This is a genomic window from Pedobacter sp. BAL39, from assembly GCF_000170795.1.
Lineage (GTDB): Bacteria > Bacteroidota > Bacteroidia > Sphingobacteriales > Sphingobacteriaceae > Pedobacter.
This window is the reverse complement of sequence record NZ_ABCM01000014.1, coordinates 57,672-147,735: the sequence shown is the minus strand read 5'-3', so window position 1 is coordinate 147,735 and position 90,064 is coordinate 57,672. Positions and strand designations below refer to the sequence as shown.

Sequence of the window (90,064 nt, the reverse complement as noted above, 5' to 3'; positions counted from 1 at the left end):
TGGCAAAGACGGGTTCCGGTCGGAGATGTTAAAATCATTCCCTTGTCCGCCAGGAGTTGCGTGAAGGTCGAGGATCAGGTACAGCTGGTTAGCTTTACACCAGGCAAGCAAGCTATCTGTCATTGCGAAACCCTGCTCCAGCCAGGTATCCTTGCCCTTTACAGGTTCCTGCTCTATCGAAAGCGTGTAAAGGTTGAAATGCATCGGCAGACGAACAGAGTTGAACCCCCAGCTCCTCATGGCTTCAACATCCGCTTTGGTAGTATGGTTACTCAGCCATTTCTGATAAAAATGGTTGGTTTCCTTTTCGCCAATCAGGGCCTGGATGCGCTCGCGGATTTTATACTGCTGCCCCTCCTCATTGATGCCCAGCATATACCCTTCCTGGAGCATCCATCCACCGAGGCCCATGCCACGGAGCAGCACGTTCTCTCCCTGCTCATTGACAATGCGTTTCCCCTCAGCCTTCAGAAAACCTTGTGCATTGCTAAAGAAACTATAGAAGATGCCAATGGTAAAAGAACAGTAAAAAACAGCGCTCCTCTGATTCTTAAACCAGGTAGGGAACATCTCTATAATTCCTTTTAACATAGTGTTTGTAGTTGGGTCGCCGCAGTTAAATCAGACAATCCCTTATAAATACCTTTAATTAATTTATGAGTTACTCAATGATAATTGTCGAAATCGAGTGTGGCTTGCTGGTGGTCTCTGACGCCTTCCCTCCGATCCAAAGATGATAAGGAATCGCTTCCGAAGATTTGTTCATTACCACTACCGCCACCTTACCATCAGGATTGATGAACGCCGTGCTCAGCAGCTTGTCTCTGTTCGAGGAGCTCGCAATACGTTTCGCACCAGGCATGATGAACTTCGAGAAGTGTCCCAGGTAATAATACGAATTGGTATACATCAGCTTACCTGTTTTCAGGTCCGCATGGATCGGTGCAAAGCAAAAGTTACCCACATGATTCGGCCCTCCTTTTTCGTCCAGCAACATGTTCCAGTCCGTCCAGGAAGAAACACCGCTATTGAAGTCGTTGATCATGGAATAACCATAACGCTCTCCCAGCGACCAGTTCTGGATGCTGTCCAGGTTAAATTTCTCCACACAGCCTTCTGTAAAAATCAGGTTCTTATCAGGGAAAGTTTCGTGTACCAGCTTCAGGTTGTCAAACAGCATACTACTGCCTGTCCAGGTCTCATACCAGTGAAAACCAATGCCCCAGATGTACTTGGCCGCTTCAGGATCAGAAAGCAGCGTGTTTGCGCGCTGGAAGATCTGATCACGGTTGTGGTCCCAGGCGATCAGCTTTTTATCACCCAGTCCATTTTTCTCCAACGTTGGCCCTAAGAAGTTCTTGATAAAATCGCGCTCTTCTTCGGCAGTATATACACAGGATTCCCAGATCTGCGTAGCCATAGGCTCATTCTGAGCCGTCAGCCCCCATATCGGCATCCCTTTTTCTTCATACGCTTTAATGAACTTCACATAGTAGTTCGCCCAGTTTTGTCTGAATTCCGCTTTAAGCTTGCCACCTTTCAGCATATCGTTGTTCGTCTTCATGAATGCCGGAGGGCTCCATGGACTCACATACAACTGTAATTTTCCACCGGCTGCAGCAATAGACTGTTTGATCAGGGGGATGCGGTACTGCTCATCATGTGCTACACTAAATGTCTTCAGCTCGGGATCATTGTCGGACACATACGTATAGCTACCGCTGGAGAAATCGCTGCTGTGGATGGTAGTCCTTCCCAGTGTGTATCCAATTCCCTTATCGCGACTATAATAAGCCTGCAGGTATTCCTCTTGTGAAGCTTTGGGCAGTTTGGCATAGGTCTCCGCTACGGCATCAGTGATGGCACCACCGATGCCTCCCAGCGACTGAAACGTTTTTGCAGGATCGACAAAAATGCAGACCTCCGTTTCCAATGGCTGCGGCATGTCCTTGACAAAAAGCTCTCCGGTGTTGCTCAACCGGAGGTCTGTGCCTTCGGCCGTCGTGTACTGGATGATCTTCTTGTTGTTCAGCGAGAAGGATTGCCCTGCTGCTGACAGTGCACTCTGATCAGTTTGTTTCTGTGGCTTACATGAAAATAAAAAGGGCGTTAATAAAAGTAAAGGAACTACTTTCTTGATGTTCATTTGCTGTGTATTTTGATAAATAAATCTCTAAATATAGGCAATGATGCCACTCAAGCTGGGAGTATCTCCAATTTATAGAAAAGAAATACTCCCACCTGACAATCCCTAGTTGTAAAAAGGATTTTGTGACAGACCACCAGTGATCTCATCATTATAAGGGATAGGGAGCAATTCATGCTTGCCCTTCACAAATCCTAAAGGTCCAAGTTCCTGTTCTGCAAGGTCCCAGCGTACCAGGTCCAGCCAACGGAAGCCCTCGAAGGCCAGCTCCAGCTGACGCTCACGCACAAGGGCGTTGAACAGTGCAGGGCCCGACAACCCTACCAGGGGAGTCATGTTCCTTTTCGCGCGGACACTGTTGATGTAACCCAATGCGGTTCCTTCTGCAGCATTGCGGAAATGTGCTTCCGCAGCCATCAATACCACGTCCGCATAGCGGATGAACCGCCAGTTGGTGCCATAGTTCAGCTCTATGACTGCATTTGGCGTGCCGGCCGACTGGCTAATGAATGATCCATATTTACGCTGAAAGCAACCGTCAAACTCATACACACCAGTTGCAGGGAAAGCACCTCCTCCGGCAATCAGCTCGTCACGCGACATCACCGTCTGCCTTCTTCTGGTCACATCACCAGCAGCAACATAGGCATCGTAAAGTTTTCTTTTGGCAAGGTTCATGCCCCATCCGCCAACAAGGGAATCGGCAGTAGCTTTAACGTAACCGACATCGGCACGTGGTCCCCACAGCTGCACGTGGATGTTACTTTCCGGAGTATCACCCCAGGGAAAGTTTCCGTAGTCATAAGCCGCAGCGTTGGAATAGGAAATCTCAAAAACTGACTCCTTACCAAACTCTCCGGCTTTCGAGAAGGCCTCACCTATGGATTCTGCCAGCTGATAGGCGCCAGAATTGATGACAAGGTCAAACTGTGTAGCTGCATCTGCCCATTTCTTCTGATACAGATAAGCCTTTCCAAGAAGCGACTGTGCCGCGCCTTTTGAAGCGCGAAACCTGTCGGCACTGGAATAGGCGGATTTCAAAGGCAACACCGCAATGGCCTCTGTCAGGTCTTTCTCAATCTGCGCATAAACTGATGCCTTTGCGGTACGTCCCACAGCAGCGTACTGTGTCGGCTCAATCACGTCCAGTACCAATGGAACATCGCCCCACATGCTCACCAGGTCAAAATAATTGTAGGCCCTCAAAAATTTAGCTTCCGCAATGATCCTCGTGCGTACAGGCGACTCCGGCTGCACCTTATTGATGATCTGATTGGCGCGGTAAATTGCCGTATAACACTTCTGCCATGCCGCACCAACCTTATCATTCTGAGAGGTCGCCGTAAACTTGTCCAGCTCCTGGTAACCTGGCTGATCACCAGCATTGGCACCACCAGCATTACTTTCGTCAGAAGGCATGATCTTCAGCATCAGCATGCTGTTCCAGCCTCCCTTCCAATAGTCAGACTGCATGATGTCATACGTACCTACAATGGCCAGGTTGGCATCGGCATCGGTCTTGTAAAATTCTTCCTGAGTTAGCTTTCCCGGAACTTCCTGGTCCAGAAAGCTCTTTTTACAGCTGGAGGCGGTCAATACCACTGCCATTCCCACCACTGCATATTTTATGATAAATGTTTTCATCTTGATTCTATTTAAATACTTAAACCCCTAATGATTAGAAAGTAAAGGATACGCCAAACAAGGCTTTTCGCGGCGTCGGATAAGCACCTCTGTCGATACCCACACTGTTTCCGCCGTTATTTCCACCTTCAGGATCCAATCCTTTGTAGTCGGTAAACACGAAGTAATCATCCAGAGAAACATATAACCTCACATTCTGAACACTGATTTTATTGGTGATGGCATTCGGCAACGTATAGCCCAATTGCAGCTGACGGATTTTTGCAAATGATCCATCAAAAATCATCATGTCACTATTGTAAGACCTGGAGTCCGGATTTGCAGAGAAAAACGTGTTGGTGGTACCCTCACCACTCCACCTGTCGGTAAAGAAGAAGTCAGGTTTATTCGCCGTACGTCTGTCGTTGCGTACAAAACCCATCAGTACGTCATTGCCCTGCGAGCCTTGTAAGAAAGCCAAAAGGTCAAAACCTTTATAGCTCAGGTTGATCCTTGCGCCATAAGTAAAGTCAGGGAAAGCATCACCGATATTGGTCTGGTCGGTAGGGCTGATCGCTCCATCGCCATTCACATCCACAAAACGCGGGTCGCCAGGTTTCGGCGCATATCCAGTCAGCCCATTATCTGAAATGTACTGGTTGATTTCTGCCTGGTTCTGGAAGATGCCATCGGTTTTATATCCGTAGAAATACCATACCGGAAGGTCGCGTTCAAACCTGGTGGCATTCCATCCTGTACCTACACCAGCGCCCTGGATGATCGGATATAATGGGTTGGTTTTGGTTACCTTGTTGTTGATGGCACTCAGGTTCAGGGCAACTTCATATTTAAAAGCACGCTCTCCACCATTGTTGTAGGAAAGCTCAAACTCCCAGCCTTTATTGACTACATTTCCACTGTTCACATCATTGAGGATGTTCCCCGCAAAGAAAGGGGCGGCCCCTGCAGTGATCAGGTCTTTCGTCGTTTTCTTGAAGTAGTCTGTGGTAAACCCTAACCTGTTGTTAAACAAACGAAGGTCCAGTCCGAAGTCCAGCTGCTCACTGGTCTCCCACCTCAGGTCATTGTTGGCCAGGTTGGTTGGTGCTGCACCGAGGATAAAGTTGCCATCACCATCGGTATAACGCTGACCTTGTCCGATGAAGGGCTGCCATGAGCCAATGCCCACATTGGAGAGGCTACCATTCTGGCCCCAGCTGGCCCGCAGCTTGGCGTAACTAACCGTTTTGGCAATGCCGGAGTTGTTGTAAAAATCTTCATTGGAAATGTTCCATCCTGCAGAAAGTGATGGGAAGGTAGCCCAGCGTCCATCAGAAGGAAACATGGACGAACCGTCCCAGCGTACGGTAGCCGCAAAAAGGTATTTGTCTTTGTAGTCGTATAGTAACCTGCCATAATAAGATTGCAGTGTGGTCACGTTGTACTGGCCATTGATTTTAGCCAGTTTATCTTCAGTGTCCTGCACAAAATCAGGATAAGCCCATTTGTCTTCTTCCTTGAAGATATTGGAATAACTTCCTTCGATGTTGTTGTACATCCGCTTGATTGCAGAAGTACCCGCCAGCACGGTGAAGTTATGCTCGGCTACCTTTTTGTTATAGGTAACGAAATTCTCCCACTGCCAGTTGAAGTAGTTGCGCTGATAGTCTTTACCATTGGTGATGGAGTTGGACTTTTCACTGGAGTACCAGTTTTTAGGGAACCACTCATGGTTTCTCACAAATGCTGCATCGATACCAAAGCGGGTGGTGAACTTCAGACCTGCAATGGGCTCTACCTCCGCAAAAACGTTACCGACAAGTTTGTTCTGGTTTGTCCTGCCATTGGCCTGTGAGATCATCGCCAGTGGGTTGCCATATTCTCCCTGCACATATGGGGAGATGCCATAGTAATTGCCGTTGCCATCTTTTACCAATGGGTTATTGATGGCTGCCTGAACATGCGCAGGTAGTGCGCCTGTATAAACGACAGGGGTTAAGGGGTCGTAAGCCAGCATGCTGCCTACTACAGAGCCATACTCTGTATTTTCGGAAAGCCCTCTGCTGGTAAAATTGGAATAAGAAAGGCGTTCCCCAATATTCAGCCAGGACTTCATCTTATGGTCGGAGTTGATCCTGACGGTGATCCTGTCAAATTTAGACTTGTCGCCGCCAATGATTCCTTCCTGTGTAAAATAATTCATCCCGATGAGGTAGGTCGACTTCTCCGAGCCTCCGCTGAAGTTCAACGTATGGTGTTGTAAAGGGGCCGTCTGAAAAACCTCCTTCGCCCAGTCGGTACCTGCACCTGCTGCTTCTGCCTGTGCTACTGTCGGACCAACAAGGCCGGCTTCAGCCAGGTATTGCTGATACTGGAGGGGGTTCATGCCATTGACGACATCACGTGCAGTCTGACTGCCATACTGATAGCTATAATTGATCACTGCAGTATTAGACTTACCTGTTTTAGTGGTAATGATGACAACACCATTCGCACCTTCAGATCCATAGATGGCCGCGGATGCCGCATCTTTCAGGATCTCGATGTTACTAATCTCCGAAGGGTCCAGGTATTCAATACCTCCGGCCCGCACTCCATCCACAATATACAGTGGCTCAGAGCTCCTGCTGGACCCTGCGCCCCTGATGCGGATGCTCATCCCTGCCCCTGGTGCACCAGAATTGGGCAAGACGGTCACCCCGGCAGTCCTGCCCTGCAGGGCCTGGTCGATCCTACCTGAGGAAACCGTTTTTAAGTCATCTGCCTTAATGGACGAGATGGCGCCGGTGTTCAGGCTTTTCTTCTGTGTACCGTAACCAATGACCAGCACCTCTCCCAGCGCAGTGACATCTCCTTCCATAGACACGTTGATGGGTTGTGTGCCGCTGACGGTTACCGTCTGCGTGGTCATTCCCAGAATACTAATGGTTAATTTTGCTCCGGAGGGAGCGACAATCCTAAAGCTACCGGAGGCATCAGTTACTGTCGCCTTTGTGGTGCCCTGTACTTTTACGGTAGCGCCGGGAAGGGGTTTGCCCTCAGCCTTATCCGTTACCTTACCCGTTACTGTAATGTCCTGCGCCATGATGGCAAATGGCGAGACAAGTAAACAGCAAACGAAGAAAATCAGAGTAATACTTCTTTTCATACGATGAAATTTATATTTGGTTAATATTTGGTTTGTTCGCTTCGGTATGGCTACCGCGGCTAAATCAAAGCTACAGCGATGATCAGAGATCCGTATGAAATACCGGCCCTACACCGCCACTACAAGGGCTTAAAAAAACTTAACAACGGTGAATTACAGCCCCTACAACAACACTACAAAAGAATCATAAAACACTAACAATCAACTTATTCACAAAACACATCACCCCTCATTCCTCGATATCGAAATAAGAAAATCATAAAGATTGATTTCGGAATGTAAATGCAGTTTTTTCCTGAGCCGGTAGCGGCCTACTTCGACTGCTTTAGTAGTAATGTTCATCATCTGGGCAATTTCTTTAGTGCTCAGGTTCATTTTGAGGTAAGCGGCCAGCTTCAGCTCATTTGGGGTGAGGTCAGGAAACCGGTCTCTGATTTTATTGAAAAAGTCGGCATTCAATGTGTTAAAGTGCATAGAAAAGTTGTCCCAGTCTTCGTCGCTCTTCTCCACATCGCGGATCAGCCGGATCAGGTGGCGGAAACTGGAGGAGCTATCGCTGATGTCATTGTTCTTGATTACCGTGGAGATCACCTCCTTGATCCTCGCCAGTACCTTTCCACGCTGCACAAGGTGCATCGTCATGGTCGACAGCTCCCTGTTTTTGTAATTGACATCGGCCTCAAGCTTCTCATACTCCAGACGCACAATTTCCTTTTCCGAGCGGTCCAGCTCCAGCTGATGGAGGTAGCTGAGCTTCTGCTGCGCCTCCAGGTGTTTCTTCCGCTGCCATTTAAAGAAAAGATAAATGACTACCCCCACGATAATAAAATACAGCAGGTTCATCCAGATGCTGACATACCATGCCGGAAAGACCTCGAAGGTATAAGATACCACGTCAGATTCGTTGCCGACACTGTTCCTGGCCTTCACCATGAACGTATATTTGCCTGCAGGAAGGTTGGTATAGTCCTTTTCGCTTTTTCCTGCCCAGGGCGACCAGTCTCTGTCAAATCCTTTCAGCTGGTACGTATATTCAATGTTCTTCTGATGCTCAAACAAAGTTGAGGAGTATTCAAAATGAAGGGAATTATACCTGTTTGGCAAGCGCAATACCGAATCGGTATACTGGTGGTCAACTACCTGGTTGTTTTTCATGAAGTAGCCGCCAAAGATGACGCTATCGGTTTCCCCGGAGATGCTCACCTTCCCAATCAGCACCTTTGGTCGCGATGCGTTCTGGAGGTACTTCGCATAGTTGAGGTGGTAAGCCCCCTTATTGGCTCCAATAAACACATTTTCACTGTTCATGAAATAGATGCTCTCAAAGCCTCCCACCACCTTGCCATCCAGCTGCGGAAAATAATGTATGGTATAAGGGTGTCCATCAGCAGCATTACTGAAATCCATGATCCCTACCTTCTTATTGGATACAAACCAAACGTTGCCTTTCACGTCTTCCTTGAGGTATTGAATGGGCATGCCTTTCAAAGCACTGTTCAACAGTGCAAAAGGTTGAAAAACATTCTTTGCGGCGTTAAATTCATATACGCCGTTCTCTGCGGCAATGACGATCTTATTCCTGATTTTAAAAACGTAGTTGTACAATAAGGAAGGCAAACCTTGTTTATGGGTGTAAACAGATAGTTTCTGAATGGTTTTAAAGTCCGGTGAAAGCAGCATGCGGTACACCCCATGGTAAGGATGTGATGCCCAAAGGACGTTGTTGTCGTCAAAGGCAATGAAGCGCAGTGACTCTGTAATCCCCTGAACCTTACCTCCATTGCTGAATGTCCCATCCCGGTAGCCTATTTTCTGAAGGCCCAGGTAAGTTCCTGCGATGACATCCGCCGACGGAGAGATGCTGGATGCGGGCTCGAAAAGCCATGTTCCCGGAACCTGGTAAATCTGGTGTCCCTGCTCCTTGTCAATCCTGAAAAAACCATCTTCATGCCCCATCACCAGCTGATGGTTCAGCTCCATCAGGCTCCAGACCTGCCCCTTGGTATTGCTCACTTCCTTAAACACCCCCCTGGAAAAGCTGAAGTCTGACGCACCGGGCTCCAACGAGGTTACATAAAGGCCGTTCGAGGTGCCAATATATAAACGTTCATTGAAGTTGCAGATCGCGTAACTGGTAATCTGTTTATTGCGGTCAGGGAAGATGTTCTTCACCGCGCTATTGATGGCCACATAATCGATCCCATCATCCAGGGCAAGCCAGAGGTTCATGTTCGCATCCGTGATGCAGCCACGTACATTGTTATTCTGCAGGCCATCACGATAGGTATAACGCTGGATCAGGCGGCCATCTTTGTGCATCATCATTACTCCTCCCGAGGTGGTGCCGATCAGATAACGTTCCGCATCAATACGGCTGGCATAATAAATCCGGTCGCTGTAGAACACCGGATCCAGACTGGTCTTCTTCGGGACCAGCTTACGGTCGTACATCAGGAACAGCCCATTCTTCAGCGTGGACACCAGTAGCGTATCTTTATGGTACTCCATGATGGCGGTAATTGCCGACTTGTTCAATACGGGATCCGTGCAGTAGGGCTTCCAGGCATTTCTGTCGTAAACCATCAGGCCTTTACCTTTTGAATGTGCGAACAGCTGGTTATTGGCCTGTCCTGCAAACTCCCAGGAAACCTCCGGCTGATAGACACGCACGCCATTGTCCTTATAGTGAATGATGGCATTGGTGGTCCTGAAAATCACCTCATCATTCAGGATGCATACATTCCAGATATCGGCAAACTTCCTGTATTTTTTTGGGATCAGTGGAATGATGGAATGGTATTTTAATATTCCCCGCTGATCGGGAAAGAAATAACCCGCCTCATCTTGTCCGCCTACAAAGATTCTATTTTTATCATCGATCTCTACAGACCTCACCGCAGTAAAATTGGGCAGACGGTCCAGGTTCCAGAAGGTGCCGTTAAAGGTCAGCAGCCCTTCGTTATTCCCGAAGTAAAGGATGCCATTTTTGCCCTGCGCAACATCCCAGTTCTGGATGCCGGCTTTATACTGTTCATTGGTATAGTTTAATATCTGCGGACTGGCAATCTGATCCTGTCCATATCCAAAATATCCAACGCACAAAAATGCGATCACAAGTAAAGCCCGGTTCATAAATGGTTAGTTAATAAAAAAAATTCCGTATCGCGTCTGGTGACAGGATACGGAATTTACCATTTATTATCAGATCTGCCAAATGTTACATAAAGCTGCCGTCTCCTCTTCTGTTGATTCCCCTGCCGCCGCGACCTGTTGCACCGGTCCATTTCTGTAACCTCATGCTAAGTCTGAGCATAAAATAGCGGCTCAGGGCATTGGATTTCGTATCAATGATGGCATTATCTGAAATCTCCCTGTTTACAAAATTATTTTGATTCAAAAGGTCAAATGCCTGGAAAGTAACTTTACCACGGCGCTCCATAAATTCCTTTTCTATATATGCGTTGATGACGAAAGGATTGCTGGTGATGTTGGCATTGATCCCATTGACATAATTTTTACTGGCGCTGTAGCCGAAAAGAAATGTGTCCCAGAAATAAATGCGTCCATCAAGGTTCAGCGCTACTGTATTGGTCTTATTATTCGCCTGAGTAAGCACACTGTTTGTAGACGTTGTATGATTGTAAGAGACATATGGATTAATTTCAAACCACTCATTCGGGTTGATCCTTGGTCCGAATCTTTCGATAAATGTGGAGACGTTTGTTACGTTTTCCACATTGTTGGTCATGGATAAACGATGGTCGAAATTATAGGAACCACTAAATGCAAGGTTATATTTCCTGTCATTCAACTGTTTGCTTACTGAATAGTTTGTGTTGATTCGATATACTCCATCCATATTCAGGTAACGGGTTTCGTTAATGTAATTATTGGTAATTCCCTCAATCGGATTTTCAATCTGTACCACATTTCTAATGACTGAATTATTGGTTCTGCTGGCATCCACATTGACAGAGTAGTTTAACTTGGAATTGGCGATGTAGTTGTCATAGTTAGCCCTGAGACGATGTGTAAAGGTCGCCGCCAGGTCAGGATTACCAACGATAGGATTCTGCGGGTTGGAAACGTCCCGAACCGGCTGGATCTGATCAAACGTTGGCTCTGCAGCATTCCCGGAATAATTAAAAGACAATTTGTGTTGCCTCGACCAAAGATATTCAAAACGTGCAATCGGTACCATATTGAAGCTGGTCCTGTTTAGTGAAGTACCCAGGCTTGCTTTACTTCCTTTCAAAACCGCAGGTATTGCAGTTACCCCAACTGAAAAACGCACCTTCGACATGTTACTCAGACCATAACGATAATTTAAAGCAATGCGCCCCTGTGTAAAGGAATAATCGTAAATATTGCTGAGTGAATCTATGATGGCTGAATTACCATCGGCACCAATGTTACGTGTAGTGGCATTGTTGTCATACCCATTATAGTTAACCTGAGCATTTAGCTCAAACTGTGTATTCACAGTAAGTGGTTCTACAAAAGTCAGACTTCCCCTATAATTCTTCTGCAGGTTCTTACGGGCGATGATCCTGTTAACCAGGGAATCTTTCACAATTGTTTCTGCTTCATCCTGGTAAAACAAAAATCTTGAATCCTGAATCTGTTCCTGCTCCTGATCGTTGTTGTTCAGGTCGACCTGAATAGAGAAATTCCTCCTTGGTTTTTGAAAAATATGCTGATAAAATATAGAAGCACCAATTTGAGGACGTGTATTCGTACTCACGTTGTTCCCGAACTCATCCTGGTGGTTAAAGCCATCCTGAAACGTAGAATCAATCCTCGAATTGCTTGTAGAGCTATACTTGAAAGTAGGAATAATCCTTAAGAAGTTGCTAGTGTCTAAATTAGCTTCGAGCTCAAATTTAAAATCATGATTTTTAGTAGTGTTGTTCGTGTAGCCCATTCGCTGTTCAAACGTCACATTGTTGGCAGTATCAAGCCCCGGAATATTGGCGGCAAAACGCTGTGCAGTACTATTGGTATAAGATTTTACTTTGCTCGTGTTGTAGCCGTAATTCATATTGATCTGCACTTTTTTACTAAGCATATCCCGGTAGCTGAAAGAGCCATTTCCTGTAGTAGTCGTTCCCCCGGAGCCACTCGCAGAGTTGTTATTCCCTCCGCCACCGCCACCACGGCCACCACGACCACCGCTGTCTCCTCCATTATCTCCTGACGAGGCGACCCCATTTACGGTATTGTTCAAACGTGCATTCAGACCAATCTGCTGGTTCTGGTTGATGCGTGTACCAAACAGTCCGGCATCATAGCGCTCATCATTACCCACGCCACCGTTCACGTTGAGCATGTTTCCAACAGATTTATCCGTTCTTGTAGTGATGTTCAGTATTTTCTCCGGATCTCCGTCTTTTACTCCGGTACGGGCGGCCTGGTCGCCATAATCGTCCACCACCTGAATCTTATCCACAATCTCGGCAGGCAGGTTTTTAATGGCATTCGCCAGATCTCCCCCCAGGTATTCCTTTCCGTTCAGCTTAGCCCGGGTAACGGACTGCCCCTGGTGTACGAGTGAACCATCTGTCCCGACTTCCATCCCTTCCATCTTCTTCAGCAATTCGTCCACTGTAGCATTCTTACGTACCACATAGTCACTGGCCTTATACTCTACGGTATCTGTTTTATAGGTGATGGAGGGTGTTCCATTGATGACAACCTCATTCAGCACGTTCTTCTCCTCTTTGAGCACGATCGGATCCATGACAATCCTTGGGATGAGGTCATTCTGTTTGTACCGGGTAGGTTTCATCGCCGTATAACCAATGCTTTGCACGGTTAAGGTGTAGGTGGCCGACTTCACACCTTTGAATACAAAAATACCATCGCTGTTGGTGCTGGTTTTCAGGGTGTCCTTATCTGAGGTCAGGCTTACCGTAGCGCCGATTACGCCGAGGTCGGTGCTATCTTTGACAATACCGCTGATTTCACGCGTAGGCAAAGGAGGTGGTGGATTTTGTTCTTTGGACCTGTCCTGTGCCAGAGCGCTCAGTGAACAGAAGAGCAACAGCCAGAAGGCCGTAACCTTGTAAAAGTAATTCATTAGTCTGTATGTGGTTTATTTGTGTGTGTCTTCGCGAAGGTTCCCAGGAGGCTATTTCGAATTGGTGTTATTTTTTTTTCAATGTATAGGTACCCCAGAAATCTGTCGGACTCATCAAGGCCTGGAAGTCTATGCCAGAACCGCCACCACGCGGACCAGCGCCGCCGCCGAACCCACCGCGTCCACCGCCAAAACCACCACCATCAAGTCCCTGCATCTGGATGCCGTTTAACTTAATCTGATACGCGAAGGGCGCTGCGGTGCCTTGATCAAGCCCCAATGCCGCAAGAGGGATCGCCATTTCATAGAAATAAGCATTGTCTTTATCAATTGATCCAACCGCTTTAATGCCGTATTCATTGTATATGGAAACCACAGAATCGGCAGTGGTCTTAAATCCCCTGATCTGGATCTCTTTTACCGCTGCGAGCTGCGTTTTTTGCCTTGCGGCCATCATAGAATCACGTTGTTTAGGATTATCGGCACCACGGCTACCCATCGTCATGGCCATCTCCCTGCGCATGTTGCCGCCGCCACCGCCGGGTCCGCGGCCACCACCCATACGCATCGCATCGCGACTGATGACGGGATAGGTCAGCGTCATGCTCTCCTTATCTTTCTTCTTACCATCAGGGTTCACACCAAAGGTGATGCCGCCTGCAAAAATTTTTGCACTTGTGGTAGGATCAGTAGTCCTCACCGTGAGGTATAAATTCTTATCGTCGTTAGCAAGCGTATAATACAGACTTGTTCTTTTATTCAGTGCTTTAAAGCCATCTCCCCACTCCGTATTCTTTCCATCTACTTTTATCCCCGCAGGTGCAGGAACAGCAGCATCCTGAACATCAGGCAATTTTTGTGCATAACCATAAGCGGCAATGCCAGTCACTAAAAAAGTTGATAAGGTGTATTTGAAGAATGTCGTTTTCATAAAAGATCTTTTAATGAGGCTATTTCTTTGCGTGTATGTGGTTAAGACTTTTTAAAACCATTTAGGTTTAATCCTGAATGACAAAAATTTCTTCACACTAAACATCGAAAAGTAAATCAAAAAAAGTTCCAATTACCGATCCGCTAATAATTTGTTACACAGCTATTTCACTATACGATATCGGAAACCTCCCCTGACGTACAGAAACGGCGTAAATGTGGTATCAAGAAAAGATCGGATTTCGCCCAGTATCTACAGAGGTGTATTGGTTTCACAGGTTTTGAGTTCCACTTTGTTGACGTCAAGCCAGTTCTCATCTTCTGAAACATTGGTACTCAGCATCATGGGACTTGACTTGAGCAGGTGGTCTTTAATCTCCCCGATGGTCTCATTGGTAATCACTTTATTCATGATCCGGATGGGTTCATCCAGTACTTCCGTACAGATCTCCAGGTCATACATGCCGGTCTGAACAGTATTACAGATCACCAATGAAACTTCATGACCCTGCGTCATTGATTTGAGCACTTCAAAAGCATGAATGATCTGCTCGGTATTTTTCGCCTTGAAGCCCAGAACGATATTTGTCCGCTGACCAGGAATACTGTGGTCTTTAGCTAAAAAAATCTCGTTTACGTCGGCTAAAATCGTTTCAATGATCAATCTGTCCATAACTGCAGTTTTAATAATAGATAAACATTAAAGAACAGAAGGGTAACAATTGTTTCAGGAAATATTAAAAACAAAGGAAACAATCTTGAATAGCAATGTAATCAATGAGTTGCGCCTTCCGGTTTTTTACGCTGAAACACATAGATAAGGTAAACCAAGGCCGGCAGTATAAAAAGGCTGCCAATCAGCAGTGCATAACCAAGGGAGGCAATGGTCTTTGCCTGGCCCTGGTGGGTAAGCAACGAGAGGTTGACACCGTTCTTCAGCAGCACAATATCCGGAAAATGGCTGTAGGTCGCGGCAAACAAGATCATGGCCACCTGAAAACCCGCCAGCAGACGTAAAATGATGGGCTTTTCCCTGCGCAGCATCAGGAACATAATCCCCAAAGAGATGCTGGCAGCAATGATGGCCAGTAATCCGGGAGTTCCGCCAAAGATCCAGTGCACCAGCGGAATGCCGTCTGCATAAGCCGCCAGGAAAACCAGTGCGCCGCTAAACATAACGGCGAAGATCGTCTTGTTGGCCTTACGTATAAAGTATTTCCTGTCCGCATCGTTATCGGTCTGCCCGATGATGAAAATCGTCGCCAGGTATCCGCAGATGGATACGGTGAACAGGCCGACCGCAACAGAGAACCAGTTCAACCAGCTAAAGACATAAGCCGAGAGAAAGTCGGTAGCCTTCACATCGATCTGGCCAGACACAGCGCTCCCCGCAATGATCCCCAGGAAAAAGGGTGTAATCAGACTCGAATAGATAAATATGGGCGTATACACTTTCTGCATATCATCCTCCACGGCGTCGTAGTTGCGAAATACAAAAGCCGTTCCACGGGCAATGATCCCCATCAGCATGCAGACCAGCGGGATGTGCAGGTAAACAGATACGGTAGTGTATATTTTTGGAAAACCTACAAAAAGGATCACGATGGCAATGATCAGCCACATGTGATTCGCTTCCCATATCGGCCCAATGGCCTCATACATGGTGCTGCGTGTTTTCTCGCGGTTCTTTTTCGAGGTAAAGAGCTCCATGATGCCCGCGCCAAAATCGGCCCCGCCCAGCAGGATATACAATAAAATGGAAGTCCAGAGAAATACAATAACGACGTAGATCATAATATCAGGTTATAACTGTTGAGCAGAAGAATCGTACAATTTGCCAACCATTGTAATCTGCCTGTACAGCAGCCAGCAGACGATGATGGACAAGGAAATATAAACACCGGTAAACAGGTAAAAAGAATAGGCAATTCCAGGCATGGGTGTGACCGCATCGGCCGTCCGCATCACACCGTTGATGATCCATGGTTGCCTTCCGACTTCAGTAACCGTCCATCCTGCCTCCAGCGCGAGGAAGCCCATCGGTGTGGCCAACACAAAAACCTTGAGCAACCAGTTGCTGCTCAGCCAGCTTTTCTTTTTCCACAACGCCAAAAAGTAAATCAAGGCTACTAAAACCATCGCCATCCCCAGTCCGACCATGATCTGGAAGGCGTAATGGGTAACCGCTACCGGGGGCTGGTCTTCCGCTGGAATCTGATCCAGCCCCTTCACCTCTCCGTTGAAATCACCCGTGGCCATGAAGCTCAGCAGTCCCGGTATTTTTAAAGCGTAGTCGACCTTTTTCGCAGCGGTATCGGGAATACCCCCGATGATCAGTGAAGCTTGTTTTTCGGTATGAAAGTGGGCCTCCATTGCGGCCAGCTTTGCCGGCTGACGTTGTGCGACATCCTTGGCAGAAAGGTCGCCGCTAAGTGGTTGCAGACAGGCCGCCACAGTACCAAAAATGGCAGCAATCTGAAAAGCCTTATGATGAAAAGCCACATTCTTCCCTTTGAGGATCATCAATGCATGTACTCCTGCAACGGCAAACCCCGTGGATACAAACGCTGCAACAGTCATGTGTAAGGACTGCGTAAACCAGGCTTCGTTAAACATGGCTTTGATGGGATCGATATTCAGGTATTGTCCGTCAATGAAGTCGAAGCCCGCAGGGCTGTTCATCCAGGCATTTGCTGCGACGACCAGAATACCCGAAAGTAAACCGCTGATGCCCACCACCACGCCCGTGAACCAATGGAACCAGGCATTGACCCTTCCCCAGCCATACAGGTAGAAACCCAGGGCAATCGCTTCAATAAAAAATGCCGTTCCCTCCAGCGAAAAGGGCATGCCGAAGATAGGCCCTGCATGTTCCATGAATTTTGGCCATAACAGGCCCAGCTCAAAGGACAATACGGTACCGGAAACAGCTCCTGTGGCAAAGAAAATAGCCACCCCTTTACTCCAGGCTTTGGTGACATCCAGATACACCTTCTTCCTGGTCTTTAACCAGTAAAAATGAGCAAGGGACATAAAAAAAGGCATGACCATTCCGATACAGGCAAATACAATGTGAAAGCCAAGGGAAAAGGCCATCTGAAGGCGGGCAGCTAAAAAATCATCCATAATTCAGGCTTGATTAAACGGTGATGGAGTATTGAAATGTTGCTGCCAAAGTTAATGGTTAATGATTTTAGTACCTACTTTTTCCCGGATTAATAAACATCGTAAAGTCAAGATTCCATAGATTCAACATTCACCAAAATTAGATAGATTATGTTTTCTGTTCATTCACAACACCGCAGCTTATGGCGGCAGATCACCGCCGCTGTTATTGTCCTCAGCAGCATCGTTTACTACGGCTGCAGCAAACATTCCGGCAGCCCTCAGGGCCAGTTGGCCGAAAACGAAAAACCGCAGCAGTTGCTCCCCGCAAAAATTGAGGTCGCGGGTACCAGCACTTCCCTGAGTTATCAGGGCAACTCGCCACGCATCGAGGAAATCAAACGTTCTGATGGTTACCGGCAAAAGATCAGCTATTCCGCGGAAGGCATCATGCTGATGCTGGAAAAGCTGAGGTCGGATGTACTATACGAGTACCTGGAGTATTACCCTGATCAAAAGGGTGTGATCGAGGGCGCACAAAAATTTGTCCTGGATACCCGCACAAATAGCTTTATCGCCGACAACAGCTATGCGTTTAGCTATGACGACCAGCACAGGCTTCATACCATTGCAACTTACAACAGGCTCAACACCCTGATCAACAACGAGGAACGGGGGTACTCGGAGTCGGGAAACCTGGTAGAAATCAGCCAAAAACCAAGCTCAGGGCCGGCGCTTAAAAAGACCTATACTTTCGATGAAAAGCAGGGCTGTTTCAAAAATGTAAGTTATGCCGACCTCCTTGCCATGGAAACGGACCTGGACCTGATGACCAGCAGGTTCAACAACAGGCTCAGCAGCGTAACCATCAACACCTCCACAAGCACCGTCAGCTATAGCTATCAGTACAACAATGCTGGATACCCAATTGCCATCACGGAGAAAGGTGCAAGCACGAAGTCCTTCAAAATCAGTTACGGTTAATCCGCTGTGCCCGGTAAAGGTTGTCCACAGCCTGAAGGATTTTGGCCCTCAGCTTTGGATTGTAGTCCGGATGGCTTTTAAGGAATTCATCCACCACCTTCACTGCCTCGGCCTGCTGGTAATAGCCGAATGTGGCCTGCAGCCAGTTCTGGGGAAAGAAGATGTCACCCGTGGTCTGGATCTCCGTCAGGAGGTCCAGGCTTTTCGCCAGGTAGTTTATGGAACGCTCCTGCCGCAGCGGGTGGTGCAGGTAAGCCAATGCAGCAACGACATTCGCTTCTTTTGCTCTGTTGGCCTTCAGCTCCAATCCTTTGAAAAAGCGGTCTCTTTCTGTGCCATCTGAGGATACCGCAGGAATGATGAATTCAAACCGGCTCTTCCTGTCCGCATTGCTGATCCGCCCAAGCTGTTCTTTTAACAAACCTACATCAACACCCCTCAGTGCCAGGGAAAAGGCCAGGCTGGTATAGTCGTCTTCAGAAAGTTTCAGTCCGGCTGGTGCCTGCTGATTTTTCCATATCTTAAAAAGCTGGTCCTTTGCAGCCCCGCTCAGGAAGATGTCCTGATATGCCTTAAATAGTAGTTTCTTTTGGTTCGCCGACTGGTTCTGCATCATGGCGGTCCACAGGGCATTTTCCAGTTCCGGTGCCGTTGTTTCCCTCAGCTCTGGTTTCATGAACTCCCAGAAGATGGTGCCTGCGTACCCGCTGATGAGCTTCAGGTTCAGCTCCTCTTTCTCCCTGGATAACCCTGCTATAAAAATCTTCAGCAACGCTTCAGGTTTCAGGTACCGGCCGTTCAGCATATTTTCATACAATGAGATGTAGGCAGAAGCACGCTCCAGGGGCTGCTCAATATCGTATAACTTTGCAGGCAATGCCGGGTCTATCGGCCAGACGCCATAACCATATCCCGAAGAGTTGAACAATACAAATGATGGCACATCCATTCCTTGTGCAGCGGCTACCTCAGACTTTGCAGCGTTTAGGTTAACGGTCAGCTCTTTGCTGTATCCCGGATAATAAAGCGTCACCTCCACGATCTGTGGCCATACTTTTCCGGACCCATACTCCGGACGCTGAAGGATCTCAAAGCTGCTGATCTTACCCTCCTTGCTCTTCAACTCGTAATCCAGCACCGGGCGACCAGTATCGTTCACCCAGACCTTGTTCCACTGCTCCAGATCCGCATCAGCATGTTTATCCAGAATGCGAATGAGCTCCGGCCAGGAAGCATTCCCATTTGCAAATTGTTTGAGGTACTCACGCACGCCGGTCTGAAACTTGTCCTTGCCCATCAGCCGCTCCAGTTGGCGCATCATGATGGGTGCCTTATGATAAATGATGTTGCCGTACATACTACCTGCATCTTTCAGGTTGTCAAGGTCTTGTCGGATGGGATTAGAGCCTATCGTACGGTCAATTCCGTAGGCTGCAGGTACGTGGTCGATCAGAAACTTATGGTCAAACACAGCCTTGCCGGTCAGCGCTTCCGTACTCTTGTCGGCCATAAAATTGGCAAATACCTCTTTCATCCAGACGTCCGTAAACCAGTTCATGGTCACCAGATCTCCAAACCACATGTGCGCAGTCTCGTGCGCAATCAGGTTGCTTCGGGAATTGTACTGGTCTTTGGTGGCACCGCCATCCAGAAATAAGGCCGCCGCCTTATATTGTATGGCACCTACATGCTCCATGCCTCCAAACTGAAAGTCAGGAATACCGGCGAAGTCAAATTTCTGAAAAGGATAAGGAATCGCCGTCCAGTCCGTCAGGTAACTGAGTGCATCTTTATGGAGTTTAAAAATTTCGGACATGCTGTGACGGAGCTTTGCAGTATCCGTCTCCCGGTATAAAAAGCGCGCATCCAGTCCTTCACCCACATTGCCGGTAGCCGCAGCAAATTTGCCGGCTACAAACGAGAACAAATAGGTACTGATGGTATCTGACGTGTTGAAACGAAAAGTCTTACGCCCTGCAGCAACCGTAGAGTCGGCAAGTGCCGCATTGGCAATCGCATTCCAGTCCTCGGGAATTTTCAGTGTCAGGGTATATACAGCCTTTAAATCAGGCTGGTCAAAACATGGAAATACCGTGCGGGCGCGGTCGGGTACAAATAAAGTATACAAATAATCTGCATTTCTGTTGAGCGCAGCCTCACCTGCCTGAAACAAAACGGAGACTTCATTCTTCCCTTTTTTCAGGTGTTGCGGCTCAATGATCAGGTGTTCTGCCTCATGGCGAGTAGCAACCTGCTGACCGTTAACGGTCACCTGCTTGATTTTTGAAGGATCTTCCCTGAAATCCAGCTGTAGCGCCGCAGTATTGTTTTTCAGCTGAAAGCTGAGCCTTTCATCTGCGCGTATTGCCTCCCCTCTTGCGCGGGGAATGTCCAGCTCCAGCTGGTAGTGGATCTGACTGATATTGCTTTTTCTGTATTTCGCAAGCGTTAAGGAAACGCCGTTTTCAATTTTTGGCTCAGCAAGCGGTTTGGTGGCAGAACAAGACCATAGAACCAGGGAAACAGCGGGAATGAGGTGACGGATGTGCAGCATGTCGCTAATTTATATAATGATTTTCTAATTCAGTAGTCATTTTCGGCATCGTTCCTGATTTATATGCATAATCATATTTCTTTACTGTAATTTAGGAGCAACAAAACTCAAGCGATTTGAAACAGCTATCCTGCTCATCACCAAACAGATGAACGCATCGACTGCGGTTTCGCAACAATTAAAATGACAAATAAAATGAAAAAGACATTGAAAATGATGGTGCTGCTGGCTCTGGCAGTATCGTTAAACACTGATCTGCAGGCACAGGGACTTAAATTGCCGCAAGCGAGCTCAGCGCAGACCATCACACAAAACTTCGGTCTTGGAAAGATTACCGTTGCCTACTCCCGTCCAAATGTAAAAGGACGTAAGGTGTTTGGCGCGATGGAACCTTATGGCACAGTATGGCGCACAGGAGCCAACTCTGCTACGGTCATTACTTTTACAGAGGATGTAAAAATCGCCGGACAAGACCTTGCTGCTGGAGAATATGGATTATTTACCATTCCTGGTAAAGACGAATGGACCATCATCTTCAACAAAGGCGCAAAACAATGGGGTGCTTACGAATATAAAGATGCTGAAGATGTACTGCGTGTGAAGGTTAAAGCCAGCAAGCTGAAAGAAAAAGTGGAAACTTTTACCATTCAGTTTGCCAATGTATATCCTACGAAAGGCCAATTGCAATTGATGTGGGAAAATACAGCTGTTACCATCGACCTGTCTACAGACATCGACGCTAAAGTTATGGCCAGCATTGATGAAGCGATGAAAGGCGACAAAAAGCCTTACTTCGCTGCGGCTCAGTATTATTTTGAAAATGGTAAAGACCTGAACAAAGCCCTGGAATGGATGAATGCAGCGGAAGCGGCAGATGCTAAAGCACCATGGGTAAGGTTATGGAAAGGCCGTTTACAGCTTAAAATGGGCGACAAAGCGGGGGCTGCTGCTTCGGCAGAAGCGGGAGTAAAACTGGCTACGGAAGCGAAAAATGACGAATATGTGCGGTTAAATAGCGCGCTGCTGGCGGAAGCTAAGAAATAAACGAGAATTCATTTAAAGAGAAAAACGGCCTGACAGCCTGCGTATTTAATGCGGTGCTGTCAGGCCGTTTTTTTATGGGCTTAGTCCAACAATATTTTTATCTATCCCTTTCATAATGCTGATTTATACTTGACTAACTACAGCCTTTCCTTTTTTGTCCTTTCCAATAAAAAACTGGATGACCACCGACAGCAGCACGACCAGTACGCAACCAATCACATTGAGCCAAAGGTAAGCTACCCAGTCGTTCCGTCCAATCAGGATGATGATCCCCTCCGTCAGCAATGCCGCAAAGAATACAGCCCGCCCATTGACATGTTTCACATAAAAGGCAACCAGGAATACGCCAAGTATCGTTCCGTAGATATAAGAACCCAGGATATTTACCGCTTCCAGCAGGTTGCCGATCTGGCTGGCCACGAGTGCCATCCCAATGCAAACCAAGCCCCAAAATACCGTGGCTAGCCTTGACGCCTGCAGGTATTCATGGTCTGTTCCATTCTTTCGGATCAGCCGTTTGTAGATGTCGATTACAGTAGTCGATGCCAGTGAATTCAGCGCACTCGCTGTAGAGCCCATTGAAGCGAGGAAGATGATCGCAATCAGCAATCCGATCAGGCCCTGAGGCAAATACTTCGTCACGAAACTCAGAAAGATATAATTGTTGTCTTTTACATTGGCATTTTTATCATTTTTTAACATCAGGTCTGTCGCCTGCTGACGAATGGATTTCTCCTTTTCGTCTGCCTGCTGCAGTGCCTTACGCTGCTGCCCTATTGCCTGCTGATCATCCCGGTCCAGCGCCTTGTTCATCTGCATTACCGTTTGCTGTTTCTGCGCAAAGGCCAGGTCATAATCTGCTTGAATCTCCTTCAGCTCCCCTGCATAGCTGCTTTTCTCCAGTTTGTTCAGCTCAAAGCTGTTAAAGAAAATAGGTGGTTTGTTGTACTGGTAAAAGGTAAACACCAGCACCCCGATCAGCAGGATCAGAAACTGCATCGGGATCTTCACCATGCCATTCATGAGTAATCCCAGGCGGCTCTGGCTGACAGAAGCCCCGGAAAGGTACCTGCCAACCTGGCTTTGGTCTGTACCGAAGTAGGAAAGCTGCAAAAAGAAACCTCCAATCAGGCCCGACCATACCGTATACTGGTTGTTCAGGTCAAACGTAAAATCTATGGCATTCGTCCGCCCCATCTTCCCGGCGATGCTGATGGCTTTTGTGAAGCCGATCTCCGCCGGAAGCAGGTGCACCACCATGATCCCCGCCGCAAAAAGGCCGCAGAAGATGATGCTCATCTGCAGCATCTGTGTGTAGGAAACGGCTTTTGTACCACCATAAACGGTGTAAAAGATCACCAGGCTTCCCATAAAAAGGGTGGTGTAAGTAGTATTGATGTTCAGTATGGTCGACAAGATAATTGATGGTGCGTAGATGGTGATCCCTGTAGACAAACCACGTTGCACGAGAAACAAAAAGGCCGTCAGCGCCCTCGTGTTGAGGTCAAAACGCTGTTCCAGGTATTCATAGGCAGTATACACCTTCAGCCGGTGGAAGATCGGCACAAAGGTGATACACAGGACGATCATCGCCAGGGGCAGGCCAAAGTAAAACTGGACAAAGCTCATCCCCGAGGAATAGGCCAGTCCGGGGGCCGACAAAAAAGTAATGGCGCTGGCTTGTGTGGCCATCACCGACAAACATACGTGGTACCAGGGCAGACTCTGGTTCCCCAGCAGGTAACCCTGAATATTCTGTGCACCACGGCTCTTATAGATGCCATATACCACAATCACCACCAAGGTGAGCACCAGTACTGCCCAGTCGATATTACTCATTCAAAATATTTTGTAAATGCATAAAAAATGACGATCAGGAAAATCAGCCAGCCCACCAGTACTTTATAAAATGTCTGATATTCTTTCATCAGCGTCCCTTAGGTTTGGAGATCAGGTTCACAAATAAACGATAGGCACCCGGTACCCCTGCAGGCAACTGCCTGAAGAAAGAAAGACCAGTATACACAAACCTGCCCTTCCCATAATTGGTGGTGATCAATGCGCCGTTTTTCTGAGACTCGCCCTGATCGTGCATGCCCAATACAGCGGTATAGTGGCTGTCCAACTCGGTTGTAAAATAAAGGCCACGTTCCTGTACCCATCCTTCGAAATCCTTTGCCGTAATTTTATTCGGATAGTTCAATGCCGGATCTGAAGGAGAAAGAAAATCGACAACCGCATCTTCCTCGGTCACCCGGTCGCGGGTCAGCCGGAAAGGATATGGGCCGAGGTCATTGATTTTTAAAGGCGAGTTGACATTGTACTGCAGGAGCAATACGCCTCCGTTTTCCACATATTTCATCAGCTTGGGCTGGATCACATTGCTTTGCTCATTGATGTTGTACAAGCGAACACCCGTAATGATGGCGTCAAAAGCAGACAGATCGTTGTCCGTCACCTGTTTCGGCGTCAGCATGACCACCTCATAACCGATCTGTTTTAAAGATTCAGGGATCAGGTCGCCAGCGCCGTTAATATAACCAATGCGCTTTCCTGTAAACTTCAGGTCTACTTTTTCTACTTTTGCTTCTGCAAAAGGGAAAAGCGTCTGCACCGGGATATGGTCATAATCAACCACCCTTAGCCCCTGATGATAGGTTTTGCCAGCTACAATCACATCCACAGACAGTGTGCCTCCAGATGCTGTTCCCGGTTTGACCGTGAACACAGCCAGTTGCTGGTCTCCACTGTCTTTAAAGCTGAAATCAATCTCCTCAGGGGTAACTTTCCAACCTTCAGGAACGTGCGGCTGCAATTTTCCGGACACCTGATTTCCAAAGCTGTTCAGCTGAACGGTAACCGTCTTGGGCTCATCGCCATTGAATACAAAAGCCTTCTCCGCCAGAGTTGCGGTCACCGGAGGTGCAATCACCACCGGCTGATACACTTCACCTCTTACGGGGTCTGTCGATTTATATACAACAGGGTATTTCCTGACGATGGTCTGGTCGCCGATCTTTATGCTGATGTCAGTTGCACCTACAGCAGCATTTTCGGGCAGGCCGATGAGCAAAGGATCATCAACTGTAAATGTTCCCAATTGATGTCTTTTCTCCAGCCAATAAGGCTGCGTAAGTCCAAGTCCTTCGCTGCTCACCGTCCTGTCGATGCTTACAAACTGATTCGGGGCAAGTTTAATCTGCTCTGTGCTTCCGGCTTCCTGTATGTTGATGGGTAACGAAAAACCGGCACCCACCCTGGCAATGGCCTGCAGCTTAAGCTGTATGGGATCATTGAGGGCATAAGCGGGCTGTACTGCTCCACGCTCAATCCAGATTCCCGCCGCGGCCAGGATGAGCTCATCCAGCAGTTCATGTTTGAAAGGAACGCCTTTCACTAATGTTCTCAATGTTAATAATTTGGCAATGGACTTTGAGGGGTTGGACACCTCATATTCTCTATTGATTTCGTTGAGTAGTTTCTGGACGCCTGCAGCTCCCGGGATCTTGTTCAGGCTGAAGTCTACCCCTTCAAACAAATCTGCTTTTGCAGCTACGCCAGCAATGGGACTGAAATACTCAATGGAAGATCCGCGCTGCCGCGCAGAGCCGAAGCCCTGGCTCTTGTGGTTGGAGCGGCTTTCCGCGGCGATCTCGCCATAACTTTTTCCCAGCAAGGGATTGTAAAGACCTACATCCAGCTTGATCTGGTCTTCAGCTGTGGTATTGTTGCCACCAAAGTTGAAGGTATTCCAGACGATGCGCCTGGCCTGCCATGGCTTCACATATTTAAGTTGCTCCGGAAACTGCCCGGGGTCTGCAGCAGCAGTAAAGGCTTCACGGGCAAGGATCGCAGAACCGGAATGGTGACCGTGTCCGGCCCTTGAATCTTCAGGAAAACGGGTGATGATCACATCGGGTTGAAACTTACGGATTACCCATACCACATCGGCGAGTATCTTTGCCTTATCCCATATCTTAAAACTTTCTTCCGGATTTTTGGAGAAGCCGAAATCGTTGGCCCTGGTAAAAAACTGCTCCGCGCCATCGGTGCGCCTTGCCGCAAGCAGTTCCTGCGTGCGGATCAGGCCGAGCAGCTCCGCCTGCTCTGTACCGATGAGGTTCTGACCGCCATCACCCCTGGTAAGCGACAAATAACCTGTCCTCACCTTCTTCTCCCTCGCGAGATAGGCCAGCAGGCGGGTATTCTCGTCGTCAGGATGCGCAGCAATGTAAAGCACGCTACCGCTGGTATTCAAGGTTTCAAGGCCTTGTTTGATCTCTGCGGCATTCAGCTGCAACGATGATTGCGCAACAAGCGGGAAGGGACTGAGGAAAACAAATAGAAAAAGGTATTGACGGAGTTTCATAAACAATTCTTAATCCTCGAAAGTAAAAAAAATTGACTAGTAAACAGTTTTTTATCCGTCAATACCCGGTAACATTCCTGCAAAATTACGACGTATTTTGTAGGCAATGCCGCCTAAGAAAGGCCTCTGTGTTACAATAAAATTTTGCTGCTCACCTCTTTATCAATGGTGATGAACCCAGGGTACTTCACCAGTCCCCCGGCCACCTTGATGCTCGGGCGGATCTTCAGCGTCAGGATGCCCTTCTTTTCAGGGCCTCCTTTGGCACCTTTCATAAATTCAGTGATTTCTCCCATCACCTTGCTATTGGTCACAAAGGGATAGAGGTTCGCAATCATGTCCACCGGAACTACAGTAGTACCTCCCGGCGCGACGTTGACTTCCTGGTTCACAAAACCATTGGCAAGCTCCTGCCTGTTGATCAGGATCTTATACTCAAACTCATTGATTGCAGCCACGTTGGACGATGGATTTTTAATCTCCAGGTTTAACCTTGCTTTCAGGGGTACATCCTGTCTCAGCAGGCCCAATGCCAGCGCCGGCAAACTGGCCAGGTTCAGGTCCTGCCCGTCAAACAACTTTTTGACGTCCGCTCCACCAAGCGTCACCTGGTCGGCAGAAGTAATGCGGTAGGTACACTTCTCCAGTGCCTTGATCTGCTGCGCCTGTTTATTGACGCCACAGCTTGAAATAACAATTGCCGTCAGGCAAAATAAAACGATCTTTTTCATTTGTGTGTGTGTGTAAAGAGAAGCCGGTGCAGCAGCAAGCATAAGCGCTGCTGCATCGCCATCATCAAAGCAATAACGCCTGATTTGTAAAAATGATATGTAATGAAAAAGACTTATCTCCTGCGTCTGCCGGAACCGCCACCAATCAGGTGATCGATGCTGTATTTCCCAGGGCCAGCAATAAAGATGAAAAGATAGACCACAAGGTAATGCAGCCCCATTTCTTTCTTTCCGAAATCATCTCCTCCGTGGGCGATAAATACAGCTACCAGCATCGTGATGATCAAAGGAATCACCGCAAGCCTGGTCGCCAGACCCAGAATGAGCAATATAGAACAGAAGAACTCCGCAAAGACCGCCAGGGCAAGGGAAGCAGGAGCTCCGATACCAATAGGATCCCCGAATTGGATTTCTCCTCCCGCGGTAAGTGACTGCAGTTTGCCATAGCCATGTACCATCATAAATGCGGAAAAAGCAACGCGTAACACCAGCAGTGCAAAGTTGAGCCCGCCGTGATTAATGTTCGTATTGAAAAGTCTTTTCATTAGAATGATTTAGTTTTAAAATAATTGACAGCCTTCCAGATGAATCATCAGAAGCTCCTAATTTAAAACTAATAATTTATTTACTGGTTAAAGTAATGATAAATCCTGAAATCGCATCCTGAAGGATCATCCTTTTGGAAAGATCAGACTTCGCATCTTTCTGGATCATCTGTATGGATACCAGCCCATGAAGAATGGATAAATAGGTATGGTACTTCAGGTAACCGTCTGCATCCGGGTTTCCGCTCTCAGCGATTGCCGTTTTGATGGTGCTGATCATCACGCTGGTCATCTCCTTAACTTCCGGGATCTGCCTGGCTTGCTCACATGCCGGAATCCCCAGGCCGAACATCAGCTGGTAATATTCTGTATTCTCAAATGCAAAATCCCAGTACGCATTCGCTATGGCCTCCAGTTGCGCTGCCGGGCGCTGATGCTGCTCTTTCACCTCCTGAAGTGCAAGGCCCAGTTTCTGAAATCCTTCTTTGGTAAATTCCATCAGGATGGCTTCCTTGTTTTCAAAATGGTTATAGATCACAGGAATGCTGTATTCAATGGCGTCAGCAATCTTACGGATAGACAATGACTGCCAGCCATCCGTCAGCACCTGCAGCCATGCCGCCTCCAGAATACTTGCCCTGAACTCTTCCTTTTGCCTGATTTTACGTTCTGCAATGCCCATCGCTCTATAGTTTAATTAACAGTGTTAACAAAAGTAATAGGTAACAAGCAAAATTAAGCACCTGAAATTTCATTCTGACTTAAATACAACAAACAGGAATTCCGCCGATCCTTATTCGAGCGCCAGCCAACATACCTCAGCAAAAATAGGATGGCAAATTCTGATGGGAGAAATGGCATGCCAAAGGAAAGTTTACTGATCCGGTTTTGACATCTTTAAGGATGGATTAACCGGAAGGTAAGGTTGATCCTCGGTCCAATGGGCATCGTCGTCTTTGGCAGACGGTGTTCCCAAAGGTGCTGTGTTTCACCTTTCATCAGCAACAAACTTCCTGAAGTCAGGTCAAGAGATACCACAGGCAGCTTTTCTACATAACGGCGAAACTGAAAAGTGCGATGGGCGCCGAAGCTGACGGAGGCAATGGTAGGATAAGGCCCGAGGTTCCGTTCATTATCCCGGTGCCAGCCCATGCTGTCACTGCCATCACGATAGAAATTCAGCAGACAGGCATTAAACTGATGCGCCGTCTTTTGCTGGATGGCACTGCGGATTTCCGCCAACTCGGGAGTCCAGGGCAAGGCGTTCATCGTAATGCCCGAATAACTGTAGCTGACGCCCTCCTCACCATAAAAGGCAGTAAACCGTGGCTGTAAGACGGTCTTCCCAAAGATCTTTATGGGCTCCTGCTTCCAGGGAACATTTGCAGATAGCTGCTCGAAGTACTGTGCAGAAAGCTCCTCCCCGAAAAAACCGTCAAAGAAAAATGCCTGCGAAGGCACAGGCAGCAAATTCAGATGATCGTGATCCATAACTTTCCGTTTTTTCGGCTGTAAAGATAAGGGATCCAAATAGAAAATTGTGGAGCGTGACTTTCCCGCAGGGCACAAAAAAATAATGCAGATGGAAAACACCTGAGTGTCTTGCCACCTGCACATCCCTCTCTCTCCCCCTATTTAATGCCTTTTGCGTTTCCTGTGCTTAGCGCGACAATACGTCATCGCTTCTGACTGCCCAGGATCCAAATGCTTTTTTTACCAGCATTTTAGCGTCTGCTACAGTGATGTCGCCGGCAATCGTAATGTACGTATGCTCAGGGACTACCTGCCTGCTATAATAGTTTTTCAACGTTTCCAACGTGATATCTGCAACCTCAGCCGATTTCGGTGCCACATCGAGCAAATCCTGACTGGCATCAAATGACTGCCATACGTCCGACATTGCCATAAAAGCGGCTTCAAAATCTGCGGCCTTCGCAGATACATTCCCATCGCCATGCGCTACGCTCAGCTTGGGCATCCCCGCACGCTCTCCCTCTTCAAAAACAGCTCTGTATCCCGCAAGGGTACTCCTGCTCCAAATCTCTCCCACCAGCGCCGAGAAGTTTTCGTTGAGTATGCCACCTTCTGTTTTGAAGCTGGCATACACTTTTCCCATCCCACTATTCTCCGCAATGATCACATTCAACCCGTTTTTCAATTTAAAACTCACAGGGTCTTTCATCCGCTGTGCCTGCGCAAATTGTACCATCATGATACCCGCAGCCACCATCACCAACATCCTCTTTTTCAATCCCATCATTTCTTTAATCAATCCCATCATTCCCTTAACCTGTCCCATCCGGTAGTTTTAGTTACTCATTGTGAAACAAAGATATACAGGTGGCATTGATGTTGAAACACCTAATAGACGGAAAGGCAAAATCTGTCGGTGAAAAAGCATTTACACAGGATAGTTTCTTTTTCTAATCAATAATATATAATTTAGTATTAGGTTAATCCCTCCCTATGAACTGTCTGATTGTTGATGATAATAAAATCGCTCGCATTACCCTGAGAAAAATGGTATCGCTAGACCCTTCACTGGTACTTGTCGGGGAGTGTCCTGATGCGACCGACGCTTACCAGAAAATCCTGCAGCAGCCCATAGACCTCATCTTCCTGGATGTGGAAATGCCCGGAATGAGCGGCATAGAGCTGGTAAAAAGCCTCGGACAACACCAGCCGCTCATCATCTTCACCACCTCCAAAAAGGAATACGCGGCGGAAGCCTTCGACCTGCAGGTGGCAGATTACATCACCAAACCGGTTACGCCCGTTCGTTTTCTTCAGGCAGTGGAGAAAGCAAAAGCCAGCTTTAAAAAGAAACCCACAACAGCTAGTGCCACTGCCAGCAACGAATTCATCTTCATCAGGGACTCCAACGTCGTCAGACGCCTCAAGGCAAAGGACATCCTCTTCCTGGAAGCTAAAGGCGATTATGTCCAGATTTTCACTGAGGAGAAACAATACCATATCCATGCGACCCTGAAATCTGTTGAAGAAAAGCTTTCTGCAGATTTATTTCTCAGAATCCACCGTTCATTTATCATCAATGTCGGCAAAATTGATACCTTAGAAGGAAAAACGATAATTATCCATAAACATGTCATTCCTGTTTCGGATGCTTACCGTTCCCTTTTGAATAACCGCATGCAGATTCTTTAGATACCATGTCCACCTCTTATGATTTTATAGACCTGAGTTACATCGAGCAAGTAAGCAATGGCGACAAGGCTTATGAGAAGGAAGTGCTGGAGTTGTTCGTAGAATGCATGCTGACCGATCTGGAAACTGTCAAAGTTCATTTTGACGCCGGCGACTACCATCAGCTGAGGAAAACTCTGCATTACATGCTGCCCAATATGTCCATTGTCGGACTGGACCTGCGCCTGCGTGAAGAGCTGGATGCGCTGGATCATGAGCAGCCCAATACCGCCAGGCATATTGACCACATCGACAGGATCTGCTTCCTTTGTACCAAGGCTAGGCTCGAGGCCATCATCCTGCTGCGTAGCAGCTTTTAAAAAAGGCCTTAAAATAAACAAGGCCGGCATCCACCGACCTTTGTTTATATGATTAACTATCTAAATTTATTACTTTTTAAAAGCATCCAACCCGCTTTGCAGGTAGGCTGCATATTCTTTTGCGTCAAAAACGGCACCCTGAGGTTTCACCAGAGGGTTCAGGTCCTGACCCACCATCACATAAAAAGGCTGGGAGTTGGACACGTATTTTGTAGCCTGGAAGTCGCCATTCCAACGTCCAAGGTCATCGGTGTTGGTACGCAGCACTTCTGAATAATGAACTTTCTCTTTCGGCATCTTGATGTTGCGCTCATCTACATACAGCTGGATCAGCACAAACTCCTCACGGATCAGACGGCCGACTTCAGGATCAATCCAGACCTTATCTTCCATCTTTCTGCAGTTCACGCAGGCATGCCCTGTAAAATCGATCAATATCGGTTTATTTACCTTTTTGGCATAAGCCATTCCCTCATCAAGATCAAAGAAGGCACTAAATCCTACAGGTGGTTTTAATGTCTCACTATACTTCACTTTTGAAGGAAATCCATCCGCAGATCCCGAAGGAGCAGCAGATCCACCGGCCGTCAGGATGAAGTCCTGCGTATTCATCGGCGGTGCAATACCACTTAAAATATTCACCGGAGCTCCCCATAAACCTGGTACCAGGTATACGGCAAAGGCAAGTGAGAACATCGCAAAAAATAAACGCGGCACAGACACAAAAGGCAGGTCGCTGTCGTGGGAGAATTTAAGCTTGCCCAGGATGTACAATCCCATCAGCACAAAAATCACGATCCACAATACCAGGAAAATCTCCCTGTCGAACCACTCCCAGTGCCATACCAGGTCGGCAGCCGACAAAAACTTCAACGCTAAAGCCAGCTCCAGGAAACCCAGACATACCTTCACACTGTTCAACCAGCCGCCGGATTTAGGCATGCTGCTCAGGAATCCAGGGAAGATGGCCGACAAAGTAAAGGGCAGTGCCAATGCCAGCGCGAAGCCAAACATACCGATCGCGGGGGCCAGAATCTCGCCCTTGGAACTCGCCTGCACCAAAAGGGTACCGATGATGGGTCCTGTACAAGAAAAGGAAACTAAGGCCAGCGAAGCGGCCATAAAGAAAATGCCACCCAGACCTTTGCTATCATCAGCTTTCTGATCAATTTTATTTACAAATGCACTTGGCAACGTGATTTCAAAAGCACCAAAGAAGGAGATGGCAAAAACTACTAGCAAAATGAAAAATGCAAAGTTAAACCAGCCGCTCGCGCTTAGCTCATTCAACATAGCTGATCCAAATACGAGGGTGATCACCAATCCAAAAGCCACATAAATGACGATGATGGATAGTCCGTAGATGAGCGCCGTCCCAATCCCCTTCTGTTTACTTCCTGCGCGCTTGGTAAAATAACTTACTGTAAGTGGCACCATAGGGAAGATACAAGGCATCAGAAAGGCAAGGAAGCCGCCCACAAGGCCGGCGATGAACGTCTGCCATAAGGTTTTTTCCTGCTCCGACTGGTCGGTTTGTTTGCCTGCAGCAACAACAGCGGCTTTGCTCACCGTGTCTGCCACGGCAGCTTTTACAGCTGTATCTGCTTTCATTGTGCTGTCTGCCGCAGGCGGCGCAGCTTCAATATCCGTAAACTCAATATCTGCCATGGAGGTATCTGCATCCTGCGCAAAGACAGGCACCAGACTTCCCAAAACCAGAAATAACCCCAACACAAACACCTTCAGGTGCATGGTATATCTATTCATGTTCATCAAGTTGTTATTTTACCGGAATTGAAAATTCAATCGTCTCAGGCGGAAGGCACTGCTGATCATCACAAACCATATATTCCACTGTTCCTTTTACCACTGCTGTTGCTCCGGTCAGTTTCACCTTTTGCTGAAATACTACTGAATTTGCAAAGTAGCTGACGTTCATGTCAAAGGTTTTCTCAAATTTCGTGATCGGCTTAGGCTCAACCGTCTTTCCATTTACGGCATATCCTTTTCCTGGTGCAAATGTGAACGTAGTTTTCACAGGTCCACCGTCAGCCATGTACTGGGAATACAGGTGCCATCCCTGGTCAATTGTTGCTTTCAGGTACAAAACAGCCTCAGTCTTAGAAGTTTTCTTCGCTGCGTAGCTCCATTTTACGGGTTTTAAAATCTGGCTGCTCGCAGAGAAACTCAGAAAAAGACCCGCAACGAGTAAAAATAGATTTTTCATGTTGTGTGGTTAAGTTGATTAATTGGTCGAATAACGTTATTTCAGTCTACAAATTGGTTGATATCCTGTAAAAATTGTGTCAGTAGAAAGAAATGACGGTTTAATGGCTTCTTCTTTTACCAGATCGGTACTTAAATATTTCTTGTTGCTATCGCAAAGTAAGGTCACCACCACGGCCTCGTCACCCAGCTGTTCTTTCAGCTTGATGGCACCAATGACGTTTGCTCCCGATGAAATCCCTACCGCCAGTCCCAGCTCCTTTGCCAGTTTCTGCGCCATGATGATGGCATCACCATCATTCGCCTGGATGATGCTGTCCAGCTGGTCAAGCTTGACAATCTCCGGGATAAACTCATCGGAAATCCCCTGGATGCGGTGACTGCCCACCTTATATCCTGTAGTCAGCGTTGGGCTCTCTGCAGGCTCCAATGGATGGATGGACACCGCAGGGTTCAATGCCTTCAGACATTTCCCTACGCCCATTACCGTACCACCAGTACCTACTCCTGCAACAAACGCATCGGGTGTAAGCCCATTATTTTTCAATTGCTCCCAGATCTCCATTCCTGTGGTTTTCTCGTGAGCTTCTTCATTGTAACGGTTTTCAAATTGACGCGGAAGAAATACACCCCCTTTGGCAGCCATCTCTTCACACATTTTGATGCTGCCCAGGAAACCGCCTTCTTCTTTGCTGACAAGGATTACCTCTGCACCCATGCTCCTGATGATGTCAATGCGCTCCTTGCTCAGCCAGTTCGGCATGATGATCTTTACGGGATGTCCAAGGGCACGGCCGATGGCCGCAAATGCAATCCCGGTATTTCCGCTGGTAGCTTCGACAATCGTATCTCCTGGTTTGATGGCGCAGTTGTTATAGGCTTCGTACATGATGTTTAGTGCCATCCTGTCCTTGATGCTGCCTGTCAGGTTATAATGCTCGCATTTCACATATACCTTCCCAGGTTTACCCTTGTAGGTGTAGTGTAGTTCCAGCATCGGAGTGTTTCCTACCAGATGCCATAAATGCTCAAATTTATCCGCAAGAGCTCCTGTTAAACAGACTGCTTCTTTACCTTCAGCTACCATTGATTATCGATTTAGTTGTGTGATCAATTATTCGATAAAACTCCATATTTCAATTTATAATAGCAATAGAAACCAATTATTCCATAAATTATTCGGAATCGTTTGTTAAAATTGTTATTTTTTCTATTTTTGAGTTATAATAAAGGTTGATAATTGATATTTTTTCATCGGCGAAATTCCCCCCTTTTTATTGAATCCATACCATGCAGACAGATCTGGACCCCGTTGACGTTGAAATCCTGAAACTCCTTCAGAAGGATGCCACTTATACCAATAAGGAACTGGCCTACACTTTAAACAAATCCATTGCTACCGTACACGAACGCATCAGGCGTTTGAAGGAACAAGGTTATATCAAACGTGTAGTCGCGATACTCGACCGCAAGAAGATCAACAGGAACCTGATTGCGTTCTCACAGGTGTTGCTGAAAGAACATACCGCCACTACCCTGGTGGAGTTCGAGAACGATGTCGCGAAATTCCCGGAGGTCATGGAATGCTTTCAGATGACCGGGGCCTTCGACTTTATCCTGCGCATTGCCACCAGCGACATGGATACCTATCATATTTTCCTGAGGAACAAGCTGGCCACCCTGCCGAACATCAGTACCGTCCAGAGCTTTTTTGTGCTGTCGGAAACTAAAAGTGATACGGCCTATCCTTTATAACCATCATGAGTTTATACCGTAACTACCGGGTTTAGGTCATGTCTACCCCCAGGTAATCTTAAACCGTCGCGGAGCCGTCTCACTGGATTGACAAGGCAACATCAAACAAAGGCCTGCCCAGCGTTGTTCTTTTGATGATTCCTAACCTATGGAGTAACAAAAGACAACCATTATGAAAAATAACCAGCTATTTATTGCATTAATTGCCATCGCCTGCAGCGTTGGTGCCTGTCGCAGCCCAGAGGCTAACGATAAAACCAGGTCGACCACCGGAGATTCCACAAAGGCCGATTCGCTGAACAACGATTCCTTGCAGCAGGCGGGTAAAAACCCAAAAGACGAAACCAATAAAACCACGGCCGACGAAGATGAGTCGACCTTCCTGAAGACCGCAGCATTAGGAGGAATGATGGAAGTGGACCTGGCAACAATTGCAGAGACCAATGCTGCTGATGCTAATGTAAAATCTTTCGCTGCGAAGATGGTAGAAGACCATACCAAAGCAAATATGGAAATCAAGGCTTTGGCGACTAAAATGGGTGTGCTCCTGCCGGATGCTTATCCTGCCAGCGACCAGGCGCATATGGACATGATGAAGAAAATGAAAGGAAAAGATTTTGACCGCCATTATATGAACATGATGGTCAAAGATCATGTCAAGACCCTTGATCTTTTTAAAAATGCAGCCAGTCTGAGGACAAATGCACTGAAGGACTTTGCATCGACCACTTTGCCTACATTACAGCAGCACCACCAGATGGCTGTTGACATCAGCAAAAAACTTAACCTTTAGGTACCAGGTGGACATTGCCGGCCTGCGATTCGAAGTCGCGGGCCTGCTCCCTGATGCCGGCCATCGCCCGGTAAATCAGCTTATAGGTACCACCAACCTTGATCTGCAGCAAATCAGCGATCTCCTTATAACTCATCTCCTCCACATAGAAAAGATACACCGCTTCCTTCTGACGATCGGTAAGGTTCCCCATAAATTTATGGCTAAGCACATTCCAGTCTTCATGCGGCCCCTCCGCATCTGCCAGGTCTGCAGACAGGTCAAATGCAATCATATCCGCTTCGTCGCCCACATAAACCTCCAGGGCTGAAGATTTCAGCTTATTGTAAATGGTATTCCTTAAGGCTTTAAACAAGTAATATTTGAGAGACTCGGGTCTCTTCAGATTGGCACGGTTTTGCCAGAGTTTTACAAACAGGTCCTGCACCGCTTCTTCAATGAAAGGCACATCACTACTGAATTTTCCGGCGTAACCGACCAGCGCGTCGAAATGTATATTGTACAGCATTTCAAAGGCTTTCTGATCTCCATTAACGAACGAATTCCAATAAGTTTTTTCCATGCCTACCCCTTAATACTTATCTAGACTGATTATAGATAAGTACAATTATAGGGCTTTATTCTAACTATAAGGGCGGTCAGAAATTGAAGTTGCATTTCTGTGACAATAAAAATTTAAAGCAAAGCGCTGAAGTTGCGCTAATTAATTGCACCGATAGCGCTTTGCTTTAAACATTACTTTTTAGCCACAGTCTGATATTTTTCGGCAGAAAAATGAAGGAGATAAGTTTTGGTGCGCATGGCCTCTTCCCTCAACTGGGCAGTACTGTTTTTGTCAGCAATCAGCTGATCGCAAAGGGCCACGATTTTATCTTTCTGATAAGAATAAGGGAACCAGCCCAGAGCCTCCACAGCAGCGAGCCTCAGTTTGTGATCTTCAGCAGCATCTGCAGCAATTGCAATTGCCTGAGGCACCAGTTCGTGATAGGTATAGGTACGTAGCATATTGACATCAAAAGCGCGTTCCTTGGCAACAGCCTTTTTATCCTCCATCACTTTACCTTCCTTCAGCACTTTTTCCCTCGTGCCTTCCTGCCTTTTAATCAGGCGCTGAATGTCGGTATTCCCTGCAAATTCAGGCTTTTTAAGGTACTCCTGCAACTGAGCAATCACCAGGTCAGCATTCATGAAAGACATCGAGTTTCCGGAGTTGTAGGCTACCCTTTTCGAGGCCCAGTCTTCGATTCCAGAAGCCACCAATGCGGGCACCAGGTCATCGGTACCAAAATCACCGGCCATATTTGCCGAGCGTCTCCTCAGGTATTCATATGGATCTGTGAGCGCATCTTTCAATACCGCCTTAAAATCTGCATTGTTCAGTGTGCTCAACAGTTTCCATGCCTGCATCCTCGTGCTTGCATCAGCAGCACTGTAGTAAACATCCTTCAATAAGGAGCTGGAGGCAGCGCCCTGTGCATAGAAGATCTTTGTGAGCGCCAGGGCCTGCAGGTCTGCATCACCGGTTTTCAGCAACTGCTTCCATACCGGATCACTGCCATCCTTGTTCACGATCAGCTCGTTGTAGTCCGTGTTGCCTTCAGCAGTAAAGGCAAAGGTAGGATCACCAATCAGGTGTGTTTCCAGGTAGGCTTGTTCCTTGAACCAGTTTCCTGCCCGCACACCATGCTGCAGCAGACCAATCAGCTCGGTAGTCCACACATCCTGAAGTACATTGATCGAGTTGGCCATGGCGACGATGGTTTTTCCACTGCCAAAGACATAGTGACCACTCATATAATCGTCTTTATGAAAAGATCCGTTGTAACAGTTATCAAGGATCAGCATGCGCACATTGGACCTGATTTTATCCACATCTTCCATCATAATGTTTCCATTGGCCTCAAACAGAGAATCGGCAAGCACCACAGAGTCGGTCAGGGCATCATCCATCCAGGCCATAGGTACGCCCAGCGTAGCCTGAAATCTCTTTTTTGTTTCCGCTACATCCTGTTTCTTGCGGTTGGCTGCCTGGATCTTGTTGCGCAGGTAACGTCGCACATTTTCGATGGAAGGCTGCGGGAAAGAAACATTCGGATAACCACTGATCACCTGCACATCCGACTCGCCATGTTGATGAAAAATTGCCAGGTCAAGATCCTCACGCTGCACTTCCGTCAGCAGGCGTTGTTTAAGATCACCCTGCATTCTGGAGTTGACGAACTTCGCCGACGACCCAGCCCTGAACAGCTGTGGCAGCTGTTCCCTGAGGGCCACCTGCTCGCTCGCCCAGGCAGTCTGCGACTCCGAAGCGTAGCCCATACCACTATATACCATCAGGTGGTTCAGGCGGTTCTGCTGTTCTTTTTCTGCCACCACTTTGCTGAGGTAGGTACGGATCAGCTCGTATTTATCCTTGCCTTTAATTGCTGGCGCCTTGATCCTCGCCGTATAAATATCAGGGTGAATCTCCGGTGCGGATTCAGGAGCCAGGCTATAGTAGAAATTACCTGCCTTCAGGGAATCCTGTTTGATGAAGTTCAGCTTCAGGTTGAAATCGTCATAGAAACGGTCAGAAGGTACTGCCGCCCTGAAGCCAAACCTGGCCTGATCAAACTTGTAAGCGGAAGTTAACCGCTGGGCATCCATCACCATCGGAATCGGGATGTCGCCGATGAGCACGGCACCTTCCAGCCTGTTTTTATCGGAATACAACTTCTGAAGGACGACCTTGATTTCTTCAGGTTTTGTCCATTGGTGACTAACGATATAGGTGCCGAGGCCTTGTTTCTCCAGCGCCGACTTGTACGCATTGATTTCCTGTTTCGCCTTGTTGTAGGTCTCCTGGTCGACCACAATGGCGAAGGTCGTAGCCGTATTTTTCTTCAGTGGCTTTTCGATTTGCTGTGCTGCGGCTCCCGTATAGAGTCCGAGCATGACCGTGGCGGCCGACAAAACTAAGGCTGATTTTTTCTTGATATTCATGATGTTATCTTTTTTATGCTGTTCATAATAAGCGCCATGTTTAATAATAAGCGCCAAGGCTCAGGTTAAACATGGTCCTGTTTCCTCTTGCTGAAGGATAGCGTGCCGCGGAACTAAGGTTGCCCAGCACCTGGGCCACAGCTTTTGCATAGAAGCTGGTACGCGGAACCGACGGTATGCAGAAATTATATTGCAGGTCGCAGCTGCCCCCTATGCGGTCTGCCGCGCCATAATCATAGTCGGGCAACAGTACCTCCCTGGCGATCAAGGTCCTGTCGCCGGTAATCGGGACGTACGACAAAGCCTGGTCGAGTGCCATTTCATAGTTCAGCTTAAGGTTCAGCTGCAAGCTTCTGCCATGGGACATCATCCAGTTCCGGCCTCCTTTAATGGCCGCATGGAGCTGTGTTACCCTTTGCGAAGAACGGGGCACACTGTAGCGCTGATCTACGGAAATGTATTTCAGCTCCCCCTGGGCGGACCACTTATAGCTATCATTCCCCTCTTTTCTGAGGATGGTATAATTCAATGTTGCGCTGGTGGTCTCTGCCGTATAAAACGGCGCTTCAAGTATTGTCTGCCACATCTGTGTGCCAGTATTGTAAAACTCATGGAACTCGATGCCTGTATCTTCCAGTCGCTCCAGCTGCAGCCTTAACTTCTGAAAAAAGGCTTCTCCTTCACGGCCGAGCATAGTCTGAGCATGGTAGTCTTTTTGTTCCCAGGTGCCCGCTTTGCGGGGCACACTGTTGCCATCCGATACCGCTTCCCTTAAGCTGCGAAAGCCAGCCGTGCTCAGCCAGCTCCAGCCATTCATGCGCCATTCGTACTGCAGGTCAGCACCATAGGTATTGCCCCCGTAATTGCGGGAGCTCCCTACAGAAAAGATCCCCGGAAGCTCATACTGTCCTAGTCCCAGCAGTTTATATAGAAAATGGTTCACCGAGGTGTTCCTGATCTCCAGGGAGATGTCTTCCTGGTAACGGCCGTAATAGCCGTTCAGTCCGAAAGTACTGTGGTCATTCAACGCCAAGGTTACCGCAGGCAGGATGCTCAGCTTGTTGGCGGTGTTCAATGGCCTGGGGTCATTTTGTCTTGCACCCGTAGACACCTCCAGATTTGCCCCGATTCCAAAGACCAGTCGGTCATTCCACAGTTTCGGTGCTGCAGCCTTGAGCTTCAATGCATACAGCTGCAACTTCCAGTCGCCGCCCACAGAATCCGCAAGCAGGTATGGCGTGCCGCGATAGGGATCAAGCACGTCAGAAAAATGCACCTCATTATCCCAGCGCTGGGTATAGGAAAAGCTACCATAAAACACGCTTTTACCCAGCGGCTGGTAGCGCTCCGACTGGAAGCGGAACTGATCGCGGCTTTCCGGCTGCTGAATGCGCCTGAGGTCTCCCTTTTCCGAAGCAAAGGAAAGCTGGGTTTTACCAAGCGCATACAGGCTGTCCCGCTGCATACCTGCAGCATTGGTACCCTCCAGCCAGTTGTAGCGCAGCGGCAGCAGCTCAAACTGCTGCGGCAGCAGACGCAGCGAATCTGTCTGCGTTACCTGCGCATGTGCACAGGTAAACGCAAACAGCAGGATCCCCACCGTCCATATCTTTTTCATTATTGCCATCCTTTAGGCAAGATGTTGGTCGTCGTTACAAAGTCGGCACTGGAGTTATTCGTATCCTGAAGGACCCTTCTGCCATTCACCGTGGTCGTGATCTTGCGGATGATGGCCTGTCTGTTATAAGTACCCGTGCAAAAAGCAAAACCGGCATCCAGCGCCGCAGGAATCCTCTTGAAGTTCACCGCATTTGCATTTGCCAGTGCTTCCATGGCATCAATCACATCCGACCCCGGAACTTCCACATACAAGCGGGCATTGCTGCTTCCCGGCTCCTGCAGCTTGTTGAGGCTCTCGAAATCCTTGGTTTTGAAGATCACCATTCCCGGTCCATAAACGGAGGTCAGCCAGGTAAAGGTGGAAGCGGCAAAGTAAGGAAGGTCCATGTTCGGCACCGCCTGATTGTCCACATCCCTGCCCGTGCTGGCTACATAACCTTCAAAGTCGGAGATACCCGCACCCAGGTCTACAGAGTTCACGTTGCCCGCAGCGTCAGTTTTATGGTGTATGCCATTGCTGGAGATCACAATAGAGGCACCTGGTTCAATGGGGTGCGACTTTCCTGTTCCGGGGATCATCCACACATTCTGCAAGTACACATTGCCCGCTGTTTTAGAAAATGCAAAGGGAGTTGCGCTTGCAGAAATCCCAGGCGTACCACCGCTTTCGCCAAGGTAAAGGCTGTCCGCATAGATCACTTCCGGAGAGTTGTTGTAAATCTCATAAAACTGGTCTGCCTGGTAGTTTCCATTGGCAGGAGTTTTCGACCCGGTATAATAGATCTGCTTGAATACCAGACCACCCACCTTGCTGCCCTGTAATTTCAGGTCGAGGCTTGCATCAGCAGCAATCAGCTGATTGGTAGCGGAAGCATTCAGGAAAACCTCGGTCTCAAAACCAGTTTGTACCAGTGCTTCGGCTGCTGTCAGCGTGCGACTGGCGGTCACCTGATAGTTACCTGGGAGCAGGCCGGTAAATGCGGCAACACCATCGGCATTACTTGTTGCCGTAACCTTCACATTGGTAGTGGAGTTGGTCAGCGTCACCTCCGCATTGGCAGCCTTTGTAGTGGCGTAATTGTTAGGGAAACTTACATTTACCGTATAGCTGACTGTCGGTGTTTCATTGTCCGACTTTTTGCAGCTTTGCAGGCCTGCAACAGCCAGGAGCAGTAAGATAAAAGAAGTATAGATTGATTTTCTCATGATTGGATTGTATATAGATTAAAATTTGATGCTTAGTTCGGTTCCAAAAAATAGTCTTGGGTTTCTACGGCTATACTGGCCCGTCCAGCGTGAACTTTCCTCCAGCGGGCGGTCCATCAGCACATTATTGGCAAAAAAGGAAAAGCTGATCGCCTTGCCCATCTCTTTCGTGAGCCGCAGGTTGAACAGCCATAAAGGTTTCCAGCTTTCGGTTTTATAGTATTCAGGCTGCACATGAAGGTTCAGCTCCGCATTGTTGACAATAGCGGGGTTGTTGCGCTCCGCCTCAGAGAGCCAGGTCAGCTGCCCGTCAGTGTTACTGATGTAAGCTACCGGCAGCGACTCATAACCGATGTATTTGTTTTTATCCGACCAGATGGTCTGCGCCGCAAGGGTCACAATGAACCGCAACTGTGGGATGTGGTGGATCATGCGTAAAGTAGTGCTCGTGCGACTGTATTCATTTCCTCTTCCTGGAGCGTATACAGGGATGCGCTCCGGCTCACTGTTGCTGAGCTGTCTTTTGATGATGTAATAACCTGTGCTCCGGGTGTCGGTGTTCATCCATGCGCCATTCAGCACGAAGGAAGTGCGGATGGCTTCAAATCGGCCCAGATCCAGGTCAAACTCCAACCCTTTATTTCTAGTTTCCAGCTCATTCGTGGGCATGTTATAGTCGACTGCAAAATTGCTCACACTCACGGGCACAGGATTGAGCACCGGCGGCTGCCCGACTGGTGCCGAAGCGACCTCATAGCTCGCCAGGGGCACCATGCGCAGACTCTCGAAAGTAGTATTGAAGGAATAGCCATTTTTCAATCGCTCGCTGTAGGCGGTAACCGCCAGTCTCTTGTCCTCCATGAAGGTCACATCAAAACCCAACTCCATCTTTTTATTGGTGGCAATCTTCAGCTGCTCATTCCTGGTGTTAAACACCCTTGTGGTGACGATCACCAGGCGCTCGGCCGGATTGTCAGCATAGTAATTCAGGTTGAGCAGATCAAAGTAGGCATCCTGCGGATAGAGGTACAATAATGTAGGTGCCTTTGCGGTGGTGCCATAACCAGCACGGAGGTTTACCTTTTTGGCAAGCTCATAGGCAAAGTTGACCCTTGGTGCCAGCACATTTCCCATGTTGCCACCGGCAATGCCAAAGGGCTGCATCTGATCGAAGCGGAGCCCCGCCTGGATACGCAGTTCGCGATTGAGGATCGTCGCAGAAATGTTGTCCTCAGCATATAACGAAAGCTGGTTGAGGGCAGGAATATCTTTATAGGAGAACAGCCTGTTGGCAGCGCCATTGCCCATGCGGGGCGGGCGACTGGTATCAAAGGTTTTCCCTGCGCCAAAGTTTGCATCCATGCGCCACTCTCCACCCATCAGAAAGCGATGTCCAAAAGCGCCGGTCTTCAGGTAAAAACTGTTGCTGAGCTTGGCAAAAAGGTTCATGGGTTTACCATCAATCCAGACTTTACTGAGGTATTCGCTGGGCACATACTGACCAGCCATGGTGGTATCTTTGGTCGCCGTAGATATCGGATAGATGTAATTGCTGAGCAGCTCCTGCTGGAAACCTTTTTGTATTGCATAGTTGACGCTGACATCATAATTCAGCATCCGGGCAAAACGCCTGTTGAGGTTCCATCGTCCGGAAGTATTGAAGCGGTAGGCATAATCCTGCGCTGAACGCACTGTGTGTGTTTTGAGGTCGTCGGGGTCCTGCTTCAGCTCATCGAGGTTCATGGCATAAGAAAAGCCTGTGGTCGTCATCAGGGGCTGTTCTTTAAAAAAACGCTTTGAATACAGAAGGCTGCCTGTTACCCGGTTATAGGCGTCAAAAGAATAACGCTGGTCGGTATATGCTTTGGTATAATCAAAATCTACGTTGAGGCTTCCCCCCTCCGCCCCAAGGTCAATGCCCTTGCCTAGCCAGAATTGCGTGAGCACCGGGTTGATCCTTGCTTTCAGCTGCAATGGGCTTACTCCTGCTTTCGTTTTTACAAGTATAGCACCGTTGGTCAGGTCGCCGTATTCTACTGATGGCACCCCACGGATAACCTCCACAGACTCAATATTGTCGGCCGAGATCTGGCGTAAATCCGTACCGCTGCCCGTGCTGGTCGAAAAAGAAGCGTTTGCACCTCCCGTGGCGGGGTTCAGGACCTGCAGGTTGGCATTGTTGGACACCGGGATGCCATTGATGAGCACCGCCGTACCGAGGCTCCCCATGTTGTTGGCGTTGATCTGCCTGATGGCGGCCCTGTTCACATTAGAGAAGTCGGGGTTGCTGGCCAGTGCCCCAGGCAGCAGCTGCAGGACATCATTCAGACTGGTGGCCTGCAGGTGTTCTATGGCTTTCTGGGAGATGAGTGACGCGGTAGCACTACCGGCCTTGCTCTCCGAGGCGACGACAACAACCTCCTTAAGGTTCAGTACATTGTCTTCGAGCAGGAAGTTGAGGCGATAACTTTTCCCCGCCTCCAGCTGCAGTTCGCGCTCCTGCATGGCCATCGTCAGGAACTGAACTTTTACCGTCGCCCTTCCCGGCAGCAGGTCTGCAAAGTTAAATTCTCCCTTTTCATCTGTCATGCTGCTGATGCCCAGCTGCGCGATTCCAACTGTTGCATGATCTATTGGCCTCCCGCTACTCGCGGAGGAAACCTTGCCCGATACAGAAATATGAGTGGCACCGGCTGAAGTACCGGCAATGTTTTCTTCAATAATGGTTAACGCCGGCTTTGTTTCCAGGGACTTTTCTGAGGCCACGGGCACTTTGAGAATGGTAAAATAATCTTTGCCGATCTGCTCAAAGCCAAGGCCTGTATGTTGTAAAAGCAGCTTCAAAGCAACTTCCGTTGTGCCTGTATTGAGCTGCCTGGCGTCGTAGCTAACGGTCTTCCCTGCAATCAGCTGATGTTCGTAGGCAAACCTGACTTTCCGTGCTTTGCTGAACTCCTGCAAAGCCTGTTTCAGGGAGCTCACCGACTGTGCATGGGCATGGGTAATACACAACATACATCCAAGACAACATAACAGTAACCTGTATTTCATATTATGGCTTGCTTAAGGTAATGGAATCCAGCTTTCTATCGATGTGCGTTCCGGTGATGCTGCTTAATATCCGCAAGGCACGGTGTTCATCATTCAGCGGAAGGCTGCCATCCAGCTGTTTCTCCAGCACCTGTGGATCTTCCACCCTGATTTTGAGGCCATAGTTATCTTCCAGGGCTGCAATCACAGCGCTGACGGTGATCCGGTCCATCAGCAGTTCCGGCTGCTGCCAGCTTCGCTTCAATGCCCGATGCTGCTGAACACTTATCCGCTTGACTTGATTTGCCTGCGTTTCCGCCGTCTCCCCAGGCTTCAGGAGCAGCTGTTGCTGCTGTGTGTAAATTTTCACCGATCCCGATTCGAGGTTGACCTGTGCCTTTCCACGCCGGTCATCGACGCTAAAGGTGGTCCCCAGCACTTCCACATTCACCTTATGGGCAAGGTGAACGATAAAACGTTCTCCTTCGCTGACCTTTAAAGGATCTCTGTTGAGGTGTACCACCTGGAAACGTGCCGTTCCGCTAAGGAAAATCTCCCTGGCTTCATGGTCCCGTATTTTGGCCGGATAACGCAATGTGGAATTTGAGGCCAGCTGCACCACCGAATGGTCAGGCAGTACGAGCGTTTTTGTTTCGGCGTTGCCGGTAGTTACGGTAATGTAAGGCACACTAGTCGAAAACCATACCATCACCGCGATCCCGATCACTGCAACCACTGCTGCGTAACGGTAAAAAACGGTCAGCCTGCTTTTTCTGACTACCATTGCAGGGGCTGAAGGTTCTTGTTTATGTTCCTGAATCTGTTGCCAGATGGCCGCTTTGTTCAATGCCGGAGCCGTGTTTGCGGTCTTAACTGAGCTTGTATTTTTTCCCGACCTACTATTTTTTAAAGACCGGGCAGTTTTTCTGGCACTCAGGATCAGCTGTCTTTTCGCTGGATAGTCGTCCATCACCCCCAGCCAGTAGGCATCATCGCGGTCATCACCTTCCTGTGTTGCCCACTTTTTAAAATGTGCATCCATCAGGAAGTCGTATAATGTATAGTCGGAATAGTTTTTGTCTCTGTTCATAGTTATTGTACAACTACCATACAGCAGGAAGACTCCGTTTTATCCCATGTGCCTGTTTTTTTACAATTTATTTTTTTGGGACGGAGAAGATGGTGAAGTATTATTTATAGATTTGACTTACAGAGGGTGAGCATGTATCAGGATAAAATAGTCCATAGCGAAGAAGACGCGATGCTGCTTCGGCAGTTGAGCGAGGGCAGCAAAGCTGCTTTTGACGTGCTGTATGACAAATACTGGAAACAGGTATACAATGCCGCCTACAAAAGACTCAATGATGCAGACCAGGCGGCAGACATTGCCCAGGATGTGTTCGTTCAGCTTTGGGTCCGTGGTACGAAATCACCCATAGACAACCTCCCCGCCTACCTTTTTGTCGCCTCCAGGAACAGTGTGTTCAAACACATGGAAAAAGCAGGGAAGTTCATGGGCGTTCCCCAGGATGCTGCCCATGAGCTGGAAGCCCGCCATGGAGGTGCCGATGCGGGCATGCTGCACAAAGAATTTCTGCAGGCCTTTAATGTGCTGGTCAACTCGCTACCCACACAACAACAGGCCATCTTCAGGATGCGTTTTGAAGAAGAAATGAGCAGCCAGGAGATTGCGGAAAAACTCCAGATCTCCCCAAAAACGGTAAGAAACCAGATGGGCAAAGCACTTGCTACACTGAAAACTTCGATGATGGTCTTCAACTTCCTCATGATTTACGAAGCGATGAGACGGTAGAACACCATAAGATCTCTACATCCTCCCGAATATCTACCATTATTCTACAAAAGACGACAAACCTTCCGCGAAAATCAGGTTTTGAAACAAAACAACAGACCTAAAAACCACACGTACTCACTTTCGATAGAAAAATTGAAAAATATTTTACATCCGCGTGGGCTATTTCGAAATTTCCGACTCATGTATATATAAAGGGTAGGGAAAACCGATTATAAAGATAGGGAAACCGATCATCAGCCATACAGATGAAAGAAATACACAAACAGCACTTCATAGCTATTTTAGAAAAATATCGTCTTGACCAGGCCACTGCAGAGGAAATCAGTTTCCTGGAGACCTACTATAATGTATTCGATCTGAATGAGGATTTGATTACGGCCGACAATGAACAATATTTCAGCGACCTTAAAGCACGCATCCGCCTGCAGGTGGAGGAAGAGATCAACCCAAAGCCTTCGCCTCTATTTAGGAGCAGCTGGTTCCGCTATGCAGCCGCAGCAATGGTGGTGCTCTCCCTTTCAATAGGTGCTTATTTCTATTTACAAAGTCCTCAGCCTGTTGCAGATTCGGCCTCCACGATTTACCCTGGCAGCAATAAAGCGGTACTGACACTTGCGGATGGTAAGAAGATCGTACTTGATGATGCTGCAAATGGGGCCATCGGCGAATTCCCAGGCATCAGCATCAGTAAAACTGCTAACGGTGAGCTGATCTATACCGTCATTGAGTCCGATCAAACGGAAAATGACAACAGCTCAACAGCATTGCATACCATCAGCACACCCAGGGCGGGTCAATACCAGGTGGTACTTCCTGATGGTACGCACGTTTGGCTAAATGCGGCAACCTCCCTGAGTTATCCTTCATCTTTTAAGGGCAATTCAAGAACAGTCAATTTAAAGGGTGAAGCCTATTTTGAAGTGGCTAAGAATAAAAACATGCCTTTCATTATCAAATCTGGCGTACAAACGGTAGAAGTGCTGGGCACACATTTCAATGTGAATGCCTATGAAAATGAACAGGACATCCGTACCACACTGATCGAAGGGGCAGTAAAGGTCAGCGTCAACGGAAGCCAGAGTGTGCTCGCGCCCGGACAGCAGGCACGGGTAAGTTATAGTCAGCCTGGAAAAATCAACGTCCAGAACGTTGACTTCAACAAGGAGATTGCCTGGAAAAATGGTGTATTTGCCTTTGAAGCGGATGACCTGCAGACCGTAATGCGTCAGATTGAACGCTGGTACAACGTCGATGTGACCTATTCAGGAAAACCCTGTGAAGAGAAGTTCTACGGGGAGATTTCCAGGAATGACAAACTATCCGATGTGTTTAAAATACTGGAAATTAACAACGTACATTTTGAAGTTAAGGGCAAGACCATCAATGTTACCTGCAACTAACAACTAAACAGCATATACCATCACCACCACAAACCGATACCATTAACATCAACCCTAAACCATTATACCAACTAACTAAACTGTTTACTGCTAAAAGCTTTTCGCATGAAAGAAAATTTACTCGTCTAGAACCACCACAGATTGAAGACTAAAAAAGCCGGAAGCATCTCACCTCTCCCGGCTTGAAAAAAGGTCGGCAGCCAGCCGTCGAAAACCAGGCTGCAATTATTCACCTTATCCTATTCCAAAAGTATGAAATTAACTTTTCTTTACAACCCTGTATCTCAGATACAGAGGGTAAAGTACAAACTATTAATAGTGATGAAATTGACCGCTATTTTATTACTGATCGGCACTTTGCATTTATCGGCTGCCAGTTTCTCCCAGAGTGTGACCATCTCCAGGAAAAATGCAACGCTGGAGACGATATTCAAAGACATCAAACAACAGACAGGCTATTTATTTTTCTATACCGGCAAAGTAAAGGCCTCTGATCAGCGCCTGAATGTAGAGCTTAAAAATGTGCCGCTGAATGAAGCCCTGAAAATCTGCCTGCAGAACGACAACCTAAATTTCACCATCGTGAATAAGACCATCGTCCTGAGCCCGAAAGCGACCGAACAGACTACCGGAAAAACCTCAGCCATCGTCTCTATCAGCGGAAGGGTCGTCGATAAAGAAACCAACCAGCCGATTCCGGGTGTAAACATCTCTTTAAAAAGCAACAGGAGCGTAAGAAGTCAGACCAATGGTGATGGAAATTTCAAAATCGAGGCTAACCCTGGTGATGTACTGATCTTCAGCTACATAGGTTACAAGTTAAAAGAGGTCAAGATCACTGATGCAAATATGACCGTGGTCCTTGAATCGGAGGTGAACACCATGAACGACGTGGTCGTCACCGGATACCAGACCATCAAAAAGGACAGCTTTACGGGTACGGCCATAGCGATTAAGGGAGCAGACCTAAAAAGAGTCAACCCACAGAACCTGCTGGCCAGTATCCAGACCTTCGACCCATCGTTTAAGCTGATCGACAATAACCTCCTGGGCTCGAATCCAAATGCCATTCCTTCCATCAATGTACGTGGTTCTTCAGCACTGCCTACAGGAAGTACTGACGTATTGAGAAGGGACAACATCCAGGGTAACGTCAACATGCCAGCTTTTATCCTTGACGGATATGAGGTAAATGCACAGAAAATCTTCGATTTGGACATCAACAGGGTGGAATCAGTGACCTTGCTGAAAGATGCAGCAGCGACAGCTATTTACGGTGCACGTGCGGCGAATGGTGTTCTCGTGATCGTTACCAAGGCACCTCAGGAAGGCAAACTACGTGTAAGCTACAATTATGAAGTCAACGTAACCGGCGCCGACCTTTCCGACTACAATGTACTTAATGCGAAAGATAAATTGGAATACGAAGTGCTTGCAGGTCTTTACACCACCGGGGACTCAAAAGCGGCTCAGGATATCCTCGATGCAGCCTACTATCACAGGCTGGCTAATGTTGTTGGCGGCGTAAATACCTACTGGCTTTCGCAACCAGTCAGAACGACAGCCGGACAGAAGCATTCCCTGTATCTTGAAGGTGGATCTCAAGCATTTCGTTACGGTGTCGACCTGCGCTATCAGACAAGGCCGGGAGTAATGAAAGGTTCCGGCAGGGACCAATATTCCGGAGGTATGAACTTCTCTTATAACCTAAATAAACTACAATTCCGAAACGATTTGTCTATTACGCAGGTAAATGGTAAGGAGTCTCCATACGGCGCCTTTTCAAATTATGTAAAGACCAATCCCTACTACCCTCTTGCAGATGCGAGCGGCAAGGTGATCCGGGAAATTGACATCTGGGACAAACAAGACACAAATAACCCGGAGATCATTCTGAACCCGCTTTATGATGCCACGCTTAGCAGCTTTGACAAATCTTCCTACACGGAGATCATCGATAACCTTTCTGCAGAAATGGAGATCGCCAAAGACCTGCGTCTGAAAGGACAGATGAGCTTAACCAGCCGCATGGGCAACGACGACCTGTTCAAGTCGCCGCAGTCTAATGAATTTTATTTCTATGAGACCGCGAAAATAGACGAAAAAGGCTCTTACACCAGCCGGGAACGTAAAGAAACCTATTGGGACGGAAACATCCGTCTGACCTGGCTGAAACAAATTGCTGACCACTACTTTAACGTTCTGGCTGGAGTAAATATGCGTACGGAACTTTCCGACGCCAAAGAGTTTACCGCTATCGGCTTTGCGAATGACCGTTTCAGCAGCATTGGCTTTGCTAAAGGATATGCAGAGGATGGTAAGCCTAACAGCAGGATAGAAAAGTCAAGGCTTTTCGGTTCTTTTGTAGGACTCAACTATTCCTTCAAAAATAAATACCTGCTGGATGCCTCGGTTCGTATCGACGGATCGTCTAAATTTGGTGTTGACAATAAATTGGCGCCATTCTGGTCGCTGGGGCTTGGCTGGAACCTCCACAATGAAGAGTTCCTGAAAGGCCACCCTGTGATCAGCCAACTGCGCCTGAGAGCATCTACAGGACTTACAGGATCCGTACTCTTTGACCCCTACCTCTCCCGCACCACTTATAACTACGTGGGCGGCAACTGGTATTCTTCAGGAATTGGTGCCAATGTTAGAAATTATGGAAATGAAAACCTGTCCTGGCAAAAAACGTTAAATACAGATATCGGCCTGGAGCTCGGCTTGTTCCACGACAGGGTGTACATCTCTCCGAAAGTCTATCGTAAGTTCACCAAGGACATCCTCGCCGATATTACACTGCCTCCTTCTACCGGATTCCTTTCTTACAAGGAGAACCTGGGCGATATGGAAAACAAGGGTGCGGAGCTGAACATGAGGTGGGATGTTGTGCGCAGCAAGGACTGGTCTGTGAATCTGATGGCCAACCTTGTCAGTAATAAAAACCGGATCGTCAGAATTTCCAATTCATTGAAAAGTTACAATGACCGTGTGGATAACGAGCAGACCAAGCCTGTATCTGAAGATGGATTTAAAGGCATTCCTTTGTTGAGGTTTAATGAAGGTCAGTCCATCAACGCCATTTATGCCGTACGGTCCCTGGGCATAGACCCGGAGAATGGCCGCGAACTCTACATCAAAAGAGATGGTACACTTACCTATGACTATGACATAAAAGATATTGTAGTAGTCGGCAATGCAGATTCAAAACTCGATGGTTCTTTTGGTGGTACTTTTACTTACAAAAGGTTTATGTTGAATGCCGTATTCCAAACACGTGTTGGTGGAGATATGTATAACCAGACATTGGTAGACCGCGTAGAAAATGCAGATGCCCGATTCAACGTAGACCGTCGTGTATTTGAAGATAAATGGAAAACGTCAGGCGATCGTACGTTTTATAAAAATATCGCCGACCTGGGAACGACTGACGTCAGCTCCAGGTTTGTGCAGCCAGACAACTCGATCAACCTGCAGTCGGTTAACTTTTCGTATGACGTAGACCAGCGATTGGCAAAGAAAATCTCTATGTCCAACCTGCGGCTTTCTCTAACGGCAAACGACATCGCACGCTGGTCTTCAGTGAAACAGGAACGTGGAATTGACTATCCTTTCGCAAGGAGTGTCACCTTCTCAATAAATGCCATCTTTTAAATTTTCGTCTAATGGAATTAAAATATAAAAATATGAATATCAAATTGTTAATCGGTCTGATATTACTTTCTGGGTTTTTAAGCTCCTGCAAAAAATGGCTGGAGGTACAGCCGGAATCGGAGATTTCCGCTCCCATCCTTTTCAGTACAGAAAGTGGTTTCATTGAAGCACTCAATGGAATCTATAACCGGTGTACAGAATCTGACCTTTATGGAGGGGAACTGACCTTCGGCACACTGGAAGTACTGGCACAGAACTATACCATGAACCAGGACGACAACATGAAGTACAGACAAACCAGTTTGTTTAACTATAAAAATCGTGAATTCATTGACCGTAAAGACAAAATATGGATCGGTTTGTACAATGGGATTGTCAATACAAACCTCATACTTGAAAATATTGATGAGAAGAAAAACATCTTTAACGGCAACAATTACAGTGTAGTGAAGGGCGAAGCATTGGCACTCCGCGCCTATCTTCATTTTGATGCCCTACGTATGTTTGCAGCATCCTACGTCAGGAACCCCTCCGCTAAAGGAATTCCTTATGTTACGAAATACTCCAAAGATGTCACTCCAATGTCCACAGTTGCCGAAAGTATTGACCTGATGATCAAGGATCTTGAAGCCGCAAAGGAACTGCTTACCATAGACCCGATCCGCAGCGCAAGTTACGTGGTAGGCTACCCTGTGCAAACAGACACCACACTGAATGGTGAAGAAAAATCGCCTCAGCTTTTCCTTCAGAACAGAAGACACCACCTCAACTACTACGCCGTTTGCGGCACCCTTGCGAGAATTTATCTCTATAAAAACGATAAGGTAAAAGCATTGAGCAACGCACTGGAAGTAATCAATTCGAAAAAGTTCCCATGGACTTCGCCAAGTGACTTCATTGCTTTCGAAGAAGCAAAAAAAGACAGGATTTTGTATAAAGAACTTGTTTTTGGATGGTACATCCCAGGTGCAGCAGACGATATAAGAGACAAATGGTTCACATCTGGAACAAGTAAATTTTACCTACAGGATGACCTCGGCAAGATCATTTATGAAACCGCTGGCACTGGTGCCGATGATAATCGCTACAAACAATGGCTTTCCTCCATAGCCCAGCCTTCCGGTGAGCGAACTTCCGACATCGTGAAGTACAGAAGGAATCCATTAAGCAAGGAAGAAAATGCCAATCTCCATTACCTGATGGCACCTGCATTACGTCTTAGCGAAATGTACTACATCGCTGCCGAATGTACTGCTACAAGCAATTTGATTGGCGCAGCAGATTACCTCAACAAAGTACGCGCGGCAAGAGGTATGGTGGGTATTGAAGCTGCTTCCGAAGAACAGTTAACGACGGAATTATTGAAAGAAGCGCGCAAGGAATGGCTGGCAGAAGGGCAAATGTTCTACATGTATAAAAGACTCAACAGGCCCATTTCTGGTCAGACAGGATCCTTCATACCGGCATCAGATAACATTTACATATTGCCGCTTCCAAATGATGAAATCGTTTACGGAGGCAGATAACCGATAGCAATACACTAAATCAGAAATTATGAAATTACATCACTTCATCATATGTGCCCTGCTGGCATTCGCTTCCTGTAAAAAAGCAGAGGAACAGCGCTTTGATCATGCTGCAGGGGTCTACTTTGACATCTATAACGGCGATAAGGACAGCCTGGTCAGTACCTTCGCCTATGAGCCTACAAGGGCCCGGGATACGGTTATGATTCCTGTCCGCATTTCCGGCGTACGAGTAGATCGCGACAGAACGTTCAATATCCGTATTGAGCAGGATTCCTCTACTGCCGTACCAGAACTGCACTATCAAACACTGCAAAATTCTTACACCATACCTGCCAATCGTGGTGGCATGTCCATCCCGGTTATTATTTTCAATAAGGACAAGGCTATGGAAGAGCGTGCCGTTTCCCTGATCATCAAGCTTACTGCCTCAGAAGATTTCGGCATCGAAAACCCTCACCTGATCAGAGCAAAAGTAGTCTTCTCTGCAAAGTTGGAGAAACCAGGATGGTGGGACCAATGGCTCACCAATTATTCCCGTACCAAACATGAACTTTTCATCCTGACTACAGGACAAATTACACTTTCGACAGGGACTCAAGGCGGACTTGAAGCACCTAAGAACCTTTACTTTACAGGATTGCTCAGCAGTATGCTGAACAACCCCTTCAACTGGGTGAACAAGAATACTGCAAAGGGATACATACTGGAGGAAGTAGTTACCGGAAATACCGATAATTATTATTTCTATAATACAGCAAACCCAGCAAAGAAAACCCTGCTCAGGAAAAATCCGCAAAGCGGCAGGTATTACTTTATAGATGAAAATGGTAAAGAAGTTGTTTAAATCTAAAGACATGAACATTAGAAAATTAACCTTATTGATGGTAAGCCTGGCCATGTTGCTTTCTGCCTGCCACAAAGATCTGGGTGACTATGATATCAATATGCCTGGAACACCACAGGTAACCAATCTTGATTCTGTATATATGGCGAATGTGGGCGACAGCCTCATCATCAAACCGACCATCAGTAATGTGGATGGTGCAGAGATTGAATTGCAGTGGCGCATAAGCGTTATCAATGGTCCGGAACTTAATTTCGTAGGTCCGGCGCTGAGAACCATTTTTGGTCTCGAAGCTAAGCGTTATCAAGCAAGACTTACCGTGTATAACAAAACCAACGGCATGAAGTACTTCCACAACTTCTTCATCGAAGGAGCCACGGATTTCGCCGCAGGAACAGCAGTTCTGAGCATTGAGGATGGAACCACGCAATTGTCGTTTGTGAAACCTGATGGCTCCGTGCAGGCTCGTCTGTACAGGGCTATACATGGAGAAGATCTGCCGTCGAATCCAAAAAATCTTTTCTTGTTGAGGAACCGATTTACTAACAATTCCATCATGGGCTATTGGATTATCACCAAAAATGGTGGTGTCGCACTGGATGCTAATACCATGCTTCTAAACCCAAAATACCCAAATAGTCTGAAGGATAACTTCTTCCTGGCACCTGACGAGATTGAAGTAGGCAGCATAGTTGCACATCCCCAAGGCGTCATGATGGGGATTATTAACGGCTCATTCTACGGTGGCACCACCAATACATGGGATCAATCCAACACTTATGGTATGTTCGGATTGCCAAGTGAGGGTGACTACCAGCTTGCATCTTCGTTTGTAATGAATTTTTCGCAGGTAAATGGTCAAACCTTTAATTATTTTATCGCTTTCGACAAAAACCGTAAGCAGTTTCTGCGCTTCAATTTCTACGGAGGCCCAATGTACTTCGGAACTCAGTATTCGGTGAACAGTACTTCCATATTTGACCCGATTAATGTTGGTTTAGACTTGGTGCAGATGATACAGCTGAATGGAGACGACACCTTTGCCTATTGTAAGGCGGCAGATGGACAGCTCTATGAACTTAAATTTAACGTTGAATTTAATGGACCTTTCACCTTCAAGCCCCAGCACAAGCGCCTGTTCATCCGTCCAGATCTGATTAATGAGGATACCAAATGGCAAGGTGCCAACAATGGAGTCATCTACATCGCTTCAGGAACAAAAGTTTACCGTTACAACCCTTTAAATCAAGAAGTAAGGGAATTGGTAACGAATTTCGGCGGCAAGAAGATCACCATGATCAAGATTTCTGATGACCAGGAATCTTTAATGGTAGGAACGGAAGGCACCATCTACTTTGTAAACATCGGTGTAGGTCAATATGGTACTTTCATCAAAAAAATCGAAGGCATTCCCGGCACTGTTGTGGACATGACCATCAGATAAGCTCATTTAATTACGCCTCAATTAAAACAACAACCTGCTGTCGCAGCATTCCCCCGCTGCGGCAGCTCTTTACACACAAAAACATGAAATTGAAAAATAGTTTAGTTCTCATTTTACTTGCCGGCATCCCCGTATTGGGCATGGCACAAAGTGCTCCTTTTTCCCTGGAAGGAAAAATAGGAAACCTGTCCGCTCTGGCAAAGGTGTACATCGATTACATGGACAATGGCGTCAGCCATGAAGATTCCACAATACTGGTGAATGGTGCTTTTACCTTCAAAGGCAACGTCAGCGGCAACTCTTATGCACGCATGGCCCTGTCTCATGAAGGTAAAGGTAAACCCCATGCCATCTACTCCCCGAATGCAGATGCCATCTACTTTTACTTCGGTAAGGAAAAGGTAAAAATCAGTTCCAAAGACTCATTGAGTAATGCGGCCTTCAGCGGTTCAAAGGTATACGATGAAGCCGTCGCCTACAACAAGACCATTGGCGGTTCCATCATGGAGCTCACCAAGGCTGTCAATGCCGACTTTGCAAAGGGGACTCCGGAACAGCAGAAAGATACGGCCTACGCCAAAGCGGTAGATACCCGTTACCGTCAAAACCTGAAAAACAGGGCTGAAAAGCAGTTACAATTCGCGAAAGATCACCCCAACTCTTTCTTTGGGATGGTGGCACTTTCGGAAGCTGCTGGCGGCAAGGTTGATGTTCCTGTAATTGAACCGATCTACAATGCCATGAATGCCAGTCTGCGCGGAAATGACACCGGCAAGGAGCTGGGTCAGAGGATCAATGCCATGCGCAGCACTGCAAAGGGTGTAGATGCACCTGCCTTCACACAGAATGACGTTAATGGTAAGCCGGTATCCCTGGCCGACCTGAAAGGAAAACTGGTGCTTGTTGAGTTCTGGGCAAGCTGGTGTGCGCCGTGCAGGGCCGAAAACCCGAACCTGCGCAAACAGTATGCAACCTATAAGGACAAAGGTTTTGAGATCCTTGCGGTATCCCTGGATAGCGATAAGGCCAAATGGGTGGATGCCATTGCCAAAGATCAACTGCCATGGATCCACGTGTCTGACCTTAAAGGATGGAACAATGCGGTAGGCCGCTTATATGGTGTCAGGGCTGTTCCTGCATGTTTTCTCGTCGATGGCAGCGGAAAAATCATTGCCACTGACCTACGTGGTGAATCCCTGAACAACAAACTTGCGGAACTGCTGGGCAAATAAACCAATAAACACAAAGCAATGAAAAACTTCAACAGGATATCCTTTTCCCTGCTCCTGCTGGTCATGATGATCAGCGTACAGACACAAGGGAGCCAGCAGCCCGGCAAAGTGCAACTTAGCGTGCTTTATGTAGGCTACAATCCTGAAAAACCAATGCCCCAGGGCAAAGATTTCGTACACTACATGCCCTCCGGAGAACGGTATACGGAGATCTATAAAAACAGGATGGGCGACTTCAAACGTTTCCTGGAGCGCAACTTCAGAAAGGCTTTTGCGGTAGATGTCCGCGATTATCAACCTGCAATGTCCGACCAGTATGACGTAACGATCATTGACGCAGGTCCTTTAAAACTTCCTTCGGGATTCAACAGGCCTGCCATCCTGATGTCTGCAATGGCCCCCAATATCGGACTCCCACTTGGGCTGAAGTTCGACTGGTACTGCCAGTGTCTGGATGATGAAGCACTAAACCTCAGAACCAGTCACGAGATCTTCAACTCACCCAATAAGGTGCAATTGACCATGGTAGACAAACCTACCCCGGAATCTTTCTTCAATGGATTTCAGGGTGCGGGTATCGCCAAAACCATGCCCCGCTGGAAAGTGGTGACCGAAGGGTTTTCCAGCAACACCAAGTACCTCATCGGTATGGTTTCCCATGGTGAAGGGTTTGATGACTCTCCCGACGCGGAAGTAATCTCCGGCGGTGTATGCCTTAAAAATGCAGAAGCTGTGGCCATCGGCAGACAAGGGAACTTCCTCATGTGGGGTTTCTCCGGATCTCCGGACTTCATGACCAGGGAAGCTCAACAGGTATTCGTCAACTCCATCTGTTACATCAAGAAATTCGACCGTCAGCCACCTATCGTTATGAAAGTCCAGATTGAAACCCGCCATGGCATAGATGAGAAAATCTTCCGTCTGGATAAAGAGCTGTTTGATAAAGCCATAGCCTCCAGAATCGAAGGCAACCTGCGCATGAAAAAACTTCAACAAGAGCTCGTTGATAAAAAGGCAAAAGGCGAAGACATCGGTTATAACAATGAAATGTTTCTGAAAATGCCGGTAACGGATCAGACGCAAAGTTTCGAAGATTACATCAGGATGTATGCTACGCCTGAGCTTTTCAAAGCTTTCGGCACCAACATCCCTTTGTACCATAAATACTATCGCGACAACTACGAATACTTCTATCCGCTAGACAGTTACAACCTGCAGCTGGATCAGGATGCTCAGCAGCTGGGCATTTCCAACAGAAACCCTGAAATCCTTGAAAAAGCAATCCAGCTGATGGAAAACAATCAGGATAAGGAAATGGGACAGCGTCTGCTCAGCCGATATACAAAAGAAAAGTTCAGCACAGCAGCAGACTGGAGAAAATGGTTCAATAAAAACAGAGAACAATTGTTCTATACAGAAGCCGGTGGCTTTAAGTTTATGGTCAATACGTATGGCAGAAACTCCAGCAAACCGGAACATCCTGTAACAACCGCTGGAAGTTCAACTGCCGCTGCTCCCGGCAAACCGGCCAATGGAAGTGTTCAAATGTCACCAGCCGGAACTCCTGCAACTTCAGGCACGGCAAATGCTACCACCATATCTGCAGCTACACCAGTTGCAAACACAGCCTCTGCAAACACAGCATCTGCTCCATCCAAAGTCGCGACGGTACTGGAGATCAATACCAGGGCAGAGCTTCCAACAGCCGAAGATCCGGTCTCAGTTTCTGCAAGTTTAAAATACAGTGAGGATAAAAAGACGGCAACGCTCACCATTAATACTGAGATCCTGCAAGGATGGCACATTTATGCCTATGTTTCTAAGGACAGTCCTTTTATTCAGACGGAGACCATTCTCGAACTTCCTGCAGGTGTCAGTAAAAAGAAAGACTGGGAAAGCACTGCTCCTATCCCCTACCCGGGACTGGAAGGTGTATTTGTTTTCGAAGGAAAATCATCGTTTAATGCCATCCTGAATATGGAGAATGCAAAAGCTGGCGATGTGATCAATTGCGGCCTTTCCTATCAATCCTGCGATGAAACAAAATGTCTGCAGCCAACGACGAAAACGATCAGATTAACATTATTGTAATCACCCATTTATGGGTACAGTTATAAAAAAAGATTCCAGCCTTCATCGGGCTGGAATCTTTTTTTATAAGTTTTCTCAAATGCTTCTTTTTGACCAACCTACTTATCAACTGACTAAGTTTGAGTAACAAATCCTGAAGTCCAGTCATCTTGGTCAAGGGTATTCTCGAATATTTCAAATTCCTCAGGAGTATCTCTAAACCCTTCCAGCTTCGATGCACGCTGCTGAGCATTTAACGCACTATCGTAAGAGCTATAAATTCCGATTAATTTGATGTCCTCGCCGCCTTCCAGGCGCTCATCAATGTGGATATGGTATAACGAATAAACAACCTTCATTTTGATACCAATTTAAAATACAATCTCTTTATACACACTCTCATTCCCCGTGCGGTCAATTGCTGTCACTGCAACACGATTTAAACCCGCCCTTGCTGTGCCAGCTTTTTGACCTGGCAGCAGCTCAGCCAGCGACGACTTCAGCAGGAAGCGGTCCTTACGGTTCAGGATCGTATAATTCCATGTTTTCCCATATTGATAATACACCACCCACCTGAACACTTCTTTTTCATTCGGATGCGTCCAGCTGATCCTGACCTGCCCCTGCTGGTTAGTGGTCTCCACGATCGGAGCGGCAGGCAACAGTTCATTAAGCCAGGGACTGGCGGGCACCAATGCCTGTTTTTTATAGGGGCCGTCCAGCAGCCCTTTGGTCAGCTTTTCGCTTTTCAGCAAGCCATCGATGCTCCAATGAATGGTGCCCGCACTTTGCGGCAGCATAGCCCTTGAAATCATGACCTGGTTGACAATCTCATCCGTGTTCTGGTCGTCACCACCCAGCCCTACATTCATCCCCGGCCAGAGGTGCCTGTTCATGGTATTTTCTGATGCCCACCAGCCCAGCAGCAATGGAAAACTATGCGGCAGGTCATTGATCTTCCAATACAGTTGCGGTGCGAAATAATCAATCCAGCCCTTGTTCAGCCAGAGTTTCGCATCGGCATACAGCTGATCATACTGATCCATTCCTTCGATAGAAGCCGGAAACCCTGGTCTCCAGATGCCAAAGGGACTGATCCCGAACTTCACATATTTCTTTTGTGCCTTGACCTCTTTGTAGATGCGCTCCACGAAAGTATTCACATTGTCGCGGCGCCAGTCCTTCTTAGGCAGTTGTCCACCGGATTTTTGATAACGCGCCCAGCTTTCCTGGTCCGGAAAATCTTCACCACCATTATAGGATTCATAAGGATAGAAGTAATCGTCAAAATGCACCCCATCAATATCGTAACGTTTCACCAGGTCTTTCACTACCGCCGACACGTGGTCTTGTGTCCCTTTTTTGGAAGGATCCATCCACCATTGTCCATCCTTCAGCTTGACCATCAGTTCCGGCTTTTTGCTGACCAGTGATACTTTGGACACGGCCTTCGCGGAGCTATGGTGTGCCCGGTAGGGGTTGATCCAGATGTGAAGCTCCATGCCGCGGTCGTGAGCGGCCTCAATCCAGAAGTTCAGCGGATCGTATACCGGATCAGGCGCTTTGCCCGCTGTGCCGGTCAGAAAATACGACCATGGCTCCAGCGTACTTTTATACAGGGCATCAGCCTGCGGCCGCACCTGGAAAATTACTGCATTAAAATTGTTCTTTTTGAGGAAGTCGAGCATCGCGATGGCTTCCTTCTGCTGCGTCGCCACGGGTAGCCCGGGTTTGGACGGCCAGTTGATGTTCGCTACGGAGGCGATCCATGCTGCACGAAACTCTTTCATGACCTGCGGGCGCATGGGTTTTACAACTGTGGTATCTACCGCAGCCTTTTTTGTACCGCAGGAATAAAACAAAAACAGGCTGCAACAGCACAATGCCAGCAACCTGTTTTTAAGGATCTTAACTGATGATTTCAATGTAATTTAGTTTGGTGGTTTGGTAATCACAAAACTATAACTATTATTGACCTCAGCGCTATTTATCTATTATTTTTTATGCTAATGATCTCTTATTCTGGTGATCTCCTTATCGTTCGGATCGCCCCCATCTCCTACAGTTCAACCAACGACGACCTGGAAGGCCAATTCCGGTTAAATGAATAAAACTGACTAGGCTGTTGCCAGCTTAGCGATGTTCCTATAAGGGAATGCGTTGAAGATGTGACGACGTGCAAACCTTCCTGGAGAATCTGCATTTACCAGTTTCACATAGATCGCCTTAGGCACTTCAAAATACTCATAGGCACTGCCATCAAGGAAATGTACCGTCAGCACCAATCCTGCCCAGTTGTAATCTGCGATACCGCAGGTGCTGGTAGTCTGGTTATACTCATCAATAGAAAGGGCCAGTGTTTCCGGCGCGATGCTCACCAGGAAATGATAAGCTTCGATGATTTCCTTACTCTTGGTTTCTGCTTCCAGTTTTGCCTCTTCACTGTCCTGGAACTTATCAGGATGCCAGTCTTTCATCAAATTCCTGTAAATGGTCTTCAATTCTTTTAATTCGGTATCCTTTTGTACACCCAATAGCTTTCTGTAATCAACAATCTTCTTCATAAATTTTTACATACAATCATCACCTGCAATAAGCAACATTGTATAGATTACAAATGCCTCCGGGAATAATTTTTGCAAAGGTACACTTTTAAATGTTAAAGAAAGACTAAGTTTCCATCATCAAAACTACTGACGCAGTGCAAGATAGCTATGGCAGCACCTGACAATGCAAAAACACTGTTTTATTTTCTCTTACCTTTGTGGCTGAGGACCATCAGTATGTTTAAAATCGGAATAGCAGAAGACGACGTTAAAATTGCAGGGCTCATCAGGAGCGGTCTTGAAGAACAAGGTTACGACGTCACAGTATCGACAAATGGCCAGGTTGCCTTGCAGACCTTTCTCGACAATGACTTTCAGCTGCTCATCCTGGATGTAATGATGCCCGGCATGAGCGGTGTGGAAATCTGCAGAAGCCTGCGCCAGCAGCAACGTGAAATGCCCATCCTCATGCTTACCGCCCTGGGTTCTATCGACGACAAGGTAACAGGGCTCAGCTCGGGTGCCGACGATTACCTCCTGAAGCCTTTTCACTTCAAGGAACTTCTGGCCCGTATCGAAGCACTGCTGCGCCGCCATAAAAAAGAGGCTGTCGTTCAGGAAGATCATCTGCTGCGTTTTGATGACATCAGCCTCGACACCTACAGCAAGGAGGTCAGCCGTGCCGGACAGCCCATCAGCCTCACTGCCAAGGAATATTTGCTGCTGGAGCTCTTCCTCCGTAACCCCAACCGCCTCCTCTCGCGACAGTATATTGCTGAACGCGTCTGGGATGTAAACTTCGACACCGGCACCAATGTCATTGACGTTTACATGAACTTCCTTCGCAACAAAATTGAAAAAGGATTTGACAGGAAGCTGATCCATACCAAAATCGGAATGGGGTACATTTTGAAATGAGAATAACGATTTGAAAAGAAAATATAGTTGAAGTAATAACGATTTGAGAAGAAAACAACCGGTTGAAACGATAGTGAAAGGCTAAAAAGAAATCAACCAGGACACATTGAGCACATCATGAAGATTAAAGACCGGCTTTCCTTATACTTTACACTCAGCACGACCATCATCCTGGTTGCCGTGCTCTCGGCGGTATACTTCACCTTCGTAAAGTTCATGGAATCTGATTTCTTCGACCGGCTCACCGACCGTACCATGGTGACGGCCAAGTTATACCTTGAGGCGGATGAGATCTCCCCGGAGGCGCTCGACAAAGTCCGCAATCAATATCTTGTTACGCTCAACTCGGAGGTGATCCGCATTTACAACTCCAAAAACGGCGCTGCTTTTATTGGCGACGACCAGCAGTACTGGACGGCCGCCACCATCAACAAGGTCAGGCAGCAAAAGAAAATTAAATACCGGGAAGGGGACCGCCAGGTGGTGGGCATCTTCTACAAAGACAACCAGGGGGATTTTGTGATCCTTGCCTCAGCCGTCGACAGCAGCACACTGAACAGGATTGAGAAGCTCAAGAGAATCATGATCGTCATTTTTGCAGCCATCTTTATCGTACTCCTCTTTTTGGGCAGATGGATCGCCCGCAGGGTCCTCAAACCGCTGGACCTCTTCATCGGCGAGGTCGCACAGATCAAATCCAGCAACCTGCACTTCAGGGTGCAGGAAGGACAAAATAAAGATGAGATCAACCTGCTGGCACAGAACTTCAACAGCCTGATGGAACACCTGGAGCAGGCTTTTGTCCTGCAAAAGACTTTCATCGCCAATGCCTCCCATGAGCTGCGTACACCAGTGACGCGGATGATGATGACCGCAGAGCTCTCCCTATCCCAGGAAAGAAAACCGGAGGCCTACCGTGAAGCGCTGAGCTCCGTCATGGAAGATGCCGGTAATATGGACAGCATCATCAGCAGCCTCCTCAACCTTGCCCAGGCAGACCTGGAATTCGGGGCGCAGGAGCTGGCTCCACTGCGAATCGACGAGCTGCTGTGGACCCTCGCTACGGAATGGCAGAAAAAAGGGAACACTTTGAATGTCAGCATTGACAACATGCCCGAAACTGCCGATGCATTGCTCGTCCAGGTCAATGCCCCCCTGCTCCTGATTGCCATCAACAACATCATTTCCAATGCCTTCAAGTTCTCCGACCAGCAACCTGTGGATTGCATGCTCCAGGTCAATGAAAAAAAAGGAGAACTGACCATCGCCATCACCGACAAAGGGCCCGGCATCGATGCTTCGGTACTACCGGAAATCTACGAACCTTTTTTCAGTGCTTCCAAGGACAGCGGCCATGCCGGAAACGGGATGGGCCTTTACATGGCGCACAAGATCATCACGCTATTCCGTGGAACACTTGATGTCTCTACAAACCCTGGTTCCGGCAGTACCTTTATCGTCACGCTACCGCAGCTCAGGGCTCATTGACTCATTCTTAATGAAAAAACTTGATGTGCCATATCATGAGGCATCCTGATGAGAATTTCTTATGAGGAATTCTGATGACAATCGTGATGACCATCCTGATGCGCAACCCTGACGCGTACTGTACCCTCTCATCCAACTGTTTCTCAAAACAAAACCTGCCTGAACACCGCAATTTTAATCCCTTTTTAATTTCGCTTTAAGTCGCATTTAATTCAGCGGGGATAGTTTTGCCATCACGATGAAGACAACCTTAATCTTAATGGGCTTTCTGCTGCTGGGGCTAACCTCGGTCAGCATTGCACAGGACACGTTGAAGCTGGACCTGCGACAGGCAGAGCAGCTGTTCCTGAAAGAAAACTACGAGCTGATTGCACAGCGTTACGAAACAGAACAGGCAAAAGCCGATGTCATCACAGCGAAGCTGTTTGACAACCCGGAACTCAACTATGAGAACCTTTTCTACAACCATGAAACAAAAAAGTTCCTGGAGACCTCCATGGCCACCGGTCAGTATGCGGCATCCATCTCACAGCTGATCAAACTGGCGGGCAAAAGAAACAAAAACATCAAGCTGGCCAATACCGGTGTCAAGATGTCTTCGGATGCTTACTTCGACCTCATGCGCACCCTGCGTTACGACCTCCGCAGCAATTTCTACAAAACCTACTATGGACAACAGTCGGCAGCAGTTTACCAGGAGCAGATCAAAGCACTTGAGCAGCTGTTAAATGCTTCCACACAACAGTACAACATGGGTAACATCGCCCTGAAAGACGTCATCAGGATCAAGTCGCTCCTCTACAACCTTAAAGCAGAATACAGCACACTGATGAACGACATTGAAGACCTGCAGACCCAACTGCGCCTGATGACGCGCATCAAAGCAGATACGCCATTACAGCTGGTGCTCAAGGCAGAAGACCAGCACAACGAGCTAAGTCAGCATCCATACCTTGCCCTGCTAGACTCTGCACGTGCCAACCGCGCCGACCTCCAGCTGAGCAAAACTTCCGTTTTGTATGCCGAGCGCAACCTCAGTCTGCAAAAGGCCATGGCCATCCCCGATGTGGAGCTGTCGTTAAGTTATGACCTCAAAGGAAATTATCCTGAGAAATATACCGGCCTGGGAATCACAGTGCCCCTGCCCCTGTTCAACAGGAACCAGGGAGAAATCAAAAAGGCACGGGTAGCCATTGAGGCGGCGCAAAATAACCTGAGTCAGCAGGAATCTCTGCTGGAGAATGAAGTCTACAACAGCTACCGCTCTGCTTTGCGCACCGAGCAGCTGTACCAGAGCCTCGACCAGCAGTTTAACGGTGATTTCCAACGCCTCATCACGGAAGTGACCAAAAACTTCAACAGCAGGAACATCAGCCTCATTGAATTCCTGGACTTCTATGATTCCTACAAAGAAAACACCCTACAAATGAACAACCTCAGATACGAGCGTATGAATGCCAAAGAAGAAATCAATTACGTCACCGGTTCTGTCATCTTTAAATAACCCATCCATGCAACAAATTACTACCCATATCAGCAGATTATCCTTGCTAGGCATGCTGTTCATCGCCGCGCAGGGCTGCACCAGCGCTCCGGAGACTCCTGTAAAAGAACAATTTGAAATTACCGACTCCCTGGTCAAAAAACTGATCATAGATACCGTTAGTCCGGCGAACAGCAGGACCGACCTGATGTTTTCCGCGAAGATTACTGCGGATGAAGAACGCAAGGCCGAGATTTTCCCAATGGTCAGCGGCACTGTCAGCAGCGTTCCTGTCAGGTTGGGCGACCGTGTAGGCAAAGGCCAGGTACTGGCCACCCTGGGCAGCGGTGAGATGGCCGGATTCGACAAGGAAGTCATCAGCTCGGCTGCGGAACTGCGCAATGCGGAGCGTGCCCTAAAGCAGGCACAGCAGCTGTTCGACAGCGGAATGAGCTCAGCAAGAGAATTGGAAGAAGCCAAAAATGACCTGTTGGTGAAACAGGCGGAAGACAGGCGCGCCAGGGCCATCCTCAGGCTGAACGGAGGGTCCAGCAGCGGCAGCTATACCATCAAATCGCCCATCTCCGGATTTATCATCGAGAAAAATGTCAACGCCAATATGATCCTGCGCCCGGATAACGACAATGCCTTGTTTACGGTGGCAGACCTGTCTACGGTATGGGCCATGGTGAACATTTACGAGTCCGACATCTCCAGGATCAGGGAGGGCGACGAGGCCAGCATCTCCCTGCTCTCCTACCCTGAGCAAGAGTTTAAAGGGAAGATCGACCGGATATACAACCAGATCGACAATGAGAGTAAAGTGATGAACGCCAGGATCAGCATTCCTAACCCGGGGTATCAATTGAAACCGGGAATGATGTCGACCGTGAAGATTGCGGCCAAGACGGGCATCAACCTGCCTGTGGTCAACTCCCGGGGGATCATCTTCGACGACAATAAAAACTATGTGCTCCTGCTGGACGCTTCAGGAAAGCCTAAAATCCAGGAGGTGGAAATCGGCCGCAAGACGGCCGACAAAGTATACATCAGCAAAGGACTGACTGCCGGCGACCGCATCATTGCTTCCAGGCAGGTGTTCCTCTTTGAAAGCCTGAAAAACTAATTCTATTCATCCTGATCATCAATTGAAATGAATAAATTCATTAAGACCATCATAGGCTTCGCGCTTAAAAACAAATATTTCATCTTCTTTGCCACCTTCATCATGGTGCTGGCAGGATACCTGAGCTTCAGGAACACCACCATTGAGGCCTTTCCGGATGTAACCAATACCAACATCACCATCATTACCCAATGGCCGGGCAGAAGTGCAGAGGAGGTGGAAAAGTTCGTCACCAGACCTCTGGAGATTGCCATGAACCCCACGGAAAAGAGAACCAGTATCCGTTCTTCTTCTCTTTTTGGCCTGTCCATCGTCAAGATCACCTTCGATGACGACGTCGACTATGCCTTTGCACGTGTGCAGGTGAACAACCACATTGAGGAGGCCGACCTTCCTGATGGGCTTCAGCCAGAGGTACAACCTCCCTACGGCCCTACAGGTGAGATCTTCCGCTATACCCTCAGCAGCAACGAAAAATCGGTACGGGAGCTGAAAACCCTGCAGGATTGGGTGATCCAGCGGGAGCTCCTCTCCGTTCCGGGCATCGCCGATGTGGTCAGCTTTGGCGGCGAAGTGAAAACTTACCAGATTACCGTTGACCCGCAGAAAGCGATCCAATATGGGGTGAGTGCTACGGAGCTGTTCGAAGCAGTTTCAAAAAGCAACATCAATGTGGGGGGTGACGTGATCATCCAAAGCGGACAGGCTTATGTGGTCCGCGGAATTGGGATCCTCAACAACATTGATGAGATCAGAAATGTGGTCGTAGACAACTTTAACGGCACACCGGTATATGTAAAAACCATTGCGGACGTCGCCGAATCGGCACTACCAAGGTTAGGACAGGTGGGGCGCGACCAGGATCCGGACGTAGTAGAAGGTATTGTGGTGATGCGCAAAGGCGGCAACCCGAGTGAAGTCATCGCCCGGTTGAAAGACAAAATTGCCGAAGTCAACCAAATGCTTCCTGGCGATGTCAAGATACATCCTTTTTATGACAGGGAGGACCTGGTAAACTATGCCACGCATACCGTGATGGGCAATATGATGGAGGGGATCATCTTTGTAACCCTCATTGTGTTTCTCTTTATGGCCGACTGGCGCACGACCCTGATCGTGTCGATCATCATTCCCCTCGCATTGCTTTTTGCCTTCATCTGCCTTAAACTAAAGGGCATGTCGGCCAACCTGCTCTCCATGGGGGCGATCGACTTCGGGATCATCATTGACGGTGCCGTGGTGATGGTGGAAGGCATCTTTGTGGCACTGGACCACAAGGCAAAATCTGCAGGCATGGAGAAATTCAACAGGATGAGCAAACTCGGACTGATCAAAAAGGCCTGTCTTGAAAATGGAAAAGGGATCTTTTTTGCCAAGCTGATCATCATCACCGGGCTCCTGCCCATCTTTACATTTGAGAAGGTCGAAGGCAAGATGTTCTCACCACTGGCATGGACGCTGAGCTTTGCATTGCTCGGTGCGCTACTCCTTACCTTCACCTTGGTCCCAGCCATGGCCAGCGTCCTCCTGAAGAAGAATGTCGCCGAGAAGCACAACATCTTCCTGGAATTCATCACTAAATATACACTCCGTTTTTATGAGCGCTGTTTCAAATTCCGCAAGCTGGCATTTGGCCTTTCGCTGATCATGCTGATCGCCGGTCTCTTCAGCTTCAAGTTCCTGGGCTCGGAGTTCCTGCCCACACTGGACGAGGGCTCCATCTATGTGAGGGCTACCGGCCCGCTGAGCATCTCCCTGGATGAAACAAAAAAGCTTTCCAATGAGATGAGAAAGATATTTCTCAGCTTCGATGAGGTCAAACAGGTCATGTCGCAGACCGGCCGCCCGAATGACGGCACCGATGCGACAGGCTTCTACAATATGGAGTTCCATGTGGACATCTATCCAAGGAAAGAATGGAAGCGCAAGCAAACAAAAGAAGAGCTGATTGAGCGGATGCAGGAGAAGCTGAAAGGGTTCCCCGGCATTAGCCTGAACTTCTCCCAGCCCATCTCCGACAATGTCGAGGAGGCGGTATCGGGGGTGAAAGGCTCCATTGTAGTGAAACTGTTTGGAGACGACTTTAACTTTATTGAACAACAAGAAGAAAAGATTGAGAACATCCTGAAAACAGTGAACGGCATTGAAGATCTGGGGATCCTGAGGAACCTCGGACAGCCGGAGCTGCAGATCAACCTGGACCAGAAGAAAATGGCACTTTATGGGGTCAGCACCGCCGATGCCAATGCAGTGATTGAAATGGCCATCGGCGGAAAAGCAGCAACGGAAATCTATGAGGGGGAGCGTAAGTTCGACCTGATCATCCGTTATCCGGAAGATTTCCGCCGGGACGAAAGTGCCATTGGTGCCCTGATGATCCCCACCATCTCGGGATCGAAGGTGCCACTGGGCGAGATCTCTGCGATCCGCAAGATTACCGGCCCGAGCATGATTTACCGCGACAAACACCAGCGCTATGGTGCCATCAAGTTCTCCATCCGCGGTCGCGATATGGGGAGTGTCATCGCGGAGGCGCAGGAAAAAGTTAAGGCGCAGATCAAACTGCCTAAGGAATATAAAATGGAATGGGCAGGTGATTTTGAAAACCAGCAGCGCGCCACCAGCAGGTTGTCGCAAGCCGTTCCGATCAGCTTATTGCTCATTTTCTTTATCTTATTTGTACTCTTTGGAAACATCAAAGATTCCCTGCTTGTGCTCAACAATGTGCCCTTTGCCATGGTGGGTGGGATCCTTGCCCTGCTGGCCACCGGTGTTAACTTCAACATCTCTGCAGGGATCGGTTTCATCGCCCTATTTGGGATCTGTGTGCAGAATGGGGTGATCCTGATTACCAGGTTCAAAAGCAATATTGCAGAGCTCAAACACCGCCCGGACTGGACTTTCGCAGATGCACTGAAGGATGGTGTTGCCGCAAGGATGCGCCCCGTCATCATGACAGCCCTCATGGCCGCGATCGGCTTGATGCCCGCAGCATTGTCGACCGGCATTGGTTCTGAAGCCTCAAAACCACTGGCCATTGTGGTCATTGGCGGACTCATCACCAATACACTGTTTAACCTGTTCGTTTACCCGATTGTGTTTTACTGGTCGTACCAGAAAAAAGTAAAACACCTGGAGCTGGCAATTGTGAAGCACTAAATGAAAATAGCTCCAGTGAAACAACGTTTCACATGAAATCATCAGTAAAATGAAAAGAACAATGATGAGTAAAAAAGAAACATAACGCTAAACAACAACATTAATAAGAAGAATTTCCTTTGTTTTTTTTGAACGGTCGCCGTCTTGTACAGCGGCCGTTTTTTGCTCAGGTACCCTTCAGGCCTGGCGCGAATGAACCGCTGCGCAAAAATAACGGCAGCAAAAACAGAAAGCACCCTATTTCTGTTATATTCCTAAAATGAGGAATTATGACAGATCTAGAGGCCCTTCCGCCATCATTTGAGATACAGCTCAACATCAAAGGAAAAGAGCAGACCATACTGGTAAAACCGGATGAGACCAGTGATGGTGCACGTTATTACAACTGCATTCTTGACGGTGAGACACTCACACAAATCCGCGAAGAAACGGATGGTAAGTGGGAACAACTTTGGGGTACCCTTGATCAGGAAGACATTGATGCCATTGGCAACAAAATCAGGAAATAGGATTTCATCGGGCACTTCATCACCAGCTTGAAGCATTCCGGATTCGACCATCAACATCACACCATCAGTTTAATACCATCAACTTAACACCGTCAACTTAACCAGCAACACCATGAATACTTATTTAAAACTTAAATCAGGCAGTTTCTCGATTGAGAAACATCAATTTGAAAATATAGGTTTAACGGAACGCATGGTGTCCATGTTTTTAAGCGGCGCATTGATTGCCCGGGGATTTAGGAAGCCTTCGCTGAACAAGTTTCTTTACGGTGGTTACCTGGCCTATCGTGCGGCGACGGGCAAGTGCTGGTTTTATGAGTTGCTGGGGATTGATGCCAAAAATCCCAAAGCGATCAACATCAGGGGTGAATTTATCATTGAAAAACCCAGCAATGAGGTTTATCATTACTGGCGCAACCTGAACAACCTGCCCGGCAGCATCAGCCACCTGCTGGATGTGAAGATGATCGACGAACACTTGTCGCAGTGGAAGTCTAAAGCCATTGGCAACTTATTCTCTGTAAGATGGGATGCGGAGATCGTTAAAGATGAACCCGGAAGACTGATCGGATGGCAATCTGTTGCTGGCGCAATCTTTCGCCATGTGGGAAAAGTAGCGTTCGAACCTACTCCCGATGGTCGGTTCACCGTGCTGAAAATCGTCCTCTCCTACCACCCGGCTGCCGGTGGAATAGGCATAGGACTGGCACAACTGGCCAATCCTATACTGGAAAGTCTGCTGAAAAAAGAAATCAAAAACTTTAAACATGTGATCGAACACCGGATCCCATACTTCAGTGCTTCCTGAAGGACATGCTGATCCAGTATTTACTTTACGGGCTTAGGCACCCCCGCCTGCAGCAGCAATACCGGCAACAATGCTCAGCAGGATGACCACTACATATATGGCAATGATGATGATGGTAAAGATGCCCCAGAACTTAAACAGGGACCTCATTTTATTCATTGCCTCCGCCAGATTTTCCTGGTCGCCATATAAAACCGCAGTTTTTGCTGATGTCGAATATTTAAACAATAATAGACTCGGATAGAAGGTAAGCAAAGCTATAAACAGGTAAAATGCGGTCAGGGCACCTCCACCAAGCTTCACCAGCGGGTTGGAGGGGTCAATCGCACTCACAGCCGAGATGACTGCGGATGCACTAAAGGCGGCCATCGCCGTGAGGGCACAGCCTACAAATCCTACAATAGACAAGAATTTCGTCCATTTCGCGGTATCATAGATGTAACTGCGGATGTCTTCCGTAATGATCAGTGCTTCGTTTTCGCTTTCTTGAACAGGGTTTGTTTCTTCTAAATTTTCCATAATGGGCTAGCTGATCCTTAAATAATGTTTGCTAACCTTAAACATAAAGAATATTTTTAAAAAATTGGTACCTTTGCGCCAAATCTAGAAAAAAATCATTCATGGCATTACAATGTGGTATAGTTGGTTTACCAAATGTTGGAAAATCTACCCTATTTAACTGTTTATCGAACGCTAAAGCTCAGGCTGCAAACTTCCCTTTCTGCACGATTGAACCGAACATCGGTGTCATCACCGTGCCGGATGAGCGTTTGACAAAATTATCAGAACTGGTCAAACCTCAACGTATTGTACCTAATACCATTGAAATCGTAGATATTGCCGGTCTGGTGAAAGGTGCTTCTAAAGGTGAGGGTCTCGGTAATCAGTTCCTTGGAAACATCCGTGCTACAAACGCCATCATCCACGTATTAAGGTGTTTTGATGATGGTAATGTCATCCACGTTGATGGTTCTGTTGACCCTATCCGTGATAAAGAAATTATCGATACTGAGCTTCAGCTGAAAGATCTGGACACCGTTACGAAACGCATCCAGAAAGTAGAGAAAATGGCGAAAACTGATAAAGACGCCAAAAAGACTTTCGACATCCTGACTGTGGTGAAAACTCACCTGGAATCGGGTAAGTCTGTCCGCTCTGCGGCCTTAACTGCTGAAGATTTTGACTATATCCTTGACCTTGGTTTACTAACGCAAAAACCGGTAATGTATGTGTGTAACGTAGATGAGGGTTCTGTCATCAATGGGAATGCTTATGTAGAGCGTGTTAAAGAAGCGGTAAAAGACGACAATGCTGAGGTACTGGTGATCTCCGCTAAAATCGAATCTGAAATTGCTGAACTGGAAAGTTATGAAGAGCGTCAGGAGTTCCTTGCTGATCTTGGCCTGACAGAATCCGGTGTCAACAAACTGATCGTTGCTGCTTATCGCCTGCTGGACTTGTACACTTACTTTACTGCTGGTGTTCAGGAAGTTCGCGCATGGACGATTACCAAAGGTTTCACCGCTCCTCAGGCTGCTGGTGTGATCCATACCGACTTCGAGAAAGGTTTCATCCGTGCAGAGGTGATCAAATATATTGACTTCGTTACTTTAGGTTCTGAAGCTGCTTGTAAGGATGCTGGTAAACTTGGTGTTGAAGGTAAAACTTACGTTGTTGAAGATGGTGACATCATGCACTTCAGGTTTAACGTTTAATCTGCATTTATCAGACATTTAAAGCCTGGTTAGGTTTTTATTTATAAAAAAGGCCTGTATGCGCTTCGGACTCAAAATCTTTTGAAGGAAAGATTTTACATGTCCTCATCGCACACAGGCTTTTTTATTTGGATGCAAACCTGCGAAGCGCATCATTATTGCGCAGAAAGCAGCAGCTCTTCTCCTGATAACGCGAAATAAAGATTCTGAAGCTGATGTATGTATTTTAATGAGGCAATGACGATTTGTTCATCGACATTAAGGCCTTCATATACTGCCCAAGCGTACATTTCAGTGGTATCTGTGTAGTAAATCCTTGACCGTCCCATTGGTGGTCTGAATGTCGGATAACCTTCAGGAACTGTATCTTCCATTTCAATAAAGCCAAACTTTTCCAACCAATCGTCTGTAATCGGGACTGGTGAAATGGCCTCGAGCTCTTCGGGTGTAAAGTAGTCCCAGTCGTGCCGGCCAAATTCCCAGATTGTAGGATTACCGTTTAGATCGATATAGTAATTGCCTATTCTTAGTTCGTTGGGATTGATCATGATTTGTTCTTCTGGGGCAGCAAGATATGGAAATATAAGTTTATAGAGTGTCAAGCTCCATGGCTATGGCTAACAAAGTTTGAGATCTATTTATTCAGCTTCGCAAATGTACCATAGGTCGCCCCTTCATTCGGATTCTTAAAATTGTTCAACACCAGCAGCTGGTTGCCGTAACGCACAAAGATGGAGAATGACAGGTTTGATTTAATGTTTCCCCTTCTGAACCCTGCCATGTTATTGATCAGCGTATACTCATGGAAAAGCATACCTCTGGAGTTGTCATCCGATATACCAATCTTCTCCCCTATAAACTGATAATTGGTTTTCATGGCCGTGTTCACACGTTGCTTGAATAAAAGACCGGTATACCTACCTTCCTTCAATATATTGGCGTAGGGAATCTTTTGCAACACGGCGAAGGTCCTGCTCAGTCTTGGCGTTAGGTTGAGGCCATTCATTTTGAAGTCCTCCGTAGCGTCAGCACCATAATCCACCTTGATCGTGCCATTTACGATAGCTACTTTACCAGGAAATTTTCGTCCATCACTTTCCAGTTTCTCGGCGGTGTTGTTTTCACCAAAGGTAATGATGAAAGGGAGCTTGAAATTATCAATTGCTGAGGGGCCATAATAGCCGACGATGCAATATTCCTTAAGGTTAATGTCCTGACTGTAACTTTTGGATGCTACCAGTAGCATCAACAGGATGAGGGTAAATTTTATATTTTTCATGATGTTATTTTTTTGTTCCACTAAAGAGTACGTAGTCATTGCCAATTTTTGTTTCCAGCTCCAGCTTGCCGTTCATCATCACAGCGAATGTATCGGTGTCTTCATTATGAAAACATCCATCAACCAGTAGCTCGTAGCTTTTCGCGAAGATGAGGTACGATCCCGATACCGGATTGCTTTTGTAGATTAACTGTTGAGGATCCGCGTTGAACTCGAAATAATAATGATCATATACAACTGTCTCATCCAGCTTCTTAAGGGGCGCTTCAAACCTTTTACCGGTAAATGTCAGCGAAGGATCCTGCTTTTTGTTGAGCACTGCAGCTACAATGTCGAGCATAGCAGAGTTTACAATGATGTTTTCAATCTTCCCCCCTTTTATGTCGCAGGTAAATTTGGCCCCGCTGATGGTAGTGCTCAATTGATTATTTTCAAAGGTATAGTCGACGTCCTTTTGCTCGCCAAGGTAGACAAACAGCCCCTTGGTAGCGGAAGATGGGATGAATGCAAATGGAATGGCGGGTCCCTCCTGATAGCTGAACTTGCCAGCGACGTAATACTGATTGAGGTCTGTTGGCGTGTCTGCTACTTTTGCATCTTTTTTACAGGATGCAAATATGGCCAACAGCATTATGGCGGTTAATTTAATTATATTTTTCATGGTTGATTGAATTAGTGATTCATTTAAATAGTGATACATTGACTGGTGATGCATTTAGATAATGATGCAGTTGAAATTGAACAATTTTATTACACCACATGAAACCTGACGAAACCTTCGTCGGCGGTCTGAAAGAGCATGTACAATTTTCCCTCTTCACGGATCAACACGCCCATGTAGGCTTTGTCGCCGAGCCGTCCCTTCCAGGCACCTTTGCTGAACTCTGTGAATGTACCTTCGGAATTGTATCTTGGAACATAAGTCCAGGTCGTGTTGCTGAACTTCAGCATATAGCTTCCCCCATCATAAACCATGTTTTTTATCGGCAGCAGTGCTCCCACTTTCGTCAGGTAGTGACGCTCAACCTTCAGAGTTTGATCGATTGCATTCCGATAGGTAAAGGATTTAACACTTAATGATCCGTCTGCATTTTTGACCAATTCAAAATCGTAGGTGATCTTACCATCTCCATTCTGGTCAAACCTGAAAGTATCATTTTTGAGCTTTACGGTTTGAGAATGCATCTGATCTATGCTTTCCATAGTTGCCATCACCTCCGTGCCAGTCTGGCTGAAGTAAATGACCCCCAAACTGGAACTTCCCTGATTTAAAAGAGTGACCACCAGCTGATAGTCCAGCAGATCAGCAGCGGGGATGGTGGAAGTATCCTTTTCTTTTTTGCAGGCATTAAAGCCAATCACAACAAGAATCACAACAATTGTTTTTAGCGTTTTCATAAGATTGATTTTTATTCCTTTATCATTCTCTAACCAGATTATTCATGATCATCAACCAAACTTATCTATCATCAACCCTATATTTTGCTATATTGATTGAAGACCAGCTGCTGATGAGTGAAGCTGGCAATGCACTGAGCGGAACGAAAACGGATCACCAATGAGTGAACTGGTCTTTAGAATTAGGGAGGGCCATATGTACTCTCACTGCTTATCGTTACATTTGATTAAAACCATTCGATCTAACTGTAAATCAACCACAAGCAGAAACATGAAGCGCAACTCAAGGGTTTATCTAATGATACCATTTTTCTGGATGATCAGTGCTGATGTCATTTTCGGCCAGAACAAAATCATTGATTCCCTTATTCAGGTTGCTGCCAGGCACCCGCAGCAGGACGATGCCAGAGCACTACTGCTGCTGGACCTCTGCACAAGAACTCTGCAATACAATGCAAAACAGGCTTTAAAATATCCGGAAGAAGTGTTAACCTTCGAAAATAAGGTTAAAGACAAGAAACTCGTCTCCACAGCCTATCGTACTAAGGGCGTTATCCATTACCATTTGGCCATGTATCCGGAAGCACTAAATGCCTTAAACAAAGCGTACAACATAGACCTCGGCTTAAAACATGAACTGGGCTGCGCTGCAGCCCAGGCTAACCTCGGACTGGTGTACATGACACAGTCGAAGTTCCCCGAAGCACTGAAATATTTCCTCGATGCGTTGAAGACGTTTGAGAAAACCAACAGCGATCTTCAGGCCGCGAGTGTGATGGGCAATATTGGCGTGGTGTATACAGAAATGGGCGACTACAATGCTGCCAGGAACTACCTGCAGCGGTCTTTGCCGCTGTTGACCAAACTAAAAAATTACGTTGCCCAGTCGGGCGTACTGGCCAACATTGGCATCGTCAATTTTAAGAACAAGAATATCCCCGAAGCCATCAGGTATAGCCGGATGTCATTAAACATTGCAGATTCCATTGGCGACTCCCGTTCCAGTGCCAGGGAAACCGGAAACCTTTCCGCCTATTTCAATGAGTTGAAGAAACATGACCTTGCGCTGGAGTATGGACTGAAAGCCATCGACCTGAACATCAAAAACAACAATAAAAAGAGCCTGGGTTTCAATATGCAGAATGTCTCTGCCGCCTATCTGGGCCTCGGAGATTATAGAAAGGCAAAATCTTATGGCCTCAATGCCTTGCAAGCCGGCCGGGAGGTGAACGTCACAGAAATCAAGAGAGATGCCAGCCTGAACCTAAGCGAGGTCTACCAGGCCCTGAAAATGCCCGATAGTGCCCTGATCTATTATAAAGAACATACCATGTACGCTGACTCCATCAGCAATGACATCAAGAAAAATGAGATCACCCGGATGGGTATCCAGTTCGATTTTGACAAAAAGGAATTCACCTATAAACAGAAAGAACTACTCAGCGAGGCGCAGATCAGACAGCAGCAATTACAACTCGCACTTAACGAGGTCGAGTTACAAAAGGAGCTGCAGTTAAAAAAGCTGCAGGCTTCGGAATTACAAAATGAAAAACTCAGGTCCCGGGAAAAAGAAAAGCAACTGTTCATTGCCAGTGAAAAAGAAAAACTGCAGGCCAGCAGGCTGAAGCAGCTCTCCCAACAGCAGCGGCTCAGCAGACTGGAACTGAATCAGTTTTGGCTATATGCCATCCTGACCATAGTCATCCTGGTGTCGGTACTGGTCTACCTCCTGAACCTTTATAGAATCAGACAACTCAAATTTAAAAACACCCTCCAACAACACCAGGCGATACAGAACGAGCTGGAGCTCAAACATCAGTATCAGCTTTCTGAAAGTGAACTGAAGGCCCTCAGGTCCCAGATGAACCCGCACTTCATCTTCAATGTGCTCAACTCTATTGAATCCTATGTGATTGACAACGAAAAGAAAAAGGCCTCCCGACTGATTCAAAAATTTGCGAGCCTCAGCAGACTGATCCTGGAAAACTCCACGAAAAGTTTAACCACCGGGGAAAAGGAATGGAAGGCACTGATGTTGTATACGGAGTTGGAAGCCATGCGTTCTGCGGATGTTTTTACGTATTCCTTCACAGTGGCCGATGACATACAATTGAACACCCTGCTCCTGCCCCCCATGCTGATTCAGCCCCTGATAGAAAATGCGATTTTACATGGCTTGCTGCCATCGGCGAAAGCTGATGCACATGTCGCCGTAACCATGGAAAGGAATGATGATGGCATTTGTATCACCGTAGCAGATAACGGCGTTGGCATTGAAAATAAAGTACAGAAAAAACATCGCATTAGCATCAAGGAACAGTCTATCGGACTGGCATCCATTAAGGAGAGAATTGAGATGATCAACGAACAGCAAGGCGGCAACAAGGCCAGTTTCAGCATCGGTCCGGGAATTGACCAACAAGGAACCGTCGCGAGGATCTGCCTGCCTTATTTCTCCTGATCTGAAAAGCATCGGCTATATGGTCCCGGCGCGTTCGGTACGTTAGTGACATGACAGATTTATTCTCAATATGTTATCAAAAAAACCTTAGCTTTAGAACAACCAAACCATCTGTATGAAAATTAGCCTCATCCTCCTATACACTGTGCTCCTGGCCCTCGTGCAGGTCAATACAAATGCTCAAAAACCTTATTTGATTCAGGGAAAGATCAATGGTTTATCTGATGGGATGGTCATGACGCTCATGAGCAATGAAGGCAACCTGTTCAGCACCGTGGCCAGCGACACTGTTAAGGCGGGTAAATTCCAGTTTTCGGCACCTATACAAGACCTCACTAAATATGCCCTGATGGGTTTCAATACAGGTTTTCCGAACCAATGGCTGGACGTCTGGGTAAAACCAGGCAGCAAGGTCACGATTGAGGGTACAGGAATGTTATTAAAAACATGGAAAGTCAGCAGCGACCTTGCCGAGCAGAAAGACCTGCAACACTTCACAGATGCCAGTCGCAAGCAGCTCGACGAACTACAGGAGCTCTCGGTCAGTGAGAACGTCTTATTCGCACAACGCGAAGGTGGAGACGCTGCAGTGCGAGCCAGAACCAAAAAGGGCATCGACTCCCTGCGTGCTGTTGGCGATTCTATCCAAAAAATCGTGAGCCAACACCAAATCCAGGTACTCAAAGCCTCAACGAAAAAAGGAACCGTATGGATGGATGTGCTAAAAGGACTGGCCAACATCGCCAAGTACAGCAACGATTCCATCGTGAAGGCCGAATCCATAGCTTTGTATCGTTCCCTGCCAGAAGACAAGCGAAGCGGGAACGAAGCCATGGAGATCTATCAGCTCCTATATCCACCGGTCACTGTCAAAATTGGTGAAAAGATCGCCGACACGTTACTTAGGGACCTGGCTGGCAACACCCATCAGCTGGCCGACTATAAAGGCAAATACCTACTCATCGACTTCTGGAGCATTGGCTGCGGTCCCTGCATTGCTGCGATGCCTGAACTGAAACGACTGCACGAAAGCAAAAATGAGAACCTGATGGTCATCAGCTTCAGCCTCGATCAAAAGGCTGAAACCTGGAAAAAAGCTTCTGCGGAGCTTAAAGTTGACTGGACAGATCTGAGCGATGGAAAAGGTATGACCGGTCTGGCTTCCAAGTACGGCGTCAGTGGTATTCCGCATTATATCCTGATCTCCCCTGAGTCTGTATTACTGGATTCCTGGGTTGGTTATAGTGAAGGTCTGCTGGAGAAAAAAGTCGCGCAGTTTGTTAAAACTACTGCTGCAAGGCCTCTTCCACAAGCGCATTAAACTCCCTGACGATCAGCTTTCTCTTCCCCGCTGTTTGCGGACTGAATTCAAAGGTCAGATCCCTGTCTTTTGCGAAATAAAGCCGCTCGGATTCCGGGTAGATCAGGTAAGGATTGCCCCCAATCAAGAGCAACAGGTGATCGCCGTCTACGCTAACGACCATTTTACCGGTCTGCTTGCCAATATAAGTTCCGGTGTATCTCTGAAGTACCTCCTTAGGCAACTTGATTTCTTTTCTTTTGCTGATGTATTTTGCAGGACCATGGTCATAGCTGAATACCCTGGCTAACTTCCATTGACCGCCCTTCAATAGCCAAAGGTTATCAAACAGCGCCTGGCCATCCAGTCGTTCCGGTTTGCCGGTTGGCGTCAGGTAGAACTGGTGCGTGCCGGAGATGACCGCACCGTATATCGTATCTTTTGCTTTCAGCAGGTGGATCCTGATGGTGCTGTCCAGCCCAACCCTTCGTAACCTGAAGTCCGCCCCACAGAGCCCTTTCAGGCTCTCCATCATCGCAGCCTTCCCAAGCGTGATGCCCCCTTTATCATGGTAGAGTTCAATGTCTTCGGCAATCAAACTTCCTTGTATTTCATAATTGCAGGTGTTGTAGCCCGCCCAGAAAGTGCTGTCTGTTAACTTTACAATCTTTCTTGCAGCGTCTTCATTTGACTGCGCAACGAGCGTCGTTGGAAAGATGAGACTGACGATGATGAATTGAAATGTTTTGAAAACGTAAGTTTGATCCTTCATAGTGGTATGATTTAGTTACCGTTTGACGCGCTGTACCAATATTATGTTTCATCAAGAATGGTCATTTTAATCTGGCCACCAGGCAGGGGTTGGTCAGTATAGAGACGTAATCGCTGTATTTTTTTTTGATTTTCTAAAACAATTATTTTTCAGTCGGAGTTAATACAACATGAATAAATTAGACTCCTTCGAATGGCTATTGATCATTATGATTGTAGCAAGCTTTATTACCGGGATTTTTGTTGCGGTTGACCGTGATCAACAGATGGCAATGAATATTACAAAGACTGAACAGCATTCAAATAAGCTGTAGGCTAATCTGCCTCCAGACTTATAGCTCAATTAATGGTAATGCGATGGTTAAAAGCTAATCTCCTCCTCGTTTTGCAGCCTTGAGACAAAGCAGATGAGACAATAATACCAATGGCACCACCAGTGCAGGAAGTAAGGTATAAGGAAATTTCAATATCGCAACATTGGGCTGTTCCAAGCCAAAAACTTGTAAAGGTGAGGGCGCTGCGAGAATCGCAGTGAGAACAATGATCGCGAGAAACAAAATTCCTATTCTGTTCCACCATAAAAATAACGAACTAAGAATCACAGTATTTTTCACGAAAAACACAATGAGCATCAGAACAGCTGATACTCCCATCAGGATATCAAAGTTCCAGCCCTGGAATGTCATTGCCTCAGGCACCTGTCCATTCAAAAATAGGCTGTATAAGCTAAGTTCTACTGGGATACGAAGAATATGTATGCCGAGGAGAAAAGGATAACTTAGAGCCCCTGTAACTGTATTTTTATAAGCGTATGTTACGAAAATAACTGCGGGAAGGATCACAAGCAACATACGGGGTGGCAATGAGCTCGTGTTCTGGAAAAAGCCTATGTAAGACAATGTTCCAATGACGGCAATCCAGACCAGGTAAACCAGCAAGCCTGTCGGCTTTTTCCCAGTTCCCCACACATACAAAATGCAGGACAATAAACTGATGAGTAAAAAAGCACTTTGCATAAGCCAATTGTTGTTAGTCAAAAATATGATAATTCTCTTTAGCATATTGAGTACGAATCCTGAGAATCAGCATGTATTTAAGCATCTGTGCATTTCATCTACAATTTATGCAGCTCGACAGAAAGCGAGAAATTCGCTATTAGGCCTCAATATCCATGCGATGGATAACCCCGTCAATAAAAGTATATACATGCTTAGTTTTTCCATCAAACAGCACTGCTCCATCCAGCGACTTGACCAGCTGATCGACCAGCACTTCAACTTTTCCATCCGGGCGCTCAGTTACTGAAACCGGATTTACCCTGGGGTTTACTTCCGACCACTGTCGAAGCCAGTAAGCTCTCACCTCGTCTTTTCCAACAACATGGCCACCCTCAAAAGCTTTTGGCCAATGTACATCAGCGTCCATCACAGAAAAGGTGCTGTCAATGTCCCGGGCATTAAATCCATCGTAAGCTTTACTGATCAAGTTCCAGTATTTGGATTCCATAAACTTTAGAATTGAGCAATAAATCTAGCAAAATTTATCCTGATGATCATCCTAGCGGGGAGAGATGATGGTAAAATCTCTGATTGGCTCGCGATAACGAACAATTCGAACTTCACGAGTTAAATACTTCTTGTCGGGTAGTAACTCAGTTATAAAGAATTTAAATTTATCATTGAAATCTGCATGTTGGGTAGCACCTAGCTTGGAAAGCTCTTTCCAGCTCAAGAATTCAAATTTCGGCAGGGTATCACTGAGCGTAATTTTATCTTCTTTATAGGAAGCAAAAGATAAATTATAACCCATACCATAGGGAGGAACACATGGACAAAAAAACATATAGTAAGTAAAGCTCGCTTCCTTTCCAATTTCAAGAATCCGGTTTGACTTGTCAGTCGACAATGTATCAGCAAGATAATGTATTTCTTTTCTGTCTTGCGAAAAACCTCTTGTCGACAATAGCAAGCAGAACACTATCATGATTATTATTCTTTCCATAAATTTCGAGTTGTGTCCAGGTGTAGGCTTTTTTTTAAATGTGCGTTTACTTTACGTAAATTAAAGGTATTCATTTCTAAGGTTCTAAAGATATATTTTGATCAAATATCAGCATAGCTTTTATGTCTAGACTGGATCTGCCAATGGCAAGACACCGCAGCATATTGATGAGGAGACGAAGCGTTCAGAGCGTACATTTATCTCCCCGCGATTTTAATGATGATAGACAAATAAAGTATTATTATGTCCAACGAAGGAGGTGGTCAACAAAAAAGGGAATTCCAGTGCTGAAATTCCCTTTTTTTTAAGTGTCCCCGACGAGATTCGAACTCATATCGTTGGTACCGGAAACCAAAATTCTATCCATTGAACTACGGAGACGAAGTCCGCGAAGATATGAATTTTTGTATTTATTTCACCAACTTGAATTTATCAATTTCCATTTTTCTTTCTCACTGCCGATAAATTGAACAGTGGGATATCTACCGCAAGAAAAAGATTAAAATGCGGCTTCAGGTTGATGCTATTGCTACTTGCTGTTGCGGGTGTGGTCCACTGACATCCAGCTCCAACAGAAAGCGGCAAATAGAATGGCAACCCATACGCTATATGGGCACTTGGCGAGATCAACCCAACCAGGTTCACATCCTGTTGATAAGCACCTTCATTGTCGAGTTTATACTTGATCACTCCGCCAATATCAAACAGCCCTGCAAGTAAACTCAGGCTTCCACCCTTATCAAAACCATGACTAATGGTAAAACCAATCGGTGCCGTTAAGCCATATTGATTGCTAAATCCGGTACCTTCTGTTTTACTCCGTGCAAAAAAGCCTCCCACGTAAGCATTCAGGGCTACATTGAAATTGGTCACCTTCTTGATCCTCGAACTACCGGACGGCAATGCGTAGGTCTCCAGCAAGGCTTCCACTTCTTTTCCGCTTTCCGCCTCACTTATTGCAGCGAACAGCTGATAGTATTCTGTCACCTTCGACAAGGTAAAAATGAATTTTTCCGCGTTATCCCGCTGCCATTTGGACTCCCTAAGTTCCGTAGCAAGGCTGACTGCTTCCGACTGCAGCGCTTCCCGTTGTCCCTCGATAGCAGTTACATCCTGCGGTGATGCCGGAGCAGAGGCCTTCAAGGATTTTATTTTAGCATCGACAGTGGCTATGCGCGCATTTACCCTGGCAACATCCGCATCGGCATCTGCTTTCACTGCCGATGCCGCCTGACTTCTGAATGTCGCATCTGCTTTTCTTTGTTCCATATAACGACTGGCGACATTGAGCATCTGGCTCAGGTCATTCACGGCAAGGCTATATTCCTTCTCACCCAATGCCTTCAGCATATCTATGGTATGACCGGAGAAATCTGGCCAGTAATTGCTGATCCTCCGAAACTCTTCCTTAAGTGGCGCAGCCATGTCCGATCCGGTAACAAAGGGCTCACAAAGCTGCAATGAGGCAACCACCAATTGATTAATGGTCGCATACCTTTCCACAGAAAAAGATGTTTTACCAGAGATCTGGCTCATCGCCATGTCATTGTCTTTGATCTTATTCAGCTCTATACCAAGCTTCTGAACTTTTGATGATGCTGTGGCAATCCTATCGATTAGATTTTCAAAAACGACGTCAGAAGAAGAGGCCCATGCGGAAAGTAACTCCCCTGCATTCCTTTTACCAGAACCAGTCCAGAAAGGTATCTTCTCCCCTCGCTGGTAAAGTAAACCAAGAAAAAACTTAGTCAGCTCAGCCTTATTCTCCGTTTTTCGATTGGTGACTTCATTGATATCAAAAAGTGATATATATTCGAAATTCTGCCCCTCCTCATCAGCCAGGGTTTTCTTTCGGAGATTGTCGGAGGCCAATCCCACGACACGTACAAATCCAGCATAATTATTCTCAGCGGTCAGAAAATTGCAAGTGTCAAGATCGTGAATGCTCCAGCTAAGGCCTTTTTTGTCATTCAGCGAGTTCAGCATTTCCGATGCCGTAAAGATGAGGGTCATTACAGGAACCCTGGCATTGAGCTTCTGGTAACGATGCAGATGGTATAACTTCGGAAGCCGCTTAGGCAATTGATCCAGATCCTCCCTTAGAGCAATTTTGAGCGCATTGAGGGTTTTCGCGTAATCATATGCAGCCACAGGTTTAATCAGATTAATTGTCCTGGGGAATAGCACATCAAACTCCGGGTAGTGCGCCGTAAAGTCCTTCAATTTCTGGATGACTGACACGGAGATTTCTTCATTTGCACGTTTGATCAGGAAATCTGCGGTGCCATTGGCAACATTTGTAAGTATATTCGTTAAACCTGCCCCTGCATTGGCATCAACATTAAAGGGAGTGATGGCGTTCCGTAGCGTACTTGCCCCACCTGTAAATGCCACCGGTGCAGTGGTGATGATGTTTTTCAAAAAAGGATTGGTTGCATAGGCAGCCAATACTGTTGCTTCCGGACTTCCTGCAGCAAGACCGGCATTGCGAGCCAGGATCTGGATCATGATCCCCCTTGAATTGGCAACATTGGTTAAAGAGTTATCCAGCGGGGCAGTTTGCCCAGCGGCACCTTTCTCTCCTGTTAATGGATCGACCGTGTAGTATCCAATGGCATCAGGAATCATGATCACATTGATACCATGTTTTAAATTCATTAAGGCTATGGCATCATAAATAGCGGATTGTTGGTTTTGGGCGGTCGCAGGAAGTGTAAACAGGACAGCCAAGACGACCAGGGTGATAAAATAGTTTAAAGGTCTCATAAGGAGTTATTAATAAAGAGGTTGAATATTAGATTGGATTTTTAAGAGTTTACTTTTCAGATGAGCCTTACTGATCTTTTTCAAAAGACTATCCTGATAGGTATAAAGATTCAGCTGTCGCCGATTATAAACCACCAAATAAGGTTGTCCGGCAAGAAGAAACTCAACGTAACACACGTGGAATTCCCCTTTTTTATGACGGTAGGACTCTTGTGCTGCATTGAGGGCTTCAATCTGAAGCTTCAATGTATCACTATCAAAGCTGTGTGAGAAATAGAGATTTTTCCGACGGTAGTAAAAGTCTGCAGATAAAACCACGTCTCCATCTTTATCGTTGATCAATACGCGATATCCTTCGGGTGCAGAGATCTTGATTTCAGGTTCATTATAATCCCGCAGCAGCTGAATCGCAAAAATGGCTGCAATGGAGTAATTATTGCCTCCGACATCGGGAAAGCGAATGACATCTTTTTTAATTAATGCACGCAACTGTCTGGTGATCAAACGAAAAACAGAAGATTGGTAGTCGTAGCTATTGGTAAGCATGGCTGAGGTCGTTAAAATAAAATTTACTGTGTAGTATAGGAGCGACGCCATTGCCCTCCTACACCACGATAATTCTGCAGGAACTTTTGGTGCGAGATACTCAGTAGCATGGCATCTGCAGGGTCGGCTACCCTGAGAAACAGGTTGCCCTGTGAGTCACTATAGGCATCGTAGATGAGCACTGCATGGCCACCTCCCAGCGACGGCATGTACAACTGACAACCGATCAGGTGGTGATTGCTTAAAAAATGGATAACATCGGCAGGTGACAGCGGACCGTTAAAGTTTTGATGAAGATGCCCTACATGATTAAATGCCTGACCTATATCAGCAGTATCATTACAGAACGGGATCGGCGGACTGGTTGCGCAAATCGGTTTATTTTTAACCTGGGCTACGATCTGTCGCTGGGTTAGAACCGGCCCATTGTAAAACTCACAAACGCTGGAGGTAACCGCGGCCCAGCACCAGTTGGACATCCGTTGCTGTTGAATAGGAAAACCAACAAGGGAGTCCGGTTGTCCCCCTTTCAAGGCAGCTGCATTGGATGACTGCAACGAAGAATTTAATTTCATCTAAGGAGAGCGTTAATTCAAAATATGATGATTAGACAAAAGTGAATGTCTACACCTTACTAACTGGTAATCAACCTAAAACGAAAGTAAATGTAATTCAAACAAATGATAAAAACAATACCCTGAAATAAATATTATTACAGCAATCTTGTCAGCAAATCTTCGAGCTCTTTCAACTTGATCTCACTATATCCTTCCTCACGAAAAACGATTTTACCATCCTTGTCTATAAGAATGAGTGTAGGGTAAGTGCCTATAGCATATTTTTTTTCAATAGCCTCTTCGTCTTTCACATTCCTTCCCCTGCCTGAACTGATGTGCTGCCAATGCCCGACCCCATCTGCCTGTATAGCCTTGTTCCAAACTTCATCATTGGAATCCCCGGAAACACCGATAACTTCCAGCCCTTTTTCATGATACAATTTATACAATTTGTTTAGGTAGGGCGTCTGTTCGTGACAGGGGCCGCACCATGACGCCCAGAAATCAAGCAAAACATACTTTTTACCTTTAAACTGTGCAAGGCTTAAAGTATTCCCTTTCCAGTCCTTAGTTATGAAATCATAAGCCCTCCCCCCTACAGCCGAGAGTACCTTATCACCGATCAAATGCTGTATCGATTTGCCGAACATGCTTTCCTGCACAGGTCTCGAAAAACCTGCGTAAATCGCTTTTAGGGTATCAGGAGAAATGGTATTGGTAAATCCCGTTAATAGAAACGCGCTGATATAAGAATCAGGCTTTGATTTGATAAACCTATACTTCGCGTCTTGTGCATGCTGTGTGACCAAACGAACCTCCTGTTCTGAGGCTACGAGTTTGTCCTCAAGCGCTTTGGAAGTGCCTTCCTCTTTTATTTTTTTTTGCATGCTGCGCATGGAAACCAGGATTTCCGAAATCGTATCCATATATTTTCTCGTCATCCTTTGCACACTATCAAACTCTAGCTGTGTCCCTGATCCAGTAACGCGAATTGCCTGAAATTGATCTTCTGTCAAATCGACGTCCATCTTACTGGCTTCCAGAAAGATCTGTACCCTATTAGGATCACTAAACGATTTAGACTTTACATTGCCTGTAAATTGAGCGTAGGTAGGTTGAGAGACGGTACCCTGAAATTTGAAAAAACCGTTATCTACTTTTGCGGTATCCAGAATTGACACTCCATCTTTATTGATGTATCCTAAAATCAAAATCCCCGTATCACGTCCTTTTATATGACCGGAAAATGTAAAGTCACCTGCATTCCCATTAACCTGTGCGGAACAAACCCATGGACGCAACACAGCAAGCGACACCAGCAGTATTAGAAATCGTAACATAGCTCAATAATTAACGGTAAATACAAAAATTAGGCCTCAGGCCTCAACGTTTCCTAGTCTGCATTGATCATCACCTTCGCCGCTTCCAGCAACTCATCACGCTCTTCGATCAGCCCTTTGATCGTTGGCCGAACCTCCTTATCAATCTTTACCCCTACCCTTTGCGTGGGCGTACCGTCCGGATAAAAAATACCGAGGCCAGATATGATCGTCCGGATTCCCCCAGGCAACATAATCTGTGAGACATTCCCATCTGCACCAGCAGTCGTGCTGCCAATTACCTTTACATTCTTTGCGCTCTGAAAAGCCATGGTCGTGTATTCCGCCTGACTTTGTGAACTGGCATCTACCATCACCACCACTTTCCCCTTGTAGGCCTTACTCCCACTGTTACCGTTTTCCAGATCCTCCGAGAAAGTAAACAAACCAGGTTCTGAAACATTCATACCCGTAAACTTGACAAAAGGAGCATTTGATGATTTCAAATATTTGCCGAAGGTAAAAGGCATGAAGTCCGATGGATAACAGCGCATGTCCACGATGATCCCTTTTGTATCTTTAAACAGCTCAATAATTGCTGGCAGATCGGTGTTTTTATAGCTACCCGGATATACGTATCCAATATTCCCTTCCAGTAGCTTATAAGCTTTTAAAATAGGCAGGGGTACATTTTTATTGTAATAATTCAGGGGAACACTGGCAATCGTCTCACTGGTGGTCTTACCATTTCTCAGGATTTCAAATGTGAATGATTCAGAATTACTGCGGAGCAGGAAATTACCCGGCATATCCCGCAGTTGGGTGTCGTAATTTGAAGCGGCTGTATAAGGCAGGTAGTACTTGATTAATTCGGTTACCGGTTTTCCATTGATGGAAGTGATCACATCACCAATGTGAAATTTCTGCTTTACCTCCAGCGTATCTCCATACATGAACTCCTTCACCACCAATTGGTTCTCAATAAAACTTCCCTTGAAAGGTGCCTTGTACTTTCCTTTAAAATCATTCAGGGCTTTACTGCCGCTCCAGATGTTTGCATGGGTATCATGAATGCTGGCGATCAGCTTCAAGGTAGCCAGCATATAAGCAGTTTCATCTTTAGCCTGCACAAATTCAGGGATCGCCGTAGCCAATGCTTCATTCCAATCCCTTCCAATCACATCCTTATAAGGAAAAAAGTAATTGATCATGGTCCAGTAGCGGTAGAGCGCCAATAGTCGGAACCCTGCATCCGGATAAGCCATCTTCGCATACTCCCTTTCATTGTCAAACTTCGGATTGCCTATATTGGGCATTGTGGATATGTAATAATTTTCCTCAGGTCTTTGTGCCTGCCTTACGTTTTCTAGTTTCTCTTGTAAGGAAGGCTTAAAGCCCGATTTACCAAATAGCAACCCATAATCAGGAGATATGGCGATCTTTCCACCGGCCTTCTTTTTCCCGGACCTTACCAATGGAGCATCAGTAACCTGATCCAACCAGCTTTCGAGTGCATCACTCAGTTCAGCATCATTTTTAACGGCAATCACTTTTGGCAGATGACGAAAGAGTTCCGCATCCCAATTGTGTTCCCCTTTGGCGATGGCAGGATGATGATACTTGAGGAATCCCCAGAACTGCCCGGCCAAGAGCAAGTGACGCTGTACTTTGTCATTGAGCCTGATCTCCGTAATTCCTGATGAAACTGTAAATGCAGTGTCCAGATCTGCTTTGATTAACACAGGTTTCCCTTCTGCAACATCGGCAATTGGTTTCCCATCAATCAGGAGTTCAAAACCATCAACCCATAACTTACCACCACCGACAAGCAAAGCTCCAATATGAATGGACCTCGCTTCCTTTCCATTATAGTCAACGTCAATGGTATATTGCTGCCAGTCTGTAGTTCCTTTAACCCCACGTTTCGACATGTTATCGAACGCAATACTACTCTGCTTACCGTCCATCCGCATCCAGAGACCTGCATAACCATTAAAGATGTTTTCTGTTTTGAGGTAAGCTTTCAGCTGGATCTGACTTCCCTGAAACACTTTAGCAATGGGATAGTCGATGGCACAGAACTCCACATCCCCAGATGCTTTGGCAATAGAAATGGAATGTTTACCTGACTGTTTAATGTTACTATCCAGTTTTATAATAAAGGATTCTCTTTGCTCATCGTTAAAACCAAAAATCCAACCCACAGGATGACCTCCGGGCTTGTCTAGTTTCTCGGCATCTATATTAAATGAGTTTTGTTGTGCATTCGTAATCAGACTGCAGAATAGCAGCAGGAGCATTAATCGAAGTTTCATAACCGTAGCGTATTTAGTTGTCCTAAGTTAACAAAAAACATCTTCCAACATCCTGGATCACAAACTATTTACCAGTTGTAATGCGTATTACAAATCATCATCAATTTGACAATATATTTCTGATTTACTGGCAATTAACCTATATTGCTTTGCGGACGATCGTCTAAGTACGGATAATAGCGCTCAACTAAAATATTTTCTATGAATGACAGGATTACAAGATTGTTTGAACAATACGGGTATGTAATTTATTTGCTGAATGGCTTGCTAGGACTGATATTCATATTAATTGCCTTATTAACCAACTTGGCCGACAAAAAAAATATACTTGCAGATTCGTTAGTTGGGCTTGGTGTCAACATACTCAGTGTATCTGTGGTCTTCTTAATCGTAGAACGTTTCTTTTCCTTCAATAGCTTAAAGCACGAGAAAGAGCAGCTCCAGGAGCTCATAGGGCAACTGCGGGAAACAAACTCGATGCTAACAGGGAACCTTACTTCCGTTAAAGTCCATACAAGATATCCTACCGATTTGGTTCGTACAAAAGTCAGTGCAAGCACCAGACAGATCAGGATTGCAGGATCCTGGCCAAAGAGTACTGAAGCTTTCCCTTCAACGATAGATGAGGCATTACGTCGCGATGTATCGGTTAAGGTAATCTATCTGAATCCCAACTCTGTAACCGCTCAAGCCAGGTTAAAAAGTATGATGCCTGGAACGCCCAAAAATGACCGCACAAGTAGGGTAGCTGTTGCCTTCTCCAGTCTGCGACAGGTTATCAGTAGATTAGAAAAAAAAGACACCCTGGAAATCAAACTCTCTGAAGTAAGTTTATCTTTCAGATTGATCGCCTGCGACTCCTGGTTTCTGATTGGGTTTTATTGGTATGGCAAAACAAGTGCTGAAGGGACACATTTTGAGTTTGACAAGAATGCTAACCCGGAACTGGTCAAGGACATCATGAATACATTTGATACCGTTTTTAATGATACAACCAATATATCTTTTACTTAACTCACACCGCAATGTTCTCATTCAATGAAATTACCGGAACAGATTCCGAAAGATGGGCAGGCATATCCCGCCCCTACACAGTTGAAGATGTCCTGAAACTCAGGCCATCAGTACTTATAGATCACACGCTGGCGAAAAGAGGATCTAGAAAGCTCTGGGACTTAATTACAAATGAACCTTATGTACATGCTCTCGGAGCCCT

General features: G+C 46.8%; 70 protein-coding genes and 1 tRNA gene (1 of these 71 running past the window's edge). 26 read left to right on the top strand and 45 right to left on the bottom strand.

Features of this window, described 5'->3' with window-relative positions:
• From PBAL39_RS17390 to PBAL39_RS17345, 10 genes are all read right to left on the bottom strand, one after another.
• A partial coding sequence (locus PBAL39_RS17390) for a cellulase family glycosylhydrolase (RefSeq protein WP_008243900.1) occupies positions 1-591 on the bottom strand: 591 nt, incomplete at its 3' end.
• A gap of 70 nt (positions 592-661) precedes the next feature.
• Entirely contained in the window at positions 662-2,146 is a 1,485-nt protein-coding gene (locus tag PBAL39_RS17385) for a glycoside hydrolase family 30 beta sandwich domain-containing protein (RefSeq protein WP_008243897.1), read from the bottom strand.
• A 105-nt stretch (positions 2,147-2,251) separates the two neighbouring features.
• Positions 2,252-3,790, bottom strand: coding sequence for a RagB/SusD family nutrient uptake outer membrane protein (locus PBAL39_RS17380; protein ID WP_008243895.1), 1,539 nt, complete (start codon positions 3,788-3,790; stop codon positions 2,252-2,254).
• Between the two features lie 34 nt (positions 3,791-3,824).
• On the bottom strand, positions 3,825-6,917 hold the full coding sequence (locus PBAL39_RS17375; RefSeq protein ID WP_050784361.1) for a TonB-dependent receptor: 3,093 nt from the start codon (positions 6,915-6,917) through the stop codon (positions 3,825-3,827).
• Positions 6,918-7,139: 222 nt separating this feature from the next.
• Entirely contained in the window at positions 7,140-10,049 is a 2,910-nt protein-coding gene (locus tag PBAL39_RS17370; protein ID WP_008243892.1) for a triple tyrosine motif-containing protein, read from the bottom strand.
• 85 nt (positions 10,050-10,134) lie between these two features.
• Positions 10,135-12,996, bottom strand: a complete 2,862-nt coding sequence (locus tag PBAL39_RS17365; RefSeq protein WP_008243890.1) for an outer membrane beta-barrel protein — start codon at positions 12,994-12,996, stop codon at positions 10,135-10,137.
• Positions 12,997-13,063: 67 nt separating this feature from the next.
• Entirely contained in the window at positions 13,064-13,927 is an 864-nt protein-coding gene (locus tag PBAL39_RS17360; protein ID WP_008243888.1) for a hypothetical protein, read from the bottom strand.
• A 252-nt stretch (positions 13,928-14,179) separates the two neighbouring features.
• A complete protein-coding gene (locus tag PBAL39_RS17355) occupies positions 14,180-14,599 on the bottom strand; it encodes a hypothetical protein (RefSeq protein ID WP_008243887.1) in 420 nt (139 codons plus the stop codon).
• Between the two features lie 101 nt (positions 14,600-14,700).
• On the bottom strand, positions 14,701-15,720 hold the full coding sequence (locus tag PBAL39_RS17350) for a cytochrome d ubiquinol oxidase subunit II (RefSeq protein ID WP_008243885.1): 1,020 nt from the start codon (positions 15,718-15,720) through the stop codon (positions 14,701-14,703).
• Positions 15,721-15,729: 9 nt separating this feature from the next.
• Positions 15,730-17,052 (bottom strand): cytochrome ubiquinol oxidase subunit I, encoded by a 1,323-nt coding sequence (locus PBAL39_RS17345; RefSeq protein WP_008243883.1) that lies wholly within the window; start codon positions 17,050-17,052, stop codon positions 15,730-15,732.
• A gap of 150 nt (positions 17,053-17,202) precedes the next feature.
• Here PBAL39_RS17345 and PBAL39_RS17340 point away from each other — a divergent pair, with 150 nt between their 5' ends.
• Positions 17,203-18,015 carry a hypothetical protein gene (locus PBAL39_RS17340; RefSeq protein WP_008243881.1) on the top strand — a complete coding sequence of 271 codons (813 nt, stop codon included), beginning with the start codon at positions 17,203-17,205 and terminating at the stop codon, positions 18,013-18,015.
• Here the strand turns inward: PBAL39_RS17340 and PBAL39_RS17335 are convergent.
• The gene (locus PBAL39_RS17335) at positions 18,002-20,569 is read right to left on the bottom strand and encodes a M1 family aminopeptidase (RefSeq protein ID WP_008243879.1); all 2,568 of its coding nucleotides are present in this window, start codon (positions 20,567-20,569) and stop codon (positions 18,002-18,004) included. The two genes, PBAL39_RS17340 and PBAL39_RS17335, sit on opposite strands and share 14 nt — an antisense overlap.
• Before the next feature lie 195 nt (positions 20,570-20,764).
• On the opposite strand from PBAL39_RS17335, the gene PBAL39_RS17330 reads away from it, so the two are divergent.
• On the top strand, positions 20,765-21,613 hold the full coding sequence (locus PBAL39_RS17330) for a DUF2911 domain-containing protein (RefSeq protein WP_039866981.1): 849 nt from the start codon (positions 20,765-20,767) through the stop codon (positions 21,611-21,613).
• Between the two features lie 123 nt (positions 21,614-21,736).
• Here the strand turns inward: PBAL39_RS17330 and PBAL39_RS17325 are convergent, their stop codons facing one another.
• The 7 genes from PBAL39_RS17325 to PBAL39_RS17295 all read right to left on the bottom strand — a co-directional run bounded on the left by PBAL39_RS17325 (position 21,737) and on the right by PBAL39_RS17295 (position 29,557).
• Positions 21,737-23,452 (bottom strand): sodium:solute symporter, encoded by a 1,716-nt coding sequence (locus PBAL39_RS17325; RefSeq protein WP_008243875.1) that lies wholly within the window; start codon positions 23,450-23,452, stop codon positions 21,737-21,739.
• An 88-nt stretch (positions 23,453-23,540) separates the two neighbouring features.
• On the bottom strand, positions 23,541-25,982 hold the full coding sequence (locus PBAL39_RS17320; protein ID WP_008243870.1) for a PIG-L family deacetylase: 2,442 nt from the start codon (positions 25,980-25,982) through the stop codon (positions 23,541-23,543).
• A 131-nt stretch (positions 25,983-26,113) separates the two neighbouring features.
• Complete coding sequence (locus PBAL39_RS17315) at positions 26,114-26,713, bottom strand: LEA type 2 family protein (RefSeq protein WP_039866979.1); 600 nt, start codon at positions 26,711-26,713, stop codon at positions 26,114-26,116.
• A 113-nt stretch (positions 26,714-26,826) separates the two neighbouring features.
• Positions 26,827-27,258 carry a DoxX family protein gene (locus PBAL39_RS17310; RefSeq protein WP_008243867.1) on the bottom strand — a complete coding sequence of 144 codons (432 nt, stop codon included), beginning with the start codon at positions 27,256-27,258 and terminating at the stop codon, positions 26,827-26,829.
• A gap of 76 nt (positions 27,259-27,334) precedes the next feature.
• Positions 27,335-27,940, bottom strand: a complete 606-nt coding sequence (locus PBAL39_RS17305) for a TetR/AcrR family transcriptional regulator (protein WP_008243865.1) — start codon at positions 27,938-27,940, stop codon at positions 27,335-27,337.
• Between the two features lie 215 nt (positions 27,941-28,155).
• Complete coding sequence (locus PBAL39_RS17300) at positions 28,156-28,749, bottom strand: alpha-ketoglutarate-dependent dioxygenase AlkB (protein ID WP_008243864.1); 594 nt, start codon at positions 28,747-28,749, stop codon at positions 28,156-28,158.
• A gap of 169 nt (positions 28,750-28,918) precedes the next feature.
• The gene (locus tag PBAL39_RS17295; protein ID WP_008243862.1) at positions 28,919-29,557 is read right to left on the bottom strand and encodes an insulinase family protein; all 639 of its coding nucleotides are present in this window, start codon (positions 29,555-29,557) and stop codon (positions 28,919-28,921) included.
• A gap of 167 nt (positions 29,558-29,724) precedes the next feature.
• Here PBAL39_RS17295 and PBAL39_RS17290 point away from each other — a divergent pair, with 167 nt between their 5' ends.
• The gene (locus PBAL39_RS17290; protein WP_008243859.1) at positions 29,725-30,423 is read left to right on the top strand and encodes a LytTR family DNA-binding domain-containing protein; all 699 of its coding nucleotides are present in this window, start codon (positions 29,725-29,727) and stop codon (positions 30,421-30,423) included.
• Between the two features lie 5 nt (positions 30,424-30,428).
• Positions 30,429-30,782, top strand: a complete 354-nt coding sequence (locus PBAL39_RS17285; RefSeq protein ID WP_008243857.1) for a hypothetical protein — start codon at positions 30,429-30,431, stop codon at positions 30,780-30,782.
• A 69-nt stretch (positions 30,783-30,851) separates the two neighbouring features.
• Here the strand turns inward: PBAL39_RS17285 and PBAL39_RS17280 are convergent, their stop codons facing one another.
• The 3 genes from PBAL39_RS17280 to PBAL39_RS17270 are packed head-to-tail and all read right to left on the bottom strand — an operon-like array spanning position 30,852 to position 34,095.
• A complete protein-coding gene (locus PBAL39_RS17280) occupies positions 30,852-32,555 on the bottom strand; it encodes a protein-disulfide reductase DsbD (protein ID WP_008243855.1) in 1,704 nt (567 codons plus the stop codon).
• A 7-nt stretch (positions 32,556-32,562) separates the two neighbouring features.
• Positions 32,563-33,009 (bottom strand): protein-disulfide reductase DsbD N-terminal domain-containing protein, encoded by a 447-nt coding sequence (locus tag PBAL39_RS17275; RefSeq protein WP_008243854.1) that lies wholly within the window; start codon positions 33,007-33,009, stop codon positions 32,563-32,565.
• Between the two features lie 36 nt (positions 33,010-33,045).
• Positions 33,046-34,095, bottom strand: coding sequence for a PLP-dependent cysteine synthase family protein (locus tag PBAL39_RS17270; RefSeq protein ID WP_008243852.1), 1,050 nt, complete (start codon positions 34,093-34,095; stop codon positions 33,046-33,048).
• Positions 34,096-34,298: 203 nt separating this feature from the next.
• On the opposite strand from PBAL39_RS17270, the gene PBAL39_RS17265 reads away from it, so the two are divergent.
• Together PBAL39_RS17265 and PBAL39_RS17260 are read left to right on the top strand one after the other, a co-directional pair.
• Positions 34,299-34,763, top strand: coding sequence for an Lrp/AsnC family transcriptional regulator (locus PBAL39_RS17265; RefSeq protein ID WP_008243851.1), 465 nt, complete (start codon positions 34,299-34,301; stop codon positions 34,761-34,763).
• A 172-nt stretch (positions 34,764-34,935) separates the two neighbouring features.
• Positions 34,936-35,556: a DUF4142 domain-containing protein gene (locus PBAL39_RS17260; protein ID WP_008243850.1), complete on the top strand. Its 621-nt coding sequence runs from the start codon at positions 34,936-34,938 to the stop codon at positions 35,554-35,556.
• Here PBAL39_RS17260 and PBAL39_RS17255 read toward each other — a convergent pair.
• From PBAL39_RS17255 to PBAL39_RS17230, 6 genes are all read right to left on the bottom strand, one after another.
• A complete protein-coding gene (locus PBAL39_RS17255; protein ID WP_008243848.1) occupies positions 35,546-36,118 on the bottom strand; it encodes an RNA polymerase sigma factor in 573 nt (190 codons plus the stop codon). The genes PBAL39_RS17260 and PBAL39_RS17255 overlap by 11 nt on opposite strands.
• 173 nt (positions 36,119-36,291) lie before the next feature.
• A complete protein-coding gene (locus tag PBAL39_RS17250) occupies positions 36,292-38,538 on the bottom strand; it encodes a HEAT repeat domain-containing protein (RefSeq protein ID WP_157274084.1) in 2,247 nt (748 codons plus the stop codon).
• 40 nt (positions 38,539-38,578) lie between these two features.
• Complete coding sequence (locus tag PBAL39_RS17245) at positions 38,579-40,156, bottom strand: DUF6850 family outer membrane beta-barrel protein (protein WP_008243844.1); 1,578 nt, start codon at positions 40,154-40,156, stop codon at positions 38,579-38,581.
• Positions 40,156-41,364: a DUF4876 domain-containing protein gene (locus PBAL39_RS17240; RefSeq protein WP_008243843.1), complete on the bottom strand. Its 1,209-nt coding sequence runs from the start codon at positions 41,362-41,364 to the stop codon at positions 40,156-40,158. Before PBAL39_RS17240 ends, PBAL39_RS17245 begins: the two co-directional genes overlap by 1 nt.
• Before the next feature lie 18 nt (positions 41,365-41,382).
• Positions 41,383-44,415 carry a TonB-dependent receptor gene (locus PBAL39_RS17235; protein WP_157274083.1) on the bottom strand — a complete coding sequence of 1,011 codons (3,033 nt, stop codon included), beginning with the start codon at positions 44,413-44,415 and terminating at the stop codon, positions 41,383-41,385.
• Position 44,416: 1 nt separating this feature from the next.
• Entirely contained in the window at positions 44,417-45,484 is a 1,068-nt protein-coding gene (locus PBAL39_RS17230; protein ID WP_008243840.1) for a FecR family protein, read from the bottom strand.
• 132 nt (positions 45,485-45,616) lie between these two features.
• On the opposite strand from PBAL39_RS17230, the gene PBAL39_RS17225 reads away from it, so the two are divergent.
• From PBAL39_RS17225 to PBAL39_RS17190, 8 genes are all read left to right on the top strand, one after another.
• A complete protein-coding gene (locus PBAL39_RS17225) occupies positions 45,617-46,207 on the top strand; it encodes an RNA polymerase sigma factor (RefSeq protein ID WP_008243837.1) in 591 nt (196 codons plus the stop codon).
• A gap of 248 nt (positions 46,208-46,455) precedes the next feature.
• A complete protein-coding gene (locus PBAL39_RS17220; protein WP_008243835.1) occupies positions 46,456-47,610 on the top strand; it encodes a FecR family protein in 1,155 nt (384 codons plus the stop codon).
• A 321-nt stretch (positions 47,611-47,931) separates the two neighbouring features.
• A complete protein-coding gene (locus tag PBAL39_RS17215; RefSeq protein ID WP_008243833.1) occupies positions 47,932-51,264 on the top strand; it encodes a SusC/RagA family TonB-linked outer membrane protein in 3,333 nt (1,110 codons plus the stop codon).
• Between the two features lie 32 nt (positions 51,265-51,296).
• Positions 51,297-52,790: a RagB/SusD family nutrient uptake outer membrane protein gene (locus tag PBAL39_RS17210; protein WP_157274081.1), complete on the top strand. Its 1,494-nt coding sequence runs from the start codon at positions 51,297-51,299 to the stop codon at positions 52,788-52,790.
• A gap of 28 nt (positions 52,791-52,818) precedes the next feature.
• Positions 52,819-53,637 carry a DUF4843 domain-containing protein gene (locus tag PBAL39_RS17205; protein ID WP_008243830.1) on the top strand — a complete coding sequence of 273 codons (819 nt, stop codon included), beginning with the start codon at positions 52,819-52,821 and terminating at the stop codon, positions 53,635-53,637.
• A gap of 10 nt (positions 53,638-53,647) precedes the next feature.
• A complete protein-coding gene (locus PBAL39_RS17200; RefSeq protein ID WP_157274080.1) occupies positions 53,648-55,081 on the top strand; it encodes a PKD-like family lipoprotein in 1,434 nt (477 codons plus the stop codon).
• Between the two features lie 83 nt (positions 55,082-55,164).
• Entirely contained in the window at positions 55,165-56,313 is a 1,149-nt protein-coding gene (locus tag PBAL39_RS17195) for a TlpA disulfide reductase family protein (protein ID WP_008243826.1), read from the top strand.
• An 18-nt stretch (positions 56,314-56,331) separates the two neighbouring features.
• Entirely contained in the window at positions 56,332-58,404 is a 2,073-nt protein-coding gene (locus PBAL39_RS17190; RefSeq protein WP_039866944.1) for a protein-disulfide reductase DsbD domain-containing protein, read from the top strand.
• A gap of 113 nt (positions 58,405-58,517) precedes the next feature.
• Here the strand turns inward: PBAL39_RS17190 and PBAL39_RS17185 are convergent, their stop codons facing one another.
• The 3 genes from PBAL39_RS17185 to PBAL39_RS17175 form a co-directional block, all read right to left on the bottom strand.
• Positions 58,518-58,742: a hypothetical protein gene (locus PBAL39_RS17185; protein WP_008243824.1), complete on the bottom strand. Its 225-nt coding sequence runs from the start codon at positions 58,740-58,742 to the stop codon at positions 58,518-58,520.
• Between the two features lie 12 nt (positions 58,743-58,754).
• On the bottom strand, positions 58,755-60,308 hold the full coding sequence (locus tag PBAL39_RS17180; RefSeq protein ID WP_157274079.1) for a glycoside hydrolase family 10 protein: 1,554 nt from the start codon (positions 60,306-60,308) through the stop codon (positions 58,755-58,757).
• 192 nt (positions 60,309-60,500) lie between these two features.
• Entirely contained in the window at positions 60,501-60,947 is a 447-nt protein-coding gene (locus PBAL39_RS17175) for a KTSC domain-containing protein (RefSeq protein ID WP_008243820.1), read from the bottom strand.
• Between the two features lie 150 nt (positions 60,948-61,097).
• Between PBAL39_RS17175 and PBAL39_RS17170 the strand changes: the two genes are divergently transcribed.
• The 7 genes from PBAL39_RS17170 (at position 61,098) to PBAL39_RS17140 (ending at position 70,420) form a co-directional block, all read left to right on the top strand.
• On the top strand, positions 61,098-61,847 hold the full coding sequence (locus PBAL39_RS17170) for a response regulator transcription factor (RefSeq protein ID WP_008243819.1): 750 nt from the start codon (positions 61,098-61,100) through the stop codon (positions 61,845-61,847).
• 117 nt (positions 61,848-61,964) lie between these two features.
• Positions 61,965-63,335 (top strand): HAMP domain-containing sensor histidine kinase, encoded by a 1,371-nt coding sequence (locus tag PBAL39_RS17165; RefSeq protein ID WP_008243816.1) that lies wholly within the window; start codon positions 61,965-61,967, stop codon positions 63,333-63,335.
• 238 nt (positions 63,336-63,573) lie between these two features.
• Entirely contained in the window at positions 63,574-64,839 is a 1,266-nt protein-coding gene (locus PBAL39_RS17160; protein ID WP_039866942.1) for a TolC family protein, read from the top strand.
• A gap of 7 nt (positions 64,840-64,846) precedes the next feature.
• Positions 64,847-65,944 (top strand): efflux RND transporter periplasmic adaptor subunit, encoded by a 1,098-nt coding sequence (locus PBAL39_RS17155; RefSeq protein ID WP_039866940.1) that lies wholly within the window; start codon positions 64,847-64,849, stop codon positions 65,942-65,944.
• A gap of 27 nt (positions 65,945-65,971) precedes the next feature.
• Positions 65,972-69,103, top strand: coding sequence for an efflux RND transporter permease subunit (locus tag PBAL39_RS17150; protein WP_008243810.1), 3,132 nt, complete (start codon positions 65,972-65,974; stop codon positions 69,101-69,103).
• Between the two features lie 269 nt (positions 69,104-69,372).
• Positions 69,373-69,612 carry a hypothetical protein gene (locus tag PBAL39_RS17145; RefSeq protein ID WP_008243808.1) on the top strand — a complete coding sequence of 80 codons (240 nt, stop codon included), beginning with the start codon at positions 69,373-69,375 and terminating at the stop codon, positions 69,610-69,612.
• Positions 69,613-69,724: 112 nt separating this feature from the next.
• Entirely contained in the window at positions 69,725-70,420 is a 696-nt protein-coding gene (locus PBAL39_RS17140) for a YgaP-like transmembrane domain (protein ID WP_008243806.1), read from the top strand.
• A gap of 33 nt (positions 70,421-70,453) precedes the next feature.
• Here PBAL39_RS17140 and PBAL39_RS17135 read toward each other — a convergent pair whose 3' ends face one another.
• Positions 70,454-70,939 (bottom strand): DUF5362 family protein, encoded by a 486-nt coding sequence (locus PBAL39_RS17135; protein ID WP_008243805.1) that lies wholly within the window; start codon positions 70,937-70,939, stop codon positions 70,454-70,456.
• 101 nt (positions 70,940-71,040) lie between these two features.
• Between PBAL39_RS17135 and ychF the strand changes: the two genes are divergently transcribed.
• Complete coding sequence (gene ychF, locus PBAL39_RS17130) at positions 71,041-72,135, top strand: redox-regulated ATPase YchF (RefSeq protein WP_008243804.1); 1,095 nt, start codon at positions 71,041-71,043, stop codon at positions 72,133-72,135.
• Between the two features lie 155 nt (positions 72,136-72,290).
• Here ychF and PBAL39_RS17125 read toward each other — a convergent pair whose 3' ends face one another.
• The 4 genes from PBAL39_RS17125 to PBAL39_RS17110 all read right to left on the bottom strand — a co-directional run bounded on the left by PBAL39_RS17125 (position 72,291) and on the right by PBAL39_RS17110 (position 74,812).
• Positions 72,291-72,683, bottom strand: coding sequence for a hypothetical protein (locus tag PBAL39_RS17125; protein ID WP_157274078.1), 393 nt, complete (start codon positions 72,681-72,683; stop codon positions 72,291-72,293).
• 86 nt (positions 72,684-72,769) lie between these two features.
• Positions 72,770-73,414 (bottom strand): hypothetical protein, encoded by a 645-nt coding sequence (locus tag PBAL39_RS17120; RefSeq protein ID WP_157274077.1) that lies wholly within the window; start codon positions 73,412-73,414, stop codon positions 72,770-72,772.
• A gap of 4 nt (positions 73,415-73,418) precedes the next feature.
• The gene (locus tag PBAL39_RS17115; protein ID WP_008243798.1) at positions 73,419-74,075 is read right to left on the bottom strand and encodes a hypothetical protein; all 657 of its coding nucleotides are present in this window, start codon (positions 74,073-74,075) and stop codon (positions 73,419-73,421) included.
• Between the two features lie 89 nt (positions 74,076-74,164).
• A complete protein-coding gene (locus PBAL39_RS17110) occupies positions 74,165-74,812 on the bottom strand; it encodes a hypothetical protein (protein ID WP_008243796.1) in 648 nt (215 codons plus the stop codon).
• A 298-nt stretch (positions 74,813-75,110) separates the two neighbouring features.
• On the opposite strand from PBAL39_RS17110, the gene PBAL39_RS17105 reads away from it, so the two are divergent.
• Together PBAL39_RS17105 and PBAL39_RS17100 are read left to right on the top strand one after the other, a co-directional pair.
• On the top strand, positions 75,111-77,273 hold the full coding sequence (locus PBAL39_RS17105) for a tetratricopeptide repeat protein (protein ID WP_008243792.1): 2,163 nt from the start codon (positions 75,111-75,113) through the stop codon (positions 77,271-77,273).
• Between the two features lie 115 nt (positions 77,274-77,388).
• Entirely contained in the window at positions 77,389-78,594 is a 1,206-nt protein-coding gene (locus PBAL39_RS17100; protein ID WP_008243791.1) for a TlpA disulfide reductase family protein, read from the top strand.
• On the opposite strand, the gene PBAL39_RS17095 is transcribed toward PBAL39_RS17100, so the two are convergent.
• From PBAL39_RS17095 to PBAL39_RS17050, 10 genes are all read right to left on the bottom strand, one after another.
• Positions 78,560-79,345: a DUF4440 domain-containing protein gene (locus PBAL39_RS17095; protein ID WP_008243789.1), complete on the bottom strand. Its 786-nt coding sequence runs from the start codon at positions 79,343-79,345 to the stop codon at positions 78,560-78,562. The genes PBAL39_RS17100 and PBAL39_RS17095 overlap by 35 nt on opposite strands.
• Before the next feature lie 367 nt (positions 79,346-79,712).
• On the bottom strand, positions 79,713-80,360 hold the full coding sequence (locus PBAL39_RS17090; RefSeq protein ID WP_039866936.1) for a hypothetical protein: 648 nt from the start codon (positions 80,358-80,360) through the stop codon (positions 79,713-79,715).
• Between the two features lie 139 nt (positions 80,361-80,499).
• Complete coding sequence (locus PBAL39_RS17085; RefSeq protein WP_008243780.1) at positions 80,500-80,850, bottom strand: nuclear transport factor 2 family protein; 351 nt, start codon at positions 80,848-80,850, stop codon at positions 80,500-80,502.
• A 51-nt stretch (positions 80,851-80,901) separates the two neighbouring features.
• On the bottom strand, positions 80,902-81,345 hold the full coding sequence (locus PBAL39_RS17080) for a hypothetical protein (protein WP_008243778.1): 444 nt from the start codon (positions 81,343-81,345) through the stop codon (positions 80,902-80,904).
• Positions 81,346-81,654: 309 nt separating this feature from the next.
• A tRNA-Arg gene (locus PBAL39_RS17075) sits at positions 81,655-81,726 on the bottom strand.
• A gap of 51 nt (positions 81,727-81,777) precedes the next feature.
• Positions 81,778-84,111 (bottom strand): hypothetical protein, encoded by a 2,334-nt coding sequence (locus PBAL39_RS17070; RefSeq protein WP_008243775.1) that lies wholly within the window; start codon positions 84,109-84,111, stop codon positions 81,778-81,780.
• 9 nt (positions 84,112-84,120) lie between these two features.
• Positions 84,121-84,657, bottom strand: coding sequence for a hypothetical protein (locus tag PBAL39_RS17065; protein ID WP_008243773.1), 537 nt, complete (start codon positions 84,655-84,657; stop codon positions 84,121-84,123).
• Positions 84,658-84,680: 23 nt separating this feature from the next.
• The gene (locus PBAL39_RS17060) at positions 84,681-85,232 is read right to left on the bottom strand and encodes a papain-like cysteine protease family protein (RefSeq protein ID WP_008243770.1); all 552 of its coding nucleotides are present in this window, start codon (positions 85,230-85,232) and stop codon (positions 84,681-84,683) included.
• 137 nt (positions 85,233-85,369) lie between these two features.
• The gene (locus tag PBAL39_RS17055; RefSeq protein ID WP_008243768.1) at positions 85,370-86,554 is read right to left on the bottom strand and encodes an AhpC/TSA family protein; all 1,185 of its coding nucleotides are present in this window, start codon (positions 86,552-86,554) and stop codon (positions 85,370-85,372) included.
• A 53-nt stretch (positions 86,555-86,607) separates the two neighbouring features.
• The gene (locus PBAL39_RS17050; protein WP_039866934.1) at positions 86,608-88,848 is read right to left on the bottom strand and encodes a S41 family peptidase; all 2,241 of its coding nucleotides are present in this window, start codon (positions 88,846-88,848) and stop codon (positions 86,608-86,610) included.
• Between the two features lie 201 nt (positions 88,849-89,049).
• On the opposite strand from PBAL39_RS17050, the gene PBAL39_RS17045 reads away from it, so the two are divergent.
• Together PBAL39_RS17045 and aceA are read left to right on the top strand one after the other, a co-directional pair.
• Positions 89,050-89,862, top strand: coding sequence for a hypothetical protein (locus PBAL39_RS17045; RefSeq protein WP_008243764.1), 813 nt, complete (start codon positions 89,050-89,052; stop codon positions 89,860-89,862).
• Between the two features lie 11 nt (positions 89,863-89,873).
• Positions 89,874-90,064 carry the start of an isocitrate lyase gene (gene aceA, locus PBAL39_RS17040; RefSeq protein WP_008243762.1) on the top strand. It continues 1,081 nt past the right edge of the window, so only the first 191 of its 1,272 coding nucleotides appear in the window; its start codon is at positions 89,874-89,876; the stop codon falls past the right edge of the window.

Bases quoted from the DNA above. Each gene is read 5' to 3' on its own strand.
- PBAL39_RS17100 (WP_008243791.1), top strand. From the start codon at position 77,389: ATGAAAATTAGCCTCATCCTCCTATACACTGTGCTCCTGGCCCTCGTG.
- PBAL39_RS17110 (WP_008243796.1), bottom strand. From the start codon at position 74,812: ATGAAAACGCTAAAAACAATTGTTGTGATTCTTGTTGTGATTGGCTTT.
- PBAL39_RS17215 (WP_008243833.1), top strand. From the start codon at position 47,932: ATGAAATTGACCGCTATTTTATTACTGATCGGCACTTTGCATTTATCG.
- PBAL39_RS17285 (WP_008243857.1), top strand. From the start codon at position 30,429: ATGTCCACCTCTTATGATTTTATAGACCTGAGTTACATCGAGCAAGTA.
- PBAL39_RS17150 (WP_008243810.1), top strand. From the start codon at position 65,972: ATGAATAAATTCATTAAGACCATCATAGGCTTCGCGCTTAAAAACAAA.
- PBAL39_RS17175 (WP_008243820.1), bottom strand. From the start codon at position 60,947: ATGAAGAAGATTGTTGATTACAGAAAGCTATTGGGTGTACAAAAGGAT.
- PBAL39_RS17280 (WP_008243855.1), bottom strand. From the start codon at position 32,555: ATGAACATGAATAGATATACCATGCACCTGAAGGTGTTTGTGTTGGGG.
- PBAL39_RS17315 (WP_039866979.1), bottom strand. From the start codon at position 26,713: ATGAAAAAGATCGTTTTATTTTGCCTGACGGCAATTGTTATTTCAAGC.
- PBAL39_RS17185 (WP_008243824.1), bottom strand. From the start codon at position 58,742: ATGAAGGTTGTTTATTCGTTATACCATATCCACATTGATGAGCGCCTG.
- PBAL39_RS17335 (WP_008243879.1), bottom strand. From the start codon at position 20,569: ATGCTGCACATCCGTCACCTCATTCCCGCTGTTTCCCTGGTTCTATGG.
- PBAL39_RS17170 (WP_008243819.1), top strand. From the start codon at position 61,098: ATGGCAGCACCTGACAATGCAAAAACACTGTTTTATTTTCTCTTACCT.
- PBAL39_RS17080 (WP_008243778.1), bottom strand. From the start codon at position 81,345: ATGGAAAGAATAATAATCATGATAGTGTTCTGCTTGCTATTGTCGACA.
- PBAL39_RS17330 (WP_039866981.1), top strand. From the start codon at position 20,765: ATGAAAAAGACATTGAAAATGATGGTGCTGCTGGCTCTGGCAGTATCG.
- PBAL39_RS17385 (WP_008243897.1), bottom strand. From the start codon at position 2,146: ATGAACATCAAGAAAGTAGTTCCTTTACTTTTATTAACGCCCTTTTTA.
- PBAL39_RS17355 (WP_008243887.1), bottom strand. From the start codon at position 14,599: ATGGACAGATTGATCATTGAAACGATTTTAGCCGACGTAAACGAGATT.
- PBAL39_RS17115 (WP_008243798.1), bottom strand. From the start codon at position 74,075: ATGAAAAATATAATTAAATTAACCGCCATAATGCTGTTGGCCATATTT.
- PBAL39_RS17135 (WP_008243805.1), bottom strand. From the start codon at position 70,939: ATGGAAAATTTAGAAGAAACAAACCCTGTTCAAGAAAGCGAAAACGAA.
- PBAL39_RS17140 (WP_008243806.1), top strand. From the start codon at position 69,725: ATGAATACTTATTTAAAACTTAAATCAGGCAGTTTCTCGATTGAGAAA.
- PBAL39_RS17250 (WP_157274084.1), bottom strand. From the start codon at position 38,538: ATGAATATCAAGAAAAAATCAGCCTTAGTTTTGTCGGCCGCCACGGTC.
- ychF (WP_008243804.1), top strand. From the start codon at position 71,041: ATGGCATTACAATGTGGTATAGTTGGTTTACCAAATGTTGGAAAATCT.
- PBAL39_RS17210 (WP_157274081.1), top strand. From the start codon at position 51,297: ATGAATATCAAATTGTTAATCGGTCTGATATTACTTTCTGGGTTTTTA.
- PBAL39_RS17155 (WP_039866940.1), top strand. From the start codon at position 64,847: ATGCAACAAATTACTACCCATATCAGCAGATTATCCTTGCTAGGCATG.
- PBAL39_RS17055 (WP_008243768.1), bottom strand. From the start codon at position 86,554: ATGTTACGATTTCTAATACTGCTGGTGTCGCTTGCTGTGTTGCGTCCA.
- PBAL39_RS17165 (WP_008243816.1), top strand. From the start codon at position 61,965: ATGAAGATTAAAGACCGGCTTTCCTTATACTTTACACTCAGCACGACC.
- PBAL39_RS17070 (WP_008243775.1), bottom strand. From the start codon at position 84,111: ATGAGACCTTTAAACTATTTTATCACCCTGGTCGTCTTGGCTGTCCTG.
- PBAL39_RS17160 (WP_039866942.1), top strand. From the start codon at position 63,574: ATGAAGACAACCTTAATCTTAATGGGCTTTCTGCTGCTGGGGCTAACC.
- PBAL39_RS17145 (WP_008243808.1), top strand. From the start codon at position 69,373: ATGACAGATCTAGAGGCCCTTCCGCCATCATTTGAGATACAGCTCAAC.
- PBAL39_RS17050 (WP_039866934.1), bottom strand. From the start codon at position 88,848: ATGAAACTTCGATTAATGCTCCTGCTGCTATTCTGCAGTCTGATTACG.
- PBAL39_RS17255 (WP_008243848.1), bottom strand. From the start codon at position 36,118: ATGGAAAAAACTTATTGGAATTCGTTCGTTAATGGAGATCAGAAAGCC.
- PBAL39_RS17200 (WP_157274080.1), top strand. From the start codon at position 53,648: ATGAACATTAGAAAATTAACCTTATTGATGGTAAGCCTGGCCATGTTG.
- PBAL39_RS17235 (WP_157274083.1), bottom strand. From the start codon at position 44,415: ATGAAATACAGGTTACTGTTATGTTGTCTTGGATGTATGTTGTGTATT.
- PBAL39_RS17120 (WP_157274077.1), bottom strand. From the start codon at position 73,414: ATGAAAAATATAAAATTTACCCTCATCCTGTTGATGCTACTGGTAGCA.
- PBAL39_RS17065 (WP_008243773.1), bottom strand. From the start codon at position 84,657: ATGCTTACCAATAGCTACGACTACCAATCTTCTGTTTTTCGTTTGATC.
- PBAL39_RS17340 (WP_008243881.1), top strand. From the start codon at position 17,203: ATGTTTTCTGTTCATTCACAACACCGCAGCTTATGGCGGCAGATCACC.
- PBAL39_RS17375 (WP_050784361.1), bottom strand. From the start codon at position 6,917: ATGAAAAGAAGTATTACTCTGATTTTCTTCGTTTGCTGTTTACTTGTC.
- PBAL39_RS17195 (WP_008243826.1), top strand. From the start codon at position 55,165: ATGAAATTGAAAAATAGTTTAGTTCTCATTTTACTTGCCGGCATCCCC.
- PBAL39_RS17090 (WP_039866936.1), bottom strand. From the start codon at position 80,360: ATGCAAAGTGCTTTTTTACTCATCAGTTTATTGTCCTGCATTTTGTAT.
- PBAL39_RS17300 (WP_008243864.1), bottom strand. From the start codon at position 28,749: ATGGATCACGATCATCTGAATTTGCTGCCTGTGCCTTCGCAGGCATTT.
- PBAL39_RS17365 (WP_008243890.1), bottom strand. From the start codon at position 12,996: ATGAATTACTTTTACAAGGTTACGGCCTTCTGGCTGTTGCTCTTCTGT.
- PBAL39_RS17230 (WP_008243840.1), bottom strand. From the start codon at position 45,484: ATGAACAGAGACAAAAACTATTCCGACTATACATTATACGACTTCCTG.
- PBAL39_RS17370 (WP_008243892.1), bottom strand. From the start codon at position 10,049: ATGAACCGGGCTTTACTTGTGATCGCATTTTTGTGCGTTGGATATTTT.
- PBAL39_RS17125 (WP_157274078.1), bottom strand. From the start codon at position 72,683: ATGATCAATCCCAACGAACTAAGAATAGGCAATTACTATATCGATCTA.
- PBAL39_RS17265 (WP_008243851.1), top strand. From the start codon at position 34,299: ATGCAGACAGATCTGGACCCCGTTGACGTTGAAATCCTGAAACTCCTT.
- PBAL39_RS17260 (WP_008243850.1), top strand. From the start codon at position 34,936: ATGAAAAATAACCAGCTATTTATTGCATTAATTGCCATCGCCTGCAGC.
- PBAL39_RS17325 (WP_008243875.1), bottom strand. From the start codon at position 23,452: ATGAGTAATATCGACTGGGCAGTACTGGTGCTCACCTTGGTGGTGATT.
- PBAL39_RS17345 (WP_008243883.1), bottom strand. From the start codon at position 17,052: ATGGATGATTTTTTAGCTGCCCGCCTTCAGATGGCCTTTTCCCTTGGC.
- PBAL39_RS17190 (WP_039866944.1), top strand. From the start codon at position 56,332: ATGAAAAACTTCAACAGGATATCCTTTTCCCTGCTCCTGCTGGTCATG.
- PBAL39_RS17060 (WP_008243770.1), bottom strand. From the start codon at position 85,232: ATGAAATTAAATTCTTCGTTGCAGTCATCCAATGCAGCTGCCTTGAAA.
- PBAL39_RS17045 (WP_008243764.1), top strand. From the start codon at position 89,050: ATGAATGACAGGATTACAAGATTGTTTGAACAATACGGGTATGTAATT.
- PBAL39_RS17270 (WP_008243852.1), bottom strand. From the start codon at position 34,095: ATGGTAGCTGAAGGTAAAGAAGCAGTCTGTTTAACAGGAGCTCTTGCG.
- PBAL39_RS17350 (WP_008243885.1), bottom strand. From the start codon at position 15,720: ATGATCTACGTCGTTATTGTATTTCTCTGGACTTCCATTTTATTGTAT.
- PBAL39_RS17380 (WP_008243895.1), bottom strand. From the start codon at position 3,790: ATGAAAACATTTATCATAAAATATGCAGTGGTGGGAATGGCAGTGGTA.
- PBAL39_RS17105 (WP_008243792.1), top strand. From the start codon at position 75,111: ATGATACCATTTTTCTGGATGATCAGTGCTGATGTCATTTTCGGCCAG.
- PBAL39_RS17085 (WP_008243780.1), bottom strand. From the start codon at position 80,850: ATGGAATCCAAATACTGGAACTTGATCAGTAAAGCTTACGATGGATTT.
- PBAL39_RS17305 (WP_008243865.1), bottom strand. From the start codon at position 27,940: ATGGGCATTGCAGAACGTAAAATCAGGCAAAAGGAAGAGTTCAGGGCA.
- PBAL39_RS17205 (WP_008243830.1), top strand. From the start codon at position 52,819: ATGAAATTACATCACTTCATCATATGTGCCCTGCTGGCATTCGCTTCC.
- PBAL39_RS17360 (WP_008243888.1), bottom strand. From the start codon at position 13,927: ATGAAAACGACATTCTTCAAATACACCTTATCAACTTTTTTAGTGACT.
- PBAL39_RS17275 (WP_008243854.1), bottom strand. From the start codon at position 33,009: ATGAAAAATCTATTTTTACTCGTTGCGGGTCTTTTTCTGAGTTTCTCT.
- PBAL39_RS17095 (WP_008243789.1), bottom strand. From the start codon at position 79,345: ATGAAGGATCAAACTTACGTTTTCAAAACATTTCAATTCATCATCGTC.
- PBAL39_RS17225 (WP_008243837.1), top strand. From the start codon at position 45,617: ATGTATCAGGATAAAATAGTCCATAGCGAAGAAGACGCGATGCTGCTT.
- PBAL39_RS17290 (WP_008243859.1), top strand. From the start codon at position 29,725: ATGAACTGTCTGATTGTTGATGATAATAAAATCGCTCGCATTACCCTG.
- PBAL39_RS17310 (WP_008243867.1), bottom strand. From the start codon at position 27,258: ATGAAAAGACTTTTCAATACGAACATTAATCACGGCGGGCTCAACTTT.
- PBAL39_RS17295 (WP_008243862.1), bottom strand. From the start codon at position 29,557: ATGGGACAGGTTAAGGGAATGATGGGATTGATTAAAGAAATGATGGGA.
- PBAL39_RS17245 (WP_008243844.1), bottom strand. From the start codon at position 40,156: ATGAAAAAGATATGGACGGTGGGGATCCTGCTGTTTGCGTTTACCTGT.
- PBAL39_RS17220 (WP_008243835.1), top strand. From the start codon at position 46,456: ATGAAAGAAATACACAAACAGCACTTCATAGCTATTTTAGAAAAATAT.
- PBAL39_RS17320 (WP_008243870.1), bottom strand. From the start codon at position 25,982: ATGAAACTCCGTCAATACCTTTTTCTATTTGTTTTCCTCAGTCCCTTC.
- PBAL39_RS17240 (WP_008243843.1), bottom strand. From the start codon at position 41,364: ATGAGAAAATCAATCTATACTTCTTTTATCTTACTGCTCCTGGCTGTT.